A 114,548-nucleotide genomic window follows, 5' to 3' on the forward strand; every position below is an offset into this window, starting at 1 on the left:
CGGACATCCTCCAGGGCAAGTCTCCCGCCCGGATTCCCGTGGAGAACGCGATGCCCCTGAAGCTCTCCCTGAACCGGCAGGTCCTGGCGGGGCTCCGGGGACCCTGGCGGATCCCTCCGGAGGTGGAGGCCCAGGCGGCCCAGGTCTTCGACGCCTCGGGCAGGCTGGCGGTCTCCAAGGAGCGCCCCGAGGCCCTGCCCTCCTCCGGGCCGGGGCGGTGCTGGAACCTCCATCTGCTGAACTACGTGGAATCCGCCCCCACGGAGGAGACCGTGCGGGGCCTCCGGCGGGCCCTGGACGAGGCGAAGCTTCGGGAGGGGAAGGACTACACCCTGAAGGAGGCCAACGCCCAGGGGGACATGCCCACCCTGGCGGCCCTGCTGGACAACGCCCTCTCCCAGAACCCCGACCTGATCCTCCTCACCTCCACCCCCACCCTCCAGGCGGCGGTGCAGAAGGTGAAGGACCGCCCGGTGGTGTTCGGGGTGGTGGCCAACCCCGTGGTGGCCGGGGCGGGGCGCAGCGCGGAGGACCACCTTCCCAACGTGACGGGAATCTCCTGCGCCGGCGCCTACGAAGAGGTGGTGGAGGTCCTGCGGGAGTGCTGTCCCAAGGCCAGAAGGGTGGGGACCCTGGTGAACCCCTCGGAGGTGAACAGCGTCTACAACCACGACCACCTGAAGGAGGCCCTGGCGGCCCGGGGGGTGGAGCTGGTCTCCGTGGCCGTGTCCACCCCCACGGAGATCTCCGACGGGATTCGGGGGCTTCTCTCCCGAAACGTGGACGCGGTGGTGCAGGTGGCGGGGAACCTGTTCTTCACCTCCATCGCCCCCATCTCCAAGGCCTGCCTGGACGCCCGGGTTCCCCTCTTCGGCTTCGACACCGCCATGGCCGCCAAGGGCGGCGCCGCGGCGGCGGTGGCCCGGGACTACGAGGCGGGGGGCGCGGACATGGGACGGGTGGCCCTGCGGGTGCTGCGGGGGGAGAACCCCCGGGACATCCCCTTCGCCCCCATCACCAAGACCCGCATCACCCTGAACGAGGGGAACGCCCGGCGCTACGGCCTGGTCTTCCCCGCCGGCCTGCGGGAGCGGGCCGACCGGATCCTGAAGGGCGCCTCTAGAAATCCGACCATCTGCGACTGAAGGAGCCCCATCAAGGGTAGTACACTGAACCAATCGGGAGTCTCCCGGGAGAAGAAACACCGAAGCCCACCAGGAGAGGTGGTCCTGAGAAGATGCGCCAGGGGAAACTGTTCTTCGAAGAGATGGCCTATCAGCGACTGGACAAGGGTAAGGATCCCTTGGTGACCCTTGCGGAGACGGTGGACTGGCGTATTTTCGAAGAACCCCTTCGGGCCTTCCGGGAGAGCCTGCGGACCACCGACTCCCCTGCGGGTCGCAAACCCTTCGACCCCCTGTTGATGTTCAAGATCCTGGTGCTCCAGTCCTTGTACAACCTGTCGGACGACGCCATGGAATACCAGATTCGAGACCGCCTCTCCTTCCAGCGCTTCTGCGATCTTTCCCTGGAGGACCGGGTCCCCGACGCCAAGACGCTGTGGCTGTTTCGGGAACAGTTGACCCAAGCGGGTCTGGTGGAACTCCTCTTCGCCCGGTTCGATGAAGCCCTTCGCCAGATGGGGTTGGAGGCCCGGAAGGGACAGATCGTGGATGCCTCCCTGGTCAGCGTCCCCATCCAGAGAAACAGCCGGGAGGAGAACCGACAGATTCGGGAAGGCAACCCACCCCAGGAATGGAGCGAAGCCAAGTCTCGCCAGAAGGACACCGAAGCGAGATGGACTGTGAAGAACAGCAAGAGCACCTTCGGGTACAAGAACCACATCGAGGCGGACGTCTCCTGCAAACTCATTCGGCGTTATGCCGTCACCCCCGCCTCGGTGCACGACAGCCAGGTTTTCAAGGAATTGCTGGATCCCGGGAACACCAGCAAAGACGTCTGGGCAGATGCGGCCTACCGTTCCGCTTCCCACCTGGAGTACCTGCGCCAGGAGGGGTACCGGGAGCACATCCAGAGGAAGGGGACCTCGGGGCACCCCCTGACCGGATGGGAGAAACAGGGCAACCGCACCCGATCTCGAACCCGCAGCCGGGTGGAACACATCTTTGCGGCCCAGAAACAGCAGGCGGGGACCCTTCTGCTGCGCAGCATCGGCCTGGCCCGAGCAAAGGCCCGCATCGGCCTTCGCAACCTGATCTACAACCTCCAGCGCTTCACCTACTTGGTGACGCAGGTCTACGTATGGGCCTGAGGGGCAAGAGTGGCCCCTGATCCCTGGGAAAAGCCCTCCAGGGGGAGAGCCGAGCCCCAGCAGAGCCTACATGGGGGTGCACCCCGTCTGTTGCACGCAAAAGCGGTTCGAAAAACGGGTTTTGTAGAGGTTCCCTGAAGTAGCCCCGAGGGCGCGAGGAGGTCTGTCATGCACCTGGAACGGATGGAGGAACAGACGGGGCTGGCCCTGGTGCTCCACGGCCGCCTGGACGCGGGAAGCTGCCGGCACCTGGAGGATGCCCTGGAGGATGCCCTGCGCCAGGGGGCGCATCGGGTGGCCCTGGACATGGAGGACGTGCCCTTCCTGAGCTCCCTGGGCATCCGGAGCCTCATGCTCTACGAGAAGACCCTGCGGGAGCTGGGGGGCGGGCTTTCCATCCGTCGCCCCTCCTCCTTCGTCCGGGAGATCCTGGGGATGGTGGGCCTTTCCGCCCTCTTCGCCGCCCCGGAGTCCCCCCCGGAGGAACCCCTGGGGGAGGGGACGGCCCGGTACGACCTGGAGGGTCCAGGAGGCTTCGAAGCGGAAACGATCGCCCCGGGGGAGGCCCGGGCCTTCGGCCCCGGCGTCTGGGGGCTGGGTCTGGGGTCCTTCGAGGGAGCCCCCGCCGCCCTGGGGGAGATCCTGGGGGCGGAGGGGTTCGCCCTCATGCTGCCCCCCGGGGAAGGGGGCACCCCGGACTTCATGGCCGCCTCGGGGGATTTCGTCCCCACGGTGCACTTCGCCTCCGGGATGGTGTTCCGGGGGGAACCCTCGGTGTGCCTGCGCTTCACCGAGGACCTCCCGGGGATCCCCCTCTCCCGGCTGGCCCGGAGGGCCCTGGAGGCGACGGAAAGCTCCCGGGCGGCGGTGGCCCTGTTGGGGGAGACCGCGGGCCTCGTGGGGGCCAGCCTGAACGCCCTCCCCCCGGGGGAGGAGGGGCTGCCCCCTTCCGAGGGCTGGAGAGACGCGGCGGGGCGGATCGGGGACGGGGGGCTCTTCTCCTTTCCGGAGGTGCGGGATCGCCTGTCCTTTCGGCCGGAGAAGCGCTACGACCGGCACCTGGTCCTGGCGGTGGGGGTGGCGGCGGCGACGGACCCGGGGACCCTGGGCCCCCAGCTTCGCCCCCTGGGGGAGGAGCCGGGGTTTTGGGGTCACTTCCACGGGGCGGTGTTCCCCTTCCGGGCCATCCCCCAGGGAAAGGTGGCCTTCCGGCCGGTGCTGGAGAACCTCCTGAACGCCCTGGCCCCGGTGGGGCTGCTGCACCTCCTGGAGGACCGGCGTCCCATCTCCGGAGCGGGGGAGAGCGCCTTCCTCAACGGCGCCCTCTGGGCGGGTCCCCTGAGGGGGACGGAAGGGAGGTCGCGGTGAGCCTTCTGGTGGGAGCCCTCACCATGGGGCTCATCCTGGCCCTCATGTCCCTGGGGGTGTTCGTGTCCTTCCGCATCTTCGGCTTCGCGGACCTGGCCACGGACAGCATCCTCACCCTGGGAGCAGCGGTGGCGGCGGTGCTGCTGGTGGGGGGCGTCTCCCCCTGGGTTGCCACCGCAGGGGCGGTGGTGGCGGGGGTGCTCTCCGGAGGGATCACGGGGGTCCTCCACACCCGGCTTCGCATCAACCCCCTCCTCTCGGGAATCCTGGTGATGACGGGGCTCTACTCCGTGAACCTCCGGGTCATGGGGGGAAGCAACGTCCCCCTCTCCGACGCCGTCACCCTGGTGGATCGGGTCCGGAAGGCCGCGGAGGGGATCGCGGGGGTCGAGACGGTGCGGATCTCCCTCTGGGAGGTCCCCGTGGGAGACCTGGCGGTCCTGGCGGGTTCCTTCCTCCTGGTCTGCCTCCTGGCCCTGGCCCTGCACCTCTTCCTGCGCACCGACTTCGGCACCGCCCTGCGGGCCTCCGGGGACAACGGCCAGATGGCCCTGGCCCAGGGGGTGAGCGCCTCCGCCATGCTCCTGGTGAGCCTCATGCTCACCGGGGGGCTGGTGGCCCTCACGGGGGCTCTGCTGGCCCAGTATCAGGGTTTCGCGGACGTGCAGATGGGGGTGGGCACCCTGGTGCTGGGCCTGGCCAGCGTCATCATGGGGCAGGCCCTGGTGCGCACCCGCTCCCTGGGGGTCTCCCTGACGGGGGCGGTGATGGGGTCGGTGCTCTTCCGGCTGCTGGTGTCCATCGCCCTGCGCTGGGGCCTCAACCCCAACGACCTGAAGCTCATCACGGCGTTCTTCGTCCTGCTGACCCTGGTGCTGCCGGGCCTTCTGGATCGTCTGCGGAAGGGCAAGGGGGTGCGTCATGCTTGACCTGCAAGGTTTGGTGAAGACCTTCCATCCCGGCACGGAGAACGAGGTCCGGGCCCTCCAGGGGGTGGACCTCCTGGTGGAGGAGGGATCCTTCGTGGTGGTCATCGGCACCAACGGCTCCGGGAAGTCCACCCTCCAGAACGCCGTGTCCGGGAGCTTCCTCGTGGACTCCGGGAGCATCCGCCTGGCGGGGCGGGACATCACCCGCTGGCCGGAGCACCGGAGGGCCTCCCTCATCGGCCGGGTGTTCCAGAACCCCTTCAGCGGCACCGCCCCCTCCATGTCCGTGGGGGAGAACCTGGCCCTGGCGCTGCGCCGGGGGCAGCGGCGCACCCTGGGGCGCAACGCCTTCCTGCGGGGCCGGGAGGCCCTGGCGGATCGGGTGCGGCGTCTGGGCATGGGGCTGGAGGACCGGCTGGAGAACGAGATCGGGTCCCTCTCCGGGGGGCAGCGTCAGGCCCTGACGCTCCTCATGGCCACCCTGCGGCGCCCGGAGCTGCTGCTGCTGGACGAGCACACCGCCGCCCTGGACCCCCGGGCTGCGGACAGCGTCATCCGCCTCACCGACGACCTGGTGCGGGAGGGGAAGCTCACCACCCTCATGGTGACCCACTCCATGCAGCAGGCCGTGGGCCTGGGGGACCGGCTCGTCATGATGCACCGGGGGCGCGTGGTGGCGGACCTTCGGGGGGAGGAGAAGCGTCGCCTGCGCCCCTCGGACCTGCTGGACCGGTTCGACGAGATCAAGAGGCGGGAACAGATCGACGCCTCCGTGGCGGAGATGCTCCGGGAGACCTACGTATAGGGTAGATTACTTCCGTGGAGTCCCTTTTTCCGAAGAAGACGGGCGGGGGCGGCGCCCCGTGCCCGGAGAACGAGGAGGTCGTCTGCATGGAGCGCACCTGGCCCGCGTCGCTGGACTCTCTGGAGGAAATCCGCGCCTTCATCCTGGAACGGGCGGAGGCGCTGCTGCCTCCCCCCAAGGTGATGCACCTGGACCTGGCGGTGGAGGAGATCGTGGTGAACATCTGCTCCTACGCCTACGAGATCCCCCCGGGGGAGGTGACGGTGCGCCTCAAGGAGTCCGACGAGGCCCTGGAGGCGGACTTTCTGGACAACGGGGTGCCCTTCGACCCCCTGGCGGTAGAGGAGCCCGACGTCACCCGCCCCCTGGAGGAACGCCAGAAGGGGGGGCTGGGGATCCTGCTGGTGCGCCGGGTCATGGACGAGGTGCACTACCGGAGGGAGGCGGGCCGCAACGTGCTGCGGGTGGTGGTGAAAAAATGACCCCCCGGAGGCTCCTTCCGGGGCTTCTGGTCTTTCTCCTGCTGTGGGGGGGCATTCCGGCGGAGGCCCAGCCCCGCCGGGTGACCCTGACCCTCCAGTGGTACCCCCAGACCCAGTTTGCGGGGTACTACATGGCCCGGGCCAAGGGCTTCTACCAGCGCCGGGGCCTCGACGTGGTCCTCCGCCGGGGGGGCGCGGACGTGGACGGCCCCCGGGACCTGGCGGAAGGGCGGACCCAGTTCGTCACCCTCTTCCTCACCGGGGCCCTGGCCTTCCGCTCCCCGGAGCTGCCCCTGGTGAACGTGGGACAGATCGTCAACCGGGGCAACGTCCTCATCGTGGCCAAGAGGAAAAGCCGCATCCTGAAGGTGGAGGACCTGGACGGGCGGCGCATGAGCCTCTGGGGGGACCACTTCTCCGGGGCCTACCGGCAGCTCTTCGAGGCCCGCCGGATCTGGCCCGTGGTGGTGCCCCAGTTCTTCTCCGTGGAGCTGTTCCTCCGAGGGGCCGTGGATGCCTGCAGCGCCATGACCTACAACGAGTACCTGCGCATCCTCCAGGCGGGGTGGCGCCCCGAGGATCTCACGGTGATCTCCCTGCGGGATCAGGGGTGTGACTTCCCCGAGGACGGCCTCTACTGCCTGGAGTCCACCTGGAGGAAGGACCCGGGGCTCTGCCGGGACCTCCTGGAGGCCTCCCTGGAGGGGTGGCGCTACGCCGCCGCCCACCCCGACGAGGCGGTGGCCCTCGTCGAGGCGGAGGCGGACCGGGCGGGATACACCGTCAACTCCCTGCTCCTGCGCAAGATGCTCCTCGCCATCCTCCCCTCGGTCTTTCCCTCCGGAAAGGACCGATGGGTCCCCGGGCGGCTCTCCCGGGAGGACTACGAGCGAACCGCCGCCATGATGGGGGAGGTCGCCCTCCTCCCCGGCGGGGTGGTGCCCTACGAGCGCTTCGTCCCCTACGCCTCCGACCCCTCCTGGGGACGGTGGACCGGAAGGGAGGGCATCGGGAATGCGCCTTAGGCCCCTGGGCATCGCGGGCCGCCTGGCCCTCCTGACCATGCTGGGGGCGGGGTGCCTCTTCCTGGTGGTGGCCGGGTACGGCTACGTCTCCTCCCAACGGGCCCTGGAGCGGGAGTTCCGCCTGCGCATGGAAAACCTGGGGGAGGCCACCGCCGCCCGGATCCGCCGCATCCCCCTGGGGGCGGAGGCGGTGACCCGGGACCTGGCGACGATCCTGCGGTTCTTCCGCCCCTCCCCCCAGCAGCTTCCGGAGATGATGCGCCGTCTCCTGGAATCCCACCCGGAGGTCTCGGGGCTCTTCGTGGGCTACTCCCGCTCCCTGCGGGATCCCGCCCTGCGGGACTTCTGCCCCACGGTGTACCGCCGGGGGGAGGAGGTGGTCTACCAGGACCTCCGGGGGACCCTGGACTGGACCGTCTGGGACTGGTACCAGCTTCCCCTGCAGCTCCGCAAGCCCGTCTGGACGGAGCCCTCCTTCTCCGGCAAGGGCGGGGACGGGCGCCGGGTGGTGGACTACTGCATCCCCCTCTACGACGACCAATGGCAGTACCTGGCCTCCATCGGGGCGGAGATCGAACTCCGTTGGCTGACCGACGTCCTCTCGGACATCCCCGTGGGGGATCGGGGTTACCTCTTCCTGGTCACCCCCAACGGCACCCTGGTGTCCCATCCCAACGAATCGTGGATCATGAAGGAGACCCTCTTCACCGTGGCGGAGCGGGAGGGAAACCCCCGGAAAGAGGAACTGGGCCGGAAGATGCGGGACGGGGGCCGGGGGCTGGAGGCGTTTTCGGATCCCCGGACGGGGAAGGACTACCTGCTCTACTACCAGCCCATCGAGGGCATGGGGTGGTCCCTGGGCATCGTGTTCCCGAAGGAGGAGGTGCTGGCGGGCCTGACCCGTCAGAGCCGCACCCAGCTCCTCCTGGGACTGCTGGGCATGGGGGGCATGCTCCTGGTGGCCCTGTCCGTGGCCGGACGCATCACCCGCCCCATCCGGGCCCTGGACGCGGCGGCCCAGGTGGTGGCCTCCGGGGACCTGCACGCGCCCCTGCCCGGCATCGAGGGGCACGACGAGGTGGCCCACCTGGCGGCCTCCTTCGGGGCCATGCGGGACAGCCTCCTGCGGCACATGAGGGAGCTGGCGGCCACCACGGCCAAGCAGGAGCGCATCGCCAGCGAGCTGGACATCGCCCGGTCCATCCAGATGAGCCTGGTCCCCCGGACCTTCCCCGCCTTCCCGGATCGGAGGGACTTCGACCTCCACGCCCGCCTGGAGCCCGCCCGGGAGGTGGGGGGGGACTTCTACGACTTCTTCATGACCGACCCCCATCACCTGCTCCTGGTGGTGGGGGACGTGTCGGGCAAGGGGGTCCCGGCGGCGCTGTTCATGGCGGTGACCAGGAGCTTCATGAAGGCCTTCTCCGCCGAGGCCCCGGGTCCGGGAGCCCTCCTGGGGGCGGTGAACGACGCCATCGCCGAGGGTAACGACGCATGCATGTTCGTCACCCTCTTCTGCGTCCTGGTGGACCTGCGGGACGGCTCCTTCCGCTACGCCCGGGGAGGGCACAACCTACCCTGGCGGCTGGGGCCCGAGGGGGTCCGGTTCCTGGAGCCCGTCTCGGGGATCCTGGTGGGCTTTTCCGCCGGGGCCTCCTTCCAGGAGGGAGGTGGGCGGCTGGCCCCGGGGGAGGCCCTGTTCCTCTACACCGACGGGGTGACGGAGGCCCTGAACCCGAAGGAGGAGCTTCTGGGGGAGGAGCGGGTCCGGGAATGGCTCGAGGAGCTGGTGGACCGGGGCAGCGAGGAACTCCTGGAGGAGCTGCGGCGCCGGATCCAGGACTTCGCCTCCGGGGCGGACCAGTCCGACGACATCACCCTGCTCTGCTTCCGGTACCGGGGGCAGGGGTAGACCGCACGACGAAACGGGCGCTCAGGGCCCCGGGGGATTCCGGGGGGATACGGTCTGGCTGACGCAACAACAACAGAGGACGAACCCCGGGTGGTCCGTGGATTCGCAGAAGGCTCCGCTACCGACGAGGAGGTCATGGCGGATGGGCGGGATGAGACGATGGCTACGGGCTTGGGTGGCGGGGGCGTTCCTGCTCCTGGCGCCCCTGGCCGCCTGGGCGGGGTGGGAGCCCCTGGGGGCGGGGGTGCAGGGGATGGTGACCCATCTGGCCTGTTCGCCTAAAGGGGTGCTGTACGTCGGGGGGATCTTCTTCGACGCGGGGGGGCAGTCCGCCTTCGGCCTGGCCTCCTGGGACCCCGCCTCGGGGTGGACCCCCCTGAAGCCCACTCTGGACAACACCCTCCAGGGGATGGCCCTGCGGGGCGACGGCTCTCTGGTGGTGGCGGGGGCCTTCTGGAAGGCGGGGGACCAGGACCTGCGGCTGGTGGGGCGCTACGACCCCGAGGCCCGGACCTGGACCCCCATGGGGGCCCAGAACACCCCCATGAACGGGACCTACCGGGCGGACGTGCCGGGGGTGGTGTCCGGGCCCCCCTCCGCCCTGGGAGAGGGGGCCTCGGGGCTCTTCGCCGCCTTCGGCACCATGGGGGGAGAGGACGAAAACGAGGTCTTCGAGATCCGTCGCTGGACCGGCTCGGGCTGGTCCGTCCCCCTGGGGAGGGCGGAGAACGTCTGGGTGGCGGCCCTGCTGCCGGAGCCCGAGGGGACCCTCTGGGTCGGCGGGGCTTTCCGTCGGGTGGGGGGCACCGCGGCGGCCCGGGTGGCCCGGTACGACCTGGCGTCGAAGCGCTGGCACCCCCTGGGGAGGGGCCTCGGCGGCGGCGACGTGTACGCCCTGGCCCGGGACCGGCGGGGCCATCTGGTGGCGGGGGGCAGCTTCACCCGGGCGGGGGGGCTTCCCGCCTCCCGGGTGGCCCGGTGGGACGGGAAGGCCTGGCACCCCCTGGGGAAGGGGTTCAACGGCCCGGTGCAGGCCCTGGCCCTGGGGCCCGACGGGGCCCTCTACGCGGGAGGGGACTTCACCAAGGCGGAAGGGCGCATCGCCCCCCATCTGGCCCGGTGGGACGGGGCGAAGTGGGAGCCCTTCGGCCCGGGCACGGACGGGTCGGTGGTGGCCCTGGCCTGGGCTCCCGACGGGACCCTGTACGTGGGGGGCGACTTCTCCCGGGTGGGGAAGGTCCCCGCCGCCAAGGTGGCCCGGTTCGTGCCCTAGCGGAACCGGGGGGCCACCGCGTCCCCCAGGAGGTCGAAGGGCACGAAGAAGGTGGAAAGCCCCTCGCTGTAGGGGGTGAAGTCGTAGTAGCTCCAGTAGAAGACCACGCCCCGCTTCGGTTTGTCCGTGAGGTAGAAGTTCTTCTCGTAGGCCTCCGGGGCGGGGAAGGGGACGTCGGGGAGCAGGGTCTTCCCCGATGCCTGGAACTGGCGGCGCACCTCCCGATCCACCGCGGGGCGCCAGGCGGCCTGGGGCAGGAAGACCTGCTCCGCCCGCACCGTCTCCCCCGTGGCCAGGTCCACGGTGAGGGCTCCGAAGCCCGGGTTGGGGTGGGCCATGCCGGGGACGTACTCCGAGTCCGTCAGGGTGAAGCTCAGGATGCCCCCCCGGTTCCGGGTCACCTTCACGGTTCGCTCCATGGAGCCGGGGCCCCATCCCCGGTCCTTCATGTTCTGCAGGACCTCCGGGGTTTCCGCGAAGGAGGTCTTTTCCTCCTCCTGCTTCTCCAGGGCCTGTTTGCGGAAGAGGGTGTTGAGGCCCTTGCGCACCCCCGTGTCCACCCCCCCGAGGATCCGCAGGTACTGGATCGTGGCGGTGCCCACCCGGGTCTTGAGGTTCAGGTCCAGCACCCGCAGGCGGGCCCGGCCCGCCGCCTCCGCCCCGGGAAGGGTCAGCCCCAGGAGCAGGAGCGCCGTCAGGCACCCCCCCAGGATCCGCCGCGTCGTGCTTTTGTGGTGTGCCATGTTCCCTCGCCTCCTTCGGAATGGTGGAGCGATCATACCCCTTGGGGCAGCCCCGATCCAGGGGGAGAAGGGGTTGTGCACCCTTCGGTGGATGGATGGGTGGATAACTTCCCGGCGGCTCGCCAGCCCTCCGCGGCCTCCCGGGTGAGGCGCAGGAACTCCCGGGCCCCGGGGGAGAGGCGACGGTTTCTCCGCCACACCACCTGGGTGCGGAAGGGTTCCTCCAGGGGCGGGGCCTTCAGGGCCCGGTAGCGCCCCGCCTCGATGCCCCCCCGGGCGTAGACCCGGGGCATGAGGGCGATCCCCAGGCCGCTGGTCACGCACTGGCCGATGGCCTCCATGCTCCACAGTTCCAGGGTGTGTTCCAGCACCACCCCGTGGCGGCGGAACAGGTGCTCCGCCAGGGTCCGGTAGCTGCACCCCTGCTCCGTGAAGATGAACCCCTCCTCCAGCCGTCCCTCCTCCAGGGCCCGAAGGAGCAGGTCCTCCTCCGCCTCCGGAGGGCCCACGAAGAGCAGCTCCTCCTCCACCAGGGAGAGGCTCTCCAGGTCCGGGTGCCGCACCGTGGGGAGGATGATGAAGGCCAGGTCCGCCTCCCCGTGGAGGACCCAGTCCGTCATGGCGGAGCAGGTGGCGTTGCGCAGCCGCACCAGCACCCGGGGGTGCCGATGCCGGAAGGGGCCCAGCACGTCCCCCAGGCGGGCCACGGTGATGCTCTCCGCCGCCGCCACGGACAGGTCCCCCTGGGGCTCCAGGGGGTCCCCCGCCAGGTGGGGGATGCGTCGCTGGAGGGCCAGCATCTCCTCTGCCAGGTCCAGCATCCCCCGTCCCTCCTCCGTCAGGGCCAGCCTGCGGCCGGATCGGTCGAAGAGGGGGGTCCCCGCCTCGACCTCCAGGGCCTGGATCTGGGCGGACACGGTGGACTGGGAGTACCCCAGCCGTCGGGCCGCCAGGGTGAAGCTTCCCAGGTCCGCGGCGGTGCGGAAGGTCTCCAGAAACCGGGTCTCCATGGGTTTCCCTCCTTGAAGGGCGTATCGGAATTGCCGATGGCTTGGATCGGAAGGTTCCGTTTGCCCGATGGCTCGTTCGCCCCTATCCTACCTCCAACGAGGACGGAGGTGGAGGGCATGGAACGGAAGAAACTGGGAGTGCCGGCCCTGGCGGGGCTGCTGGTGGGGCCGGTGCTGGGGTCGGGGGTGATCCTGCTGCCTCCCCTGGCCCTGGAGGGGGCGGGGAGCGCCTCCGTGGCAGCCTGGGTCGTGACCCTGGGCATCATGGGGATCTTCGCGGGGGTGACGGCGGCGCTGTGTCTGCGCTACCCCGGGGACGGGGGGCTCACGGAGGCGGTGGGGGCGGCCTTCGGCCCCGGGGCCCGGGAGGCCTGCGGGTGGCTTCTTCTGGGGGCGGTGTGCTTCGGCCCTGCGGCGGTGCTGCTCACCGCAGGGCAGTACCTGGCCCGGGCCTTTCCCGTGCCCGGAGGAGAGGTGGGGGGCGCCGTTCTGCTCCTGCTCCTCGCCCTGGGGCTGCTGCTGCGCCGGGTGACCTTCGTGGGGACCCTGGCCCTGGGGGCGTCCACCCTCATCGGGGCGGTGCTCTTCGCGGGCAGTCTGGGGGTGCTGCTGCACCCCGCCCCGGCGGTTCCCCTGCCCCCGCCCTCTCCCCTGGCCTTCGGCCGGGTGCTGGTGCTGCTTTTCTGGGCGGTGATCGGCTGGGAGATCCTGGGGAACTACACCGGGGAGATCGAGAACCCCCGGCGAACCGTCCCCCGGGCCGCGGGGCTGGCCTTCGGGGCGGTGACGGGGATCTACCTGGTCCTGGTGAAGGCGCTGCCCCGGGCGGCCGCCTCGGGGGGCGGGCTGCCCTCCCTGGCGGATCTGCTGCGTCCCCTCTTCGGGGGGACGGCGGAGGGGTTGCTGGCGCTTCTGGGGACGCTGCTTTGCCTGTGCACCTACCTCATGGTGGTGGGAGGGGTGGCGCGCCTGGGGGTCTCCATGGCGGAGCGGGGGCGGCTGCCCCGGTTCCTGGGGACCCGCAATGCCCAGGGAGCCCCCGCGGCGGCGGCGGCGACCCTCTGCGGCATCCACGCCCTGGGCCTGGGGGCCACCGCCCTGGGGGCGGTGGACGTGGCCTTCCTGGTGGGGGCGGCCAACGGCCTCTTCCTGCTGAACGCCCTGCTGGTGGTGGCGGCGGGGGCGCGGCTGCTTCCGGGACGTCCCTCCCGATGGGCCTCGGGGTTTCTGGCCCTGTGTTTCGGGGGGCTTTTCTGCCTGGCGGACCGGGGGGCCCTCCTGGCGGTGGCGGCGGCGCTGCTGCTGTCCCTGCTGGATCTGTCCCCCCGGAGAGCGGTGGCCCCACGGCCCTGCGGGGTCCTCCCGGGAGGGGAGACGGCGGAGGCCTCCTCGGGGGCGTAGCCTTCCATGGATCCCGGAAGGGGATGCACCAAGGGGGGAGGGGGAGCCCGAAGGGGTTCCTCCTCCCCCTTTCTCCGTCCGGGGGGCCCGAGGGGGTGCGGCGGGGGCGCATCCGGGGTAGGATGAAGGGTCCACGAGCGCCCGCAAAGGGGCCGGGACGTTTCGAGGGAGGCGGATGACCCCATGAGGGATCGGGAACTGGCGGAGTGGATGCTGGAGGAAGTGAACCGGGACGGGGTGCTGACCCAGGACCGGGTGATCCGGGAGATCCTGGAGACCACCGGCGGGGAGTTCGCCTGCATCAACCGGGGGGGAAACTGGGCGGTGTCTCGGGTGCTCCGGGAGGCCTTCCGGAAGCTGGCGGGGGATTCGGTGACCTGGGACGAGGCCCATCGATGCTGGCGGAAGGCGGTTCCCCCGGCGGAGGAGCCGAGGAGCTAGGTGGAGACCCTGCCCCCGGCTTCGCCGGGTTCCCCGCAGGGGGAAGAGCCCCGGATCGCCCTGCACCTGTCCTTCTGGCGGGGGCGGGCCTGGCTGTGGGGAGAACGGGCCTTCCCCTGGGAGGAGCCGGGGCCCCGACACCCCGGAGACGCGGGGAGGGAGGGGCTTCGGGAGGTCCTGAAGCGCCTGGGGGCGGGGGTTCGGGTCTCCCTCTCCCGGGTGGAAACCCCCTGGGCCTGGCTGCCCACCCGGGGCGCCCTGCCCCTTCCCTCCTCCCCCCTGCTGGGGGAGCCGAAGGGACGGGGGACGGTCCGCCTGCGCCCCCACGGGGTGACCGCCCTGGGGCTGGAGGCGGGGGAGCTGTTTGACCTGCTGGCGGCCCTGGCGGAGGGGACGCCCCCGGGGATCGGGGGGGACGCCTCCCTGGTCTGGTGGGGGCGGCTGGCCCGGGAGGCGGCGAACCTGGGGATCCGGGAGGCCTGCCTTCCCGGCCTGGTGCGGGGGGATCGGGGCTGGGAAGCCCGGTGGATCCCCCTTCCCGACGAGGAGGCCCAGCAGGCCCTGGACCGCCTGGCCGTCTCCCTGCCCGGGGTGGCCCGGTGTCTGGGGGAAGGGACAAAGACCCCTCCGGAGACGGCCCCCCGGTTCCTGGCGGAGACTGCGGCGGGGTGGCTGGCCGATGCCCTGGGGCGCTCGGGTCCCGTGCCTTTTCCCCCCCGCTTTCCCGGCCCTCGGGAGAGCCTGCACGATGCCTGGCTGGAGGCCCTGGGGGCCCCGGACCCGGTGGTCCCCTGGCCGGAGGAGGGGGAGCTGGAGGACTTCGCCGCCCGGCTGGACCGGTGGCGCCGTCCCCTGGAGATCCTGGCCCGTTCCCCCCTGCGGCTGGTCTTCCGCCTCCTGGAGCCGGAGGACGGGGAGGGGCGGGGGCCCTGGCGGGTGGAGTACTTGCTCCAGCCCCGATGGGACCCGAGTCTCCTGGTGCCCCTGGGGGCGCTCTGGAGGAAGGAGGAGGTTTCCCGGACCCTGGGGCTGGGGGAGGGGGAGGAGGCCTTCGTCCGGCTGGCCCTGGAACAGGCCGCTCCCATCTGCCCGGAGGTGGAGGCCAGCCTGGAGGACCCGCACCCCGAGGGTTTCGCCACGGACCTGGAGGGGGCCGCGGGGTTTCTCGCTCGGGGGGCGGAGGCCCTGCGGGGCGCGGGGTTCCCGGTGCTGCTGCCCTCCTGGTGGCTGGGACGGGGGGAGGGGCGTCGCCTGACCCTCCGGGGGGTCGTCCGGACGGGGGTCGCCGCCCCCGCCGGGACGTCCCTGGAGGACCTGGTGGCCCTGGACCTTCAGGCCTCCCTGGGGGAGGAGGTCCTGGAGCCGGAGGAGCTGGAGGCCTTGGCTCGGGCCAAGGCCCCCCTGGTGCGCCGCCGGGGACGGTGGTTCTGGGCGGACCGGGAGCAGATCGAGACGGCCCTGCGGTTCCTGGCCGCCCGAAGGGGAGAACCCCGGACGGTGCGGGACCTGCTGGAGGCGACCCTGGGTTCCCCCCGTCCCTTCGGGGGGGTGGAGCTGGCCTCCCTGGAGGCAGAGGGAGATCTGGGGGAACTGCTCCGGCTGGCGGCGGGAAGCGCCCCCCTCCCCCCGGCCTCCCAGCCCGAGGGGTTCCGGGGGACCCTGCGTCCCTACCAGCTTCGGGGCCTGGCCTGGATGGCCTTCCTCCGGCGCTGGGGCCTGGGGGCCTGCCTGGCGGACGACATGGGGCTGGGCAAGACCGCCCAGGCCCTGGCCCTGATCCAGAGGGACCGGGAGGAGGGGCGCACCGACCCGGTGCTGCTGGTGTGCCCCACCTCGGTGATCCACACCTGGACCGCCGAGGCGGCCCGCTTCGTCCCGGACCTGCCCCTGCGGGTGCACCACGGGCCGGACCGGCCCCGGGGGCGGGCCTTCGTCACCTCCCTGGCGGGGGCGGGCCTGGTGGTGACCAGCTACGCCCTGCTCCAGCGGGACGGGGAAACCCTGCGCCGGGTCGCCTGGGGCGGGGTGATCCTGGACGAGGCCCAGAACGTGAAGAACCCCGACACGGCCCAGTTCCGGGCCGCCCGGAGCCTCCGGGCGGGCTTCCGCCTGGCCCTGACGGGCACGCCGGTGGAGAACCACGTGGGGGATCTGTGGTCCCTCTTCGAGTTCCTCAACCCGGGGCTGCTGGGGGGGCGGGAGGCCTTCCGACGGGAGTTCTTCCGCCCCATCCAGGTGTGGGGGGACGATGGGGCCGCCACCGCCCTGCGCCGCCGCACGGGGCCCTTCATCCTCCGGCGGCTCAAGACGGACCGGTCCGTGCTGCCGGACCTGCCGGAGAAGGTGGTGTCCCGGGAGTTCTGCACCCTCACGGTGGAACAGGCCTCCCTGTACCGGGCGGTGCTGGACCGGGGGGAGGAACGGGTGGCGGAGTCCCAGGGCATGACCCGGCGGGGGGAGGTGCTGGCCCTGCTGACCCGGCTGAAGCAGGTGTGCAACCACCCCGCCCACTTCCTGGGGGACGGCTCCCCCCTGGAGGGGCGCTCCGGAAAGCTGGCCCGGCTGGTGGAGCTGCTGGCTCAGGTCCGGGAGCAGGGGGAATGCGCCCTGGTGTTCAGCCAGTTCGCCGAGATGGGGGGACTCCTGCGGGACTACCTCCAGCGCCGCCTGGGGGAGGAGGTGCTCTTCCTCCACGGGGGGGTGCCCCGGGTCCGACGGGACGAGATGGTGGAGCGGTTCCAGGGGGAGGGAGGCCCGGGGGTCTTCGTGCTCTCCCTCAAGGCGGGGGGGACGGGGCTCACCCTCTCCCGGGCGAACCACGTGGTGCACTACGACCGCTGGTGGAACCCGGCGGTGGAGGATCAGGCCACGGACCGGGCCTACCGCATCGGCCAGAGGAAGAACGTCTTCGTGCACCCCCTCATCGTGGCGGGCACCCTGGAGGAGCGCATCGACGCCCTCCTGGAGAGCAAGGCGGATCTGGCGGACCGGGTGGTGGGGGCGGGGGAGCGGTGGCTCACGGAGCTGGGGGATCGGGACCTCCACGCCCTGCTGGCCCTGGACCGAAACGCGACGGAGGAGTGAGGCCATGGAACGCCATCGGGGAGGCGGCTACGCCATCCCCCAGCCCGTGCGGGTGGTGGGGGGCATCCGGGCGCACAACCGCAAGGGGGACTTCGCCCGGAGCTGGTGGGGGAAGCGCTGGCTCGCGGCGCTGGACGCCTTCGACCTGGGGGTCCGCCTGGGGCGGGGGAAGAACTACGCCCGCCGGGGGCAGGTGGTGTCCCTGGAGGTGGCCCCGGGACGGGTCCGGGCTCGGGTCCAGGGAACCCGGGCGAAGCCCTACGAGGCGGAGATCCGGGTGCGCCCCTTCACCCCGGAGGAACGAGACCTGCTGGGGGCCCGGCTGGGAGAGGAACCTCGCAACGCCGCCCGACTCCTGGGGGGGGAGATGCCCCAGGGGATGGAGGGGCTCTGCCGGTCCCTGGGGCTGTCCCTCTTCCCGGAGGGGCGAAAGGACCTGGAGTTCTCCTGCACCTGCCCGGACCCCGTGACGCCCTGCAAGCACCTGGCGGCGGTGTTCCTGCTCCTGGCGGAAGCCTTCGACGGGGACCCGCTGCTGCTGCTGCGCCTTCGGGGGCTGGACTTGGAGGCCCTGCGGGAATCCCTGCTGCGGGAGGCCCGGGAGGAGCGCCTTCCCGTGCCGCAGCCCCTGCCCCCGGACCCCGGGGCCTTCTGGGGGACCCCGGAACTCCTCCCCCCCCCGTCCCTGCGCCCGGGGGGAGAGGTCCACGCCCCCTGGGCCCGTCGCCTGGGAAACCTCCCCTTCTGGCGCTCCTTCCGCCCCTTCCTCCCCTCCCTGGAGACCCTCTCCGCCGCCCTGGCGGAGGAGGCCCGCCGCCGGGGGGAGGCCCTGTCGGGGGAGGGGAAGGGATGACGAGGGAGGCCGAGCCCCTCGGGGGAGGCAAGGGCGAGATGGTCCTTCGTCCCCTGGAGGAGGGGGACGTGCTGCTGGTGGCCCTGTGGCTGAACCGGGATCCCCTGCGGAAATGGTTCGGGGATCCGGAGGATTGGCTTTCGGAGATCCGGGAGAGGGAGGGGCGGTTCTCCTTCCTCCGCCACTTCGTGGCGCTGCTGGGGGAGGATCCCGTGGGCTTCTGCCAGTACTACCGGTGCGCCGATGCGGACGAGGAGGTCTATCGGTCCTTCCCCCGGGAGGGGACCTACAGCGTGGACTATGGCCTCGGGGATGCGGCCTGCCTGGGAAAGGGGTTGGGGAGGGAGCTGGTCCGCTGCCTTTCGGAGCGGGTGCTGTCCCTCCCCGATGCCCGGAGGATCGTGGTGGCCCCGGATCGGGAGAACGAAGCCTCCCGCCGGACCCTCCTCCGGTGCGGCTTCGTCCTGGACGAAGAACGGGGGGTCTTCGTGAAGGAGCGGGATTAAGGGGGCGCGCCGAGGGGGGCGAGGCGTCCCGCCGAGAGAAGCCCGGCTCCGCCCTCTACCCCCGGGGTCCCAGGCGCAGGGCCCCGGCGGGGCAGACCTCCACGCAGAGCCCGCACCCCCGACAGCGGGAGGAATCGAAGCTCATGGACCTCTTTTCCTCCCGACGAGTTACCTCGAAGACCTGGAAAGGACACCGAGGGACGCAGCGTCCGCATCGGACACATCGGGAGTCGTCCCACTGGACCCGGTACTTCGCCTCGGGCCAGAGGCCCACGCAGTGGAGGCGCTTGCCCACCCGGGCGGGGTAGCAGCAGCAGCCGTCGCAGTTGCAGAGGGCGTCGGGGCCTGCGGAGTGCATGAGTCCTGCCTCGTGGGCCCGGCGCACCACCCGGGCCGCCTCCTCCCGACTCAAGGGGCGTCCCCATCCCCGGTGGACCACTGTGTTCACCTTCTCCGGGTCCAGGTAGAGGATGCAGGTGTCCAGGGGGAGGGAGCAGTTCCGGGCGATGGCCCGGCAGTTGCAGGGCACCAGGGTGGCCTGGCGGGATGCGTTGCGGACGTAGTCCAGGGCTTCCCCCAGGGGGAGGATCACGTCGTTCCCCAGGAAGGGGGCCTCCGAAGGAGGCAGATCCAGCCGGCGGCGCATTTCCCGGAGGCGCTTGGCCTCCACCCCCGCCACCAGCCTCCGGGCGTAGGCGTCCAGGTACCAGTCGTCCAGGCGGCGGCGCAGGCTCTCCGGCAGGGCCAGCCAGGTCCGAGGTTCGAACTGGGCGAACAGGTCCAGACGGCTGTAGAGGGTGCCCCGGCGGAAAAGCTCCGGCTGCTCGGGGACCCGGTTCAGGCACCCGCGCCGGTAGGCGGCGGCGCAGAGGCCCTCCGCTTCCTCCGAGGACCCCCCCAGGAGGGAGGCTGCCTCGCAAGGGGAGAAGCCGTCCCGGTCCGCCATCCCCCGAAGGAGACGCCGCTCCTCCGGGGTGGTCATGGCGGCCAGGGCCTCCTCCACCCCCTCCGGGGCCTCGAACAGGACGGCGAAGGATCGAAGATCCTCCATCTCAGTCCAGCGCTCCCGTCACGGCTTCCGCCGCCTCCAGCACCGCCCCGGAGCGGATCAGGTCCGCCAGGATCTCCACGTAGGGCCCGGGACGGTAGTCCTCCTCCAACGGGGGGACCTGGGCGCGCACCAGCCGGTGGACCGCCGCCGTGGCCACCGCAGGGGGTTCGGGGTGGAACTCCAGGGCCTGGCAGGCGTTGAGCAGCTCCGTGGCCAGCACGTAGTCCAGCAGGGTCCCCAGATGGTACAGCTTCAGGGAGGCGTTGGCCCCCATGCTGGTGTAGTCCTCCTGACAGGCGGAGGTGAACCCGTTGTCCACCGTGGCGGGGTGGGACAGGAGGCGCATCTCCCCCAGGATCCCCGCGGCGGCGTATTGGGGGATCATGAGGCCGCAGTTCTCCCCCGGCCTCGGTGTCAGGAAGGGGGGAAGCTCGCTGACGTGGTGGTTGATGAGCCGGTCCGCCCGGCGCTCGGACATCTTGGCGATCCCCGTGACCGCGATGGCCCCGCAGTCCGCCGCCATCCCCACATAGGAACCGTCGGCGTTGCAGGCCATCAGCGCCTCTCCCTGTTCGTCCTCTCCCGGGAAGATCAGGGGGTTGTCCACCGAGGAGTTCAGCTCCGTCTCCAGGGTGGCCAGGCCGTCCGCCAGGAGCTTCTTCGCCGCTCCGTGGAGCTGGGGGATGCAGCGTAGGGACAGGGCGTCCTGCACCCGGTGCCCCTTCCAGCGGGCCAGGATCCCGCTGTCCCCCAGGAGACGGCGCAGGTTGGCGGCGGTCCGGATCTGGTGCTCGTGGGGCCGGGCGGCGTGCACCCGGGGGTCCATGGCCATGAGGGTGCCCTTGAGGGCCTCCAGGGAGAGGGCGGCCACCACGTCGGCGGTGCAGGCTCCCGTCCAGGCGTCGTGGAAGCCCAGGCAGGCCAGGGCGGTGACGAAGGTGGTGCCGCTGGTGAGGCTCAGGCCCTCCTTGCTCTCCAGGGTCCGGGGGGCCAGACCCGCGCGTTCCAGCCCGACCCGGGCGGGCATTTCCCGGCCCTCGTGGACCACCGTCCCCTCCCCGATGAGGGCCGAGGCGATGTGTCCCTCGTGGCAGAGGTATCCCACGGACCCGTGGGCGGGCACCCGGGGGATCACGTCCCGGTTCAACATCCCCGCCAGAAGCTCCAGGGTCTCCAGGGCGATGCCCGTGTGCCCCGAGCCCAGATGCTGGAGCATCACTGCCATCAGGGCCCGGACGCACTCCTTCGGGAGGGGTTCTCCCAGGGAGCAGGCGTGGGTGCGGGCGAAGTTCCGCTGCACCGTCCGCCGGGCCTCCGGGGGGACCTTGCGGTTCCAGTTCTCCCCCAGACCGGTGGTGATCCCGTAGACCGGTGTCTCCTGCTCCGCGAACCGGTCCGCCAGGGCCCGGCATCGCCGGACCCGTTCCTCGTACTCCCGGGAAAAGCGCACCCTCGCGCCGTAGCGGGCGACGGCCACCACCTGGGAGACCTCCATCCGTCCCCCCAAGGTCACCGCATCGATCCGGGACGGATGGGGGGGCTGGGTTTTCTGGGACATGTCCTCACTCCTCGCTGGGTGGGTCAAAAGGTTCGATGGCTGCTGCATCCGTCGGCGGCGAAGGGAAGGTAGCGCACCCGGCAGCCTTCACGGGGCTCCCCGTAGAGGGCCACGTAGAAGGGGCGGTACACCGGGGCGTCCTCCTCCAGGTTCACCTCGGGGTAGCCCCCCACCCGACGACGGAGCACTCGGAGCACCAGGCGGCTTCCCTTCTCCTCCATCCGCTCCCGGGGGAAGGAGCTGTGCTGGATCTGCTCCTCCCGGGCCTCGTAGGACACCAGGGGCTCGGGAATCTCCTCCGCCCAGAGGGCCCCGCCGGTGCTGCCGTTCACCAGCACCCGACAGAGCTGCCGCTTTTCCCCCCGGTCTTTGAAGAGGTTCCGGGAGATCCAGTTGGGGCGGTGGAGCACCGAGAAGAGCAGGACCCGGTATTCCACGAAGTGCAGCCGCAGCTCCGCCAGGGCCTGGCCCCGCAGGAGGAGGCGTCCCAGAGGCCCGCCCTTGCGGCGGGCCTCCGAAAGCACGTCCTCCTGGGAGCGGAGGATGGGAAAGATGGGGATGCGGGGCATGAAGGTTACTTCCCGCTCTCCTCGTGGTGCCGGCGCAGGAACGTCACGGTACTGCGCAGGTAGTCCAGAAAGATGAGGGTGCAGGCGGTCATGACGGCGTAGGGGATGATCCGCCCGAGGAGCAGGTCGTTCTCGCTGTACATGCCGTAGAGGATGGTCCCCACGATGGCGAAGTACAGGAGGATGAGGAAACCGTCGATGCCGAACCAGCTGATCTGGAGATCCTTGGTGTCCTTTTTCGTGGTCATGTGGATTCCTCCCTTGGTCCTGCGGTCAGTCCTGAAGGAACGCGGCGTTCCGGGGTTTGCCGATGCGGTTTCCCACCAGCCAGACGATCAGGGAGGCGGGCAGGGAGAGGACCAGCGGCTCGATCTCCGTGATCCCCGGGAAGGCCTTCAGCAGCCCGAAGGTGCCGCCTCCCACGATCATGGCCAGCAGCCCCCCCATCTCCGTGATCCGCCCCTTGAAGACCAGGCCTCCCACGATGGGGACGAAGGCCGCGGACATCCAGATGCTGGCGATGAACAGGAAGGCGTCGTAGACCAGCTTGAACCGGAAGGCCAGGGAGAGGCCGATGATCCCCAAAAGCACCACCGCCACCCGGGTGTAGGTGAGGATGGCTTTTTGCGAGAGTTTCCCGGTGCCTTTGAGGCGGGCGAAGATGTCGTTGGCCAGGGTGGCGCCCCCCACCAGGTAGTAGCTGTCCAGGGTGGAGACGATGGCGCCGATGAGCCCCACGATGAAGAAGGCCCGGACCCCCACGGGGAGGTTCTCCAACACCATCTTCACGTAGGCCACCTCGGGCTGCATGTCCGGATACAGGGCCCGGGCGATGACCCCGGAGGTGCAGATGACGATGTCGAAGGCGATCCAGATGCAGAAGCAGGTCAGCAGGGCCCGGCGTCCCACCTTGGGGGAGGTGGAGGCGGAGAAGCGCTGGTAGAAGGTGGGGTCCGCATAGGGACTGAGGCAGAAGATCACCAGCATCACGGCCTTCCAGAAGCCCATGCCCGCCGTGGGGTGGAGGAGCTTGGCGTTCTCCCCCAGGGCGTTCCGAAGCCCCGCCCAGCCGCCGATGTCCGCGTAGAGGCCGGGAAAGACCATGGTTACCCCGAAGACCATGCAGAAGAACATGATCATGTCCGTCACCGCCACCCCCATCAGGCCCCCCCAGATGGTGAGCACGATGACCAGGGCTACCATCAGGGTCCCCGCCAGGATGTTGCTGACCCCCCAGGCGGCCTCCCCGATGTAGCCCACCGCGGTGATCTCCCCGATCTGGGCGCAGACGAAGAACATCAGCACCGCCCCCAGCAGGGCCACCCGGCGGCCGTAGAGGCTTTCCAGCAGGTCCGGGACGGTGATGTCCGTGCGGATCTGAATGCGCGGCCCCACCCAAAGGGCCAGGGGCATGCGGATCAGGTGGGCGCCGATGGACCAGATGGTCCAGGTGGAGATGCCGTACACCGCCGCGTAGCCCACGGTGCCCACCACGCCGATGCCCCCGTACCAGGAGGCCGCCAGGGTCCCCACCACCAGGGACCAGGGAAGGCTCCGGTTCGCCAGGAAGAAGCTCTCCATGTCCTTGTTGCGCTTGGAGAAGTAGTACCCGATGCCCAGAACCAGGATGACGAAGAGTCCGATGAGGACGTTGTCCATCGCCGAGAGCACGCAGAACACCTCCTAGGGATTTCGTGGACTGCCGGATGGAACGGACGGACGGCGCGGTTCGGCCATGGCACCCTCCTTTCGGTCGTGGAGCCCCGAGGCTCCCGAAACCCCGCTCCCCGAAGTGGTATAAAGGGCGCGGACGGTGCGTCGAAGGAGAAAGGGCACTTCGATGTACCGGTGTATCGGTATATTGGACATGCTGGCCTGAAAGGTTCCACAGTGCAAGATGCGGGAGGAGGATTCGGGGATGATCCTGTCGAGCACCGACTCGCTGCGAAAGCAGGTCTACGAGTACCTGAAGGAGAAGATCGCCTGCGGCGAGCTGCGTCCCGGCGAGATGATCGACCAGAAGGAGATGCAGGAGCGTCTGGGGGTGAGCAAGACCCCCCTGCGGGATTCCCTGATCCGCCTGGAGGCGGAAGGGGTGGTGACGATCCTCCCCAGCCGGGGGGTCCGGGTGAACCGCCTGACCCTCCGGGAGGTGCGGCACATCTACCAGATCGGCGGAGCCCTGGAGGCGGCGGCCTTCGAGGCGGTCTTCCCGGCCATGGACCCGGGAACCCTGGGGCGCATGGAGGCGGTGCAGCGGGAGGTGGTGGAGCGGATGGGGTCCGGAGACTACGGGCTCTGCCCGGATCGGAACGTGGAGTTCCACGAACTGGCCCTGGGACTGTGCGACAACGAGGCCCTCGTCGCCCAGATCCACCTCTACCGATCCCGGCTCTACGATTTCCCCCGGAAGGACCTGATCTCCGTCCGGGACTGGGAGGACCGGTACTGGGAGCAGCACTGGGAGATCCTGCGCCTCTTCCGGGAGGGGACGGCCCGGGACCTGGGGGCCTTCATCCGGGAGGTCCACTGGAATTTCGACGCCCACCGGGACGTGCTGGCGACGTACTACGAGGAGGCCTGAGGAAGGTTCCGTACGGGAAACGGCGGTTGAGGAGGATCCAGGCCGCCGTCTCCCGTACCAGAGGGAGTGCCCTTCAGCGCGCCCTCGCTTCCGCCGCCGCGGCGTGGGCGAAGAGCCCCTCCGCCCGGGCGATGCGCGCCGCCAGGGGGCTCAGGGCCGCCGCTCCTGAAGGGGTGAGGCGCTGGAAGGTGCAGACCTTGAGGAAGGTCCCCACCCACAGGCCTCCGGTGTACCGCGCCGCCCCCATGGTGGGCAGGGTGTGGTTGGTGCCGGAGACGTAGTCCCCGAAGACCTCCGCCGCCCCCTCGCCCACGAACAGGGACCCGTAGTTGCGCAGGGCCGGGATCCACGCCTCCGGGTCCCGCACGTTCAGCTCCAGGTGTTCCGGGGCCCGAAGGTTGGCGAACTCCTGGGCCTCCTCGGGGGAATCGGCGAGCCAGATCTCCCCCCCCGCCTCCCAGGAGGCTCGGGCCACCGGGGCGGTGGGCAGGGTTTCCAGCTGACGGCGCACCTCCTCCTCCACCCGCACCGCCAGGTCCTCGTCCAGGGACACCAGGGCGGAACGGGCGTCCGGGTCGTGTTCCGCCTGGGCCAGCAGGTCTGCCGCCACCACCGAGGGGTCGGCCCCGGCGTCCGCCAGCACCAGCACCTCGCTGGGCCCCGCCACGAAGTCGATGCCCACCCGGCCCACGCACTGCCGCTTGGCCTCCGTGACGTACCGGTTCCCCGGCCCCACGACGAGGTCCACCGGGGGCACCGATTCGGTGCCGTAGGCCAGGGCCCCCACCGCCTGGGCTCCCCCCAGGGCGTAGACCTCCGTCACCCCCGCCAGGGAGAGGGCCGCCAACACCGCCGGATGGACCCGGTCGGTGCCCTTCATCACGGGGGTGCAGGCGCACACCCGGGGCACCCCCGCCGCCAGGGCGGGGATCGCCAGCATCAGGGCGGTGGAGATGAGGGGGTAGCCCCCCCCGGGAACGTAGCAGCCGCAGGAGTCCACGGGGAGAACCCGGTGACCCAGGAAGACCCCCGGGGCGTTTTCCTCCTCCTTCAGGTCCTTCAGGGCCTCCCGCTGCCTTCGGGCGAAGCGCCGCAGGTTCGCCGCCGCCTCCTCCAGGGCTTCCCGCAGTTCCGGTTCCGTCTCCCGAAGCCCTTGGGCCAGTTCCTCCGGGGACACGCGCAGGGCGGTGCGGGTGCTGCCGTCGAAGCGGCGGCTCGCCTCGAAGAGGGCCTGGTCCTTTCGGGTCTTCACATCCTCCAGCAGGGCCCCCACGGTGCGGGCCAGTTCGGTGCGGTCCTCCGGCGCCTCGGGCCGGGAGATCTTCAGGGCTTTCATGACGTTGCCTCCTCGCTGACGGTCTGCCGCGATGATGCCGAGAAAGCGGGAATCGGTCAAGGGGAGGGCCCGGGGACGGGGCGAGCGGGGCGGGGGATCGCTCGCCCCGGGCGGGTTCAGGGGCGGGGGAAATCGGAGGGGCGGTTTTTCCAGAAGGCCAGCGCCTCTTCCCCGTTTCGGGCCGCGAAGGGGCAGCTGGGAGAGGCGCCGCAGCTCCGGCACCAGAGGTCGTAGACGGAGTTCAGGGTGCCGCAGTGGGGGCAGCGGAACTCCTCCTGGGTCCGAAGGAACCATCCGGAAAACCCCTGCTTCCTCCGGACGTGCAGGGAGGCTTCCGCCTCCCGGAGCTGGGGGCTTTTCTCCTGGGCGTCCCGCAGGAGGGAGCAGGGGAACTCGGGACAATCGGCGCAGGAGTCCACGCCCCTTTCCTCGGCGCACCGCCGGACGGCGCAGGAGGCGCACCGGGCGGCGGTGCGGGGGCTGCCGCAGCCTTCGTACCGCAGGTCCTCCTCGGGCACCCCCAGCACCACGCTGGCGTGGGGGAGCCTGGCCGGGTCGTCGTGGTTTCCCATATAGAGGAAGCAGGTGGGACAGAAGACACCGCAGGGAGCCCGAAAGCGCGGCTCCGGTTCCAGGGGGCGGGTCACCTTCATGAGGAACACCTCCTTGCGGGTTCGGGAAGGCCGCGGGACGTCCCCAGCGGTCCGACGCCAGTTGGTCTGGTGCCATCTTATCCCATCTTCGCGCTGTCGTGTTGTTTATTTTATTTTTGTTTCAAGGGGCCCGATTCCCTCCCATCCCTTTGCGTTTCTTTGGAGGACTCCTGGTAGAAACCCCGACACGGAGAGAGGGGTTCTGTGTTTACAATGCCTGCAGGAGCGTTCCCTCCGGGGATCGAAGGAGGAGAGGTCCATGGTGTGTCGATGGTTTCTGGCAGGAGCCCTGGCCGCGGCCCTGGCCGGCGCGGCGTGGGGAGCCCCGACGGGGCAGGCCCTGACGCTGCGGGAGTGCCTGCTGTCCGCCCTGGAGAACCACCCCCAGCTTCGGGCGGCCCGGGCGCGGGTGGAGGCCCAGGGGCAGGCGGTGCGGGTGCAGGAGGCTCCCCGGAAACCCTCCCTGGAGGCCTCGGGCAGCGGCAGGGCGGCGGAGGGGGCGCGGGACGCTTCGGCGGAGCTGCGCCTCTCCCAGCTGGTCACCGACGGGGGCAAGACGGATCTGGCGGTCCAGGCGGCGGAGCTGGAGCGGGAGGCGGTCCTCCAGGACCTGGCGGCGGCCCGTTCGGACCTGGTGCTGGAGGTGCAGCAGGCCTTCTACGCCCTGGTGAAGGCGGAGGACGATCTGGAGGTGGCGCGGCGCAACGTGGCGGTGCAGGAGGAACAGCTGGCCCGGGCCCGGGCCTTCTTCCAGGCGGGGAAGGTGCCCAAGTCGGACGTCACCGCCGCGGAGGTGGACCTGGGGCAGGCCCGGCTGGAGCAGACCCAGGCCTCGGGGACGGTGGAGGCGACCCGATCCCTTCTGTACCGGACCATGGGGGTCTCTCCCCGGGGGCAGGCCCTTTCCGTGACCCCGCCGCCCTGGACGGACCGAAAGGCCCCGTCGGTGGAGGCGGCCCAGTCCGGAGTGGCCGCCCGGCCGGACCTGAAGGCCCAGGGCCTTCGGGTGGAGGAGGCCTCCCGAAACGTGGCCCTGGCGGCGAAGGACCTCGCCTGGAACGTGGCGGCCTGGGGGGGGTACGGCTGGTCCGACCCCGGGACGGGGGAGTGGAAGTCCGGTCTCACCCTCTCCCTGCCCCTCCTGGACGGGGGGCGCACCGACGCCAAGGTGGGGCAGGCCCGGGCGAAGCTGGAGGAGGCCCGGGCGACGGAGGAGGACCTGAGGCAGAAGGCGGATCTGGCGGTGGTGGAGGCCCTGACGGAGCTGCGCACCGCCGAGGAGAGCCTGCGCACCGCCCTGCTGGTGGACCGGCAGGCCCGGGAGAACCTGGACCTGGCCCGGGGACGCTACCGCGAGGGGGTGGGCAGCCCCCTGGAGGTGAGCCAGGCGGCACTGAACCGGACGAAGGCCCAGAGGAGCCTGGCGAAGGCCCGGCACGACCTGCGCATTGCCTGGGCGAAGCTGGAGCACGGCATGGGGACGAACCTGGCGGATCTGGAGGGGGAAGGGCGATGAGCGGGACGACGCGTGGCGGCAGGCGGGGCGGAGGCAAGGGAAAGGCCCTGGGGGCCCTGCTGGTCCTGGGGACACTGGCCGCCGGGGGCTGGTGGTTCTTCGGCCGGGAGACGAAGCCCCCGGTGGCCTACCTCTCCGAGGCCGTGGCCCGGGGCGAGGTGGTGCAGAGCGTCTCCGCCACGGGGACCCTCCAGGCGGTGAACACCGTGACGGTGGGCTCCCAGGTCTCCGGGACCATCTCTCGGGTGCTGGTGGACTACAACTCCCGGGTGCGCAAGGGGCAGCTCCTGGCCCTCATCGACCCCACCATGCTGGCGGCGGAGGTCGCCAAGTCCGAGGCGGACCTGGCCTCGGCCCGAGCGGACCTGGCCAGCGCCCGGGCGGACCTGGCCAACGCGGACCGGAACCGCCAGCGGCAGGAGCGCCTCTACGCCTCCCACTTCGTGGCCAAGAGCGATCTGGACGACGCCCGCACCTCCTGGCTCACCGCCGCCGCCAAGGTGGACGCCTCCCGGGCGGGGGTGCGTCAGGCCGAGGCGGTGCTGCGCCGGGGTCGGGCCAACCTGGGGTACACCCGCATCGTCTCCCCCATCGACGGCACCGTGGTGGGCAAGAGCATCAGCGAGGGGCAGACCGTGGCGGCGAGCTACCAGACCCCCACCCTCTTCACCCTGGCGGAGGACCTGACCCGCATGCAGGTGGAGGCGGACGTGGACGAGGCGGACATCGGCCCCATCCGGGAGGGGATGCCCGTCACCTTCACCGTGGACGCCTTTCCCGACGACACCTTCCGGGGGCGGGTGAGCCAGGTGCGCCTCCAGGCCAAGACCCAGGAGAACGTGGTGACCTATACGGTGGTCGTCCGGGTGGACAACCCGGACCTGACCCTGAAGCCCGGCATGACCGCCAACGTGGCCATCCGGGTGGCGGAGGCCTCCGGGGTCCTGCGGGTCCCTGCGGCGGCCCTGCGCTTCCGCCCGGGCAACGGGAACGGGGAGGGGAAGCGCCGGGCCGCCTCTCCCGCCCCGGGGACGGGGGAGGAGAAACGAAGCTCCGGGCCGGTGGTGTGGGTCCTTCAGGAGGGGCAGGAACGCCCCCTGCGCCGGGTGCCCGTGGAGGTGGGGCTCACCGACGGCACCTGGACCGCCGTCTCCGGGGACCTGACGGAAGGGGACCGGGTGGTCACGGGAGCGGACGGAACCGGTTCGGGGAAGAGCAGCGCCGGGGGGCCCGGGAGACCCTTCCCATGACGGTTCTCCTGGAGCTGGAGGGGGTCCGCAAGACCTACGACATGGGGGAGGTGGCGGTGGAGGCCCTCCGGGGGGTCTCCCTCTCCGTGGAGGAGGGGGAGTACGTGGCGATCATGGGGGCCTCGGGCTCCGGCAAGTCCACCCTCATGCACATCCTGGGCTGCCTGGACACCCCCACGGAGGGGCGGTACCGCCTGGCGGGACGGGAGGTGGGGGCCCTGAAGCGGGACGAACTGGCCCAGGTGCGCAACCGGAGCATCGGCTTCGTCTTCCAGGGGTTCAACCTGCTTCCCCGAACCACCGCCCTGGCGAACGTGGAGCTGCCCCTCCTCTACCGGGGGGTGCCCCACCGGGTCCGGGCCGAAAGGGCCCGGGAGGCCCTGCACCGGGTGGGACTGGAGGGGCGGGAGCGCCACATGCCCCACCAGCTCTCCGGGGGGCAGCAGCAGCGGGTGGCCATCGCCCGGGGCATCGTGGGGGAGGCCCCCCTGGTGCTGGCGGACGAGCCCACGGGGAACCTGGACAGCCGGAGCAGCGGGGAGATCATGGGGCTCTTCTCGGAACTCAACGACCGATTGGGCATCACGGTGGTGCTGGTGACCCACGAACCCGACATGGCCTGCTTCGCCAAGCGGGTCGTCACGGTCAGGGACGGCCTGGTGGTGTCCGACGCCCCGGTGGGGGAGAGGAGGCTCCCCTCGTGATCGGTCTGGGGGAGATTCTGGTGGTGGCCCTGCGGGCCCTCAAGGCCAACGCCCTGCGCTCCGCCCTGGCCATGCTGGGCATCGTCATCGGCGTGGGGGCGGTGATCACCATGTTCGCCGTAGGTACCGGGGCCAACCGGCGGGTGACGGAGCAGATCTCCAGCATAGGGAGCCACCTGCTGGTGGTCATGTCCGGCACCGTCACCAGCGGGGGGGCGCGCACCGGTCCCGGAGCGGCCCCCTCCCTCACCCTGGGGGACGCGGAGGCCATCCTGAGGGAGTGCCCCGCCGTGGAGGCGGTGGCCCCCCGGGTGCAGGGCACCGCCCAGCTGGTGGTGCGCAACCAGAACTGGTCCACCGTCGCGGTGGGGTCCACGGGGGATTTCCTGACGGTGCGGGAGTGGCCCCTGGCTTCGGGGCGGAACCTCTCCGAGTCGGACGTGCGCAGCGCCGCCAAGGTGGCCCTGCTGGGACAGACGGTGGCGGAGAACCTCTTCGGCGACCAGGACCCGGTGGGGCAGACGGTGCGGGTGAACAAGATCCCCGTGGTGGTGGTGGGCCTGCTGGCCCGCAAGGGGACCTCCGCGGGGGGCAACGACCAGGACGACACCCTGGTGGTCCCCGTCACCACCGCCCAGAAGCGCCTCTTCCCCAGCCGGTTTCCCGGGAAGGTGCGGGACCTCACCGTCCGGGCGGTGAGCGACCAGGCCCTGGCCGCCGCTCAGGAGCAGATGGAGGAGCTGCTGGATCGGCGGCACCGCATCCGTCCGGGGGAGGACCGGGACTTCACGGTGCGGAACCTCTCGGAGATCCTGGAGGCCGCCAAGGCCTCCACCAAGACCCTCTCGGTGCTGCTGGCGGCGGTGGCCTCCGTCTCCCTTCTGGTGGGGGGCATCGGCATCATGAACATCATGCTGGTGTCGGTGACGGAGCGCACCCGGGAGATCGGCATCCGCATGGCCGTGGGAGCCCGGACCGCCGACGTGCTGGCCCAGTTCCTCGCGGAGTCCCTGGTGCTCTCCCTGGTGGGGGGAGGTGCGGGCATCGTCCTGGGGGTGGGGGTCTCGGCGGCGGTGTCCCGCCTCGCGGGGTGGGAGACGGTCATCTCCCTCTCCTCGGTGCTCCTGGCCTTCGGGTTCTCCGCCCTGGTGGGGGTGGGGTTCGGCTTCTATCCCGCCTGGCGCGCCGCGAGGCTGGAGCCCATCGACGCCCTGCGGTACGAGTGACGGAGGGTCCGGGACGGGGGGCACCCCGTCCCGGACCCGGAGGCGGTTCGGTCAGTTCCGGTCCTTCAGGGCCCGCAGGTTCTCCATGCCCCGTTGGTCCAGGGTGAAGCGGTTCAGCTCCTCCTTCAGGGCCTGGGCTCCCAGGCTGAGCTTCTGGGATTCCCGGGCCACCTGTTCCGACGCCTTGGCGGTCTCCTCGGTGGAGTGGCGGATGGTGTCCAGAGTGGTCACCACCTGGACGGTGGCCTGGGTCACCTGGTCGATCCCCGAGGCCATCTCCTGAGAGGAGGCGGCCTGTTCCTCCGACGTGGCGGCGATGTTCTGCATGGCCTCGTTCACCCGGGCGATCCGGTCCAGCACCTCCCGGAGTCCCTCCTGGGCCGCCTGGGCCAGGTCGCGGGTGGCTCCCAGGACCTGCCCCGTCTCCTCCGTGACCTTCATGGCGCCCCCCGTCTCCTCCTGAAGGGCTCCGATGAGGGATTCCACTTCCTTGGCGGCGCCGTTGGACTCCTCCGCCAGCTTGCGGACCTCCTCCGCCACCACCGCGAAGCCTCGCCCCGCCTCTCCCGCCCGGGCCGCCTCGATGGCGGCGTTCAGGGCCAGCAGGTTGGTCTGGTCGGCGATGCTGCGGATGGTGGAGACGAAGCCGGAGATGATGGAGACGGCCTCCGCCACCTGACGGATCCGCTCCCCCGTGGCGCGGCTCTTCTCCGTCACCTGATCCATCTGGGCCACCATCTCGTCCATCTGCTTCTCCGCCTTTTGGGACAGGGCAGCTGTCTGGGAGGAGGCCTCCGCCCCCTCTCCCGCGGCGGCCGCGGCGTTGGCGGCGCTGCCGCTGACTTCCTCCACCCCCGCGTTGGTCTGCTGGAGGGCGGCGGAGTTGGACTGGGAGAGGGCCACCACCTGGTCCACCGAGGACTTCACCTCCTCCATGGAGGCCACGGACTCTTCGGACAGGGCCGCCAGGGCCTCCGCGGCGGAGGAGGCCCGGTCCGACTCCTCCCGGACCCGCGCCAGGCTGGCGTGGAGTGCCACGATCATGGTCGACAGGGATCGCACCATGAGGCCGATCTCCGTCTTCTCCTCCCCCTTGGCGGCGAGCCACTTCTTGGATTCGTCGAACCGCAGGTCCAGGGAGCCCATCTGTTCCAGCACCTCCGATACCCCCCGGATGGGGCGGACGATGCTTCGCCCCAGGAGGACCATGATCCCCAGGAGGGCCAGGAGGGCCAGGGCTCCCGCCAGGAGCTGTCCCCGGGCCATGGCGTTCACCAGGGCCGTCATGGCGGTGTGGGGGAAGACGAGCCCCACCACGGGGCCGTGGGCGGTGGGGGCGAAGAAGATCCGCCGGGAAACCCCGTCGAAGGTGTAGTCCCCGTATCCCGTCTCCCGGGCCACCATGCGCCTCCCCGTGGCGGCCAGGTCCGGGGGGATGGCGGCGCTGGGCACCGTCACGTTCTCTTTGAGGACGAGGTCCCCCTTCGGGTGGGCCAGCACGACGCCCTTGGGGCCCACCAGGTAACCGAAGCCGGTGCCGAAAATCTTCTGGGACGTGACGAGCCTGGAGAGGTTCTCCAGGTCCACGTCGATGGCCAGCACCCCGAGACGCTTGCCGCTTCGGTCCGTCACCGGGGCGGCCACGGCCACCACCAGCTTCTTGCTGATCCCGTCCAGGTAGGGTTCCGTGAGCGTCACCTTGCTCGCTCGGATCGCCTCCTGGTACCAGCTCCGGCTTCGGGCGTCGTAGTCCTCCGGTTCCTGCCAGTTCGTGCCGTCCGCCAGTCTGCCGTCGCTCTCCAGGCCCATGTACACGTCCAGGACGCCCAGGGACCGGTTGCTCTCGGCGAGGCGCCCCATCAGGGGCTGCAGGGAGCCGTCGGTGAACGAGCCCTGGGCCTCCGCCAGTTCCGCGGCAGCTTCCCGGGCGCCCCGGACCACCGCCTCCAGCTTCTCGAAATACTGATCCAGCTCCCGGGTGCTGCTTTGCGCCAGCTCGGTGCCCGCGGCGATCACCTGGCGGTTCAGGGTGCTTCGGCTCTGAAGGAAGGACAGGAGGATCATGCCCCCCAGAAGCAGGGCCAGGATCCCGGTGAGGAAGAACAGCTTCGCTTTGATCGTCATCGACAAGTCACTCCTTTGGCTGTCCGGTCGGTTTCTACGCGAGAAGGTGGGTCACGGGCTCCTGCACCGGGCGTTTCGGAAGCACCAGGGCCTCGGGGTTCAGCAGCAGAAAGGGGAGTCCCCGGTGTTCCACCACCCCCAGGATGCGCCCTCCCGGCGGGGGCCCCTCCCCGCAGCTCCGGGGAGAGGGGGCCAGGACCACCTCGTCCACCTGGTCCGCCAGGATGGCGGCTCGGTGTCCCGCCGACTCCAGCACCAGGAGGCGGAAGTCCTTCTCTGGGGGGACCCCCGGGCGGCCCGTGAGGAACCGCAGGTCCACCAGCGGGCAGAGGGCGTCGGGGTGGATCAGGGCGGAGAAGTCGGAGCTGGCCCAGTCCAGGACCTCCAGAAGGGCGTCCCGGGGGACGGCGAAGAACCCGATCCCCAGACGGAAGGGGAGGACCCACAGGACGGGAGGGATGCCTTCGGGGGCGAGGCGCCGGCGAGAGCGGGGCATCTGCATGGGAACGGCCTCCTTGGGGAACGCTGCCGGAAGGAAGCGAGACGAGGAGAAGAGGGAGCGCTCACGGATCATGAGAGCATCCTATTCCCCCTATGCAGGTCCTTTGTTGGGCAAAAGTATGGATTGTGTATGTTATGACGGTTTTCGTAGGCGCTAAGGTGGCACAAGGGGAAGCTGGGGTTGCGGGATCCGCGGGACCTCCCAGGCTTCCCGTCCCCGGGCGGGTCCAGGGATGGTCACGGAGCTCCCCCGCTCCGGAGCGGAGGTGTCCGCCGTCCCTGGCCATGGAACCGATCCGGGTTTGGGAGGGGATGTTCCATGAGGGTGGCTTCCGTCGTCCCGACCAGGCCGCGCACGGTCTGGGTGGTGCCCCCGGAGGAGCCGGGGCCCGGCGGGGTCCCCCTCGCTCCTTGGCTGCAGCGGCTCTGCCCGGAGGGCGCCGTGGTGCCCGACGACCACGAGGCCTGGCGTCTTCTGCGGGAACGGCCCTACGACCTGGTGGTGCTGGGGGCGTTTTCCTCCATGAGGGCCTCGTGGCTTCGCGCCCTCTCCCGGGAAGGGCGCACCCTCTCTCCCAAGGTGTTTCTCCGGGTTCGACCGGGGGAACGGGTCCCTCGGAACCTGGTGTCCCTGGTGGACGCTCGGGTTCCCTGGCAGGGGGAGTGGCGGGCCTTTGCGGAGGACGTGTTCGCAGCGTACAGCCTCTGCGAGGAGGGGCCTCCCGGGGAAGGGGAAGAGGGACACCGGGTCCGATCGGGAGGGGTGATCCTGGACTGCCGAACCCAGCGGGTCTGGTCCCGGGGGCGCTGGAACGCCCTGACCCCCCTGGAGTTCCGGCTGCTGCACCTCCTCATGTGCCATCCCGGGGTGCCCTATCCTCCCAAGGAACTGGTCTCCCGGGTCTGGGGCTACGGGGAGGAGGGGCGCAGCGACCCTCCCATCCGCTGGCATATCAAGAACCTGCGGGACAAGATCGAGCCGGATCCTTTCAACCCCCGGCTGCTTCGGACCCTCTCCCGGAGGGGGTACCTGTTCGATCCGGGCCCTTCGGGGGCGGATGTCCTCCCCTTTCCCGGGGAAAAGGCTTCGCCGGTTCGGGAAGAGAGCGGCCGAGGAGGGCTTCCCGCCGGGTGGGCGGAGTTTCTGGGCTCTCTGACGGAGGGCTTTCCCGGGGCCCTGGGGGTGACCCTCCAGGGCAAGGTCCTCTGGTGGAACGCCCAGGCGGAGCGCCTCCTGGGGATTCCCCGGGGGGAGGTCCTGGGAAGGGAGCTGCTGCCCTTTCTCCGGGAGGATCGACGGATCGCCTGGCAGGCGGGACGCTCCTGGCCTCGGGGTGCCGACGGGGAGGAGGACTGGCGCTTCGTGTTGGAGGTTCGTCGTCCCCTGGAGGAGACGGCTCGGGTGGAGGGGGTCTTCGCGGGACGAATCTTCGGGGGGGTCTTCTTCGGGACCTGGTCCTTTGCCCCCCTGGCGGTGGAGGGGGAGGCGGATCGCCTGCGCAAGGCCTGGCGGCAAAGCCGAGGTCTCCTGCGGGCGGCTTTTCTGGCCCGGGAGATGACGGGCTGGGTTTTGAACCCCCGGAGGGAGACCCTGCTCTGGGAGGACGGGCTGCCTCGGTTTCTGGGCGTGGACCTTTCGGGGGCCCTGGAGGTCTCCCTGGCCTGCTTCCTCGACCGCTGGGTCGTCCCGAAGGACCAGGCACTCCTGCGGCGGTTCCTCCTGGACCCTCCGGAGAAGGTCCCGTCCCTGAAAATCCGCATGAAGACCGAATCGGGACGGGACCGCCCTGTCGTTTTCTATGCCCAGCGTCTTCCCGGTGCCGAACCGGAGGAAGAGGACGCCCGGGTATGCGGGGTCTGCGCGGAGGAAAGGGGGGATGGGACCCTGATGGGATCCGACACGGGGGGTGGTTTCGGTGGAGTCTAGAGGAAGGGGGGCCGGTCCGAGGTTTCGGGCCGGCTCCCCCGGCGGATCAGGGCAGGGTCTTGAGAGCCCCTCCCTCCCGGGCATCCAGGACGAAGCGGGCCAGCTCCGCCTTGAGGGCCTGGGCCCCCAGGCTCAAGGCCTGGGACTCCTGGGCCACCTGTTCCGAAGCCTTGGCGGTCTCCTCTGTGGAATGGCGGATGGTGTCCAGGGTGCCCACCACCTGGACGGTGGCCTGGGTCACCTGATCGATCCCCGAGGCCATCTCCTGGGCCGCCGCAGCCTGTTCTTCCGACGTGGCGGCGATGTTCTGCATGGCGTCGTTCACCGTGGCGATCTGTCCCAGGGCCTGCTGGAGCCCCGCCTGGGCCGCATGGGCTTGCTCGATGGTGGTGCCCAGGAGGGTTCCCGCCTCCTCCGTGGCCACCATGGAACCCCGGGTCTCGTTCTGGAGGGAGGAAATGAGGGCCTCCACCTCCTTGGCGGCCTGTCCCGACTCCTCCGCCAGCTTGCGGACCTCCTCCGCCACCACCGCGAAGCCCCGTCCCGCCTCCCCCGCCCGGGCCGCCTCGATGGCGGCGTTCAAGGCCAGCAGGTTCGTCTGGTCGGCGATGCTCTGGATGGTGGACACGAAGCCGCTGATGGACCCCACGGACTCGGTGACCTTCCGGATCCGTTCCCCCGAGAGCCGGGCCTTGTCCCCCGCCGCCTTCATCTGGGTCACCACCGCCTCCACCTGGGACACCGCCTCCTCCGAGAGGCTGGTGGTTCGGCCGGAGGCCTCCGCCCCTTCCGAGGCGGTCCGGGCGGCGGTGGAGGCCCCAGAGCTGACCTCCTCCACCCCCGCGTTGGTCTGCTGGAGGGCGGCGGAGTTGGACTGAGAGAGGGCCACCACCTGGTCCACCGAGGACTTCACCTCCTCCATGGAGGCCACGGATTCCTGGGAGAGGGCCGCCAGAGCCTCCGCGGAGACGCCGGTGCGCTCTGCCTCCTCCCGGATCCGGGCGAGGCTCTCGTTGAGGGTCTCCCGGAGGCGGAGGAAGGAGTGCACCATGAGGCCGATCTCCGTCTTCTCCCCCGCCTTGGCGGCCAGCCAGCCCTTGGAAGCGTCGGGGGTGAGGTTCAGGTCCCCGATCCGCTTCAGGGTCTCCGCCATCCCCTGGATGGGGCGGACGATGCTGCGGCTCAGGAGGACGATGAGGACCAGCAGCAGGATCAGAGTGACCGCCGACGCCAGGACCTGGCTGCGGGCGATGGCGTGGACCTGAGCCATCATGGCGGACCGGGGGAACACCATGGCCACCAGGGGGCCGTGGGCGCTGGGGGCGAAGAAGATGCGCCTCGTCTCGCCCTGGTAGGAGTAGTCCCCGAAGCCCGTCTCCCGGGCCACCATGCGCTTGCCCGTCTCGGCCTGCTGGGCGGAGACTTTGTCGTCCGGGACGGTGACGTTGACCTTCAGGACCAGGTCCTTCTGGGGATGGGCCAGCATGACCCCCTTGGCGTCGGTGAGGTAGCCGAACCCGGAGCCCAGGAGCTTCTGCGCCGTCACCAGAGCCGACAGGGCGTCCAGGTTCACCACCGCCCCCACCACCCCCAGGAGGGAGCCGTCCCGGGCCTTTACCGGCGCCACCAGGTCCACCACCAGGGTCTTGCTCACCGCGTCCAGGTAGGGGGAGGTGAGGACGGGCTTGCCCGCCTGGAGGGCCTCGCCGTACCAGCTCCGCTTGCGGGAATCCCAGTCTCCCGGTTCCGCCCAACCCGTGCCGTCCGCCAGTCGGCCGTCCGACTCCAGCCCCATGTAGAGGTCCGTCACCCCGTAGGGTTTGGCGCTCTCCAGCATCCGGCTCAGGGCGGCTTGGTAGTCGTCGTCCGAAGGGGTCTGCCGGCCCTCCCGGACCAGCAGGGCCGCCTCCCGGGCTCCCAGGACGATGGTCTCGATCTTGTCGAAGAACTGGTCCACCTCTCGGGCGCAACTCGTCGCCGTCTCCAGGCCCACCGAGTTGACCTGGTCGTTCAGGATGTTTCGGCTCTGGAAGAATACCAGCCCCGTCATGGCCGTCAGCGCCACCACCACCCCCGCCGCAAGCCACAGGAGCTTCGCCTTGATGGTCACTCTCCTCGCCTCCCCGACATATCTTGGATGCAATGCGTTTCTCTTGGAGAAGCATAGGGAAAAAGCGGTGCGAAAGCTGTGAGAAAGCCGTGGGGGATCTGTTGGTTTTTGGCGTCGGGCCGAAAATGGGAAAGAGGGTCGCTTTATGGTTTGCTTTGTATTTCTGGACAATAAATCCCGCAAGTGGGTTATTTTTGTGAAATAAATACCCCGTATTCCGCGATAGAATGAAAATTCGGAGAAGGAAGATGGAATCGTCGATGGAAGAACCCAGGGAGCTTCGGGTGGGGGAACTGGTGTTGGACGGGAGGGGGCAGCGGGTCTGGGCGGGGGCGTGGCATGTCCTCACTCCCACGGAGTACCGGATCCTCCGGTGCCTCATGGAATCCCCCGGGACGATCTGTTCCGCCGAGGAGCTGGCGCGTCGGGTGTGGGGCTACGAGGGTCCCGGGTGCCTGCCGCCCCCTCCCCTGCGCTGGCACGTGCGCAACCTGCGCCGGAAGGTGGAGCCGGACCCGGAGTCTCCGCGGGTCCTCCGGAACCTTCCCTGGAGGGGTTACCTCATCGACCCGGAAGGGGCAACGGGATGGGGCAAAGGGCCTCCGGAGGAACGCGAGACGTGGAGAGTCCCGAGGGCGCTTCCTCCTCTTCCCGAGAGAGAGCGGGGGGCTCGCCCGCCTCTGGCGCGGTGGGCATTCCGCCCCCGAAGGGGCACCCTGTGGCTGGACGGGGAATACCGTCGGCTCCTGGAACTGCCCGGGGAGGGAGAGCTGGAGATGGACCTGGGGGGGTTTCTGGAGCGCCACGTGTGCCCGGAGGATCGAGCGGGGGCGTGGGGGTTCCTTTCCCTCCCCCAAGGGGAGGGAAAGGAAGGGCGCAGGGAGGGGGAGTACCGGCTCGTCACGGCGGAGGAAAACCTGGTTCGCCTGTCCCATTGGGCTTGGACGCGGTGGAGCGCAGGGGGACGGTTGGTGCAGGCCTACGGGGCGAGCCAGCTCCTGGTGCGCGGGGAAGCGTCGGAAGGACAGGACGGGGTGTCGGTGCGGGACGCCCTGGCGATCCTGGCGGAGGTGGGGGGGCGTTTCCCCGCTCGGGGAGGCCCGGAGCTGGTGGGGCGGGTCTTCCAGGCCCTGGGGTGCTGTCTGGGAGCCTCTTCGGGCCTGTGGCTCGACTTCCTTCCGGGGAAGAGGATTCGGGTCCGTTCCCACTGGGGGAATTTTTCCCTCTTGCCGGAGGAGGGGCTTCTTTTCGTGTCTCCCCACGTCCCCTGGCTGCGTAGCCTGCGTCGGGGGGAGCCGGTGATCCTGGACTCCTTCGGGGGGCCTCGGCCCTCCTCCTCCCTGGGGCGACGGTTCACCGGGGACGGAAACCGGGCCAGCCTGGCTCTGCCCATCCCCTCCTCCGCAAAGGCGGTTCGGGGGTTCTTCCTCCTGGCCTGGGAGGGGGGGAGCGGATCTGGGACGAAAGCGAAAGGGCGGTGCTCCGCCTCCTGGCGGGCTGGGCGGGGCGTATGGGATCCCTGTCCCCCCGAAGACCCCGTCCCGAGTCGATCCACCCCGAAACGTCCTGGGGGCTCCCCTCGGAGCCCCCAGGACGCTCGTCTTCCGATCCCTCCCGGCTTCCCCCGAAGGGGGCTGGGGGAAAGGTCCTTCGTTCCCAGGGAACCTAGGGGTTCCGGGAGGAGATCCAGCGTCCCAGGGTGGCCTGCATGGCCGGGCTCAGGGGGACCACCAGCTCCGCGTTGGAAACCCCCGTGGGCAGAGCGGGGAGGTCGTTCTGGAAAAGCTGCTGGGCCGCCACGCCGTACCCCCGGGACAGGGCCGCGGGGGTTCCCTCCCGGACCGCGGGGTCCACGTTGGTGGCCAGGATCGAAAGGGTCTGGTCGCTGTTGGCGACGATCTCGAAGGTTCGGAACTGCTGCGGGAAATCCCTCAGGGACGACGTCTCCACCTGCCAGAACCCCCGCTCCGGCTGCGTGGAGTCCGGGGAGGGGAACGGGGTGATCGTGTTGAAATGGCGATGTCCCGCCACCCACAGGATCAGGTTCGGGTATCGGTGAAGCGTGGCGATGAGCTGGGCCTCCGTGACGTAGGCCCGAGACCACCAACCGTCCAAGGCCCCCGGAGGGCACACGCCGATGGGGATATGGGCGGCGATGATCATGAGCTTCCCCTGGCTCTGTCCCTCGTCCAGCTCGCGGACCAGCCACTCGTAGCGCTCCTTGTCGAGGGAACCGTGGCCGTAGCCTTGGTCGAAGACGTCGTCTTCCCGCTGGGTATCGTCCAGCGCGATGACCTTGAGGGGCACGTCCGACCGGGGCTCGAAGCTGTAGCAGGCAAAGCCCGTCTGGACGGAGGACGACGGGAAGCCGTGCCCCTTGGGGCTCCCGGAGGTCTTGAAGAACTCCGCGAGCCACTCCTTTCGCGTGAGGGAGCGACGGTTCGCATCGGCGGCCAGCACCTTCGGCGGGACGGGAAAGTCGCGGGACGCCCCGGCGCCGAAGACCGCGCCGTCCAGCGTCCGGCCGTCGATGGCCCCCATGTAGTAGTCCCGCTTGTCGATGCCGTCGGGGCGGTAGAAAACCTCCTGCCAGGTTCCCAGGGCCAGCAGGGGCTCTCCGGTATAGATCCCCCGAAGGTAGTCGTTCACGGGGGAGGAGCCGATCCAGAAATGGTCGTGGTTTCCGATCACCTGGTACCAGGGGATCGACGGAGCGAGCCCCGGTGCCTGGAAGGAATCCTGGTAATCGTTCAGGGGGCCCGGGTTCGGATCGTCCTTCACCCCGGAATCGGGGGTGATGCGTCCCCCGTCGAGGACATCGATGTACCACCGAAGCTCGTTGTACTGCGTGTTGTTGCAGGCATCTCCCAGGGAGAGGGCGAAGTCGAAGGGCTTCCGGCGGTGCAGCGCGTTGGCGGTCTGTACGGCGGCGTCGAGGACCTGGGTCGTACAGAGCATCACGGGGGAATACCCCGACGAAAGCCCCCCCTTGTAGCCGTAGGTGATGGCCTGACTGGGGGACTCCTTGTCGGAGATATGGATGTCCGTGATGGTGAAGAAATGAAGCAACCGTCCCCTGCGGACGGCGGCATCCGGGTACCCCGTCGGCATGAGGTCCAGGCGTTTTTCCAAGGCCATGCCGGGGCCGTAGTGCCAGGTCCCATAGCCGTTCTCTCGATATTTGGAAACCTCGTAGGGGAAGATGGTGTCCCCGCTTTGGGGTACCCCGTCGGGCACCACGGTTCTGGCGGCGGTGGTCTCCACCTGGGGGTCGATGGGGTACCCCTGGGAGGTGCTCTGCCCCGAAGAGCCGCACCCCGAGGACAACCAGACCGACAGGAGCAGCAGCAACAGCCAGGGAAGCGTTCTTCGTCGCGTAGGCCTTTTCAAGGTCATTCCCCTCTCGTGTTTTCACGAATCCATCCACCGACCTTCGTCGGAGGGGCCCGCTGCCCCATTCTACAGTCCCGTCCTTCGACGAACCGTCGGGAGGGACGCTTGGGTCGCGGTTTTCTCGAAAGCCCGCCCCTAGCGCACCTCCTGGCGCACCACCAGCCCCAGGTACCCGTCCACCCAGAGGGGTTCCCCGGTGCGGAGCCGCTCCGTGGCCCCCTCCACCCCGGTGACGCAGGGGAGGCCGTACTCCCGGGCCACGATGGCCCCGTGGATCAGCATGCCCCCCCGGCGCTCCACCACCGCCGAGGCCAGGGGCACCACGAAGGTCATGGAGGGGTCCACCGCGTCGCACACCAGCACCTCCCCGGGCTGGAAGTCCAGGCAGTCCTCCCGGGAGCGCACCACCCGGGCGGGTCCCTGGGCCACCCCGGGTCCCGCGGGCTGTCCCGTGAGCTGCCTGGGGGTTCCCGCCTCCGGGGAGCCCGGCGCGGGAGAGCCGCTGGCCAGGCCGAAGCGCAGGTCCACCGGTTCCGGCAGCTCCCGGGGGGTCGCCCCCAGCCGGGTCGCCGTCTCCAGAGGGGGCAAGAGAGGATCCCCCAGGCGACGGCGCCCCTCCTGGAGGGCCGCCGCCGCCCCGGAGAGGACCCGTTCCAGGATCAGGTTGTCGTCGTCCCGAAGCCGCCAGCTCGCCCGGGCCAGGTCCAGCAGCTCCGCGGCGAAGTCCCCTTCCGCCTCCCCGAAGCCCCCTCGGTAGGCCGCCTCCAGGGTCTCCCGGTCCCTCCCGGCCTCCCGGGTTCCCAGGGGGGTGCGGGCCAGAAGGGACTCCAGGCCCCGTCTCGCCTCGGGGCCTTCCAGGCCCAGCTCTGCCCCCAGGGAGGCCTCCAGGGTCTCCAGCAGGTCCCCCAGCCGCCGGTCCTCCGGGGTGGGGCCCTTCGGGTCCCGCCCCTGCTGCACCAGGGCGGCGGCCTCCAGGAACAGGCCGTTGCGCCGTCCCGTCTCCGTGGGTTCCCCCTGCAGGAGCCCCAGGAACAGGTACGGGTCCTCCGGGCGGAGCCGGTCGTTGACCATCTGGAGGAAGAGCCGCACCCCGTGGGCGAAGGGGATGCAGGCGTCCCGGTAGGCCCGGGTCCAGAGCCGCCCCGCCTCCTCCCGCCGGAGGATCTCCTCCCCCAGGTCCCGGTCCGCCAGGTCCACGGGGTCCCGCTCCCGGAAGGCCGCCCCGTCCCGGCCCATCCCCGGAAGGATCTCCTCCTCCAGGGTTCGCCTCAGGGCCTTCAGGTTCTCGAAGCTCCGGGTGAGGGAGCGGTACCAGCTCCTCTTGTCCTCCCCCTGCGCCAGGGTGGTGATGGGCCGGGACTGGAGGACCCAGAGGTCCGGGCCCCGAAAGGTCCACTCCACGTCCTGGGGAGGCCCGAACCGCCCCTCCGCCCGCATCGCCAGGCCGTGGATCCGCCCCAGGTCCCCCGCCTCCAGGGGCGGGGCGTCCCGGAGAAGCGGGTCCAGGGGCACCAGCCCCACCCCTCCGGGGGCGGGGCCCACCCGGTGCTCCCGCATAGCGGGCCGGTGTTCCCGCACCGCCCCGGTGCGCCGGTCCAAGAGCCATCGGTCCGGTTCCACCGATCCGTCCACCAGCCCCTGGTTGAGCCCCCACACCGCTTCCACCACGGAGCGGGAGGGATCCGTGGGGTCCTGCCCGAAGGCCACCCCGGACCGGTCTCCCTCCACCATCTCCTGCACCACCGCCCCCATGGCGCTGCGCCGGGGGTCCAGCCCCAGCTCCCGCCGGTACATCAGGGCCCCGTCGGACCACAGGGAGGCCCAGACCTTCCGCAGGGCTTCCAGGGTCTCTTCGGGCCCCCGGACCATGAGGAAGGTCTCGTGGAGCCCCGCGAAGGACGAGGCTCCCCCGTCCTCCCCGGGGGCGGAGGAGCGCACCGCCCGGGGGGCTTCCCCCAGGGGCTCCAGCCCCCGGATCAGGTCCTCCCGCAGCCCCGTCGGCCAGGGCGCCCGAAGGAAGAGGCTTCGGATCCGCAGGGACGCGTCCCACAGCTCCTCCCAACGCAGGGATTCCAGGGGGCGGCGGGTCAGCTCCATGCGGATCCGGGCCCCCAGGCCGGTGCGGCGGAGAAACTCCCGGTAGGCGGACGCCGTCACCGCCGCTCCTCGGGGTACCCGTTCCCCCGTCTCCCCGAGCCGCGCCAGGGCCAGGGCCTTGCCCCCCACCTCCGGGGCCAGGTCCGCCGTCACCGACTCCAGGGGGACGATCCAGGGGGTCCTCATGCCAGGTCCTCCGGCGCGAAGACCGTGACGTGCTGGAACCGGGTGACCAGCAGCAGCCGCCGTACCGCAAGCTCCACCAGGGCGCACCCCGGGGAGGCGGTGAACCCCTCCAGCAGGGGGTGCCGGGCCAGCAGGACCCTCCGGGCCCCCTCCCGGTCCGGGGCCTCCCGGGCCTCTCCCAGGACGGTCAGGGCCGCCCCGTCCCCCAAGTCCTCCGGGGAGGCGGGCCGGTCGTCCACCAGCAGGGCCCCCCGGCCCGTGCGGATCAGGTTGCCGAACTTCCGGGTCCCCCGGGGGGTGGCGAACACCAGCACCCCCAGCCCCTCCCGAGGGGCGAACCCCACCAGACTGGCATAGGGCCCCTCCGGGTCCTCCGTGGCCAGGACGGCGAAGCGCTGGGTCTGGAGAAGCTGCCGGACCCGGGGGATCCCCTCCAGCGGGGGGGGCCTCACGGCAGGAGCCTCGGGAAGGCCTCCCGGAACTCCGGGAAGGTCAGGGTGGTGGACCCCGCCAGGAGGAGCCGGCCTCCCCGCAGGAAGGAGGGTACCACCTCCAGGTGCAGCTCCTCCTCCGCCCGCCGGTCGTTGGCGACCAGGGTCGGCAGATGGGTGCCCCGATCCAGGGCCTCCCCCAGACCCACCCGTTCCATCCCCGCCTCCTCCGCCAGGCGCAGCAGGGTCTTTCGGTCCCCCAGGTCCCGCCCCTCCGCGAAGAAGCCTCGGAAGAGCCGTTCCACCAGGGCGTCGGCCCGCCCCGAGGGCTTGGCGTGTTCCACCGCCTGGAGGGCCTCCCGGGTGTGGGGGGTGAAGGCCAGGTCCGCGAAGGGCCGGTCCACGGGTTCCCCCATCCCCCGCAGCCGATCCAGCCCCCTCCAGGGGCGGCGCGTCCCCCCGGGGGGCGTCTCGGGGGCGATCTCCCAGGGAACCCACTCCACCTCCAGGGGGGTTCCTTCCCTCATCCGGGTCAGATACCCCTGGGCCAGATAGCAGTAGGGGCAGCAGAAGTCGAAGTACACCTGCAGCGGTTCCAGCGCAATCCCCTCCTTCGGCGGTTCGTCTGGAGGCCATTGTAGCGCTGCGTAGCGGGTTCCGGGTGAAGCTTCGTCTGCTATGCTGGAGGGGCTTCCTCCGGGGCGGTTCGGATCGATTCCGGAGAGGAAGCCGCAGGAGGTGCCGCCATGGCCAACGGGACCCTCTTTCTGCTGGTGGGGCTGCTGCTGGGGGTCAGCGTCTTCGGCAGCAAGATGTCCGGCCGGTTCGGTTTCCCCGCCCTTCTGATCTTCCTGGGGGTGGGCATGCTGGCGGGATCCGACGGTCTCGGGGGGATCTCCTTCGACGACCCCCACCTGGCCCAGCGGGTGGGCAGCTTCTCCCTGGTGTTCATCCTCTTCGCCGGGGCTCTGGACACGCGCTGGAAGGAGGTGCGCCCGGTGTTGGGGCCGGGGGTCCTTCTCGCCACCCTGGGGGTGTTCCTCACCGCCCTCCTGGTGGGCGGGTTCGCCTTCCTCTTTCTGGGGTTCGCGCCCCTGGAGGGATTGCTGCTGGGGGCCATCGTCTCCTCCACCGACGCGGCGGCGGTGTTCTCGGTGCTCCGGTCCCGGGGGGTGGGGCTCCGCGGGGGTCTGAAACCCCTGCTGGAGCTGGAGTCGGGGAGCAACGACCCCATGGCGGCCTTTCTCACCGCCGCCCTGGTGTCTCTTCTGGGGGCGGAGACGCTCTCCTGGCCCCGCTTCGCCCTCTGGGCCCTGGGGCAGATGCCCCTGGGAGCCCTGGCGGGGTTCCTCCTGGGGCGGGCGGCCCTGGTGATCCTCAACCGGGTGCGCCTGGACCACGAGGGGCTCTACCCCGTCCTCACCTCCAGCCTGGCCCTGGTCACCTTCGGGGCGGCGGAATCCCTGGGGGGCAACGGGTTCCTGGGGGTCTACGTCATGGGGCTGGTGCTGGGGAACGGACGCTTCCTCCACGAGCGGAGCCTGACCCGGTTCCACGACGGCCTGGGGTGGCTCATGCAGATCGTCATGTTCCTCATCCTGGGGCTTCTGGTCTTCCCCTCCCGCCTCCCCGCCGTGGCCCCCCAGGGGCTCCTCCTGACGGGGTTCCTCCTCTTCGTCGCCCGCCCCGCGGCGGTGTTCGCCTGCCTGGTCCGGGGGGCCTGGGGGTTTCGGGAGAAGGTCCTGCTCAGCTGGGCGGGGCTCCGGGGGGCGGTGCCCATCGTCCTGGCCACCTTCCCCTTCACCGCCGGTCACCCCCGGTCCGACCTGATCTTCCACCTGGTCTTCTTCGTGGTGCTCCTCTCGGTGTTCCTTCAGGGCAGCACCCTCATGCCCCTGGCCCGAAGGCTGGGGCTGGACGAACCCTCGGAGCCCCGTCCCCGGTACCCCCTGGAGCTGGACCGGACGGGACACAGCAGCGACGAGACCCGGGAGATCGAGGTGGTCCCGGGTTCCCGGGCGGAGGGGCGGCGGGTGGCGGAGCTGGGCCTTCCCCGGGAGGTCCTGATCCTCCTGGTGCGCCGGGGGGAGAGCTTCCTGGTCCCCCGGGGGGACACGGCCCTGCGGGCGGGGGACGCCCTCCTGGTGCTGGCGGACCCGGCGGTCCTGGACCGGGTGGAGGAGGGGCTGACGGAAGCGGAGGAGGATCCTCCGACCTAGCCGGTCCCCCGGGGAAGGGGGGACGGGAAGACCACCGGAACTCCGGGAAGGTCCGGGCCGTGGACCCCGCCAGGAGGAGTCGCCCTCCCCGCAGGAGGGGGGCACCCCCTCCAGGTGCAGCTCCTTCTGCCGCCGGTCGTTGGCGCCCAGGGGCGGCAGGTAGGCGCCCCGGTCCAGGGCCTTTCCCAGGCCCACCCGTTCCCCCCCGCTTCCTCCACCAGGCGCAGCAGGGTCTCCCGGTCCCGCCCCTCCGCGAAGAAGCCTCGAAAGAGCCGTTCCACGGGTTGCTCCATCCCCCGCAGCCCATCCGGCCCCCCACAGGGGCGGCGCGTCCCCCCGGATGCTTCCGCCCCTAAGGGGAAGCCTGGGGTAGGTTCGAGGAAGGACGCACCGGGGATGCAGATCGTCCGGGATGCCAGGACGGACACGCCGCAGGGCCCCGGAGAGGATCCGGAACCTCTTCCTCTACTCCAGGGGTTCCAGGCGAAAACGCAATCGCCCCTGTCCCTCCACGAAGCAGAGCCAGTCTCCCTCCGGGGTGGGCTTCGTCTTGTCCATCCACTCCCGCACCTCCCGGTGGAGGTACCCCGTAAGCTCCGGGTGATCCACCAGGGGGAAGGGGGTGTAGTCCCCGGGGTCCTCCTCGCTTCCACCCGGCGTTCCCAGGAGGCCCGACGGGCCTCGATAGGCCATTCATCACCCCACGATGTTTACGGCCATCTTCAGTCGGAAGGCCCGATCGTGCTGGGCCACCTGGTCCAGCCAGTATTGGGCGCTCATGCGGATGCCCTGGCGCGAAGGTCCGCTCATCCTGTCACCTCCGTTCTCTCGGGGATGGGTTGTCCCTAGCCGGCGCCGCAGCCCCCGAATCCCGGGGCCAGGTGCCGCAGGGTAGTGTCGTAGGTCCGAAGGGCCTCCCGCAGGTTCACCGAACAGGGTTCCCCCGTAGCGGTGCCGCAGGCGCAATCCTCGCTCCGATGAAGTTCCTCCAGTCCCAGGAGGGAGGCCGCTGCTTCGGGGGTTCGGGCACCCTGGAGCAGGGCCCGCATCACGTCGCGCTTTCGGATCCCCTTGAGGCCGCACACCACCGCGTCCTTCGGCAGAAGGCTCCAATCCGGCTCACGCCCCGCCAGTCGGTCCAGGGCCATGCGCCAGACTCCTCGAACCGGGAGATCCGCCGAGAAAGCCACCCGATCCATGGCGGGATAGCGCAAGCCCAGACCCTCCGCCACGGTTCGGACGGTGATCCCCGCTACCTGTCCCGGAGGAAGTCCCGGCCAGAAAGCCCCGAAGTCCCGTACCAGGACCCGGGGAAGGTTGCGTTCCATGCACACGTCCAGGGCGGCGGCCACGCTTCTTCGGAGGGTTTCCGCCTCCAGCCGCTCCGTCTCGTCCACCGCCACCGCCAACACCAGGAACTTGGCCCTCAGGTTCCCGGTCCGCACGGGAAGGGCCGTTCCCGGGTCCCCCAGACCGTAGAGCAGGGACTGGATCTCCGGCATGGGGCCTGCCGCGTCCCGAAGGGCCGCGAGTTCTCCCCGGTCCAGGTCGTAGTCCCGGTTCACCGGCACCACCAGGGCGTCGGCGTCGCTGCATCGCAGGATCTCCTCCGACAGCCCCAGGGCGACCGCGCCCACAGAGGCCAGGGAGAGAAAGGACTCCGCCGCAGGGGTCATCCGCAGCAGCTTCCCCCGCCGCAGGAGCAGCCCCGGCGCATCTGGGCCACTGCGGGGACGTATACGTCCAGGATTTCCTGAAGGTCCGGGCGGCAGCAGCGTCCCCGGGGGTTCCTGGCGGCGCATTCGTCCCCTTGGCCTGCCCCGGTGGCCTCCATCAGGGCATCCAGGGTCTCCGCCCCTCCGGCGATGGCCCGCACCAGGGTCCGCTTGTCCACCCCTGCGCAGCCGCACACCACCGTGTCCTGGGGTGCCTGAAGCCAGTTGGTCTTGGTTCGTTCGTCCATGGGAATCTTCCTCCTCGGCCTTTCCGGCCATGAAATAGGGAATGGATGCGGGGCTTGTGTTCAGCCCCCGAGGGTTTTTGCCATCAGGTAGCATCCGGCCCCCAGGAAGATCCCGGCGGTGAGGCGTCGTCCCCAGACCTCCAGGGAGCGCAGGCGGGCAAAGCGGGACGCGACTCCGGCGGTTCCCGCCGCCAGGGCCACTCCGGAGGCGGCCACGGGCAGGGCGGACCCCACCCCGAAAGCAGCGCACACCCCCAGGGGCAGGGCGCTGCCCGCCGACAGGGGCAGTAGGCTGCCGAAGAACAGGGCGGCGGAGATGGGGCAGAAGGTGAGGGCCAGCAGCACCCCAAGGCCGAAGGCCCCGGCGGAACCCCGGCCCAGGAGGCGGTTGCCTGCCTCGGATGCCCCGGGGATGCCCGGGGAGGGCAGGGGCACCAGCCCCAGCATGGCCAACCCCAGCAGCACCAGCAAGGGTCCTGCCACGAAGGGCATGGTCCGTTGGAGGAGCCAGGAGACCCGCCAGACCTTCAGAACCCCCAGGGAGAGGATCCACCCCAGGGCCGCGTAGGCCAGGCTGCGCCCCAGGGTGTACCACAGGGCCCGGGACAGGGCCTCCCGGGGGGCGTCGGCCTTCCGGGCGATGAGCCCCAGGGCCGCCAGGTTCGACGCCAGGGGGCAGGGGCTCAGGGAGCAGAGCACCCCGAACCATCCTCCCAGGAGCAGGGGGCCCGCCTCGGGGCCCATCAGAGATTCAGCATCCTTCCCGTCTCCTGCCCCACGTAGCGGCGGAAGGATTCGGGGTCTCGAAGGTGTTGCCAGACGTCCTGGAGGGTCTTCCAGTCCTTCCTGGTGCCCTTCTCGAACCGGGCCACCACCAGGGAGATGGAGGTGAGGCGGTAGTCCTCGATGTAGTGCTGGTGCTCCGGGGCCTCGGCGTTCACGGACCGGAACACCAGCTTGCCCGAGGCCAGTTCCTTGGGGAAGAGGGCCTTCAGGGTCTCCCGGGTCTGCTCCTCCAGGGTCACGCAGCTGGGGCAGCGGGCGGAGCCGTGGAAGACCGTGGCCACCACCCCGGTGCCCCCCTTGGGGAGGGCAACGTCGGCGGCCTCCGCCGGGGCGGAGACGAGCTCCTGGGGAGGGGCGACGGGGGTGTCGGAGCGGGCGAAGACCCACCCCACCAGGGGAACCAGGGCCAGCAGAAGGGCCAGGGGGAGCCATCGGGGTGTTTGGAGCATCAGGGGTGAACCTCCTCATGATGCGGGTCGTGATGGGCATGAATAGCGTCCATGCCGGAACAGCGGCCCGAGGCGCAGCGGGAGAACTCCAGCTGCAGGGTCACGTGGGCGACCCCGAACTCCTCCCGGAGGATCTCCGAAAGCTCGCCCAGCACCCGGTCGGTGCGGTTCCGGGCTCCTTCCGCCAGGGTCACGTGGGCCTCCAGGAACACCTCCGCCCCGTCGGTGGTCCACAGGTGCAGGTGGTGCAGGTCTCGCACGTCCGGGTGTGCCTGGGCCCGGGCCAGGAGTTCCTCCACCGCCACCCCTTCCGGGGTGCCCTGCATCAGGATGTGCACCGATTCCCGCAGCAGGGGCACGCACTCCCACAGGACGTAGAGGGACACCGCCAGGGTGAGCAGCGGGTCCAGCCAGGTCCACCGGAAGGCCATCACCAGCAGGGCCGCCGCGATGACCCCCAGGGAGGAGAGGCTGTCCATCACCACGTGCAGGTAGGCGGAGCGCACGTTGAGACTCCCCTTGGCGTCCCGGTGGAGCAGCCAGGCGGTGAGGATGTTGCCCCCCAGGCCCACGCAGGCCACCGCCAGCATGATGCCCCCGGCGATGGGTTCGGGATGGAGGAACTTGCGCACCCCCTCCACCATCAGGAAGAGTCCCACTCCCATCAGGGCCACCGTGTTCATCAGGGAGGCCAGCACCTCCGCCCGGCGGAAGCCGAAGGAATGGGCGGGGGTACGCTCCCGCCGGGCGATGCGCGCCGCCATCCAGCTGATCCCCAGGGAGGAGGCGTCGGAGAGGTTGTGCACCGCGTCGGACAGCAGGGCCAGGCTGTTGGACGCCAGCCCCCCCACCACCTCCGCGGCGGTGATGACCAGGTTCAGGACCAAGGAGAAGGCCAGACGCCCCTCCGGGGCTCCGGAGCCGTGGACGTGGTGTCCGTGGCTGTGGTCTTCGGAAGCGGGATGGTGGTGATGGGCCATGGCTCCCTGTCTCCCTTCCGGCCTAAAAGGCCCCGTAGAGCATCCCCGCAGCGGTGGAGAGGGCCACCACGAGGGAGACGAAGGCCCCGGTCTTGCGGGTGCCCAGGATGGAGCGGATCACCAGCATGTTGGGCAGGGAGAGGGCGGGTCCCGCCAGAAGCAGCGCCAGGGCGGGGCCCTTGCCCATCCCCGCCCCCAGGAGGCCCTGGAGGATGGGTACCTCCGTGAGGGTGGCGAAGTACATCAGGGCTCCCAGGAAGGCTGCGAAGAAGTTGGCCGCCAGGGAGTTCCCCCCCACCAGGGCAGCCACCCAGGCGCTGGGGACCAGGGCCTCGTGCCCCGGGCGACCCAGCAGCAGCCCCGCCGCCAGCACCCCGCCGAAGAGCAGGGGCAGCACCTGGAGGGCGTACTCCCAGGTGGAGCCGAACCACTCCTTCCGCTCCTCCCGGGAGAACCAGGTCAGGGCGGAGGCTGCCGTGGCCAGCAGGGCCAGCCCCGCCACGATCCACTTGGCCCGATAGACCGCCGCCCAGAACCCCAGGGGCACCTTGGGGGCCGCCCAGTTGGCGAACACCAGGAAGAGCACCATGAAGGCCATGAAGGAGGCGGTCTTCCACAGGGGGCGGGTTGCCTCAGGCACCGGCAGGTCCGCGAAGGCCTGTTGCCTCTGGGCCTCCTCGTGACGGAACAGAAACGCCATGGCCAGGCCGATGAGGACGCTGAAGGAAATCGCCCCCACCGCTCGGGCCAGGCCCATCTCGAAGCCCAGCACCCGGGCGGTGAGGATGATGGCCAGCACGTTGATGGCCGGTCCGGAGTAGAGGAACGCCGAGGCGGGGCCCAGCCCGGCACCGCGCTTGTAGATCCCCGCGAAGAGGGGCAGCACGGTGCAGGAGCACACCGCCAGGACGGTTCCCGACACCGCCGCCACCGTATAGGCCACCGCCCGGTTGGCCTGGGCCCCCAGGTAGCGCAGTACCGACTGCTGGGACACGAACACCGTGATGGCCCCGGCGATGAAGAACGCCGGCACCAAACAGAGGAGCACGTGATCTCGGGCATATTCGTGGAGCATCGCCAGGGCCTCCGCCGCCGCCCCCTGGACCCGGGGCGCGTCGGCGGGGAGGAAGTAGAAGGCCAGAAAGGCCGCCAGGATGTACAGGAACTTCTTCTTGTCGCTCATGGGGTCGCTTCCTTTCCATCGCAGGACGTTTGGTGGCCTTGGGGCCACGAACCGTCCCCGAAAAAGGCCCCCGAATGGCCGGGGGCCGGCTTTTCTAGCCCTGAATCAGCTTCTGGATGTCCTCGCTGGAGGGCACCTTGCCCGACGCCACCACCTTGCCGTCCACCACCAGCCCGGGGGTGATCATCACGCCGTAGTCCAGGATCCGGTCCATGTCCTTCACGTGCTCGATGGTCGCCTCGATGCCCAGGGCCGCCACCGCCGCCCGGGCGTTCTCCTCCAGCTTGGTGCACTTGGCGCAGCCCATGCCCAACACTTCGATCTTCAAGATTCCTTCCTCCTTTGGGGTTCTTCCTTCGGTAGGGAGCAGGCGCATCCCCCGGGATCCGAAGCGGGGTCCGCGAACCGGTTCACGCAGCGCAGCATGGAGAGGACGCAGCTCAGCTTGAGGGAGTAGAGGATCCGGGTCCCCTCCCGGCGGTCCTCCACGATCCCCGCCTCCCGCAGCACCGCCAGGTGCTTGCTGCTGGTGGTGCGGTCGCAGGGGGACAGATCCGCCAGCTCGCAGGCGCACCGCTCCCCCCCCTCCAGAGCCAGCACCATGCGCAGGCGCACCGGATGGGCCAGGGCCTTCAGGAGGTCCGTGCAGGTGTCCAGATCCAGGTGGGGCTCGTGGGGTTCCGTCATGGCCGATCCTCCTTCATGCTATGTGGCAAAAATACCACACTACGTGGGGTTGTCAATCCCCAGGCGTTTCCAAGCTGTAACGTTTTCATCTTGACGTCCCCCCCGGGACCCGGTAGGTTCGGGGCACTTGGGGCCAGGGAGGGATGGGCATGGAGCGGACTCGGGTTTTGTTCCTGTGCGGGAGGAATACGGCGCGAAGCCAGATGGCGGAGGCCTTTCTGAACCATCTGGGCGGGGACCGGTTCGAGGGGGAGAGCGCGGGGCTGGAGGCGGGAGAGGCACTGCACCCCCTGGCGGTACGGGTCATGGCGGAGGTGGGGATCGATATGGCCGCCCAGAGGCCCAAGCGGGCCTTCGACCTCTTCCAGGAGGGGCGACTCTACGACACGGTAGTGGCGGTGTGCGACGCCGCCGTGGCGGACCGATGTCCCGTGTACCCCGGGGTGACCCGGCGGCTTTCCTGGCCCTTCCCGGACCCCGCCGCGACGGAGGGTACGGAGGAGGAGCGCCTGGAGCAGGTGCGGCGCATCCGGGACCAGATCCGATCCGCCGTGGAGAAACTGGTGGCTTCGGAAAGCGGCGCGGATCCGGAGAACTGAGTCTGTTCGGAGTGGACCGGGGCCTTCGGGCCCCGTTTTTTCGGGGAATATGCTTGCACGTGCAACTAATTTTCCCTATGCTGGTTCCGGGGGGGATGGACATGGACGGATGGACACCCGGGCGGAGGATCTCCACCCTCTACCGGCGCTGCCAGCGTCACCTGGACCGGCGCTTCGAGGCGGAGGGGATCCCGGCGGGGCACGGCCTGTACCTGTATCTGGTGGAGCTGTCCCGGGGGGACGGGGTGACCCAGGTGGAGCTGGCCCAGAGGCTGGCCCTGGACCCCGCCTCGGTGACCCGCTCCCTGAAGCGCCTGGAGGAGCAGGGATGGGTGGAGCGCTGCCCCGGGGAGGACGGGCGGCAGCGTCGGGTTTCCCTGACCCCGGGGGGGCGGGCGATCCTGCCCCGGATCCGGGAAATCTTGAAGGAGTGGGACGATCTGGCGGCCCGGGGGTTGACCCGGGAGGAGAAGACCGCCCTGGAGGCCCTGCTGGGCCGCATGGCGACGAACCTGGAGGAGGGGTACCCATGAGCGGACGGGGCATGGAAGAGGCGCGGCGACGGGACGGGGGGGACCCCCTGGCCCGGTTCCGGGGGCGGTTCCACATCCCCCCGGGGACCCTGTACATGGACGGCAACTCCCTGGGGCTGGCGTCGGAGGACGCCCTGGCCTCCCTGGAGCGGGCGGCGGCCTCCTGGCGGGATCTGGGGATCCGGGGCTGGCTGGAGGCGAAGCCCGACTGGTTCACCTACGGGGAGCGCCTGGGGGCCAAGATGGCCCCGTTGGTGGGGGCCTTCCCCGACGAGGTGGTGCTGGTGGGGTCCACCACCGCCAACCTCCACTCCCTGGCAGCCACCTTCTACCGCCCCCAGGGAACCCGTCGGCGGATCCTGGCGGATGAACTGAACTTCCCCTCGGACCTCTACGCCCTGGCCAGCCAGGTGCGCCTCCACGGGGGGGACCCGGAGCGGGACCTGATCCTGGCCCGAAGTGCCGATGGCCGCACCCTGGACGAGGAGGCTCTCATCGCCCTCATGGACGACACGGTGGCCCTGGCGGTGTTCCCCTCGGTGCTCTACCGCAGCGGCCAGCTCCTGGACCTGCGGCGGCTTGCCGAGGCGGCCCACCGGCGGGGCATCGTCATCGGTTTCGACTGCGCCCACTCCGCAGGGGCGGTGCCCCATCGGCTCCATGACGACGACGCGGACTTCGCCTTCTGGTGCACCTACAAGCACCTCAACGGGGGCCCCGGGTCCCCGGCGGGGCTGTTCCTGCACCGGCGGCACTTCGGCAGGGAGCCCGGGCTGGCGGGGTGGTTCGGCACCGTGAAGGAGCGGCAGTTCGACCTGGCGGTGGACTTCGAACACCAGCCCAGCGCCGGGGGCTGGCAGATGGGCACCCCCTGCATCCTCTCCGCCGCCGCCCTGGACGGGGCCCTGGACCTCTTCGCCGAGGCGGGGATGGAATCGGTGCGGGCCAAGTCCCTGGAGCTTACCGGGTTCCTGCTGGACCAGGCGGAAGCCCGGCTGACCCCCCTGGGGTTCCGGGCGGGCACCCCCCGGGAACCGGAGCGCCGGGGCGGACATGTGGCCCTGGAGCACCCGGAGGGCTGGCGGATCTGCTGCGCCCTCAAGGCCCGGGGCATCGTGCCGGACTTCCGTCCCCCCCAGGTGGTGCGTCTGGCCCCGGTGGCCCTGTACACCACCTTCGAGGAGGTGGAGCGCACCGTGGCGGCGCTGGAGGAAATCGTCCGAAACCGGAAATACGAGGCTTTCTCGGCAGCCCGGGCGGCGGTGTCGTAGGGGTTTCGTGCGTCGATCCCTCAGCCGTCCATCCCGCTCCCTTTCCCCCTGCGGGGAAAATTCCATCTGACGGCCTTCGAACGGCTGGGCCAGCTCGGAGCCATCCTAACGACGATCGTTTTTGGGGGAACCGCCGCAACCCTGGCGCTCCACGGCGCCAAAGGAGTAGCGATCATCCTGGCGGGATCCCCCTGGCGTCGATGATCCTGGCCTTTCTTGAGCAACGGCACATCTCACGCAAGAAGCAGGACTAACCTAGGCCGCCCCCCTCGGGGCGGCCTTTTTCAAGCCGATCCCCTCCTGTTGTTCCCTGCCTTCCGAATCCGCAAAGACGTCTTCCAGTGTTCGCAGGGCTTTCCCTTTCGATCCTCTCGTGGTTCCTTAAGCAAGGAAATGTTGCCTTGTATGGGAATCGTATTAGGGAACCGAGAGCGATTCATGATGAAACTCCATGTATGTGGTATACCTGGTGAGGTTGCCTTGCTCCTGCCCTGATGTCCGGCAGTTTACGTCCTTGCTCGCAGGTGGTCTTTGAGGCTTGAAACGGGTGTGGTGGTTTCCAGGTCAAGAGTGCGGGAGTGGTAGGTTGCATATGAGGGGTCCCGAAAAGCGGACCATGGGCTAAGCTAAGGGCGGAATTGGCGGTCACGAGCCTGGCTCAAAAGGAGGTCGCGCAAGGTGGAACCGCTTGCGGATAGAGTCATACGAGGAATCAGCCAGGCTGCCGGGCGGTACTACCGGCTTGTCGTGCTGGTGGCCCCGGCTGGTGCGGGCAAGACCGCGGCACTCCAGGATGTCCACGAACGCACTGCGGTTCCTCTGATCAACGTCAATCTCGAACTTTCCCGACGTATGCTCGACCTCACGGAGCGGCAGCGGACATTGCTGTTGCCCCGCCTCCTCGCAGAGATTGTGGGCACATTCGCTTCCGATGTGGTTTTTCTGGACAACATCGAGGTTCTCTTCGATGTCTCGCTCAAGCAGGACCCGTTGCGGCTCCTGCAGGGACTCTCCCGGAACAGAACCGTGGTTGCGGCCTGGAGCGGCTCCGTCGACGGAGAGCACATGGTTTATGCGACGCCGGACCACCCCGAGCATAAACGATATCCCTTGCGGGATTTTCTGGTCGTGAACCCGGAGGCCGTTGCATGAGGGCAAGGAGCGAAAGCGCAGGAGGGCAGAAACGATGAAATACGGAGACTTGATCCAGTTCGAGCCTATCGAGTCCGTGGTCCAGCTGCGGGATGCCGACGAGGCCACCGTTGCCCGACAGCTTGTCCAGACCTACGTAATCTCCTCGGAAATGGCCGAGAAGTTGGTCAGCCTGGTCGTCCCTCAGCTTCAGTTCGACCAGCCCATGGATAACAAAGGGTTACTGGTCGTGGGCAACTACGGCACCGGAAAATCGCACCTCATGTCCGTGATCTCCGCCCTGGCTGAAAACGGCGACCTCGTGGCGCACCTGAACGATAAGAGCGTGGCAAGCGCCGTGAGCGGGATCAGCGGGCGCTTCAAGGTGATCCGGGCGGAACTGGAAGCGACCACAATGCCTCTGCGCGATTTTGTGTGCCAACAGCTTGAGGAGCACCTCGCCACATGGGGAATCTCGTTTTCGTTCCCACCACAAGAACAACTTTTGAGCCATAAGCGAGCCTTTGAAGAGATGATGTCTGCGTTTCACCAAGAGTACCCCGATTATGGATTGCTTGTTGTGGTAGACGAATTGCTTGACTATTTGAGAACCCGAGACGACCACCAGATTATTCTGGATCTCAATTTTCTCCGTATTTTGGGTGAAGTATGCAAGGACTTGCGATTTCGTTTTATGGCGGGTGTCCAAGAGGCGGTTTTTGAATCAGGGCGTTTTCAGTTTGTTGCAGACACGCTCCGCCGGGTGAAGGACCGCTTCGAGCAGATCCTCATCGCCCGCAAGGACGTCAAGTTCGTGGTGGCCGAGCGTCTGCTCAAAAAGACCGTCGACCAGCAGGCGAAAATCCAGGGGTACCTGGCTCCTTTTGCCAAGTTTTATGGCCGGATGAACGAGCGCATGGACGAATTCGTGCGCCTCTTTCCCGTTCACCCCGACTACATCGACACCTTCGAACGGATCACCGCAGTGGAAAAACGCGAGGTACTCAAGACCCTGTCCCTGTCCATGAAGCGGCTCCTGGACCAGAACGTGCCAGAAGACCGGCCTGGAGTCATCGCCTATGACAGCTACTGGGCCAGCCTGCGCGAGGACTCGTCCTTCCGCACCGTTCCGGACATCAAGTCGGTCATTGATTGCAGCATGGTGCTGGAGTCGCGCATCCAGCAGGCCTTCACCCGTCCTGTCTACACCCCGCTGGCGACCCGACTCATCCACGCACTCTCGGTCCACCGGCTTACGACGGGCGATATCTACGCTCCTTTGGGTGCGACGGCGGAGGAGCTGCGCGACGGATTGTGTCTCTTCCAACCGGGTATCGAGGAACTAGGCGGAGATCCGGCCGATGACCTGCTTTCTCAGGTGGAGACCGTCCTGCGGGAAATCCACAAGACGGTGAGCGGGCAGTTCATTTCGTCCAATCCGGATAACCGCCAGTATTACCTGGACCTCAAGAAGACCGACGACTTCGACGCGCTGATCGAGAAGCGGGCCGAGAGCCTCGATCCTTCGCAACTCGACCGCTACTACTACGAAGCGCTCCGGCGAGTCATGGAGTGCACGGATCAGACCTACGTCACGGGCTACAAGATCTGGCAGCACGAGCTTGAATGGCTGGAGCGCAAGGCCGCGCGACAGGGATACCTTTTCTTCGGTGCCCCCAACGAGCGCTCCACCGCGGTGCCGCCGCGAGACTTCTACCTCTATTTCCTCCAGCCCTTTGACGCGCCGCATTTCAAGGACGAGAAAAAACCCGAAGAGCTGTTCCTGCGCCTGGTGAACATGGATGAGGGATTTCGCGTCGCCCTTCGAAACTACGCCGCCGCCCTGGACCTTGCATCCACCTCGTCGGGTCATGCCAAGTCCGCCTACGAATCCAAGGCATCGAATTCCCTGCGCGATCTCGTCCAGTGGCTCCAAAAGAACATGACCACGGCTTTTGGGGCCACCTATCAGGGAAGGACCAAAGGGCTGACCGAATGGGTCGCCAAGGGGAAAACGATCCGAGAGCTATCTGGCATCCAATCCCATGAACGAATCAACTTCCGCGATTTGGTGAACACCATCGCGGGTGTTTGCCTTGACGTACAGTTCCGGGATCAGGCTCCCGAATACCCGTTCTTCTCGGTGCTCATCACGGGAGCGAACCGACCCCAGGCTGCGCAGGACGCCCTGCGTGCCATCGCCGGACAGAGTCGCACCAAACAGGCCACGGCGGTGCTGGATGCCCTGGAGCTTCTCGACGGGGAGCGCCTGGATCCCTCCCGGTCCAGATACGCTCAATACATCCTTGAAGTTGCCCAAAAAAAGGGGCCCGGACAGGTCGTCAACCGAGCCGAGCTGATCCAAGACGTTCTTGGCGTGGAATACCTGGCACCGCAACGGTTGCGCCTCGAACCCGAATGGGTCGTGGTGGTGCTGGCAGCACTGGTCTACGCCGGCGAGGTGGTCCTCTCCGTCCCGGGCAGGAAGTTCGATGCCACGGATCTGGCGCAACTGGCCGGGACGGGCATCGACGAACTGACCCAGTTCAAGCACATCGAACGGCCCAAGGATTGGAACCTCCCGGCACTCAAGGCGCTTTTCGAACTGCTCGACCTCATACCGGGCATGGCGCAACTGGTTACCCAGGGCAAGGACGAACCGGTTCAGGCGCTGCAGAAGGCCGTCACCAACGCCGTCGAGCGGCTGGTGCTGGTGCAGCGGAGCATGCAGACCGGATTGTTCTTCTGGGGCCGCAGCCTGCTGGGTGAAGAGGAGGTCAAGAAGCTCCGCGCGAAACTGGACGAGACCAAGGTCTTTCTCGAATCCCTTCAGGTCTACACCACCACCGGTAAGCTCAAGAACTTTCGCTACGATGTCTCGGAAGTGACCGCACAACGGAACGGACTCGAATCCCTTGCCGAAATCAGGTCGCTTGAGGAACTGGTGGGGGATCTCGGCTCGATGGCCTCGTACCTCTTCACCGCCGAGGCCGTCCTGCCCGCCGGACATGAATGGATCGACAAGATGAGGGCTACGCGGGGCGAAATCCTCGACCAGATCGGGGACCCGGCCAAGCGGAGCGCTGCGGCATTCCGCCAGCAGACGAAGGCAAAGCTCGGCGACCTCAAGAGGGCCTACCGGCAGGCCTACCTTTCCCTGCACGCCAAAGCGCGTCTCGGGGTGAACGAGGACAAGCGCAAGGCTCGGCTCGCGGTTGACGAGCGGCTTAAGAACCTGCAGAAACTCTCCACCATCGACCTGATGCCCCGTCAGCACCTCTCGGATTTCCAGAGCCGGCTTGCCGAATTGAAGAGCTGCTTTGTGCTCACGGAACAGGAACTGGAGGCGTCGCCGGTCTGCCCGCATTGCAACTTCAAGCCGGGCGCGGAACCGCCCACGGTCCCTGCTTCGGCGACGCTGGATGCCCTGGACGGGGAGCTCGACAAGCTCGTGGAGGATTGGACCCGGACGCTGCTTGCCAACCTCGATGATCCCGCCACCAGGGAGAACCTGAGCCTGCTCAAGCCTGAGCCGCGCGTGCTGGTGGACGGCTTCATCAAAAAGCGGGCCCTGCCGGACGACCTGGATCCGCATTTTCTCCACGCCCTGCAGGAAGTGCTTTCCGGCCTCACCAAGGTCTCGGTCAAGACCGCGGACCTGCGCAACGCCCTGCTCTTGGGCGGCTCCCCGGCCACCCCGACGGAGATGAGGAAGCGGTTCGAGGAATACCTGGACGGGTTGGTCAAAGGCCAAGAACCCGGCAAGGTAAGAATCGTGCTGGAGTAGGGATTTCCCATGGACAGGAGCGAACACGAAATCAAGACGATCCTGGATCGGGGAGAGACCCTGATAACCGAGTTTAAAAGCGACACCAAGAGGTTGCCGGATCGCGATCTTGTGGCGGCGGTGGTGGCCATGGCCAATACCGAAGGTGGACTGATTCTTTTGGGAGTCGAGGATGACGGAAGCGTTACGGGCGTTCAGCCCAGTCATCGAGATACCACGGGACTCAAGGCGCTGATCGCCAACCGCACCAGCCCATCGGTAGCCATCTCCACGGAAATCATCGAGCGGGACGAGACGAGGATTCTCGCCATCACCGTGCCGAAGTCTCGTTCCATCGTGTCAACCACGGACGGACTCGTGGTGCGTCGCCGCCTCATGGCTTCCGGCAGCCCCGAGGCCGTGCCCTTTTACCCTCACGAGTTTATCCAGCGCCAGGCCAGCTTGGGGTTGGTTGATCCCTCGGCCATGCCTCTGGTGTCCCTCAGCGCCGAAGACCTGAACCCCCTTGAACGACAACGCATACGCGAAGCCATCCGCCGCTACGGCGGTGATACGACGCTCCTGCCTTTGGCCGACGAAGAACTGGACGGGGCATTGGGGCTTGTGACGGTCGTGGAGGGGGTTCGCCGCCCGACCGTTGCGGGGTTGCTCCTTCTGGGGCACGAAGAAACGATCCGTCGGCATATTCCCGCCCACGAAGTCGCCTTTCAGGTCCTGGAGGGGACAGGGGTCCACGTCAACGAGTTCTTCCGCAAACCCCTTCTGCAAACCTTCGAGGAAGTGGAGCTGCGTTTCAAGGCCCGGGTTGTGGAACAGGAAATCCAAGTCGGCCTTTTTCGGGTACCCATCCCCAACTATGACCGCCGGGCCTTTCGGGAAGGGTTCGTCAATGCGCTGGTCCATCGGGACTATGCGCGATTGGGTGCCGTGCACGTGCGGCTGGATGACGACGGTCTCGCCATTGTCAGTCCGGGAGGGTTCATCGAAGGCGTGACCCTGCACAATCTGCTGGTGGCACCGCCGCGCTCCCGGAATCCTATCCTGGTCGATGTGGTCAAAAGAATCGGCCTGGCCGAACGCACCGGACGAGGCATCGACCGGATTTATGAAGGGATGCTGCGTTATGGCCGACCGGAGCCGGACTACTCCATGTCGGACGCTTTTTCCGTGGCGTTGTGCATGTCTCGCGCCGATGGGGATCCCTCTTTTCTTGAGATGGTCCTTGCCTATGAGTCGCGCACCAATGGGTCGATGCCCCTCGATAGCTTGATCATCCTTTCCCGGTTGCATCAGGAACGCCGCCTCACCACAGCCGATTTGGCCGCAAGCACCCAGAAACCGGAATCCTCGACGCGCGCTACCCTTGAAAAGCTGTTGGAGGCCGGGATGATCGAAGCGCAGGGCACGGGGCGCGGACGATCCTATATGCTTGGTGCCAAGGTTTACAAGAAAACCGGTCAGAAGGCAGCCTATGTCCGACAGGCCGGTTTCGATTCCCTCCAGCAGGAGCAGATGGTGCTGGCCTACATCGGGAAACATGGTTCCATCAAACGGGGCGAGGCGATGGAGTTGTGCCGGTTGACGGGTCCCCAGGCCTACTACCTGCTTCATCGTCTCGCCCAACAAGGGAAGATCCGCAAGCAGGGGGAAAGGCGCCATGCGCTCTATACACGAGAACCATAAGCTATGCATATGTGTTATCGTTGCTTTGCACGAGTGTATGGCGAGTGCATCGAAATCCCGGGAATGAAGGGGAAGTCATGAAGAACGATCCCAACAACCAGAGCGATCTCTTTCAAACGTCCCCATCCGCGAGCGATTCGGGATCTGTGGAATGCCTGGGCATGACGTTTCCCAGCGATGAGGCGCGGCGAAAGCACTTCCTTGCCCTTCTGCGGGAGAAACTCCAGGAACCGGAGTTCCGAAAGGGCGAAGGATTCCCCATCGGCTCGGACGAGGACATCCTGGCGCTGTCCGATCCGCCCTACTACACCGCCTGCCCGAACCCCTGGATTGCCGACTTCGTCAGCCACTACGGCAAGCCCTACGACCCGAGCACGCCCTACCGCCGGGAGCCCTTCGCCGTGGATGTGAGCGAGGGAAAGACGGACCCCATCTACAAGGCCCATTCGTACCACACGAAGGTGCCCCATCTGGCGATCATGCCGTCCATTCTGCACTACACCGAACCGGGGGATGTGGTTTTGGACGGGTTTTGCGGTTCGGGCATGACGGGGGTGGCCGCGCAGATGTGCAGCCACCGGGGGGTGGTCGAATCGCTGGGCTACCGGGTGGACGACGACGGAACCATCCTGCGGCGGGAGGCTGCCGAAAACGGCGAGGCGGACTGGAAACCCGTTTCGAAGCTTGGTTCACGCAGAGTCGTGCTGAACGACCTGTCCCCCGCCGCGACGTTCATCGCCGCCAACTACACCCTGCCCTTTGACGTCCGGGAGTTCGCCCGCGCGGGAAGACGGATCCTCGATGAAGTGGAAAGCGAAATCGGATGGATGTACCGGACGCTCCGGACCGATGAAAAAGGGGCGACCGGCGAATCGCCGGAAACCTGGGCCAAAGCGCTCGATGCCTGCCGGACGACGGAAGAAATCCGTTTCCTTCTCGCTTCTCGGCCCTCGGCGTTCGGCACCGTCGAGTACACCGTCTGGAGCGAGGTGTTCACCTGTCCCGACTGCTCGGGGGAAGTGGTTTTCCTGGACGAAGCCCTCGACGACGAGACCAAGCGCGTCCGGGAAACCTTTCCGTGCCCCCACTGCGGGAGCGAATTGACCAAGAAGCGCCTGGAGCGTTGTGTGGAAACGCGCCTCGATCCTCAATCCCATACAACCATTCGCACCCCGAAACGGCGGCCGTCGCTGATCTCGTATGGGATGGGGAAAAAGCGACATGAAAAGGTCCCGGATGCATTCGACCTGAAGGTTCTCAAGAAGATTGAAGAACTGCCTTTCCCGCAGGAATTGCCTACCGACCGGATGATGCACGCCCCGGAAGACGAAGAGAATTGGGGGGATAAATGGCGTGCGGGCACCGCTTCCTTCACCCACGTCCATCATCTGTTCCTGCCCCGGGCCGCCCACGCATTAGCCCTGCTTTGGCGCAAGGCCATTGCGCATCCCGACGCGAGAATGCGGAATATGTTGCTGTTCTTTGTGGAGCAGGCGATATGGACAACATCCGTGCTTAATAGATACCAACCGCAAGGATATAAGCAGGTTAACAAATATTTGCCGGGGGTATATTACTTACCCTCTCAAAATTGTGAATTATCGCCGTGGTATGCGATAGCTGCTCGTGGGGAGCGAATTGCCAAGACGTTCACAAACTTCTCCTCGATGCAGGGAAATACTGGGATTTCTACGAACACAGCAACTTGTCTTAGAGTGCCGGATGAAGGAATCGACTACATCTTCACTGACCCACCTTTCGGAGATAATCTGGCCTACGGAGAATTGAATTTCCTCGTCGAATCCTTCCATCGATGCTTCACCAACATGGAGCAGGAAGCCATCGTCAGCCCCCACCAGAAAAAGGGGCTTTCCGAATACCAGGGACTCATGCGCCGATGCTTTGCGGAGTATTGTCGTGTGCTGAAACCGGGACGATGGATGACCGTGGTGTTTCACAACTCCCGTAACGCGGTCTGGACCGCCATTCAGGAGTCTCTGCAAGTTGCCGGATTCGTCGTCGCCGACGTCCGGGTCCTGGATAAGCAACAAGGCTCGTTCAACCAGGCTGTCGCAACAGGTTCGGTCAAGCAGGATCTCGTCATTTCCGCCTACAAACCCAACGGGGGGCTGGAAGACCGATTCAAGCTGGAGGCGGGGACGGAGAACGGGGTCTGGGACTTCGTCCGCACCCATCTGCGCCAACTGCCGGTGTTTGTATCCCGGGACGGTCTGGCCGAAGTGGTTGCCGAACGCCAGAATTACCTGCTCTTCGACCGCATGGTGGCCTTCCACGTCCAGCGCGGCGTCACCGTGCCCCTGTCCGCGGCGGAGTTCTATGCCGGGCTGCCCCAGCGCTTTTCTGAGCGGGACCGCATGTACTTTCTTCCCGAGCAGACCGCCGAGTACGACAAAAAGCGGCTGACCGTCCGGGAGGTCTTGCAGCTCCAGTTTTTCGTCATCGACGAGTCTTCGGCCATCCAGTGGCTCCGGCAGCAGCTTCTGAACAAGCCCCAGACCTTCCAGGAACTCCATCCGCAGTTCCTCAAAGAGATCGGCGGCTGGCAAAAGCACGAGAAGCCGTTGGAGCTCTCCGAGCTGCTGGAACAAAACTTTCTTCGCTATGACGGCAAGGGAGAGGTGCCAAACTCGATCCATGGCTACCTCTCGTCGAATTTCAAAGAGCTTCGCAACCTCCCCAAGGACGACGAGAACCTCCGCACCAAGGCCAAGGACCGTTGGTATGTGCCCGACCCCAACAAGGCCAGAGATCTGGAGGGCGCCTCTAGAAATCCGACCATCTGCGACTGAAGGAGCCCCATCAAGGGTAGTACACTGAACCAATCGGGAGTCTCCCGGGAGAAGAAACACCGAAGCCCACCAGGAGAGGTGGTCCTGAGAAGATGCGCCAGGGGAAACTGTTCTTCGAAGAGATGGCCTATCAGCGACTGGACAAGGGTAAGGATCCCTTGGTGACCCTTGCGGAGACGGTGGACTGGCGTATTTTCGAAGAACCCCTTCGGGCCTTCCGGGAGAGCCTGCGGACCACCGACTCCCCTGCGGGTCGCAAACCCTTCGACCCCCTGTTGATGTTCAAGATCCTGGTGCTCCAGTCCTTGTACAACCTGTCGGACGACGCCATGGAATACCAGATTCGAGACCGCCTCTCCTTCCAGCGCTTCTGCGATCTTTCCCTGGAGGACCGGGTCCCCGACGCCAAGACGCTGTGGCTGTTTCGGGAACAGTTGACCCAAGCGGGTCTGGTGGAACTCCTCTTCGCCCGGTTCGATGAAGCCCTTCGCCAGATGGGGTTGGAGGCCCGGAAGGGACAGATCGTGGATGCCTCCCTGGTCAGCGTCCCCATCCAGAGAAACAGCCGGGAGGAGAACCGACAGATTCGGGAAGGCAACCCACCCCAGGAATGGAGCGAAGCCAAGTCTCGCCAGAAGGACACCGAAGCGAGATGGACTGTGAAGAACGGCAAGAGCACCTTCGGGTACAAGAACCACATCGAGGCGGACGTCTCCTGCAAACTCATTCGGCGTTATGCCGTCACCCCCGCCTCGGTGCACGACAGCCAGGTTTTCAAGGAATTGCTGGATCCCGGGAACACCAGCAAAGACGTCTGGGCAGATGCGGCCTACCGTTCCGCTTCCCACCTGGAGTACCTGCGCCAGGAGGGGTACCGGGAGCACATCCAGAGGAAGGGGACCTCGGGGCACCCCCTGACCGGATGGGAGAAACAGGGCAACCGCACCCGATCTCGAACCCGCAGCCGGGTGGAACACATCTTTGCGGCCCAGAAACAGCAGGCGGGGACCCTTCTGCTGCGCAGCATCGGCCTGGCCCGAGCAAAGGCCCGCATCGGCCTTCGCAACCTGATCTACAACCTCCAGCGCTTCACCTACTTGGTGACGCAGGTCTACGTATGGGCCTGAGGGGCAAGAGTGGCCCCTGATCCCTGGGAAAAGCCCTCCAGGGGGAGAGCCGAGCCCCAGCAGAGCCTACATGGGGGTGCACCCCGTCTGTTGCACGCAAAAGCGGTTCGAAAAACGGGTTTTGTAGAGGTTCCCTGGAGAAGCTCCGGGAACGGTCGCTGCTCCGGGAGTTCGACGCGTACAAGTCCCCCGGCACGAAGAAGCTCAGGCAGTTCCGCCACGAGGCGGTTCGGGCGGGATTCAAGAAAGCCTGGCAGGAACGCGATTACGCCGTCATCGTCGCCGTGGCCGGCAAGATTCCCGAGAGCGTCCTCCAGGAAGACCCCAAGCTCCTCATGTGGTACGACCAGGCAGTCACCCGCTCGGAGGAGGCGTGAAGCATGCACTTTTATTATTTGGACGAGGCTGGTTGTACCGGATGTGACTTCACAAACCAAGAACAACCTATATTTGTCCTTGGTGGCATAAGCGTGCGCGATGAAGGCTGGAACTCCACGCAAGAGGCGATGGTGGCGATAATTAAGAGTTATTTTGGTGGAGCAATTCCTGGTAATTTTGAATTACACGCAACGCAACTGCTTTCTCCAAATGGAGATGGGCATTTTGAAGGTCATGAGAGAGAGCGTCGAAACAAACTCGCGAAGGATATCCTTGGTTTATTGGCTGGACGTAGCCACGATGTCCACTTGTACGCCATAGATAAGTCTAAGTTGAATTCTATTTCCTGCGGCGTGGAGATGCCCTACAATACCAAAACACCCTATTATTTGGCATACGATTACCTAATGACGTACATCAATTGGTTTTTGAAGACAAAACTTGGTCAATCAGCTCGCGGTATGCTCATCATCGATGCAAAAGACCAGTATCATGCCGAAATTGAGCGAATTACCCGGATAAGACGTTTTGAAGGACCTGTATCCCGTCGTATTAAGTGGATTGTGGAGTTTAGCTACCCTATAGATTCTAAAAAGAACCCAATGGTTCAGTTGTCGGACTTGATTGTGTTTTGTTCCAAAAAATTTCTGGAAATCGACGGTGGTTATCGCGAAACCTACCCGGAAAATGTAAAAAAATTCTACGCAGAGTGTTATATGCTGATACACAATCGTATTCGAAGGAAGGGCCTGGTTGACCGAGAAGGGCGAGACATGGGCCAAATGAATAGTTTTCTGAGGGATATTCAGTCAAAGCCGGTTGATCGATGGAAAAAGAAATACAATATTTGAATATTGTCGGATGGTGTTATGGCCTTGGGCGCGGATAGCTCTGTCGGGTTATCAAGCTCAGATGTTCTGGGATGAGGAGAAACCGCCCAAATTGGAATCCTGGCCAACGATCAGGTGCGCGTGACCTCCCAAAGTCCCCATTTATCCGGACAGGGTATCGTTGCTTGTGTGCCAGGTGAAGGGTGGTGTCCATGAGTAGCTGGCGCGATCAAATCCTGGGGGAATTCACCCCGAAGGTCGTCCGTTTGACCCTGGTGGCCGATCCGGACGGACTCCTCCTCGAAGAAGGGATTCTCGAAGGCATCCGCGAGCGGGGATTCGAGCTGATCCCGTTTGAAGATCCCATCGCGTTCCGTTACGCTTACGAGTCGAAGTTCCGCTCCCGCTGGGACCGGGGCGAGCACACGGACCTGGTCGTCGTGTTGCGCTCCCAGGGCAGCGACCTCGGAGGGGTGCCCTACGACCTCCTTCAGGCAGGGCGCAGGCTTTCCTTCAGCCTGGGCGACCTCTTCCCGAATCTGAGCTATCCGGTTGTGGCTGCTTTGGATCGCGGGGATCTGGACGCTTTGTATGAGGCGCAACAACGGCATGTCCCCGGTCTCCTGGGCGAGAACGCGACGAAGGAGTTCGTCCTCCGGCACGTCTTTGAAATCGCGCCCGAGCTGATCAAACAGCCATCGGACCTCCTGCGGGTGCTGCTGCGTCGTCACTACCGCGGACAGAGAATCCCGGCGGATCTCGATGGGCGCTTCCTCCAGCTTCTGCGCCAGAACAACGTCTTCGACGATTGGCCCCTCGAGACGCTGGTCCCGGATCGGGAGGTTTTTTTCGCCTTTCTCCAGGAGCGCTGGCCGGTTTTCCTGGATCGGGAAGCCGCCATCGGGACATCCAGGGTTTGCCAAAAGAAAGATCCCCAGGAGTTCTCCATCCACGGGCCTGTCGCACTTCCCTTCGACCATCATGATGTCCGGGTCTACATCGACAATCTCTTCGTTGAGGGGCTGCTGCACTCCGTTCCCCACGAGCATGCGGACACCCTGTCGAAAACGTGGGTGGCCATTGGAGTTCGGACCGTTCCCTTCGAAGACAGGTTCCGTCGTCTGGGCAAGCTGATCGACAATCTGGAGGTGTCCATTCCGGCCGAGGACGCGAAGCACACGGATTGGTTCCACTTTGCCCGCGGATGGGCGGAGGCGATCCTGCTGGCGCACGATCCGGCCGAGGCGATTCCCGAAATGACGAGCGAACGCATCCGGGCCTTGCAGGCACAGGTGGATGCCGGTTTTGCAGGTTGGCTCTTTAAGAGGTATGCGGGGCTTGTCAATCTGCCACCGGTGCCTCCGGTCATGTTGCATCACCTCCCGCGGTTTCTTGCCCGCCAAATGGGAGAAGACCGCACCGCCAAGATGGCACTGATCGTGGTGGACGGCCTTGCCTTGGACCAATGGCTGGTGGTCCGGGAAGCACTTGCCTCAAAACAGCCAGGACTGCGATTCCGAGAGCAGGCAGTCTTTGCCTGGGCCCCGTCTCTCACCTCTGTCTCGCGACAGGCGACCTTCTCTGGCAAGGCGCCGCTCTTTTTCCCGGACAGTATCCAGACCACGGACAAGGAGCCATCTCTCTGGGCGCAGTTTTGGGCGGATCAGGGGCTTATGCCCCATGAGGTTGTCTACCTCAAAGGGCTGGGGGACGCTGGGCTGGAGAACCTTTCCGAGGCGCTTTCTCATCCCCGGGCAAGGGTCGCCGGGCTGGTTGTGGACAAGGTCGACAAGATCATGCACGGGATGGAAATGGGTACCGCCGGGATGCACAACCAGGTGTGCCAATGGGCCAAGCAGCCGTACCTGAACGCACTCCTCAATTTGCTCTTGGATCGAGGTTTTCGCGTCTATCTGACTTCCGATCACGGCAACGTAGAGGCTATCGGTTGTGGTCGTCCCTCCGAAGGGGCTGTGGCGGATCTCCGCGGAGAACGAGTCCGCGTCTATCCCGACGCGGTCCTTCGCGGCAAAGTGAAGGAGCGCTTCCCTGCGGCGTTGGAATGGGGAACCGCGGGGCTCCCGGAGGATTTCTTTGCTCTGCTGGCCCCTGCTCGGCAGGCGTTTGTCCAAGAAAGGCAGCACACGGTGAGCCACGGAGGGGTTTCCGTGGAGGAACTCATCGTCCCTCTTGTCCAGATCGAGAGGCGGAGCGAATGACCAGGGGGATCGACCAGATCGGATTCAGTCAGCGGGTACGTCTGGAATGGCTTGAGCAGACGGCCAACCTGGTCCTGGCAGGGAACGACAAGGCTTCTGTCAAGGATGCCTTGCAGGAGCTGCTGAAGGATAAGGTGTCCGTAGGAGGCCAGGCCGAACGAGGCAATCGGGAGAAAATCATCACGATTCTCCTGAAGACGTGGTTTTCGGTTCCGAGGGAGCTTGAGCCGTTGCGCGTCGAAGGTCTGGAACTCCTCAAAGGTGTTCCTCGACGCGATCATCTGGCCGTTCACTGGGGGATGGTCATGGCTGCCTACCCGTTCTGGTCGGAGGTTGCCATCCAAACCGGTCGTCTTCTGCGGCTTCAGGGTTCTGTTGCTGCGATGCATCTTCAGCGCCGGATCCGCGAGCAATACGGCGAACGGGAGACGGTTTTCCGAGCGGCCCGCCGCGTGCTGCGTTCGTACCTGGACTGGGGTGTGCTTCAGGAGACCGGCGCAAAAGGTGTCTATTCCGCCGGGATAACGCTGGCCGTTGAGGATTCTCGACGGATCGCTTGGTTGGCAGAAGCATCTCTCCACGCTCGGGCAAGCGGTTCCGCTCCGCTGAAAGATCTGATCGCCAGCCCGAGCCTCTTTCCGTTCCGGATCAGGCTGGTTCAAGCCGAAAGCCTTGTGGCCGCGTCATCCAGACTCGATCTTCTCCGCCACGGGTTGAACGACGACCTGGTCATGCTGCGGAAGCAGATTGGATAATTCTGGAGTGAAGACAGATGCCTGCCTCTCAATAAGAGGAAGGTGCTGGAAAGGAGCCTCAGGGAGCACTTTGTCCCTTCAATTCACCAGAAAGAACACCCCCGCGCCAGCTAGGTAGCCCAGAAAAGCCAGGGGGGAGAAGCGCTTCAGGTAGTAGGAGAAGGGGATCTTCTCCAGGCCCATCACCGTGACCCCCGAGGCGGAGCCGATGATGAGCAGGCTGCCTCCGGTGACGGCGCAGTAGGCCAGGAAGGTCCAGAAGACCCCGTTGGCGGCGAAGGCTCCCGTGTGGGCCACGGGGTACATGCCCATGGTCCCCGCCACCAGGGCCACGTTGTCCAGGAAGGACGAGCAGATTCCCAGGACGAAGGCGATGGTCTCGGGTCGGGGGAACCAGGCGTTGAGGAGCTTCGACAGGTCTCCCAACTGTCCCGCCGTCTCCAGGGCCCCCACGGCCATGAGGATCCCCAGGAAGAAGAGCACCGTGGTCATGTCCACCCGGGAGAAGGACCCCCCCACCCGAAGGGCCTGCATCTCCTCCTCCGGGCAGTGCCAGTAGAGCCGGTCCGTGTAGACCCACAGGACCACCAGTCCCAGCAGCACCCCCATGAAGGCGGGCAGTTCCAGGACGCTCTGGAGCACCGGCACCAGGGCCAGGGACAGGAGGGCCGTCAGGAGGACCACGTCCCGGGCGCGCCGGGAAATTCGCCCGTCCGCCTCCGGGGTCGTCCGGGCCACCGGGGCGTCCTGGGGCAGCTGGAAGGTGGCCAGGGCCAGGGGCACCAGCAGCATGGCCAGGCTGGAGGGGAGCACGTGGACCACCTGGTGCCCCGCCGTGAGGTTTTCCCCGGTCCACAGCAGCAGGGTGGTCACGTCCCCGATGGGGGACCAGGCCCCTCCTGCGTTGGCGGCGATGACCAGCATGCAGGCGTGCACCAGCCGGGTGTCCCGGTCCGGCACCAGCTTGCGCAGGATGGCCACCATGACGATCACCGTGGCCAGGTTGCCCAGCAGGGCGGAGAGGAAGAAGGCGACCCCGGAGGCCGTCCAGAGGAGTTTTCGCTGGTTCCGGGCGGTGAGGCGCCCCGAGAGGGCCTGGAAGCCCCCGTGGGTGTCCACCAGGTTGATGATGGCCATGGAGCCCAGGACGAAGAACAGGGTCCCCGACACGTCCCCCAGGTGTTGGGTCAGGGCGAACTCGGTGAACTGGTACACCTGGTCGTGGAAGGGCAGGGCCGCGAAGTTGGGGAAGCCCTGGATGAGCCGGGCGATCACCGGATTGGGGTGGTTTCCGAAGATCCCCGTGGCGTCCACCAGGAGCACCCCCCAGAGGAGGATGCACAGCCCCAGGGCCGTGGCGGCCTTGTTCACCCGGAGGCGTTCCTCGAAGGCCACCCCCAGGATCCCCAGGACGAAGAGGAGAGGCATCAGCGCGTACATGGTTCCACCGCCCTTCGCAAGGATGCGACGCGGTCCCATCGTACCATCTCGCCCCCGTGGTAGGCTTACGGATGAAAGGGAGGTGGTTTTTCTGAGCACGACGCTTACGGAAGAACAGATCCGGCGGGCCGAGGAGTTCCACGGCCACTGGTGTCCCGGCCTGGCCTGGGGGCTTCGGGCGGCGGAGTGGGCCCTGCGGGAGGTGGGGTGCGCGGGGGACGAGGACGTGGTGACGGTGGCGGAGACGGACATGTGCGGCGTGGACGCCCTGCAGGTTCTGTTGAGCTGCACTGCGGGCAAGGGAAACCTGCTGATCCGCAACCGGGGCAAGGTGGCTTTCTCGTTCTACCGGAGGGGGGATGGGGTGTCCCTGCGCCTGGTGGCCCGGACTCTGCCGGACCCGGCGGAGGAGGAGACCCGGACCCTGAGGGAGAATCCCTGCCGAACGGCGGAGCAGGAGGCCCGGCTGGGGGAGCTGCGGGCGGCCCGGGCCCGCCGGATCCTGGAGTTGCCCCTGGAGGAACTCTTCGAGCGGAAGGAGACGACGGAACCGGTGCCGCCGGTGGCCCCCATGGAGCCTTCGGTGGTCTGCGCCGCCTGCGGGGAGAAGGTCATGGAGACCCACGCCCGGCTCCGTCGGGGTCGGGTGCTCTGCGAGGCCTGTTTCGAGACGGAGATGCCCCGAAAATAGGGGAGGCGTCAGGTCCGGAAGGGGACGACCACGGGGAAGCCCCCGAACCGGGCCAGCTGGACCGGAAGGTCGTAGACCTCCTCCAGCACGGGGGCGGAGATCTCCTCCCGGGTCAGCAGGTGGCGCACCCGGCCCTTCTTGAGGAAGAGGAACCGGTCTCCGTAGCGGAAGGCGGTGTTCAGGTCGTGGAGGGTGAGGATGACCCCTAGGTCCCGCTCCGCGGCGCAGCGGCGGAGGAGCTGGAGGATTTCCACCTGGTTGCGCAGGTCCAGGTTGCTGGTGGGCTCGTCCAGAAGGAGGATGCGCGGTTCCTGGGCCAGCGCCCGGGCCAGGAGTACCTTCTGGGCCTCCCCGCCGCTCATCTCGTCCAGGGACCTCAGGGCCAGGGACTGAAGTCCCAGGTCCTCCAATGCTCGTTCCACCGCTTCGTGGTCCCGCCGGCTGATCCGTCCCCGGATATGGGGGAGGCGTCCCAGGAGCACCGCGTCGTACACCGCCAGGCGACGGGGTTCGGACCGCTGGGGGACGTACCCCAGGGTCCGGGCGACGTCCTTTGCCCCCAATCGGTCCAGGGGGCGGTCCCCTAGGAGAACGGTCCCCCCGTGGGGGCTCAAGAGGCCGTCCAGGCACCGGAGGAGGGTGGTCTTGCCGGAGCCGTTGGGGCCCAGCAGCACCAGCATCTCTCCGGGGTGGACCCGATGGGAGATCTGCCGGAGCACCTCTCGGGGAGGGTAGCGGAAGTCCAGTCCTTCGGCCTGGAGGATCATAGGGCGTTTTTCCGGAGGACCAGGAAGAGGAACAGGGGCACGCCCAGGAACGACGTGACCACGGAGACCGGGAGGATGCGGGGGGCCAGGAAGGTGCGCGCCCCCAGGTCCGCCAGCAGGAGGATCAGGGACCCCAGGAGGGCGGAGCCGGGAAGAAGGTAGCGGTGGTCGTCCCCCAGCAGGCCCCGGAGCAGGTGGGGACCCAAAAGCCCCACGAAGCCGATGACCCCCACGAAGGCCACCACGGCGGAGGTCACCAGGGCCGAGGCCAGCATCCCCCCCAGACGAACCCTCCGCACCGGGACGCCCAGGGAGGCGGCGGTTTCCTCCCCCGCGGCGAGGGCGTTGTAGTGCCAGCGGTGGAGGAGGAAGAACCCCCCCGTCGCCGAGACCACCAGCCCCATCAGGACGAGGGAAGGCCAGCGGACCCGGGAGAGGTCCCCGAAGGTCCAGAAGACCATGGCCGCCAGCTGGCTGTCGTCGGCGAAGAACTGGAGCACCAGCGTCCCGGCGGTGAAGAGGGTTCCCAGGGCTACCCCCGAGAGGATGATGCTCTCCGACGTGCTGCCCCGCCGTCCCGAAAGGAGCAGGAGGATGCCCGTGCAGAAGAGGCTCCCCAGGAAGGCGCAGGTGACCGTCAGGGACAGATGGGTCACCGCCACGGCGTCCGCCAGGGTGCTGCCCATGCCGCCACCCCCCAGGAACATCACCGAAAGGGCGGCCCCGAAGGCTGCGGCGTGGGAGATCCCCAGGGTGAAGGGCGAAGCCAGGGGGTTCTGGAGGAGGGTCTGAAGGCAGGCTCCCGCCATGGCGAGCCCGGAGCCCACGGCCAGGGCGCAGAGGGCCTGGGGGAGCCGGATGTTCCAGACCACCAGCTTCATTTGGCGGGGTGCGTCCTCCTCCAGGAGGGCCCGGAGGACCTCCGTCCAGGAGAGGGGGATGGCTCCGATGCGCAGGGAGAGCAGGAAGAGGAGGCACAAAGCCCCCCCCAGAGCCCACAGCCCGAGCTGTTTGCGCCGGACGTGGGCCTCGTAGGGGGAGCGGATCGGCCGGGGCAGGGTCACCGAAGGGAAAGGCGGCGCAGAGCCTGTCCCTGGAAGGAACGGTCCATCTCCGCGAAGACCGGCTTGCCCACGAAGAAACGGAAGATTTCGTCCGCCTTCTTGCGCGGGTCCACGTCTCGGAACCGCTCGGGGAAGAGAACCTTCCCGACGAAATAGGCGTTGGCCAGGATGCACTCGAAGTTCTGGGTATACCAGTTGTAGGGCAGCACCCCGTAGACCCGTCCCTCCCGCACCGCCGCCAGATCGCGCCACAGGGGGTCGGAACGGAGGTCGTCCAGGGCGCTGGTCCCGGCGGGCGATCCGAGGGTGGAGAGGTCCACGAACAGGACCCGGGGGTTCCAGCGCAGCAGGTCCTCCCGGTTCACGTCGGTCCGGGTGGCTCCCTTGGCCCCCGACTTCGTCACCACGTTGTCCACCCCCAGGAAGACGAAGGGGGGGTAGTCCGTTTCCGTGGAGAGCGGGCCGTGGGCCCCCCGGAAGGAGACGCCTCCCACGTAGCATCGGGGCTGGCTCTGCGGGGGCAGGTTCCGGGTGCGCCGCGCCAGGTCCTGGATGGTCCGTTCCGTGAAGCGGATGACCTCCTCGGCCCGGGCCTGTCTGCCCGTCGCCCTCCCCAGGGTGCGCAGGGAGGCGTAGAGGTCGTCCCTGTGCCCCGTCAGGTTGCCGTACTTCAGGGGGAGGACGGGGATGCCCGTGGCCTCCTGGAGCTTTCGAGCGGGAGTCCCGTTTTCCGGGTCCGTCTTCAGGATGCCCTGGGGCTGCCGGGGCAGGGCCAGGACCAGCTCGGGGCGGGTGAAGCCCCGAAACTCGCCGATGAGGGGCAGCTTCTGGAGTTCCCGATGGGCCAGGAAGTAGGGTCGCGGGTCCACGGGGAGATGGCGCCGTTCGATGTCCTCCACCCCCACCGCCCGGTCCTGAACCTGCAGGTACGTGGCCAGGCGGAGGCACCCGGACCCGGAGCAGAGGATCCGCTCCCAGGGAAGGGAGGAAAGGGGCTTGCCGAAGGCGTCGAGAACCGGTTCCGCCGCCCCCGCGGGGAAGGCGGAAAGAACCCCCAGAGCCAGGATGCCGCAGAGAAGCGACGCGATGCGTTTCATGTTCCATTTCCTTTCGGGGAAACCCGAGGGGATGGTAACACGTTTTTCTGAGTTCGTAACACCGACGCCCCCTCCCCGACCGGGAAGGCGGGGCAGGGGGGCGTCGGGAGAAACCCGTTCTGTCGCCTAGAACCTCAGGGAGAGGCAGGAGAGCCCCCCGTCCAGCTTGCGGTACTCCGACGTGTCGGTCAGCAGCACCTCGTACCCCGCCTTCCGGACCTCCCGCTCCACCGTGGGGTAGCCCAGGGGCACCAGGACCCGGTCGTTCACCCAGATGCAGTTGGCCCCGTAGGCCTCCTCCGGGGGCACCACGATCTTGCGGAAGCGCCGGAACTCCGGCTTGTCCACGAACTCCCCCGACACCAGCAGGGTGTCGTTCTCGATGTAGTTCACCCCGGTCTTCAGGTGCAGCACCTTCTCCAGGGGCACCTCCGACCCGGTGAGGCCGTACCGGTTCAGGATGGCCAGGAACTGGCGGATCCCCTCCTCGTTGGTCCGGGCGGAGCGACCCACGTAGAAGTGATCCCCCACCATCATCACGTCTCCCCCCTCCAGGGTGCCCGGGGTCTGGATGGATTCGATCCGCTCCGGGGGGAAGAACTCCCGGAGGGTGGGAAGCATCTCCCGGGCCTCCCCGTTGCGGCTGGCCGCCCCGGGGTTGCTCACGATGGCGCAGTGCCGGGTGAGCACCGCCGTGTCCTCCACGAAGCACGAATCGGGGTAGGCCTCCAGGGGCTCCAGCACCCGCACCTTCACCCCGCAGGCCGCCAGGGCTTCGCGATAGGCCTGGTGCTGTTTCACCGCCAGGTCGTAGTCCGGACGGCCCAGCTCCGGGGCGGAGGTGATGCCCTCCACCAGGGAGCGGGCGGGCTTGCGCACGATGACGTTCTGGAACATGAGAATCCCTCCTTGAGATGGGTTACGAAAGATCGGTGCAGCCTTCGCCCTCGGGAGCGCTCCCGGGGCGTTCGTCCCGGACTTCCGGGACCTCCTCCTCGTAGAAGACCCGGAAGGTCGGATCCACCACCCCTTCTCCCAGGTAGCGCGCCTTGTAGTCCTTCAGCAGGGCCAGGAAGCGGGGGGTCAGGAACAGCAGGGCCAGGATGTTGGCGAAGATGGGCAGGGCGGTGGAGGCGTCGGAGAAGACCCAGATCAGCGTCCCCGGGTAGCCGAACCACACGGCGATGTACACCAGGGCCAGGCTGGGGAGGGGGTAGGTCCACTTGTAGAAGCTCAGGATGCCCCGCTTCAGGGGGGATTCCCCCACCAGGTAGCGCACCACCACCTCGATCTGGGCGTAGACGCCGCTGGAGGTGGTGAGACCGAAGATGAACACCGCCAGGGCCAGGATGACCCGCCCGAATCGGCCGATGCCCTGCTCGAAGGCCGCAAGGGTGAGGGTGGCCCCGTCCAGGCCGCTGGACCATTGCCCCGAGGAGACGATCACCAGGCAGGTGATGCTGCACACCACGAAGGTGTCCACGAAGACCTCGAAGATCCCCATGAGCCCCTGGCGGACCGGGTGGTCCACCTGGGCGGTGGCGTGGATCATGGGGGCGGACCCCCAGCCCGCCTCGTTGCTGAACACGGAGCGGGAGAGCCCCACCTTGATGGCCTGGGTCACCGTGGCGCCCAGGAATCCCCCGAAGGCGGCGCTGCCCGTGAAGGCGCTCTGGAAGATCAGGGCCACCGCTGCGGGAAGGGCGGGGGCGTTGCGGACCAGGATGAAGAGCCCCGCGGCGATGTAGAAGAGGCACATGAAGGGAACCAGCTTGGAGGCGATGCGCCCCATGGTGCGGAAGCCCCCGCTGATCATGACGTAGAGAAGCAGGGTGTAGACGATCCCCACGGTGGTCATGGGGATCTGGAAGGTGTTCCCCACGGCCTCGGAGACCGTGTAGGTCTGGATGTTGATGAAGTAGGCGGTGCAGAAGCCGAAGGCGAAGAGGCCGCTCAGAAAATGGAAGAGCCCCTTCCTGCCCTGTTCCACCCCGATGCCCTTGTGCATGTAGTAGTTGGGGCCCCCGTAGGTCTCCCCTCCCGCGTCCCGGGAGCGGTAGTGCACCGCCAGGGTGATCTCCCCCATCTTGATGATCATCCCCACCAGGGCGGCGAGCCACATCCAGAACACCGCCCCGGGGCCCCCCGTGGCGATGGCCGTGGCCACACCCCCGATGTTCCCCACCCCGATGGTGGTCCCCAGGGCCATGCTCATGGCCTCGGCGGAGGAGAGGATGCCCGTGCGGCTCCGCTCTTCTCCCCGTCCCAGGATGCTGTTCCAGGCGTGTCTCATGGCCACCCCGAAACCGCGGAACTGGAAGAACCCCGTGCGCAGGGTCAGATAGAACCCCGTGCCCAGGATGGCCAGCACCAGGGGCATGCCCCACATGTAGTCCCACACGATGACGCTGACGAGATCGATGAAGCTCATCCCTCCGCTCCTTTCTCTCCCCTCCGGTTGCGCCATGCCGGTGTCCCGGCCCCTCCGCCCTGCTCGGGGCGGACCTCCCCGGACCTCCGGGGGCTTTTCCCCAGGAGATCCCTGGGATAAAAAATAACAAAACCCCGGAACGCCTTGGAGGGTTACGTTAAGTTCCATGGGAAATTTTCCGAAAAGAATACGGAGAACGGGGCCGAAACCTGCCGTTCGTCAGGAGGATGGGGATGCACGAAAAACTGCTGGACGAGACGGGGTGGCGGATCCTGGAGGAACTCCAGGAGGACGCCCGACTCTCCTACAAGGAGCTGGGGCGCCGGGTGAACCTCTCCACCCCCGCGGTGATCGAGCGGGTGCGGCGCATGGAGGAGGCGGGCGTCCTGGAGGGGTACCGGGGGGTGGTGAATCCCCAGAAGGTGGGCTATTCCTTCCGGGTGATCCTGGCGGTGGCCACGGTGTACAACAACCCGGACCACGTGATCCTTCGCACCCTGGAGGAGATCCCCGAGGTGATCCGCAGCTGGAGCGTCACCGGGAGCAACGACTTCTTCATGGAGGTCCTGGTCCCCTCCATGGAGTTCCTGGAGGACCTGCTGGTGAAGCTCTCCGCCCACGGGCGCATCACCACGTCCATCGTGCTGCCCCGCATGGGGGGCAGCGGCCGGATCCCCCGGCCCCGAAACCGGCTGGAGGAGGCGGAGGCGGTACAATCCACCTTAGAAACCGGAACGACGAAGGGGTGAGGAATCCATGACCGATCGGGACCTGCTGGGGGAAGCGACGGAGAGGAAGGAGCGCATCGTGGGGTGGCGTCGGGAGCTGCACGCCCACCCGGAGCTGCGGTTCGACCTGCCCTGGACGGAGGGCTTCGTGGCGGGGCGGCTTGAGGAGATGGGCTGGGGGGTGCGCACCGGCGTGGCCCGCCACGGGGTGGTGGCGCTGCTGGAGGTCCCCGGGGCTTCGGGGTGTGTGGCTCTTCGGGCGGACATGGACGCCCTCCCCCTGACGGAGGAGACGGGGCTGCCCTTCGCCGCCCCGGGGGAGACGATGCACGCCTGCGGCCACGACGCCCACATGGCCATGCTCCTGGGGGCGGCGGAGCTGCTCGTTCGCCACCGGGAGGACCTGAAGGCCTCGGTGAAGCTGATCTTCCAGCCCGACGAGGAGGGGGGAGAGGGCGCCCAGGCCATGATCCGGGAAGGGGTCCTCCAGTCCCCGGAGGTGGAGGCCATCTTCGGCTGCCACGTGGGGTGCCTGTGGCCGGACCTGCCGGTGGGTCAGGTGGGGGTGCGCCCGGGGGTGATGCTTTCCGCCAACGACCACTTCCGGATCCGCCTCCTGGGGCGCAGCGCCCACGGGGCCACCCCTCATCGGGGGGTGGACGCGGTGGTGCTGGCCTCCCAGGTGGTGGCGGCCCTCCAGACCCTGGTGAGCCGGGAGACCAACCCCCAGGAGGCGGCGGTGCTCACCATCGGCCGCATCGAGGGGGGGACAGCCTACAACGTGGTGGCCGGGGAGGTGTCCCTGGAGGGAACCCTGCGCAGCTTCTCCGAGCCGGTGCGCCACCGGCTGCACCGGCGGCTGGAGGAGGTCTGCGAGGGGGTGGCCCACGCCATGGGAGGGGAGGCGGAGGTCCGCATCTCCCCGGGGCCGCCCCTTTTGGCCAACGATCCGGAGGTGACGGAACGCTTCGCCCGGACGGCGGCCCGGGTGGCGGGGGAGGACCGGGTGACGGTACTGGACCGTCCCGGCATGGTTTCGGAGGATTTCGCCTTCTACCTGAAGGCCTGTCCGGGGACCTTCTTCTTCCTTGCCGCCTGCGACGCGGCGCAGGGCCACACCTTCCCGCACCACCACCCCCGCTTCGCCCTGGACGAAGGCCCCCTGCCCCTGGGGGCGGCCCTCCTGGCGGCGGCGGCGTTGGACTGGGGGGCGGAGGCCTGAGAAGGGTCCGGGGCTCCCGCAGGAGCCCCGGACCCGGTTTTGTCCTAGAACAGCCCGGTCACCCGGCCCCGGTCGTCCACGTCGATGGACAGGGCGGCGGGGCGTTTGGGCAGCCCAGGCATGGTCATGATGGAGCCCGTCACGGGCACCAGGAATCCCGCCCCGGCGGAGAGGCGCACCTCCCGCACCGTAAGGGTGAAGCCCTGGGGGCGGCCCTTCTTGTTGGGGTCGTCGGAGAGGGACGCCTGGGTCTTGGCCATGCACACCAGCAGGTGGTCCATCCCCAGGGCGTGGATGGTCTTCAGGTCCCCCTCCGCCCGCTCGGTGTACTGCACCCCTTCGGCGCCGTAGATCTCCCGGGCGATGCGGAGGATCTTCTCCTTGGGAGACAGTTCCGCCTCGTAGAGGGGCTTGTAGCCGTTGGGCTTGCCGCAGGCCTCCACCACCACCTTCGCCAGGTCCGCCGCCCCCGCTCCGCCCTTGGCCCAGCCCTCGCAGAGGCTCACGGGGGCACCCAAGCGGGCGCAGGCTTCCTCCACGAAGGCCAGCTCCCGGGGCGTGTCGGTGGGGAAGGCGTTGACGGCCACCACCACGGGCAGGCCGAACTTCTGCAGGTTCTCCACGTGCTTTTCCAGGTTGGGCATCCCTTTTTCCAGGGCCTCCGGGTTCTCCTCCCCCAGCCGTTCCTTGGGGAGCCCTCCGTGCATTTTCAGGGCCCGCACCGTGGCCACCAGCACCGCCGCGTCGGGGTGCAGGCCCCCCAGGCGGCACTTGATGTCCAGGAATTTCTCCGCCCCCAGGTCCGCGGCGAAGCCCGCCTCGGTGACCAGGTAGTCCGCCAGCTTCAGGCCGTATCGGGTGGCCATGAGGCTGTTGCAGCCGTGGGCGATGTTGGCGAAGGGGCCTCCGTGGATGAAGGCGGGGACGTGCTCCAGGGTCTGCACCAGGTTGGGCTTCAGGGCGTCCTTCAGGAGCATGGCCATGGCCCCCTGCGCTCCTAGGTCCCCGGCGGTGACGGGGGACCCGTCGGGCCGATAGGCCACGATGATGGCGGCCAGCCGGGCCTTGAGATCCGAGATGCCCGTGGACAGGCAGAGGATGGCCATGACCTCCGATGCCACGGTGATGTCGAAGCCGTCCTCCCGGGGGACCCCGTCGGCCTTGCCTCCGAGCCCCGCCACGATGTGACGCAGGGTCCGGTCGTTCATGTCCATCACCCGCTTCAGGGCCACCCGCCGGGGGTCGATGCCCAGCTCGTTGCCCTGGTGCAGGGAGTTGTCCAGCAGCGCCGCCAGCAGGTTGTGGGCGGCGCTGACCGCGTGGAGGTCCCCGGTGAAGTGCAGGTTGATGTCCTCCATGGGCACCACCTGGCTCCTGCCGCCCCCGGCGGCCCCTCCCTTGACCCCGAAGACCGGGCCCAGGGAGGGTTCCCGCAGGGCCACGCAGGCCTTCTTGCCCACCGCCGCCAGCCCCTGGGCCAGCCCCACGGAGGTGGTGGTCTTTCCCTCCCCGGCGGGGGTAGGGGTGATGGCGGTCACCAGCACCAGCTTGCCGTCGGGGCGGTCCTTCACCCGCTCCCACAGGTCGAAGGAGACCTTGGCCTTGTGGGGGCCGTACAGTTCCAGCTCCTCCTCCCGGATGCCCAGACGGGCGGCCACCGCCGCGATGGGCTCCAGGGAGGCGCTTTGGGCGATTTCGATGTCCGTCCTCAAGGGGGGTCCTCCTAGCCCAACAGATGGGTCTCGATGATCTGGGAGGCCTCGAAGCGGTGCACCTGGAGGCAGTGGCGCACCACGTCCTCCAGCGCCGCCAGGGGCACGGGGCCCACCAGCTCCGCCTCCGCCACCGTCACGCCGTAGGTGGCCGCCAGAGAGCGGATCAGGTCGTAGGCCACCGGGATGGGGGTCTTCTCGTAGTTGGTGAGGTTCATGGAAACCTGCACCATCCCCTTCTCCTCCAGGGGAAGGCCGATGGCCCGGACGAACCGCAGGCCCCCGGTGCTGAAGCGCATGCGCTTGGCGATGGCCTTGGCGATCTCCACGTCGGTGGTGCGAAGGTTCACGTTGTAGGCCACCAGGGGAAACCGAACCCCCGTCACCGTGGCGCCCCAACGGGGCACGAAGGCGAAGGGCCCTTCGTCGGGCCGCCAGGCCTCGTCCTTCATCTTCTTCTCCAGGGCTTCGTACTGCCCTTTGCGGAGGTCCACCAGGTTCTGTCGGGAGGGCTTCGTGGCGGCCTCCTCGTAGTAGTACACCGGCACCCCCTTGGACCCCAGGAAGGCCCCGTAGCGGCGGGCGATTTCGAGGGCTTCCTCCTTCTCCACCCCCCGCACCGGCACGAAGGGCACCACGTCCACCGCCCCCATGCGGGGGTGGCTGCCGTGGTGTCGGCTCATGTCGATGATCTCCAGGGCCTTCTCCGTGAGGTTCTGCGCCCCGGCGAGCACGTCCTCGGGCTCGCCGATCCAGGTGTACACCGTGCGGTTGTGGTCCTTGTCGGAATCCACGTCCATCACCGTGACGCCCGGGGTGCCCCGCAGGGCGGCGGTGACCTTCTCGATGGCGGCGACGTCGGTGCCCTCGCTCATGTTGAGCTCGCAGAGCAGGATCTTCTTCATCGGTCTTCTCCGTCCTTTCTACTTCGCCCGGTCCTTCAGGGATCGGGCCCGATCCTCCAGGTCCCGGTGGATCCCGGGGGTCTTGATGAGGGGCAGGTTGGCGTCCACGTTGAGGGCGCAGTCCGTCACGGCCATGCGGGCCAGCATGGTGCCCGCGGCGATGTCCGAACCTGCGGCGGGGTTGGAGCGGCCGTCCAGCTCCCCGCAGATCTCCAGCACCCGGGCGGCCCGGTGCCCGTTCTGCAGGGGCACCGTGGCGGCCCCCACCGCGGCGGTCTCCACGGCGGCGCGCCGCTGGGCCTTCTCCTCCTCCGTGCCCTTGGGCAGAGCGAAGGCGGCCTTGATGCCCAGAAAGGCCTTCTCGTCGTCCTGGGCTCCCTGGGTCAGCTCCCGCACCAGCCTGTCCAGCTCCTCCGCCAGGGCCAGGTAGCGCTCGTCCGGAAGGCCGTACTCCTTGCCCAGGGAGAGGCGGGCCACCATGCCCACCAGCCCCGCCGCCATGGCCCCCGCCACCGCCGAGGCGGCGCCCCCGCCCACGGTGGCGTCCCGGCTGTCCAGGATCTTGTCCAACACGCTGTAAAGCGACATGTCCTCTTCCTCCTCAGTCGTTCCGATTCGTTCGGGCCGTCAGACGGCCCCGGTCCACGGAGACGTTCCCCCTGCGGACCACCGTCTCCACGGGATTGGATCCCAGGTGGTAGATCAGGTCCTCGTAGCGGCTCAGGTTCCAGATCTGCAGGTCCCCCTGCTTGCCCGGTTCCAGAGACCCGATGCGATCCCCCCGGCGCAGCGCCCGGGCTCCCCCCAGGGTGGCAGCCCGAAGGGCCTCCGCCGGACGGAGGCGGTGGTTCCGGCAGGCCAGGATCAGCACGAAGATCAGGGAAGTGCACCAGCACCCGGGGCAGCAGTTGGTGGCCAGGGCCAGCTCCAACCCCGCCTCCTCCATGGGGCGGGGGTCGGCGGGCCGGGGGTGGCGCACCGCGAAGTCGATCCCCGGCAGCAGCACCCCCGTCACCCCCGAGCGGGCCAGGGCCTCCAGGGACTCCCGGGGGGTGTAGTTCAGATGGTCCGCCGAGGCGGCCCGAAGGCTCGCCGCCACCTCCGCCCCGCCCACGTGGGAGTAGGCCCCGGTGTGGATCTTCGGCGCCAGCCCCGCCGCCAGCCCCGCCTCCAGGATCCGGCGGGAGTCTGCCGCGTCGTAGTGTCCCTCGTCGCACCACACGTCGCAGAACTCCGCGATGCCCTGTTCCCGAACCGCCGGGAGCATCTCCCGCTCCAGCAGGTCCAGGTAGCGCTCCTTGGAGGTGTCCTCGGGCCAGCCGTGGGCCCCCAGGAAGGTGGAGACCACCTCCACCGGGTAGGCCCGCTCCAGGAGGCGGTTCACCCGAAGCTGTTTCAGTTCCGTCTCCGTGTCCAGACCGTAACCGCTCTTGCCCTCCACGGTGGTGGTGCCCCACAGGAGCATCCCCTCCAGCCTGGCCGCGGCCTGGAGGAACAGCTCCTCCTCCGAGGCGGAGCGGGTGGCCCGGATGGTGACGCCGATGCCCGTGGGTACCCCTCGGCGGCGCAGCTCCTTCGGGTCGTCGGTGGCGAGGCGCGCCGCGTACTCCTCCACCCGGGTGCCCCCGAAGACCAGGTGGGTGTGGCAGTCCACGAAACCCGGGGCCACCACCTTCCCCCGGGCGTCCAGGCGCCTCGCCCGGGACAGGTCCGCCGCCGCCTCCACCTCCTCCCGGGTTCCCGCCGCGACGATGCGTTCCCCCGCCAGGGCCACCCAGCCGTCCTCCACCAGGCCGATCCGGTCCGGGGCGTCGGCGGCGCAGGTGAGGAGCTGAGCCGCCTCCTCCACCACCAGGTCCGCCACGATGCGTTCCATGTCCTCTCACCTCCGGGATTCCAAAAAGGGGGGCGCCCAAGGCGCCCCCCAAGGCACGGGGTACGGGTCGTCCGTCCCCCGAAGGGTTCCCTACAGCCGGTCGCTGCCGTCGGGGCCGAAGGTCACCTTGTCGGCGGGTTCCCACCAGAGGGGCACCTTGATGCCCTCTTTGGTGAGCTTGCCCTTGCCGTTTGCCACATCCTTGGCGCTCTCGTACCCCGCCTGGGCGTGCCGGATCACCCCGATGCCCGAGTCCACCGTCATGGCCACTTCCAGGCGGATCTTGGCGTCGTCGGTGCCGTCGGCGATCTGGGTCACCCCGGTGTGCACCGCCTCGCCCATGGAGTAGTTGGCCTGGATGGCGATGAGATCGCACATGCCGCAGGCGTTGAGCAGGCCGTTGAGCATGGGCCAGTCGGAGATGAGGTCTCCCCCGTCGGGCATGCGCTCCGATTCGAAGGTGGGGTTCACGATGGAGCCCGAATCCAGGTTGTCCCGGGAGAAGGCCACGGGGCCCACGATCTCCCCTTTTCGGATCAGCTCGTTCACCGCCAGGGCGAACTTCTTGCGCTGCCCGAAGCCCATGTAGCAGATCCGGGCGGGCAGGGCCTCGATGGGCAGGTGTTTGCTGGCCAGGGGGATCCACCGGCCCACGATGGGGTCGTCCCCGAAGAGCTCCATGGCCAGCTGGTCCGTGCGCTTCAGGTCCGCGGGGTCGCCGGAGATGCAGGTCCACCGGAAGGGGCCCCGGCCCTCGCAGAACAGGGGCCGGATGTAGTCCGCCACGAAGGCGGGCAGGCGCATGGCCTCCGCCTCCGGGAAGCCCGCGTCCCGGCATTCCTTGCGGATGCTGGTGCCGTACTCGAACACCGGAACCCCCTTGTCCAGGTAGGCCAGCATGGCCTTCAGCTGCCGCTTCATGGTGGTCCGGGCCTTCTCCATGTAGGCGTCCAGGTCCTTCTGCCGCAGCTCCCGGGCTTCCTCGGGGGTGTAGCCCGAGGGGATGTAGGAGATGGGGTCGTGGCAGGGGCACATCTCCGTGATCACGTCGGGCATGAAGCCCTTCTCGTAGGCCTCCTCGAAGCAGTCCGCCGCGTTGCCCACCACCCCGAAGGAGTGGGGCTTGCCCTCCGCGGCGTGCTTCTTCGCCAGCCGGATGGCCTCGTCCATGGAGGGGACGATCTCGTCCAGGTAGTTCTTCTCGATGCGCCGCTGGAGGATCTCCCGGTCCGCGTCCACCACGATGGCCACGCCGCCGTGCATCTTCATGGCCCAGGTCTGGTTGCCCCCCATGCCGCCGGCTCCGGCGGTGAGGAGGATCCGGTTCTCCATGTGTCCCCCGTAGTGCTTGATCCCCACGGCCGCCAGGGTCTCGAAGGTGCCCTCGATGACCCCCTGGGTGCCGATGTACTCCCAGGGAGCGGCGGTGTACTGGGCGAAGATGGTGAGGTTCTTCGCCTCCAGGTCGTAGAAGGTCTCCCAGGAGGGGCGCATGAAGTTGGTGGTGGCCATCACCACCACCGGGGCGTACTTGTGGGTCTTGAAGACCGCCACGGGCATGCCCGACTGGACCACCAGGGTCTCGTCGTCCTCCAGCTCCTTGAGGGACTTCACGATGGCGTGGTAGGACTCCCAGTTCCGGGCGCACTTCCCGTTGCCCCCGTAGATGATGAGCTTCTCCGGGTGCTCCGCGTTCTCCATGTTGTTCTCCAGCATGCGGAGGATGGTCTCCTGCCGCCACCCTTTGCAGCGCAGGGTGCTGCCCCGCTGAGCCTTCACTTCGTAGAGGATCTGCGCGTTGCCCGCCATGTCTTCCTCGACCTCCCGTTGGGTATGGGGTTGGACGGTCCCGAACGGGCCGCCTGTCTTTTCGGGGTCATTCTAGGAGGGGGGCGTCAGGGAACCATCAACTCGCGGCGGAGGGGAGGGACGCCCGGTTTGATGGAGGCATATACTGGCGGGAAGGAGACCCACGGCGACGAAAAACCCGTTCCCCTTCGAGGAGGAGATCCTGCTTCATGACGACGATGTGGAAGCGTCTTGCCCCTGCGTTCCTGCTGCTTTTGGTTCTGGCCTGCGTGTCCTGGGCCGCCCCGGGTTCCATCCGGGTGGTGGTGGACGGGTCGGAGGTGAAGCTGCCCGTTCCCGCGACCCAGTCGGGCAGCCAGGTGGTGGTTCCCCTGAAGCCGGTGCTGGAGGCCCTGGGGGTCACCTGCTGGTGGGAGTCCTCCCTCGGCCCCGGCCGTCTCACCGCCTATAAGGGTTCGACCTTCGTCACCCTTCAGGCGGGCAGCTCCATGGGAACCCTGCAGGGAGGGCTGGTGTCCCTGGACGTGCCCTCGTCCCTCCAGCAGGGCTGGATCATGGGGCCCGCGAGCCTGCTCTCCCGCACCTTCGGGGCTTCGGTGGCCTGGGACGAGGGTTCCCGCACCCTGACCGTGGCCTCCGGTCCCGGCGATCCCCCCCTGACGGGGAAGGCCCGTGCCCTGGTGGAGGCCCTGGAGGCGGCGGGGTACGAGGTGCGCCGAGGGGCCATGGCCCAGCTCAACCTCATCGACCTGTGCACGTGGAAGCTCCTGCCCAGCTGCTACGGGAACAACGCGGGGCAGCCCTACCTGTGTCCCCTGCTCCCCGTGGGGGCGACCCAGGACTTCCCCAACACCTTCCCCTGGACCTACCGCCTGGAGGAGCGGGAGGGGGTGGTGATCCTGGGGAACACCCCCCCCGAGGCGGACTACTTCAGCTATCGGGGCTACCTGACCCTGCGGACCTTCCGGGACGAGGGGACCCGGCGGCGGGTCTTCGCCAGCCTGGGGGACGAGGTGAACGTCCTCTCCTTCCCCGCCGACGGAGGGAGCCCCTTCCGCCACGACTTCGCTCTGGTCTCCACGGCGGACCGGAACCTCGACGGGGCGGTGCGGCAGGCGGCGGCCCAGGCGGGGTATTCGGCCTTCCTCTCGGACACCATCCCCAAGCCCCTGGTCCGCATGGGCCTCGCCGCTGACGCGGACGAATTCGGCCTCATCAACCGGGCGGCGCGGTTCAAGGACAAGGCGGCGGGACAGGCCTACCTGGCAAATCCCGACGTGGAGGTCTTCCGGGTGACCCCCCGCACCTCCGGGGTGGCCAGCCTCTTCGGCATGCCGAACCTGCGGATCCGGGGGACCGGGGTCTTCGAGGAAGCCGCCCCGGCGGATCGGGCCGCCGCGGGGGGACAGGACCTTCTGGAGACCATGACGGAGCTGCGCCGGGCCATCCTGAACCGGTACGGCGTCAGCCGGGACGTGGAGGAGATGGAGACCTGCGTCTGGCTGCCCGAGGGTTTCGAGGGCATCCAGCGGGGCATCGACGTCCTGGGGGAGGGGCGGGACACCATCTACCTGCGCACCTCCGGGGACTTCCTCCTGAAGGACGACCCGGAGGACTTCGTCATCGTCTACGGGGTGCTGCACAACCGGACGGGGAAGGCCACCTACACCAACCTGAGCGTCTACGGGACGCGCTACCTCAACGGGGTCTGCGGCATGGACAACGACCGCCTCGCGGGGACCGCGGAGGAGTACCTGCCCGGCAACCCCCTGGCGAAGTACCTGTACGTGGCGAAGATCTCCCGGCGGCAGCTGGACGCCGGCACCAACGTGGTGCCCTGGGGGGTGGGGTGCAACGGCGTGGACCTGAAAGATTCCATCTTCCTGGCCTTCCGGGCCTACCTGGAGCCCCCCACGAAGGTGGGCCCCGCGGCGGCGGAGCTGATCTTCGACCGGGGCATCCACTTCCGCGCCCCCTCGGGGTCCTCCGGGTCCGGCGGCGGGGGGTGCGACGCGGGGCTGGGCATGGGAGCCCTCCTGCCGGTTCTCCTGCTGTTCTTCCGCCGACGGGGCTAGATGCCGAAAGGGGCCGCCGGGAACCGGCGGCCCCTTTCGCGTGTTGCGAGGCGAGGACGCCCCTGCTGCCTAGGCGGAAGGGGCCTTCCCGGTGTCCTTCAGGTAGTACTTGCCCGGGGTGTGGAAGAACTCCCGCACCAGTTCCCCGTACTCCCCGTGGAGCAGGAACAGGCCGATCATGTTGGGGATGATCATGAACGCGAAGAACACGTCGCAGAAGGGCCAGAGCTGCTCCGCGTCCCAGAAGGTCCCCGCGAAGATGGCGGCGATGAAGCCCACCCGCACCAGCATGGCCAGCTTGCGGCCCCCGAAGTAGTTCCCCTGCTCCTCCCCGTAGTACACGTAGGCCAGCATGGAGGTGAAGGCGAAGAGGGTGAGGCACACCGCCACCAGGCTCTTGCCGAAGACCCCCCACTGCATGCCGAAGGCCAGGGTGGCCAGCCGCTCCGGCACCTTGGCGGAGGCGGGGTCGGTCCATACCCCGGAGAGGAGGACCACCAGGGCGGTGGTGGTGCACACCAGGATGGTGTCCACGAAGACCTCCATGATGCCGTAGAGTCCCTGCCGAACCGGGTGGTCCACTGCGGCGGTGGCGTGGGCGATGGCCGCCGCCCCGTCCCCCGCCTCGTTGGAGAAGGCCCCCCGGGCGCAGCCCCAGCGCATGGCTGCGGCCACGCTGGCTCCCGCGAAGCCCCCCGTGGCGGCGGCGGGGGAGAAGGCGCTCTTGAAGATCAGGGCGAAGAGCCCCGGCACCTGGTTCAGGTGGGTGAACACGATCACCAGCCCCGCGGCGATGTAGAGGATCGCCATGAAGGGCACCACCTTGCCTGCGAAGGTGCCGATGCGCTTGATGCCCCCGAACACGATCACCGCCACCAGGACGGTGAAGGCGATCCCCGAGGCCAGGGTGGGGATGCCGAAGGCCTCGTGCACCGAACCCGCCAGGGAGTTGCACTGGATCATCTCCGTGATGCTCAGGGTGAGCACCAGCATGAGGCCGTAGAAGGGGCCCAGCCAGCTCAGACGGAACCGTTTCAGCCCCCGGCTCAGGTAGTACTGGGGGCCTCCCACCCAGATGCCGTGCTCGTCCTGTACTCGGTACTTCTGTCCCATCACCGCTTCGGTGAACTTGGTGGCCATACCCAGAAGGGCCATGAGCCACATCCAGAACACCGCGCCGGGACCGCCCCAGAACACCGCCAGCCCGACCCCCACGATGTTGCCGGAGCCGATGGTGTTGGCCAGGGCGGTGGAGAGGGCCTCGTAGGAGGAAAGGGTGCCCTGGGCTCCTTCCTGCGCCTGGTTCTGTCGGCGGAAGAACTTGCCGAGGGTCTGGTTCCATGCGTAGCCGAAGTGGCGGAACTGCACGACGCCGACCCGCAGGGTGATGAACAGCGCCCCCAGGCCGAGGAAGTAGAGCATGAAGTCTCCCCAGACGAAGCCGGAGAACGCCAGCATTCCCTTCATGAAGCTGTCCCAAAGTGCCAAGAGATCATCTCCTTTTGCCGTTCCGGGTGGGGTCGCGACGAAGGCGCCCCGAAGGGAAGAGAGGGAAAGGGATGCGGATGGACGGGGCGACCACCTCCTGGTCCAGGGGATTCGATCCGCTCGGGGGGTGCCGGACGGTCTCTGTGGAGCCAGGGTAAGGATAGGGCATCAGGGAATCATCAACGGTGCAACCTGTTTCGTTTGATGTTTTTTGCGCGTGAAAACCCTGTGGAAATCGGGTCTTACGGGAACGCTTGACCGAAGAGATGGGAGCTGCTAAAAACAGATTGCATTTTTGATGTTTTTATCAGGCTTTCGATCCCCCCGGGGGGTGCCGCCGGATCGAAAGGAGCGTGTCGTTTGTGACGAACAGAACGGTGGTGTTGGACGGCAACAGCCTGTCCCTGGAGGACTTCCTGGCGGTGACCCGGGAAAACGCCCCGGTGCGGGTGGCGGAGGAGGCCCTGGAGCGGGTGGTGCGCTCCCGGGCGGTGGTGGACCGCCTTCTGGAGGAAGGTCGTCCCATGTACGGCATCAACACGGGCTTCGGCCGGTTCGCCGACGTGGCCATCCCGGAGGACCAGATCCAGCAGCTTCAGATCAACCTCATCCGGGCGGACGCGGTGGGCGTCGGGGCCCCCTTTCCCCGGGAGGTGGTGCGGGGCATCCTGCTCCTGCGGGCCAACTCCATCCTCAAGGGGTACTCCGGTTCCCGGCCGGTGGTGCACGAGACCCTGGTGGCCATGCTGAACGTGGGGGTCCATCCGGTCATCCCCGAGAAGGGCTCCGTGGGAGCCAGCGGAGACCTCTGCCCCCTGGCCCACTTGGTGCTGCCCATGATCGGCGAGGGGGAGGCGGAGTTCGACGGGGCGGTGCTGCCCGGAGGGGAGGCCATGGCCCGGGCGGGGATCCCCCTGCTGGAGCTGAAGGCCAAGGAGGGGCTGGCCCTCATCAACGGGACCCCCGTGATGACCTCCGTGGCGGCCCACGCCCTCCACGACGCCCTGGTGCTCCAGCGGAGCGCCGACGTGCTGGGTGCCCTCACGGCGGAATCCCTCCGGGGGGTTTCGGACGCCTACGACCCCCGGATCCACGCCGCCCGGCGCCAGAAGGGGCAGATCGTCTCGGCGGCGAACCTCCGCCGCCTCCTGGAGGGAAGCACCTACATGACTCGACAGGGGGAGCTGCGGATGCAGGACGCCTACTCCCTCCGGTGCATCCCCCAGATCCACGGGGCCAGCCGCATGGCCCTGGAGTACGTGCGCTCCGTGGTGGAGGACGAACTCAACGCCGCCACGGACAACCCCCTGGTGCTGGCGGACACGGGGGACGTGTTCTCCGGGGGGAACTTCCACGGCCAGCCCATGGCGGTGGCGGCGGACACCCTGGGCATCGCGGCGGCGGAGCTGGGGGACATCTCGGAGCGCCGCATCGCCAAGCTGGTGGACCCGGCGCTGAACCACGGTCTGCCCGCCTTCCTGGTGCGCCAGGGGGGCATCAACTGCGGTTTTATGGTGCCCCAGTACGCCGCCGCCGCGGTGGTGTCGGAGAACAAGGTGCTGGCCCACCCCGCCTGCGTGGACTCCATCCCCACCTCCGCGGGACAGGAGGACCACGTGAGCATGGGCACCATCGGGGCCCGGAAGGCCCGGACCATCGTGGAACACGTCCAGGCGGTGCTGGGCATCGAGTGGATGTGCGCCGCCCAGGCCCTGGACCTGCAGGAGAAGCGGATCCTGGGGAAGGGCACCCGCCCCGCCTACGATCTCATCCGGGAACACGTTTCCTTCATGGAGGACGACCGGGTCTTCTACCAGGACCAGCGCACCGCCGCCCGCCTGCTGGCGGAAGGGGTTCTGCTGCGCCGGGTGGAGGCCGCGGTGGGTCCCCTGGACTAGGGGGTTTCCGGGGCTGCGGGACCGGTTCCCGCAGCCCCGGAACCGAGGAGAGGAGGCCGCCCGTGCCCGCGAAAGGCAGCAAGACCAGGGGTTCCTGCTTCGAGACGGCCCTGGAGCACCTGCGTCGACGGATCCTGACGGGGTCCGCCCGGGGAGGGGACCCCCTCTCGGAGCTTCAGGTGGCCCGGGATCTGGGGATGAGCCGTACCCCCGTGCGGGCGGCGCTGCGCCGCCTCGCCGAGGAGGGGTTCGTCACCCTGGTCCCTCAGCGGGGGTTCTTCGTCAACGCCTGTTCCGTGCAGGACTACAAGGAGGTCAACGACATCCGAAGCGTCCTGGAGCCCCTGGCCCTGGAGACCGCGTTGCCCTGCCTTCCCGGGGAATTCCTGGAGGCCCAGCGGCGGCTCTGGAAGGGGCACGAGGAAGCCCTGGAGCGGGGAGGCCGGATGGACCGGGATGCCCTGGTGCGGGACGACGAGGCCTTCCACGCCCTGCTGGTGGAGCACTGCCGGAACGAGCGTCTCAAGGGCTTCCTGCGCATCCTTCGGGCGCAGATCGCCCAGATCCGCCTCTCCTCCTGGATGGCCGCCCCGGTGTACGTGGCGGCGGCGGTGCGGCAGCACCTGGAGCTGCTCGACCGGATGGAGGAGGGAAACCTGGGGGAGGCCCAGGAACTGCTGCGGCGGCACATCCTGCTGAAGCAGGCCTACCTGTCCAGCTACCTGGGGTGACGGGAGGGGGTCTCCCGAGGAAGGGGTGGGGGCGATGGAGGTCCGGATCCGCCTGCTGGGGTCCCCGGGGGTGGAGGTGGACGGGGCGAGGGTGGTCCCGTCGCTGCGGAAGGCGGAGGGGCTGCTGTACTACGTGGTGGCGGAGGGACGGGCCAGCCGGGAGCGGCTGGCCACCCTGCTGTGGGGGGATCGGGACGAGGAGTCGGCCCACAACAACCTCCGCAACGCCCTCTACCTGATCCGCCGTGCCCTGCCCGAGGGGGTGCTCCTCTGCGACCGCCGGGACGTGACCCTGTGCCGGGAGCGGGTCTTGCGGGACCTGGACGACCTGCCCCGGCTGGAGGACCCGGCCTTCGGGGAGTGGCGAGGTCTCTGCGGGGAGTTTCTGGATGGCTTCGAGGTGCCCGAGAGCGAGGCCTACGGGGAATGGCTCCGGGGAGCCCGGGACCGGATCCGGGGACGGCTCCGGGAAGGGCTGCGCCGCCGCTCCGGGGCCTGCTACGACTCCGGGGACGGCCAGGGGGTGGAGGGAGCGTTGGAAGCCCTCCTGCAGCTGGATCCCTTCGACGAGGACGCCACCCTGGAACTCCTGGAGTGCCACGTCGCCCGAGGCAATCCCGGGCGGGCCTTCGACCTGTTCCGCTCCTTCCGCGCGAGGCTTCGGGAGGAACTGGACCTGGCCCCCAGCCCCCGGGCGGAGGAGGTGTTCCGGCGGCTTCTCCTCCGGGGGGAAGGAAGGGAGACGCCCTCCCCGGACCGCCCCCTCTTCTTCGGCCGGGACGAGGAGATCCGCACGATCCTGGAGACCCTGGGAAGGGAACGTCCACGCCCCCTGGCGGTGCACGTGTGGGGGGAGGCGGGGGTGGGCAAGAGCGCCCTGGTGCGTCGGATCCTCTCCCGAACCGCTTCGGAGGAGCAGCTGCCCCTCTGCGGGCGGGCCTTCGAGGTGAGCCGGGATCGTCCCTTCTCCCCCTGGAACGACCTGTTGGGCCACCTGGGCCGCTCCGTGGATCTGGACCGGCTGGACCTGGATCCCCTTCGGGTCTCCCTGCTGGCGGGGGCCTTTCCCGCCCTGGATCGGGGGCGTCGCCGCACCGCCACCTTCGAGCACGCCGCCCTCTTCCCGGAGGCCAACCCGGTGATGCTGGGGGAGATCCTGGCGGAGGTGCTGGATCGGGTGGCGGAGGTGCGGACCCCGGTGCTCTTCCTGGAGGACCTCCAGTGGTTCGACGACCTCTCCCTGACCCTTCTGGGGGCCCTTCTGGCCCACGCCTCCCGCCCCTGGACCCTCTTCCTCACCCGGCGCTCCGAGGCGGTCTCCCCTTCCCGAAGACAGCTCCAGCGCCTGGCCCGGGAGGGGGTGGTGGAGCTGCGGGAGATTCCCCTGGCCCCCTTCGACCCGCCCCAGACCCTGGCGTTCTGTCGGGCCCTCCTGGACGAGGAGACCATCGCCCTCCGGGGGGAGGACTTCTTCTACCGGCAGACCCAGGGGATCCCCCTGCTGGTGGTGGAGCTGGCCCGGGCCCTCCGGGAGAACGCCGGGGGGGAGGACCCCCGGGGGCTGGCGGGGATCCTGGCGGGGCGCTACGGGGAGCTTTCGGAGCCCCAGAAGGAGCTGCTGGACGCCCTGTCGGTGTTCGAGGAGGGGGCGACCCAGGAGGATCTGGGGGCCTTGCTGGGGGGCGACGCCCTGGAGCGGGCCCGGGTCGCCGAGTCCCTGCTGCGCAAGGGGCTCACGGAGGAGGGACTGGAGGAGGGGGAGGGGTGCCCGGTGCTCCGGTTCCACCACCAGCGGATCCGGGAGTACGTCTACGAGGCCATGCCCGCCTTCAAGCGCCAGGAACTGCACCGGAGGGCGGCGGAGCGTCTGGAGGGGATCTGCGGCCCCCAGAACTGGAATCCCTCCCTGAGCGCCCGTCTCTTCCGCCACTTCGCCCGATCCGGTCAGGGGGAGAAGGAACTGGCCCTGCACCTCCGGGAGATGCGGCTGCACATCATCCTGAACCACGAACTCTTCCCCCTGCTGCCCGACGGGGTCCTCCTCTCCTGTTCCACCCCCTTCAGCGACCGGCCGGACACGGAACAGAAGCTGGACCAGGTGAGGGAGCTCCTGCACCGCCTCAATCGGGCCCAGCCCGGCAGCTCCCGGATCACGGCCCTGGAGGCGTCGTACCTGGAGCTTCGGGGGGGGTATCTCATCGCCTGGGGGGCCTACAAGGAGGGACGACACTTCCTGGACCGGTCCCTTCGGCTGGCCCGGCGGGAGGGGCTGGGGCCGGTGCAGCTTCGCTGTCTCCAGCACCTGTGCTACCACGGTCTGCAGACGGACCAGCCGGGTCTTTTGATCCCCCACGGGAGGGAGATGCTGCGCCTGGCCCGGGAGCTGGGGCGGGACGCCTCCGTGGGGGCCGCCCTTCGTTTCCTCGGGGTGGCCCGGCAGCTGGGGGGGGATTTCGATGGGGCGGTCCGGATCTTCCAGCGGTCCATCGAGGTCTTCCGGGGGCTGGAGGAGGTGGGGAACCCCCACACCCTGGGGGAGCTGGCGGCGGAGAACTACATCGGGGAGGTGCTCCACTGGAGCGGAAGGCTCCCGGAGGCCCTGGAGCGGTTCGAGACCTGCGTGGACCGGTGCGAGGAGAAGGGGCTCTTCTGGGGGTGCTCCCTCTTCCACTCCAATGCCGCCAGCGTGGCCCTGGATCTGGGGGATCCGGAAGGGGCGGCGCGGCACGTGGAGCGGGCCACGGAGCTTTTCGAACGGTGCCAGGGAGGGCGGAGCGGCTCCATGCTCTACAGCCTCAAGGCCCTGATGGAGGGCAAGGCGGGACGCTACGCCGAGGCGCTGACGGCCCTGGAGCGGGGAGAGCTGCTCTGCGCCCCCATCCGCAAGAAGTCCTGGTCCTCGGTGCACCTCCTGGCCAAGGCCCTCCTGGGGGAGCGCATGGAGCGGGACCCCCGGGCCCGGGAGGCCTGGGGAGGGGTGCTGACCCGGCCCGCCCGGGACTATGCCCGGGAGGCTGCCTCCCTGTTTGACGCCCTGGGGGCCCGGCTTCGCGCTGCGTCTCTGCGGGAACGCTTCGGTCTGGATCGGGACTAGCAGCCCGCCTGCCCTCCGTCTCTCCCTCCCCTTGCAGCATCCCCCCCGTCCCCTCCCTGGAGCCGAGGACCATCTCCCGGCCCCGCATCCTCGTCATGCCGCGTGCCCTCTCCCGTGACGTCGACGGAGGAACCCTTGACACGGGAAAGGGGGGATGGTATCTCTTGTTTGGATAATCAAACAATGGGGTGCGGTGTTCCTCCCTGCCGGTTTCGGGCAGGAGGGCCCGCCGATCTCGTGAAACGAAAGGGGTAGGACCGATGAACCGGGTGGCCGTGGTGTACTGGAGCGGGACGGGAAACACGGAGTCGATGGCGAAGGCCGTGGCGGAGGGGGCGCAGAAGGCCGGGGTTCCCGAAGTGGCCCTTCTGACGGTAGGGGAGGCCGTGCCGGGGATCGTGGGGACGGTGGACGCCGTGGCCTTGGGGTGCCCCGCCATGGGGGCGGAGGTCCTGGAGGAGTCGGAGATGGAGCCCTTCGTGGCGGCCCTGACCGCCGATTCCCTCCAGGGGAAGCCGGTCCTCCTCTTCGGTTCCTACGATTGGGGCGACGGGACCTGGATGCGGGAGTGGGGAGAGCGCATGAAGGGGCTGGGAGCGAAGGTCCTGGCGGAGCTTCCGGTGAAGCTGGACCCGAAGGAAGAGGACCTGGCCCGTTGCCGCGAGGCGGGAGCCCTTCTGGCGGGGAACTGAGCTTGGGAGTTTCGGCGGTGGCGGGGGATCGAGAAATCTGTCCCTCCTTGCGGATCCCTCCGGGGACGAACGGCCTTCTCTGGTCCTGCCCCACGCGGGAATCGCGTAGCCGGGCAGGATTCGGGAAAACGGAGACATCCGAGGAAGGGGCACATGCAGGGAGGGGGAGGAGAGGGGTTTCTGCGAAGACAAGGACGCTGCGTCGGGAGGGGAGCTTGAGGGCTCCCCTCCCTTTTTTCTGACGATTTTCCCGGATGTGCTTGACGGGGTCTCTGGATTGGTGTAGTAAAAATCACAAGTGGATTACGATACAACCACTTGGGCGTCCCGATCCCGTGGCGGGAGGGGCATCCTCGTTTCCCCGGCTCGGCGCGGTAGGATGGGGGGGATACCATGCCGTCATCGGGAGGGACCACCGTGCCGCAGACACAGGACGTGAAGATCGCCGACCACATCGAAGAGGCCCTTCGGGGTCGGGAACCGGGTTCCCGGCTTCCCTCGGAGCGGGACCTGGCAGCCCGGTTCGGGGTGCAGCGCCTGACGGTGCGGGCCGCCCTGAAACGCCTGGAGCGGGAGGGGCGCATCGTCAGCATCGGAGGAAGCGGCCACTACGTGGCGGAACGGAAGATCGAGCGGAACCTGGCCTCCTTCCAGTCCCTCACCGAGGCCATCGGGGAGAGCGGCCGGGAGCTTTCCAGCCGCCTGGTGGCCTGGGATCGGGTGGAGGCGGACAAACGGTTGGGCCAGAGGCTGGGAGTCCCCCTGGGGGAAGCGCTTCACCGGATCCGGCGACTTCGGTTCGCGGACCGGATCCCCCTGACCCTCGAGACCTCCTGGATTCCCCTGCGCCTGGCCCCGGAGCTGGAGGGGGCGGACCTGGAGACGGGCTCCCTCTACGCGGCCCTGGAGGCCCGGGGCGTCCTGCTCGTCTCCGCCCGCCAGGAGATCCTCATGGCCTTCGCCTCGGAGGACGAGGCGGACCTGCTGGAGGTGGAGGAGGGGGAGGCGCTCCTGCTGCTGCGCGGGGTGGCCTTCGACGGGGAGGGGCAGTCGGTGGAGTTTTCCACCTCCCTGACCCGGGGGGATCGGTGCGTGTTCCGCAGCGTGCTGACCAAGGACCGGAGGGACTGACCGTGGAGCCCGTGACGCCGCTGCACGTGCAGCTTCGGGAACTCCTGCGGGAGAAGATCGAGGAGGGATGCTACGGCCAGGGAACCATGATCCCCTCGGAGCGGGACCTGGCCGCGGCCTACCGCATCAACCGCATGACCGCCAAGAAGGCGGTGGAGGGCCTGGTCCGGGAGGGGCTGCTGCGCCGGATCCAGGGCAAGGGGACCTTCGTGGTGCGCACGGTGCCCCACGGGAACCTCCAGACCCTCCAGGGCCTCTCGGAGGCCCTGAAGGTCTCCGGCAAGACCCCCTTCACCCGGTTGGTGCTGGCGGAGGTGATGGAAGGGGGCGGCAAGGCGGGGCGTCTCCTGGAGCTGGGCCCGGAGGAGCGCATCTACCGGATCCTGCGGCTGCGCTACGCGGATCAGGAGCCCGTGGCCCTGGAGGACACCTACGTGCCCCTGGGGCTGACGGAGGGGCTGGAGGACCTGGACTTCGAGGTCCTCTCCCTCTACGGGGTCCTGGAGGAGCGGGGCATCCGGCTGGCCACCAGCGACCAGAGCCTCACCCTGGCGCGGATCCACCCCCGGGAGGCGAAGCTGCTGGGGGTGCCGCCGGAGACGGCGGTGTTCCTCTTCGAGTTCCTGAGCCGGGACGACCGGGGCCGGGCCATCGAATACACCAAGTCCTACACCCGGGGGGACCTGCGGGTCTACGACGTCCTCCTGAAGTAGTTCCTCGGGAAAGCGCGCATTTCCGAAAAGCCGGGCACCCCTCGGGGCGTCGCCGGAGAGGATCCCCCCGCGTCGCGGGCGGGACTGGTCTTCCTGTGGCCTTCCCTCGGGGAGGCGCGGGTCGGGGGAGGAGGAAGGTCCTTTGCGGATCGCCACGGTGGGGGACAACTGCATGGACGTCTACGTGAACCTGGGCAACCGGGCCTTTCCCGGGGGCAATCCGGTGAACGTGGCGGTCTATCTGGCCCGTCTGGGGGAGCATCCCTCCTACCTGGGGGTGGTGGGGGACGACGAACACGGAGCCCGGCTTCGGGAGGCCGTGGCCGCCAAGGGAGTGGACGTGTCCCGGGTGCGTACCCTCCCCGGCAAGACCGCCGTGTCCACCATCAAGCTGGTGGAGGGGCAGCGGGTCTTCGGGGACTACGAGGAAGGGGTCATGGCGGACTTTCGCCTCGACGAGGAGGACCGGGCGTTCCTCCGGGGCTTCGACCTGGTACACACGGGGATCTGGGGGATGGTGGAGCGGGACCTGCCGGAACTCCACCGTCGGGGCCCCCTGATCTCCTTCGACTTCGCGGACAAGTACGACCACGAGATCCTGGGGATCGCCCTGCCCCACGTGGACTACGCCTTCTTCGCCGCCGAGGAGGACACCCCCTTCGTGCGGGATCTGATCTGCCGGGCCCAGGCCCGGGGGCCTCGGGTGGCGGTGGCCACCCTGGGGGCCAACGGGAGCCTGGCCTGGGACGGGAAGGAGTTCACCCCCTTCGGCATCGTTCCCGTGGAGGTGGTGGACAACATGGGAGCCGGGGACAGCTACATCGCCGGGTTCATGCGCGGGGTCCTGCTGGGGGAGCCCCTGGCCCGCTGCATGGCCCTGGGGGCGGAGAACGCCTCCGTCACCCTGACCACCCTGGGGGCCTGGTAGCCCCCGCCCCGGGGGGCCGCCCCCGGGGACGATCCGCCAAGGCATCGACGGAACCGGAAGCGGCAGGCCCGGGAGGCCCGAGGGCGTCCCCCTGATGGGGTCTTGCCTTTTCCCGATCCGACGCGGCGCATCCCCAGGAAAGGAGGTTTGCGGAAAAGAGGGGCACCCTGGGAAGACCGAAGCGAAGGAGGCAGACGAAGTGAGCGGACAGACCAAGGAACTGGGACGCAAGCTGGGTTTCTGGGCCGCCCTGGCCATCGCCGTGGGGACCACGGTGGGGTCCGGGATCTTCGCCTCCGTGGGCGAGGTGGCGGGGGCGGCGGGTTCGCCCCTCATGACCATCCTGGCCTTCGTGGTGGGCGGACTGATCATCATCCCTCAGATGTGCGTGTACGCGGAGCTCTCCACCGCCTATCCCGTGGACGGGGCGGACTACATCTACCTGAAGATGGCGGGAAGCCGGCCCCTGGCCTTCCTCAGCGGCTGGGCCACCTTCTGGGCCAACGACCCTCCCTCCATCTCCATCATGGCCCTGGCGATCCTCAACTACCTCACGGTGTTCGTCCCCTTCGGGGCGGACACGATCCAGGGCAAGCTCATCGCCACCGTCCTGGTGCTGGCCTTCATGACCCTCCACCTGCGCTCCGTGGAGGGTGGCGGGGGGTTCCAGACCCTCATCACCGCCGCCAAGGTGCTGCCCTTCGTGGTGGTCATCGGGGTGGGGCTGTTCTACCTGAAGGGGACCTTCCTGGGGGCCCCCGCGGCGGAGGGAGCGCCCACGGGCATGTCCGCTCTCTGGGCGGGGATCTCCGCCACCAGCTGGTCCTACACGGGCATGTCCGCCATCACCTACATGACCGGGGAGATCAAGGACCCCGGGCGGACCATGCCCCGGGCCCTCATCGGCTCCTGCCTCCTGGTGCTGGCGCTGTACAGCGCCCTGGCGGTGGTGATGTGCGGCCTGCTGCCCTTCGACAGACTCTGCGCCTCCCAGGCACCCATCGCCGACGCCATCGCCCAGGTTCCGGGCATCGGGGGGCTGGCCAGCAAGTTCGTGGCGATCACGGGGATCATCGTCATCATCGGTTCCCTCTCCAGCTGCATCATGTACCAGCCCCGGCTGGAGTACGCCATGGCCAAGGACGGGCTCTTCTTCCGGCAGTTCGCCCACGTCCACGAGAAGTACGCCACCCCGGACTTTTCCATCGTCGTTCAATGCATGCTGGGGATTCTGCTGATCTACATCTCCAACCTCCGGGACCTGCTGGGATACTTCACTCTGGTCCTCTGCTTCAAGAACACCATGACCTTCTGCTCCATCCTCTGGTGCCGTCGCAGGGAGGACTACAATCCCCTGTGGCGCACCCCCCTCTTCTGGCCCATGACGATCCTGGCCATCGGCACCAGCCTCATGCTGGTGGTGTCCACGTTCCTGTGGGCCCCCATGCCGGGGTTGGTCTGCGCGGTGGTGGTGATCCTCACGGGGCTGCCCTGCTACTGGTTCTGGAACCGGAAGAACCGGGGCGTCACGGAGTCCTGATCCGGACGACCCGGGGGCGGACCGGTCGCCTGGAACTCGACGGTCGCCGCAGCTGGATTCGGACACATCCCCCGGGAAGGCGTTCCCTTCCCGGGGCTTTCGGGAGGAATGGACATGCTTCAGATCGACAAGAACACCGTGGAGTTTCTGGTGACGGAGAACATGGTCCACGAGGTGGAGACGATTCTCCGAAGGGATTTCCCCCGCATCGGGGAGATGGCCGGGGAGATGGCGGACCGGGGGGTGGACCGGGTCTACTTCGTGGCCTGCGGTTCCCCCCTGTGCGCCGCCCAGACGGCGGCCCGGCTGATGGAGCGGTTTTCCTCCGTTCCCGCGACGGCCTACAGCGGCTGGGACTTCTGCGACAACCCGCCGCATCGCCTGGACCGGAAGTGCGCCCTCATCGCCATCTCCCACTACGGGAAGACCGAGGAGGTCTGCCTGGCCCTGGAGAAGGCCAAGGCGGCGGGGGCCTACACGGTGGCGGTGACGGGAAGGGAGGAGAACCCCATCGCCGCCCTGGGGGACCGGGTGGTGGCCTACGGGGCGGAGTGCATCTGGGAGGCCCACCTGCTGGTGGCCTACGCCTTCGTCCTGGAGTTCCTGCGTCGCGTGGCCCCGCATCCGGAGCTGGAGCGCATTGCCGCGGATCTGACCAAGCTGCCGGGGGTGCTGGCCCGGCTGGTGGCGGGGTGGGAGGAGAAGGGACGGGCCCTGGGGGAGCGGGCCTCCCGCTGGCCCTTCCTCTACACCGTGGCGGCGGGGCCCCTGAAGCCCCTGGCCTACAAGGAGGGCATCGTGACCCTCCTGGAGTTCACCTGGACCCACGGGAGCTGCCTGGACGCGGCGGAGTTCCGCCACGGCCCCCTGGAGGTGGCGGAGCCGGGGGTGCCCTTCCTGTTCCTCCTGGGGACCGACGAGAGCCGCCACACCGCCCAGCGGGCCCTGGACTTCGTGCGGCGTCACACCGACGACGTGATCGTCTTCGACCACCGGGAGATCGGGGAGGGGCTGCACCCCTGGCTGGCCCCCATGACCCTCTTCGTCCCCCTGGAGTGGTTCTGCTACTACCTGTCCCTGCACAAGGACCACAACCCGGACCATCGGCGCTACTACGGAGGGCTGGCGGAGTACTAGGCCCCGGCCCGCTGCGGGGGGACCCCGGTCCCCCCGGTGCGAAGGGAGGCAGGAAACGGTGAAGTTCTGCATGTTCACCTCCGGCTACATGCGCGATCCCCTGGAGAAGGCCTTCCGCGACGCCGCGGAGCTGGGCTACGACGGCATCGAGATCTGGGGGGGCCGTCCCCACGCCTATGCCCCGGACCTGGCGGCGGGGGACCTGAAGGACCTGGTGCGCCTCTCCCGGGACTACGGGGTGCCCATCGTGGGCTACACCCCCGAGACCAACGCCTACCCGTACAACATGATGATCGGCAGCGAGCGGATGCGCCGGGACAGCCTGGACTACATCAAGCTCTCCATGGACATGGCCGCCGCCATGGGGGCGGGGTTCACCCTCATCTCCGCGGCCCACGCGGGGTACGACACCCCGAAGGAGGTCTACTGGCCCCGTCTCCTGGACTGTCTGCGGGAGCTGGTGGCCCACGGGGATAGCATCGGCATGACCCTCTGCCTGGAGGCCCTCACCCGCTACGAGTCCAACGTGGTCTGCACCGCCGACGACCTGGCCCAGGTGTTCCGGGAGATCTCCTCCCCCCGGCTGGTCACCATGTGCGACGTCTGCGCCCCCTACGTGAACCGGGAGCCCGTGTCCAGCTACTTCGCCAAGCTGGGGGACCGGGTGCGGCACCTCCACCTGGTGGACAGCGACGGGATCAGCGACACCCACTACCTCCCCGGGGACGGGAACATGCCCCTGGGGCCCCTGCTGCGGGACCTGAAGCGTCGGGGGTACGACGGGACCGTCACCCTGGAGCTGGTGACGGCGTACATCCACGAACCCACCTGCTACGCCGACCTGGCCCTGCGCCGGGCCAAGGCGCTGCTGGCGGACTAGGCCGAGGGGACGATTCCGCCCGCGGGCGAACAATCCGTGGGACCGATCCCTCCGTGTCCGGACCTCCGCCGGAGGAGGGCGTACCCTGCGGGGCGTGGTCTGTCCTGCCCCAGGGGTCTAGGGCCTGCCTCCCTTCAGCAGGCACAGGGGGACCAGAAGCGCCCAGACGAGGGAGCCGTACCGGAGGGATGAGCACCCTCCGCTTCCGCCCCGGAGGCTTCCCGTGGGGGAGGTCGTGGGGAGGGAGGCGGGGGAAGAGGGGACGACCGGCGTGGGGGTGAGGAGGCTCGTCGGGAGGGGGGTGACCGTCCCGGGGTCCGGGGTCACCTCCGGCACGGGGGAGGGGGTGATCTCCCCGGGGGTGGGCGTCCCGGGGGAGGGGCTGGGGGTGGGGCTGGGGGAGGGCACGAAGGGTTTCTCGAAGGCCCCGTAGTCTCCCTTGGGTCCTTGGGGGCGGCTCACGCCCCGTTGGTCCGTGGCGGGAAACGGGTGGGGAGAGTCGACGTCGGCGGCGGAGCTGCCCGGCAGGATCGCGCAGGTCTGGGTGAAGCCCCCGTTGTCGGCCAGGGGGGCCAGGAGCGGGTCACCGGAGAGGAGGTGTAGGGCGGCCTCGTTGCCGTCGTAGGTCCCCCGCAGCACCCCGTACTCGAAGGTGGGGGCGGCACCCGCGGCGTACTCCACTTCCTTCAGGGCGCTGGGGACGGAGTTCCAGAGGATGCAGTGGAGGATGGACGTGCCGTCCGTGGGGCTGCAGGCGGTGACGTAGACGCTCTGGCCCCGGGAGGGGTCCCGGGTGGTCCGGTTGTTCAGGAAGGTGCAGTTCCGGACCCGGGTGTGGTTCGAGGCGAGGAGCAGCGCCCCGCCCCCGTCGTCCCAGGCGACGTTCTCCACGAAGGTGCAGTTGGCGATTTCCCCGGCGCTGCCGGTCTCCCCGTAGACGGCGCCGCCGTTGCCCGCTACGTTTTCCACGAAGGTGCAGCAGGAGATCTTCGGAGCGTTCGATCCGGAACTGGCGATCCCGCCGCCGCTTCTCGCGCCGTTGTCCCGGAAGGTGCAGTCCGTGATGACGGGGCTGGCTTCCGATCCGGCGTTGCCTACCCCCCCGCCCTTGAAGGCGTCGTTGCGGAGGAAGGTGCACCGGCTCACCCGGGGGCTGGCCGAGCTGTTGTAGAGTCCTCCGCCCGAGCCCGAGGAAGCGAAGAACCCCCCACGGGCGTTGCCGTCCCGGATGGTGAAGCCGTCGAGGACGGTGGAACCCGTCACGCCGAAGGGGGCGGTCACCACGTGGCAGACGTTGTCCGCCGACGTGGCGGGGTCGCCGATGTTCCCCGAGAGGACCGTCACGTGGGTCTTGGGGACCCTTTGGTCGCGCCTCGTCTCGGTCCCCCCGAAGCCCCCGTAGACCGACACCCCCGGTTTCAGCACGAAGGAGTCCCCCGAGGTTACGCCGGGCAGATAGGTCCCCTGGGCCACCCAGACCTCGTCCCCCGGGGCTGCCCCCTGGATGGCCGCGCCCAGGTCCGACGAGGCGAAGGCGTGGGCCCAGCTCGTCCCGTCTTTTGCTCCTGCACCGGTTCCGGTGACGTACCAGACGGTGCCCGCCGCCCCCGCCCCGGCGCACCAGAGCGACAGGGCCAGCAGGATTCCCCATCCGGCGGCGATCCATCGAGGTCGTGTTCTCATTCCCGATCCACCCTTCCTCAAGAAGAGGCGCCCGGGGCAGGCGGGAAAGCCCGCCACGGGCGCCGAAGATCCGCTGTGGAGCGTGAGGTTCGTCCCGGGGGAAGGGAGCGAGAAGGTGCGCCGCCCCGGGGGGCGCGGGACTCCCCCTGGAGCCCCCTTCCCCGGGTTTCCCTAGAAGTATCGGCCCTTGGTGCGGTAGTTCTCCTTGCGCACCCGGGCCATCCCCAGCAGGATCTGCTCCTGCTCCTCCGGGGCGGTCTGGAACCGCTCCCACCGCTTGCGGTCCGCCTCGGGGAAGACGATGAGGTTCTCGTTGCGCCCCACCCCCGCCAGGATGGTCTCCACCGCCTCCTCCACGCTCACCGCGTCGTCGGGGACGGGCAGCCCCGAGAAGATGGAGGTGGCCACGTTGCTGGGGCACACGGTGGAGAAGCGGATGTTCTCGTCCCAAAGCTCGTAGCGCAGGCACTGCCCCACGGCGCTCACGGCGTACTTGGTGGCGCAGTAGGCCTCCTGGTAGGGGAGGGGGACGATCCCCGCGATGGAAGAGGTGTTGACGATGTGTCCGCCTCCCTGCATCCGCATGATGGGCAGCACCGCGTAGATGCCCTGGAGGACGCTCCAGAAGTTGAGTTCGAAGAGGGAGCGCCAGTCCTCCAGCTCCAGCTGGTCCACCGGCAGGGTGCCCCCCATGCCCGCGTTGTTGAAGAGGAAGTGCACGAACCCCTTCCACTCCACGGTCTTGCGGATCAGGCTCCGGATCTGGTCCTTCTTCGTCACGTCGGTGACCCGGGCCAGGGCGTGTCCCGGGTGTTCCTGGTTGATGCGCGCCACCTCGGCGTTCAGTTTTTCCCCGTTGATATCCCCCATGACCACGTAGGCCCCCAGCTCCGCCAGCCGTCGGCAGAGACCCAGACCCATGCCGTCGGCGGCGCCGGTGACCACCGCCACCTTTCCCTCGTAGGTCTCGCGCATGTCCTTCCCCTCCCTCTCTGTGGCCGCCCTAAGGCAGCGTCCGGGCGTCCGGCGGGTTCATGGTGATCTCCCCGTGGAGGAGCCGGGCGTCGATCATGCGTCCCAGGGGAAGCTCTCCCAGGGCGCGGAGGATGTGGTGCTGTCCCGGGTGGTGTTCCGGGAAGGCCGGAACGTGCCACCGCAGGGCTCCCTCTCCCAGGACGACCCGGTCGCAGCGCATGGCCTGGGGGTACAGGGTGGCCTGGCTCAGGGCCGCCCCGGGGCCTCCCACGTTGGGGATGTATCGGTAGCCCAGCAGGTGGATGTGTTCCATGTCCCGGTTGGTTTGGGCCAGCTCCTCGGGGGTGGCGTCGCGCTTTCCGAAGAAGTCCAGCTCCAGGAAGGTGCGGCTCCAGAAGGAGGCGCAGGTGAAGACGTGGTCCCCCCGGGAGTGGAGGTCTGCGATGTCCGCGAAGATCTTGGGGACCCCCGTCTCCTCCCGTCCCCCGATGATGGGCCAGGTCTGGTTCTCCCACACCACGAGGGGGTACACCCCCGTGAGCCCCGCCTCGCGCCGGTAGGCCACGGGGACGGAAACCTGCACCAGGTTGTAGCCCCCGTTGGCCATGAAGTCCACCATGCGCATCTGGGACATCTGGACGGAGATCTCCGGGCGCAGCAGTTCGAAATCCTCGTGCACGTAGGCCTCCAGCCGGTCCCGGTCCGTCTCGTAGACCAGGGAAAGGGCGTGCACGTCGGAGCATCGGCAGACCCAGCTCAACCCCCCGGGTTGCCCCCCGAAGTGAGCCGGCATGTGGTAGGTATGGTCCTCCCGCAATCGGTACATCCTTGCACCTCCTTCTTTCGATCCGCAGCGCCTTGCCCCCGGGCCGTTTCCTGAGGGCTTCTGAGGCAGTCTTTCATGGAGTGTATTCCCTGGGGGTGCCACCGGGCTTCCTGCGTGCCCATGGAGTTTTTCCGAAGACGGCGGGACGAGGCACGAGGGAAGGGGCTCGAAAGCTCCGTACCCGAAGAAACATGCTAGGTCCAGGGGGTGGAGGAGCGCATCCCTCGAAAGGAGGGATTCTTGGGGTGAGAGGCGAGGGGGGCTAGCGGGTCAGCCGTTCCCGAAGCTCGTAGCGCCGGGCGACTTCCAGCTTGGAGAAGACCGCCTTCAGGTGGCTCTTCACGGTGTGCTCCGTGATGCTCAGGCGGCAGGCGATGTCCGCGTTGCGCAGCCCCTCCGCCGCCAGCCGGGCCACCGCCAGTTCCCGGTCGCTCAGGGCCTCGGCGATGTTTCCCCGGCGGATGGCCTCCCGCAGGTCCCCCAGATGGCTCGCCAATCCCTCCCGGATGCGCCTCACCGTCTTCAGGGCGGAGGGGTCGTGGCGACGCAGCCATTCCTCCACCAGGTCCCCAAGCAGGGGAGAGGTCTCCGCCGCCACCAGGTACAGCCCGTCGGGGACCACGGTGCGGCACCCCCGGTCCACCCGCTCCCGGGCCTCGTCCCGTCTGCCCAGGGCCAGGAGGGAGGCTCCCTGGAAAAAGAGGGTGTAGGCCTCCGAGAGGGGGATCTGCTCCTTCCCGCAGAGGTCCAGGAAGGCCTCCGAAGCCCCCAGAAACTGTTCGTGCCGGGAGGAGTAGAACAGGTACAGCAGGTGGTTCCAGAAGGTCGTGAAGCGGTGGAAGGGGTGGAGGGACAGAGGGGGGATGGTCCGGGTCCGTTCTCCCGGGGAGAGGTCCCCCAGGGAGAGGAGAAGCTCGTCCAGGAGCCCCGCGCGCTTCTCTTGGCACAGGGCCTCGTTGGGGCGCTTTGTCCCCTCTTCGTGGTTCAGCAGGTCCACGGCGACCTGCCAGCCCCGGAAGTCCCCCCGGTGCTTGACCAGGTGGGCCAGGAGCTTGGCCGCGTCCAGGAGCAGCACGTCCTGCCCCTCGTGGTGGGCCGCGTAGATGGCCCGGTAGGCCAGCACCTCCCCGGTCTGGAGATCCCCGGAGTAGTAGGCCAGGTCCGCCTCGCAGAGGAGATCCACCCCCGCGCCGCCTCCCGTGAGGCGATGATGGATCTCCACGGCTCTCTTCAGGTGGTCCGCCGCCCGGCGGGCTGTCCCGGGGGTTCGGTGGACCAGCCCCAGGACCCCCGAGGCCCCCTGATGGAAGGGGTCGTGGGGGCCCAGCACCTGGGAACGGCCGTCCATAAGGGGCTCCGCTTGGGCATAGAGGGCAGAGAGGCGCTCCGGGTCCCGCAGGTGCCCCAGGGCCGTGACCAGGAGCAGTTCCCCCCGCAGGGACCGGGTCGCCGCCGCCCCCTCCCGGGTCGTCCGGGTCTCGATGGCCTCCTCCGCCTCCCGCAGCCCTCCGGCGAAACCCTCCCCGTCCCCGGCGCGGTATCGGGAGGCGGTCTCCCTCAGGAGGGCCAGGATGTCCCCCCGGTCCCGGGTTTCGACGGGCGTTTCCACGGCTAGGTCCGGCCGCCCCGGTGGCGGGGCAGCAGGCGGCGCAGGGCTTCGGGGAGGCGGTCCGAAAGGATCGCCTCCAGACGGGGTCGGAAGCGGCGGTAGAGGAGCCCCGAGGCGATGAGGGAGAGCCCCAGGGCGGTGAGGACGAAGGGGAAGAGCAGGGAGTCCCGGAACACCCGGAAGGCCAGGTGCCCCAGGTAGCCGAAGAAGCCCAGCAGGCCGAAGACCGCCAGCACCCCCCTCTGGAGGGGGACCGAGAGAAACACCATTCCCAGGTTGATCGTCCCGTAGGCCAGGCGCCCCCATTCCGAGCCGCTGTCCAGGAGAGACAGCCCCCCCCAGAAGGACAGGGTGCCGAAGAGGTAGAGCCAGAAGGCGTGATCCCGCTCCGTGCGCCGGTCCACCAGGGTGGCCGCGAGCAGGTAGAGGAGGCCGCAGACCAGGGAGACCCGGGCGCGGTCCCTCCAGTCGAAGGGTTCCCCGAAAAGCAGGGGGGTGAGATCCATGGACAGGTACCAGAGGGAGAAGCACAGGGTGAACAGCAGGGTGGGGAAGCGGTAGCGGGCGAACAGCAGCGCCGATGCGGCGATGCACCCCAGCTCCAGGGGCAGCCAGCCCGAGCGGATCCACTGGTAGTAGCTGCGGTAGCGGGTCAGGGGATCCTCGTGCCACAGCCCCAGGGCGTGTTCGATCCCCCAGATGGCCAGGGGCACCGTCCAGGCCGCCAGGGTGAGGAGCAGCCCGCCGGGGACCCGCAGCCCCCGGCGGTGCAGCCGGTCCCCCAGGAACCAGAAGCCCAGACCGTAGGCCGCCGCGATGGCCGCCACCCCCCAGCTTCCCAGGGAGAGCCACGATTCGTTGAGGAGCCACCCCAGGGCAGCCATGACCACCAGGGCCCCCAAGAAGTAGGCCACCAGGTCGAACCTCAGGGCCGAGAGGCCCGGGTCCTTGCGCTGGAGTTCCTCGTAGACCTGCTCCGCATCTTGCTCCGCCTCGGTGGATCGTTGGGAGAGGTCCTCCCAGAGGCGGTGGGCGTCCTCCGGGTTCAGCAGGTCGCGGCACGCCTCCAGAAGGTCTTCCCGTCGGATCCGCAGAGAGGATCGGGAAGGGGCGGGGGGCCTCAGGGCACCGGTCTCCCTAGGCCTCTTCCCGAAGCCACCGGGCGATCTCCGCAGCCAGGTAGGTGACCACCACGTCGCACCCCGCTCGGCGGACCGCCAGATGGTACTCCAGCACCGCCCGGCGTTCGTCCAGGGCTCCCGCACCGGCGGCGCAGCGCAGCATCATGTACTCCCCGCTCACCACGTATCCCCCCAGGGGCAGCTCCGTGCGGCCCCGAAGCCGAGCGGCGATGTCCAGGGAGGTTCCCGCGGGCTTCACGAGGAGCAGGTCCGCCCCCTCGTCCTCGTCCATCAGGGCGTCCCGAAGGGCCTCCCGGGGATTGGACACGGGAAGCTGGTAGCCCCGCCGGTCCCCGAACTCCGGGGCGCTCCCCGCCGCGTCCCGGAAGGGGCCGTAGAAGGCGGAGGCGAACTTGGCGGCGTAGCTCCAGATCCCCACGGAGGAGAAGCCTGCCCCGTCCAGGGCGTAGCGGATCGCCCCCACCCGGCCGTCCATCATGTCCGAGGGGGCCACCACGTGGGCTCCCGCCCGGGCGTGGCTGAGAGCCACGGAGGCCAGGCGCTCCAGGGTGGCGTCGTTGTCCACCTCCTGCCCCGCCAGACAGCCGCAGTGGCCGTGGCTGGTGTACTCGCAGAGGCACACGTCCGAGGCCAGCAGGGCCTGGGGGTAGCGTCCCCGCAGGAACCCCAGGGCCCGTTGCACCGGCTGGTCCGGGTCGTCGGCGCTGCTCCCCCTCTCGTCCTTGCGGGAGGGCAGGCCGAAGAGCAGGAAGGCCCGCACCCCCGCCTCCAGGGCGGGTTCCACCAGCTCCGGCAGCCGGTCGACGCTCCAGTGGAAGAGGCCGGGGAGGGAGGGGATCTCCCGTTTCACCCCCGATCCGGGGACGGTGAAGAAGGGCAGCACCAGGTGCCGAGGCTCCAGGGCGGTCTCCGCCAGCAGGGAGCGGACGGCCGGGGAGAGGCGGTTCCGCCGGGGGCGGGAGACGGGGAAGCGCCCCCTCACGGCCTTGCCTTCGGGGCGAAGAGGGCCCCCATGTCCAGGCCCGACTGGGCCTCGAACTCCCGGCGGCTGGCGCAGTCCCCGAAGTCGCCGCAGTCCCCGCAGGTGGGCTCCCCCCGGCGGATGGCGCAGCCCCGAAGGGGACAGGCGTCGGTGTAGCCCCCCTTGACCCCGGAGGTGCGGCAACCGGAGCAGTTGATGTCCTCCGGCGCGAAGGGCGTGCCGAACTGGACGCTCCACTCTTGTGCGGTCTGTTCCCGAAGGGACTGGTCGTCGTCCCGCCAGGCCCGGTAGGCCCCGCAGGCGGCGCAGTCCAGGCCGCAGACTCCCTGCATCGGATCTCGTGTCGTCATGAACGTCCCTCCTTCCCCGGGCCCTGGGGTGCCAGGGTCCGGAAGACCTCCGCCGCCCCACGGACGGTGGAGGCGATCTGCTCCTCCGTGTGGGCGGAGGAGACGAAGAGCGCCTCGAAGGCGCTGGGGGCGAAGGCGTGCCCCCGGTCCATCATACCGTGGAAGAAGGCCGGGTACAGATCCCCCCGGGTGGCCTTCACCTCTTCCAGGGAGGCGGGGACGCGGGGGGAGAAGAAGAGCCCCAGCACGGACCCCAGCCGGGTCACCGAGAGGGGAAGCCCCGCGCTTCGGGCGGCGTCCGAAAGCCCCTCCTCCAGCTGTCGCCCCCGGGCCTCCAGGGTCTCGTAGGTCCCCGGGCGTTCCAGCACCTCCAGGGTGGCCAGGCCGCAGGCCATGGAGACGGGGTTCCCCGAGAGGGTCCCCGCCTGGTACACCGGCCCCAGGGGGGCCAGGCGGTCCATCAGCTCCGCTCCTCCTCCCAGGGCGCCCACGGGCATGCCGCCCCCCACCACCTTGCCCAGGCAGGTGAGGTCCGGCGTCAGGCCGATGCGCTGCTGCACCCCTCCCTCGGGCACCCGGAAGCCCGTGATGACCTCGTCGAAGGCCAGCAGCGCCCCGTGCCGGGCGGTGAGGTCCCGCAGGGTCTCCAGGAACCCCGGCGCCGGGGGCACCAGGCCCATGTTCCCCGCCCAAGGCTCCACCACCACCCCGGCGATGTCCTTTCCCAGGCGGGCGAAGAGGTCCTCCGCCGCCTCCGGGTCGTTGTAGGGCAGCACCAGGGTCTTCTCCGCCACCGAGGCGGGGATGCCCGGGGAGGTGGGGACCCCGAAGGTGAGGGCCCCGGAGCCCGCGGCCACCAGCAGGGAGTCGCTGTGGCCGTGGTAGTTCCCGGCGAACTTGACGATCCACTCCCGCCCGGTGACGCCCCGCATCAGCCGCAGGGCCGTCATGGTGGCCTCGGTGCCGGAGCTGACGAAGCGGATCTTCTCGATGGAGGGGAAGCGCCGTTTCACCGCCTCCGCCAGCTCCACCTCCCCCGGGCAGGGGGCGCCGAAGGAGGTGGAGCGTCCCGCCGCCTCCCCCACCGCCCGGACCACTTCGGGACAGGCGTGCCCCAGGATCAGGGGGCCCCAACTGCACACGTAGTCCAGGACCTCCCGTCCCTCCGCGTCCTCCAGCACCGCTCCCCGGCCCCGGAGGAAGAACCGGGGGGTCCCCCCCACGGCGCCCCAGGCCCGCACGGGGCTGTTCACCCCGCCCACCAGGCTGCGGCAGGCCCTTTCGTACCATTCCCGATTGGTCATGCCCGTCCTCCCTCTTCCCCCGAATCGGGGGATGCGTCGTGGTGTCGCTCCATGGCCAGTTCCTCCAGGGTCGCCGCCAACCCCTCCAGGTCCGGGGAGGGGAGGGTGCGGACGGGGCGGCGGAACAGGTCCTCGCAGGCGGCGGCGCAGACCCGCCCCCAGGCCACGGGGACGGTCCCCGGGGGCAGGTCCCCCAGGGCGGCCTTCCAGGCCTCGGCGGTGGCGGCGCTGCCGAAGGCCGCGGCGTGGGGCGGGGCGGCGTCCCAGTGCTCCCGGATCAGGTCCATCCAGGGGATCTCCCGGGGGACCATGCGGTAGGCGGACAGGCAGGTCACCGAGGCCCCCGCCTTCCGGGCCGCCTCCACGGGGAGAGAGGAGGCCCGTTCGTTGCGCAGGAAGACCACCCGGTCCCCGGGCCGCAGCGTTCGGCCCAGGGCGGAGGCCAGGCCCTCGCTGTCCGGCGGGTCCGCCACCAGGTCCGGCACCAGCCCCAGGGCCTCGCAGGCCCCGGCGGTGCCCGGCCCCAGGGCGGCCAGGCGTCCCCGCAGGCGGCGCAGGTCCCGCAGCAGGCGGCGCAGGGCCCCGGGGCCCCGAGGGCTGGTGAGGACCGTCCAGTCTGCCTCCTCCAGCGCCCGGACCGCCTCCTCCCGCTCCCGGAACTCCAGGGGCTCCAGGTCCAGCAGGGGCAGGGAAAAGGCGTCCGCCCCCCGGCCCTCCAGGAACCGGGCGGTGCGGGCCGCCTCCGGCATGGGGCGGCACACCGCCACCTGAAGGCCCCGGAGGGGACCCCGGAAGGGGTGCAGCGTCTCCCGGGCCGCCTCCCCCAGGAGGATCACCGAGGGGCTGGGGACGTCTCCCCGTCGCGCCCGTTCCCCCAGGGAGGCCAGGGTGCCCCGGAGGACGCGGCTTCGCCCCCATCCCCCCCAGGTGACTGCGGCGGCGGGGGTGTGGGGGGACCGACCCAGGCGCACCAGCCGGTCCGCGATGTCCCCGAAGGCGGAGGCCCCCATGTAGAGGACCAGGGATCCGGAGGTGCAGGCCAGCTCCTCCCAGTAGGTTTCCTCGTCCCCCTGGCCCCGGTGCCCCGTGGCCAGGGTGACCGAGGCGGCCAGCCCCCGATGGGTGAGGGAGATGCCCTCCCCCAGGAAGCCCCCGAAGGCGGCGGTGATCCCCGGCACCCCCCGCCAGGGCACCCCGGCGGCCTCGCAGGCCCGGGCCTCCTCTCCCCCCCGCCCGAAGACGAAGGGATCCCCTCCCTTGAGGCGCACCACCGTGCCTCCCTCCCGCCCCAGGCGTACCAGCAGGGCGTTGGTGGCCTCCTGGGGGCTCAGGTGGTCCCCCTCCCGCTTGCCCACGGGGTGGAAGCGGCAGCCTCGGGGGGCCAGGAGCAGGGCGTCCGGGTGGGTCAGCCGGTCGTACACCAGGTGGTTCGCCCTCTCCAGGAGTTCCCGGGCCTCCTGGGTGAGCCACCGGGGGGAGCCGCATCCCGCCCCCACCAGGAAGACCGTCATGCCGTCACCTCCTCCAGGAGGCGGCGCACCAGGGGGGCCTCCGCCAGGGAGTCCCAGAGGGTCTGCCCCAGGGCTCGGGCCTCCTCCTCGGTGCCCGCGGGTCCCCCCAGGGAGGCCCCCACGGACTGGGAGCCGTCCAGGGCCAGGACCTCCGCCTCCAGGGTGAGGACGCCCCCCTCGTAGCGTCCCTGCACCGCCACGGGGGCGGAGCAGCCCTTCCCGAAGGCCCCCAGCACCTGCCTTTCCCCGCACACCTCCAGCCAGGTGGGGAGGTGGTTCGTCTGTCGGGCCAGGCTCTCCAGGACCGATCCCGCCCGGGCCTCCAGGGCCACCGCCCCCTGGCCGGGGGTGGACAGGAAGGGCAGCCGCACCGCCCCGGGCAGGTCCAGCCCCAGGCGGCGCACCCCCGCCTCCGCCAGGATGAGGGCGTCCAGTTCCCCCGCCTCCAGCTTGCGAAGTCGGGTCTGCACGTTCCCCCGGCAGCAGAGGAAGCGCAGGTCCTTCCGGACCCGCAGGCCCTGGGCGGTGCGCCGTAGGCTGGAGGACCCCACCCGGGCGCCCGGGGGCAGCGTCTCCAGGGACAGTCCCTCCCGGGTCACCAGCAAGTCCCCCACGGGGCCCCGGGGGAGGACCCCCGCCAGGACCAGCCCTTCGGGTTGGGCCACCGGCACGTCCTTGAGGCTGTGCACCGCCCCGTCCCCCTCTCCCGCCAGGAGCTTCTCCTCCAGGGCCTTCACGAAGGCCCCGAAGCCCCCGAAGCAGGGCAGGGGGGTGGTGCGATCCCGGTCTCCGTGGGTGGAGACCGCCTGGAGGGTCGTCTCGGCCCCCAGGGATTCCAGGGCGTCCATCCAACCCCGGGTCTGGATGCGTGCCAGGGGGCTTCCTCGGGTGAGCAGGATCATGGGGTCCTCTCCTTCGTGTCGTCCCGTCCCGGGGCGGCGTGGGCCTCCCCGGCGGGTCCGTGTTGTCCTTCCAGAAGCCGCTTCAGGCGGCGTTTCATCGCTCCGGCCCCCGCAGGGTCCTCCCCGCCGCTGGTCACCCCCAGGGCGAAGCCGTGGTGTTCCCATTGGGCCGCCAGGGCGAAGTCTCCCGCCCGGGGGAGGGCGCAGCAGCACAGCAGGCACCCCGAACCCTCCGCCAGGGGCAGCACCTCCCGGGTGGTCGCCTCGTCCAGGGCCAGCACGGCGAAGCGGTGGGCCCGAAAGTCCTCCGCCGCCACCCTTCGGCGCTCCCAGCGGATCTCCCCCCGCTCCGCCCGGTCCGCCAGCTCCTCCGTGGCCTCGGGGCTCACCAGGTGCACCTTCGCCCCCGCGTCCCCCAGGGTCCGGGCCTTGCGGGTCCCCACGGTCCCGCCCCCCGCCAGGAGGACCGGGACGTCCGTCCGCAGCGCCGCCAGGAGGCGGAAGGGGCCCCTCACGGCGCTTCCTCCTCCGACCCCGAGAGGATTCGCCAGGCCCGGGAGGTGTGGGCGGAGGGGGCGGTCAGCAGGGGGTGGAGGAACCCCGCCAGAAGGCTTTCGGCGAAGACCTCGAAGTCCCTCGGGTCCCCCCCGCAGCGGGAGGCCGCCAGGGCGGCCCGTTCCCGGGCCAGGGCTTTGCCCCGAGCCAGGGCCAGGCGCTTCCAGGTGTCCCCGGACCGGTGGACCAGCTCCCCCGCCAGGGCCTCCGCCGCCCGGTCCGCCTCCTCCTCCAGGGTGGAGAGGGAGGCCCGGTAGTCCCGCAGCAGCGTCTCTGCGGTCTTCGCCAGGTCCGCCAGGAGGACCCGACGGGTTCCGGGAAGGGGGGCGCTCTGGGGAGGGCTTCCCAGGTCCAGCACCCAGGGGGGCGGGGCCAGTCCCTCCAGGGGTTCCGGCCCCAGCAGGGGGGCCGGGGAGGCGGTGCAGCAGAACACCCCTTCCACTTGTCCCAGGGCGTCGGGCCAGCCCTCCCAAGGAAGAGGGAGGATGCGGGGGTCCTCCGGCAGGGGCCGGGGGGAACGGTTCGCCAGAAGACAGGGGACGTCGCAGGCCGCCAGGACCCGGGCGGTCTCCAGTCCCATCTCCCCCGCCCCCAGCACCAGGGCACGCACCTCCGGCCACCGGGGGTGTTCCCGGAAGGCCTGCACCGCCAGCCAGGGGATGGAGGGTTCCCGCCCGGGGTGGAAGGAGGTGCGCAGCGCCCCCGCCACCCCCAGGGCCCGCTGGAAGAGGCGGTGCAGGGTGGGACCGCAGGTGGCGCAGCCTTCGTAGGCGTCCCGCACCTGGCGCACCACGTGGGACTCCCCCACGGCGAAGCTCTCCAGCCCCAGGAGCACCCGCAGCAGGTGGCGCACCACCCCTCCGCCCCGCAGGTCCGGCTCCGGCAGGCCCGGGGCGGGGGTCTCGGGGAGCAGGGCGTACAGCTCCCGGCGCCAGCAGGTGCGCAGCAGCAGGGCCTCCTCCAGGAGTCCACCCTTCAGGAGGGTCGCCGGGTCCTCCCCCCAGGGGAGGGAGGAGGAAAGGGAGAAGAGGGCCAGGCGGTTCACGGCCTTGCTCCTAGAGCCCCGCCCGGACGGCGGCGGCCGCGGCCAGGAGGGTGACGCCCTCCAGGGGCAGCAGGGTGCCCAGGTGCCAGACCAGGAGGGGGCGCAGCAGCTCCCGGGGGAAGAGCCCCAGCCAGTAGCCCATGTTCTGCCGGAGCACCCGGGTGACGGTGCCGATGGCGTTGCCCAGGAGGAGGGCCAGCAGGGCCTGCCCCGGGGAGAGTTCCCCCGCCGCCAGGGCTCCGCCCGCGGCGGCCAGGGAGGCGGTGGCGTGGGCCAGGGCCGCGGCGGCCACGGTCCAGCCCGCCGGGGGCAGCAGGGCCGTGTGTCCCAGGTGCTCCAGCAGCAGGGCCTCGAAGGAGGGCATGAGGGCGTAGGTGAGGGCGAAGAAGGTCCAGGCCCAGGGGAGGGACACCAGGAGGGCCCGCAGCAGGCGCCGCCGCCGCTCCGTCCCCGAGGGGGGGAGGACGGCCGCGGGGGCCTCGTCCCGGGGGGTGCCGTGACGGCGCAGCAGTCCCAGAAGCCACAGGAACCGCACGGCGCTGCGCCCCAGGAGCACCAGGGCGTAGAGCAGCCCCGTCCCCCCCGCCAGGCCCGCCGCCAGGGAGGCGGTGGTGATCCACCGACGGAGGTAGCCCGGGAAGGCCAGACAGAGGGCGCCGAAGACCGTCTCCTCCCGGGAAAGGTCTCCCTGGGCGTACCCCGACGCCAGCAGCCCCGCCCCCGCCCGGGGGGATCCCAGGGCCAGGGCCAGGGCCTGGGCGGCCCGGGGCGGGACGCGCCAGGTTCGAAGCCGGGGCAGCAGGGGGCGGAAGATCCGGTCCGCGGCTCCCGACGCCAGCACCAGTTCCCCCAGGGCGAGCCCCGCCACCACGCTGGCGGTGAGGGTCGCCTCGGCCCTCAGAAGG

The 114,548-nt window shown here is 68.8% G+C and carries 97 protein-coding genes and 1 pseudogene (3 of these 98 running past the window's edge); 47 read left to right on the forward strand and 51 right to left on the reverse strand.

From position 1 onward, the window contains the following. The 9 genes from APAU_RS00265 to APAU_RS14425 all read left to right on the forward strand — a co-directional run. Positions 1-1,145, forward strand: the 3' portion of a protein-coding gene (locus tag APAU_RS00265; protein WP_006299632.1) for an ABC transporter substrate-binding protein. The gene continues 913 nt to the left of window position 1, outside the view; 1,145 of the gene's 2,058 nt are visible here — the last part of the coding sequence; its start codon lies off the left edge, out of view; it ends in the stop codon at positions 1,143-1,145. Between the two features lie 92 nt (positions 1,146-1,237). Beyond that, positions 1,238-2,272: an IS5 family transposase gene (locus tag APAU_RS00270; RefSeq protein WP_006299633.1), complete on the forward strand. Its 1,035-nt coding sequence runs from the start codon at positions 1,238-1,240 to the stop codon at positions 2,270-2,272. A 168-nt stretch (positions 2,273-2,440) separates the two neighbouring features. Further along, a complete protein-coding gene (locus APAU_RS00275) occupies positions 2,441-3,640 on the forward strand; it encodes an STAS domain-containing protein (RefSeq protein ID WP_006299634.1) in 1,200 nt (399 codons plus the stop codon). Continuing rightward, complete coding sequence (locus APAU_RS00280) at positions 3,637-4,569, forward strand: ABC transporter permease (RefSeq protein WP_006299635.1); 933 nt, start codon at positions 3,637-3,639, stop codon at positions 4,567-4,569. The genes APAU_RS00275 and APAU_RS00280 overlap by 4 nt, the downstream gene beginning before the upstream one ends. Beyond that, entirely contained in the window at positions 4,562-5,374 is an 813-nt protein-coding gene (locus APAU_RS00285) for an ABC transporter ATP-binding protein (protein WP_006299636.1), read from the forward strand. The genes APAU_RS00280 and APAU_RS00285 overlap by 8 nt, the downstream gene beginning before the upstream one ends. An 86-nt stretch (positions 5,375-5,460) precedes the next feature. Then, positions 5,461-5,856, forward strand: coding sequence for an ATP-binding protein (locus APAU_RS00290; protein ID WP_006299637.1), 396 nt, complete (start codon positions 5,461-5,463; stop codon positions 5,854-5,856). After that, positions 5,853-6,881, forward strand: coding sequence for an ABC transporter substrate-binding protein (locus APAU_RS00295; RefSeq protein ID WP_006299638.1), 1,029 nt, complete (start codon positions 5,853-5,855; stop codon positions 6,879-6,881). The genes APAU_RS00290 and APAU_RS00295 overlap by 4 nt, the downstream gene beginning before the upstream one ends. Continuing rightward, a complete protein-coding gene (locus tag APAU_RS00300) occupies positions 6,871-8,793 on the forward strand; it encodes a SpoIIE family protein phosphatase (RefSeq protein ID WP_006299639.1) in 1,923 nt (640 codons plus the stop codon). Before APAU_RS00295 ends, APAU_RS00300 begins: the two co-directional genes overlap by 11 nt. 151 nt (positions 8,794-8,944) lie before the next feature. Beyond that, positions 8,945-10,066, forward strand: coding sequence for a hypothetical protein (locus tag APAU_RS14425; RefSeq protein ID WP_198004015.1), 1,122 nt, complete (start codon positions 8,945-8,947; stop codon positions 10,064-10,066). Here APAU_RS14425 and APAU_RS00310 read toward each other — a convergent pair. Together APAU_RS00310 and APAU_RS00315 are read right to left on the reverse strand one after the other, a co-directional pair. Next, positions 10,063-10,809, reverse strand: a complete 747-nt coding sequence (locus APAU_RS00310) for an RsiV family protein (RefSeq protein WP_006299641.1) — start codon at positions 10,807-10,809, stop codon at positions 10,063-10,065. The two genes, APAU_RS14425 and APAU_RS00310, sit on opposite strands and share 4 nt — an antisense overlap. Before the next feature lie 32 nt (positions 10,810-10,841). Beyond that, entirely contained in the window at positions 10,842-11,819 is a 978-nt protein-coding gene (locus tag APAU_RS00315) for a LysR family transcriptional regulator (RefSeq protein ID WP_006299642.1), read from the reverse strand. Between the two features lie 117 nt (positions 11,820-11,936). Here APAU_RS00315 and APAU_RS00320 point away from each other — a divergent pair, with 117 nt between their 5' ends. From APAU_RS00320 to APAU_RS00340, 5 genes are all read left to right on the forward strand, one after another. Beyond that, complete coding sequence (locus APAU_RS00320) at positions 11,937-13,220, forward strand: APC family permease (protein ID WP_006299643.1); 1,284 nt, start codon at positions 11,937-11,939, stop codon at positions 13,218-13,220. Between the two features lie 183 nt (positions 13,221-13,403). Then, on the forward strand, positions 13,404-13,661 hold the full coding sequence (locus tag APAU_RS00325) for a DUF6953 family protein (RefSeq protein ID WP_006299644.1): 258 nt from the start codon (positions 13,404-13,406) through the stop codon (positions 13,659-13,661). Next, positions 13,662-16,745 (forward strand): DEAD/DEAH box helicase, encoded by a 3,084-nt coding sequence (locus APAU_RS00330; RefSeq protein WP_006299645.1) that lies wholly within the window; start codon positions 13,662-13,664, stop codon positions 16,743-16,745. A 4-nt stretch (positions 16,746-16,749) separates the two neighbouring features. Continuing rightward, positions 16,750-17,598 carry an SWIM zinc finger family protein gene (locus APAU_RS00335; protein WP_006299646.1) on the forward strand — a complete coding sequence of 283 codons (849 nt, stop codon included), beginning with the start codon at positions 16,750-16,752 and terminating at the stop codon, positions 17,596-17,598. Then, complete coding sequence (locus tag APAU_RS00340; protein WP_006299648.1) at positions 17,595-18,104, forward strand: GNAT family N-acetyltransferase; 510 nt, start codon at positions 17,595-17,597, stop codon at positions 18,102-18,104. The genes APAU_RS00335 and APAU_RS00340 overlap by 4 nt, the downstream gene beginning before the upstream one ends. Before the next feature lie 55 nt (positions 18,105-18,159). Here the strand turns inward: APAU_RS00340 and APAU_RS12320 are convergent, their stop codons facing one another. From APAU_RS12320 to APAU_RS00365, 5 genes are read right to left on the reverse strand one after another with little or no spacing between them, the layout of a single operon-like run. Further along, entirely contained in the window at positions 18,160-19,155 is a 996-nt protein-coding gene (locus APAU_RS12320) for a 4Fe-4S binding protein (protein WP_006299649.1), read from the reverse strand. A gap of 1 nt (position 19,156) precedes the next feature. Beyond that, positions 19,157-20,713 carry an HAL/PAL/TAL family ammonia-lyase gene (locus APAU_RS00350; RefSeq protein WP_006299650.1) on the reverse strand — a complete coding sequence of 519 codons (1,557 nt, stop codon included), beginning with the start codon at positions 20,711-20,713 and terminating at the stop codon, positions 19,157-19,159. Positions 20,714-20,736: 23 nt separating this feature from the next. After that, positions 20,737-21,282 carry a hypothetical protein gene (locus APAU_RS00355; RefSeq protein ID WP_006299651.1) on the reverse strand — a complete coding sequence of 182 codons (546 nt, stop codon included), beginning with the start codon at positions 21,280-21,282 and terminating at the stop codon, positions 20,737-20,739. 5 nt (positions 21,283-21,287) lie between these two features. Next, positions 21,288-21,530 carry a hypothetical protein gene (locus tag APAU_RS00360; protein ID WP_006299652.1) on the reverse strand — a complete coding sequence of 81 codons (243 nt, stop codon included), beginning with the start codon at positions 21,528-21,530 and terminating at the stop codon, positions 21,288-21,290. A 25-nt stretch (positions 21,531-21,555) separates the two neighbouring features. Next, complete coding sequence (locus APAU_RS00365) at positions 21,556-22,953, reverse strand: sodium:solute symporter family protein (protein ID WP_006299653.1); 1,398 nt, start codon at positions 22,951-22,953, stop codon at positions 21,556-21,558. Between the two features lie 247 nt (positions 22,954-23,200). Here APAU_RS00365 and APAU_RS00370 point away from each other — a divergent pair, with 247 nt between their 5' ends. Next, positions 23,201-23,866: a GntR family transcriptional regulator gene (locus APAU_RS00370; protein WP_006299654.1), complete on the forward strand. Its 666-nt coding sequence runs from the start codon at positions 23,201-23,203 to the stop codon at positions 23,864-23,866. 73 nt (positions 23,867-23,939) lie between these two features. Here APAU_RS00370 and hisD read toward each other — a convergent pair whose 3' ends face one another. Then, on the reverse strand, positions 23,940-25,202 hold the full coding sequence (hisD, locus tag APAU_RS00375; protein ID WP_006299655.1) for a histidinol dehydrogenase: 1,263 nt from the start codon (positions 25,200-25,202) through the stop codon (positions 23,940-23,942). A 116-nt stretch (positions 25,203-25,318) separates the two neighbouring features. Then, positions 25,319-25,855: a DUF3795 domain-containing protein gene (locus APAU_RS00380; RefSeq protein ID WP_006299656.1), complete on the reverse strand. Its 537-nt coding sequence runs from the start codon at positions 25,853-25,855 to the stop codon at positions 25,319-25,321. Positions 25,856-26,114: 259 nt separating this feature from the next. On the opposite strand from APAU_RS00380, the gene APAU_RS00385 reads away from it, so the two are divergent. The 4 genes from APAU_RS00385 to APAU_RS00400 are packed head-to-tail and all read left to right on the forward strand — an operon-like array spanning position 26,115 to position 30,551. Next, positions 26,115-27,371, forward strand: coding sequence for a TolC family protein (locus APAU_RS00385; protein WP_006299657.1), 1,257 nt, complete (start codon positions 26,115-26,117; stop codon positions 27,369-27,371). Then, on the forward strand, positions 27,368-28,621 hold the full coding sequence (locus APAU_RS00390; RefSeq protein ID WP_006299659.1) for an efflux RND transporter periplasmic adaptor subunit: 1,254 nt from the start codon (positions 27,368-27,370) through the stop codon (positions 28,619-28,621). Before APAU_RS00385 ends, APAU_RS00390 begins: the two co-directional genes overlap by 4 nt. Beyond that, positions 28,618-29,325 carry an ABC transporter ATP-binding protein gene (locus APAU_RS00395; protein WP_006299660.1) on the forward strand — a complete coding sequence of 236 codons (708 nt, stop codon included), beginning with the start codon at positions 28,618-28,620 and terminating at the stop codon, positions 29,323-29,325. The genes APAU_RS00390 and APAU_RS00395 overlap by 4 nt, the downstream gene beginning before the upstream one ends. Continuing rightward, on the forward strand, positions 29,322-30,551 hold the full coding sequence (locus APAU_RS00400; protein WP_006299661.1) for an ABC transporter permease: 1,230 nt from the start codon (positions 29,322-29,324) through the stop codon (positions 30,549-30,551). Before APAU_RS00395 ends, APAU_RS00400 begins: the two co-directional genes overlap by 4 nt. 51 nt (positions 30,552-30,602) lie before the next feature. Here the strand turns inward: APAU_RS00400 and APAU_RS14430 are convergent, their stop codons facing one another. After that, entirely contained in the window at positions 30,603-32,675 is a 2,073-nt protein-coding gene (locus APAU_RS14430) for a methyl-accepting chemotaxis protein (RefSeq protein ID WP_006299662.1), read from the reverse strand. A 34-nt stretch (positions 32,676-32,709) separates the two neighbouring features. After that, complete coding sequence (locus APAU_RS00410; protein WP_006299663.1) at positions 32,710-33,177, reverse strand: chemotaxis protein CheW; 468 nt, start codon at positions 33,175-33,177, stop codon at positions 32,710-32,712. Between the two features lie 318 nt (positions 33,178-33,495). Between APAU_RS00410 and APAU_RS12325 the strand changes: the two genes are divergently transcribed. After that, positions 33,496-35,103, forward strand: a complete 1,608-nt coding sequence (locus APAU_RS12325; protein WP_006299664.1) for a winged helix-turn-helix domain-containing protein — start codon at positions 33,496-33,498, stop codon at positions 35,101-35,103. A gap of 46 nt (positions 35,104-35,149) precedes the next feature. Here APAU_RS12325 and APAU_RS00420 read toward each other — a convergent pair whose 3' ends face one another. After that, positions 35,150-37,213 carry a methyl-accepting chemotaxis protein gene (locus APAU_RS00420; RefSeq protein WP_006299665.1) on the reverse strand — a complete coding sequence of 688 codons (2,064 nt, stop codon included), beginning with the start codon at positions 37,211-37,213 and terminating at the stop codon, positions 35,150-35,152. 260 nt (positions 37,214-37,473) lie between these two features. Between APAU_RS00420 and APAU_RS14840 the strand changes: the two are divergent. Further along, positions 37,474-37,764 (forward strand): annotated as a pseudogene (locus APAU_RS14840) (winged helix-turn-helix domain-containing protein); the annotation flags it as partial. Between the two features lie 1,114 nt (positions 37,765-38,878). Here APAU_RS14840 and APAU_RS13660 read toward each other — a convergent pair. From APAU_RS13660 to APAU_RS13430, 4 genes are all read right to left on the reverse strand, one after another. Beyond that, a complete protein-coding gene (locus APAU_RS13660; RefSeq protein WP_232207742.1) occupies positions 38,879-40,564 on the reverse strand; it encodes a TIGR03768 family metallophosphoesterase in 1,686 nt (561 codons plus the stop codon). Between the two features lie 177 nt (positions 40,565-40,741). After that, entirely contained in the window at positions 40,742-42,889 is a 2,148-nt protein-coding gene (locus APAU_RS00440; protein WP_006299667.1) for a PEP/pyruvate-binding domain-containing protein, read from the reverse strand. Then, the gene (locus tag APAU_RS00445; RefSeq protein ID WP_006299668.1) at positions 42,886-43,341 is read right to left on the reverse strand and encodes a pyridoxamine 5'-phosphate oxidase family protein; all 456 of its coding nucleotides are present in this window, start codon (positions 43,339-43,341) and stop codon (positions 42,886-42,888) included. The genes APAU_RS00440 and APAU_RS00445 overlap by 4 nt, the downstream gene beginning before the upstream one ends. Then, positions 43,338-43,904: a DsbA family oxidoreductase gene (locus APAU_RS13430; protein ID WP_006299669.1), complete on the reverse strand. Its 567-nt coding sequence runs from the start codon at positions 43,902-43,904 to the stop codon at positions 43,338-43,340. The genes APAU_RS00445 and APAU_RS13430 overlap by 4 nt, the downstream gene beginning before the upstream one ends. Before the next feature lie 162 nt (positions 43,905-44,066). Between APAU_RS13430 and APAU_RS00455 the strand changes: the two genes are divergently transcribed. Further along, on the forward strand, positions 44,067-45,539 hold the full coding sequence (locus APAU_RS00455; protein WP_006299670.1) for a potassium/proton antiporter: 1,473 nt from the start codon (positions 44,067-44,069) through the stop codon (positions 45,537-45,539). A 465-nt stretch (positions 45,540-46,004) separates the two neighbouring features. On the opposite strand, the gene APAU_RS00465 is transcribed toward APAU_RS00455, so the two are convergent. From APAU_RS00465 to APAU_RS00505, 9 genes are all read right to left on the reverse strand, one after another. Further along, positions 46,005-46,232: a hypothetical protein gene (locus tag APAU_RS00465; protein WP_006299671.1), complete on the reverse strand. Its 228-nt coding sequence runs from the start codon at positions 46,230-46,232 to the stop codon at positions 46,005-46,007. Between the two features lie 152 nt (positions 46,233-46,384). Continuing rightward, positions 46,385-47,215 carry a macro domain-containing protein gene (locus tag APAU_RS00470; protein ID WP_006299673.1) on the reverse strand — a complete coding sequence of 277 codons (831 nt, stop codon included), beginning with the start codon at positions 47,213-47,215 and terminating at the stop codon, positions 46,385-46,387. After that, positions 47,212-47,502, reverse strand: coding sequence for a (2Fe-2S)-binding protein (locus tag APAU_RS12330; RefSeq protein ID WP_006299674.1), 291 nt, complete (start codon positions 47,500-47,502; stop codon positions 47,212-47,214). The genes APAU_RS00470 and APAU_RS12330 overlap by 4 nt, the downstream gene beginning before the upstream one ends. A 60-nt stretch (positions 47,503-47,562) precedes the next feature. Then, positions 47,563-48,246, reverse strand: a complete 684-nt coding sequence (locus APAU_RS00480) for an aromatic aminobenezylarsenical efflux permease ArsG family transporter (RefSeq protein ID WP_006299675.1) — start codon at positions 48,244-48,246, stop codon at positions 47,563-47,565. After that, positions 48,246-48,737 (reverse strand): nitrophenyl compound nitroreductase subunit ArsF family protein, encoded by a 492-nt coding sequence (locus APAU_RS00485; RefSeq protein ID WP_006299676.1) that lies wholly within the window; start codon positions 48,735-48,737, stop codon positions 48,246-48,248. The genes APAU_RS00480 and APAU_RS00485 overlap by 1 nt, the downstream gene beginning before the upstream one ends. After that, complete coding sequence (locus tag APAU_RS00490) at positions 48,737-49,717, reverse strand: cation diffusion facilitator family transporter (RefSeq protein ID WP_006299677.1); 981 nt, start codon at positions 49,715-49,717, stop codon at positions 48,737-48,739. The genes APAU_RS00485 and APAU_RS00490 overlap by 1 nt, the downstream gene beginning before the upstream one ends. A 22-nt stretch (positions 49,718-49,739) precedes the next feature. Continuing rightward, a complete protein-coding gene (locus tag APAU_RS00495; protein ID WP_006299678.1) occupies positions 49,740-50,900 on the reverse strand; it encodes a permease in 1,161 nt (386 codons plus the stop codon). Between the two features lie 94 nt (positions 50,901-50,994). Next, positions 50,995-51,228 carry a thioredoxin family protein gene (locus APAU_RS00500; RefSeq protein ID WP_006299679.1) on the reverse strand — a complete coding sequence of 78 codons (234 nt, stop codon included), beginning with the start codon at positions 51,226-51,228 and terminating at the stop codon, positions 50,995-50,997. Then, positions 51,225-51,587: an ArsR/SmtB family transcription factor gene (locus tag APAU_RS00505; protein WP_006299680.1), complete on the reverse strand. Its 363-nt coding sequence runs from the start codon at positions 51,585-51,587 to the stop codon at positions 51,225-51,227. The genes APAU_RS00500 and APAU_RS00505 overlap by 4 nt, the downstream gene beginning before the upstream one ends. 149 nt (positions 51,588-51,736) lie before the next feature. Between APAU_RS00505 and APAU_RS00510 the strand changes: the two genes are divergently transcribed. The 11 genes from APAU_RS00510 (at position 51,737) to APAU_RS00555 (ending at position 68,710) form a co-directional block, all read left to right on the forward strand. Then, positions 51,737-52,186: an arsenate reductase ArsC gene (locus APAU_RS00510; protein ID WP_006299681.1), complete on the forward strand. Its 450-nt coding sequence runs from the start codon at positions 51,737-51,739 to the stop codon at positions 52,184-52,186. A 101-nt stretch (positions 52,187-52,287) separates the two neighbouring features. Continuing rightward, complete coding sequence (locus tag APAU_RS00515; RefSeq protein ID WP_006299682.1) at positions 52,288-52,719, forward strand: MarR family winged helix-turn-helix transcriptional regulator; 432 nt, start codon at positions 52,288-52,290, stop codon at positions 52,717-52,719. Continuing rightward, positions 52,716-53,990, forward strand: coding sequence for a kynureninase (gene kynU, locus APAU_RS00520; protein ID WP_006299683.1), 1,275 nt, complete (start codon positions 52,716-52,718; stop codon positions 53,988-53,990). Before APAU_RS00515 ends, kynU begins: the two co-directional genes overlap by 4 nt. A 678-nt stretch (positions 53,991-54,668) precedes the next feature. After that, positions 54,669-55,142 (forward strand): BREX-3 system P-loop-containing protein BrxF, encoded by a 474-nt coding sequence (gene brxF / locus APAU_RS00525; RefSeq protein WP_006299684.1) that lies wholly within the window; start codon positions 54,669-54,671, stop codon positions 55,140-55,142. A gap of 34 nt (positions 55,143-55,176) precedes the next feature. Continuing rightward, positions 55,177-58,908 carry a DUF6079 family protein gene (locus APAU_RS00530; protein ID WP_006299685.1) on the forward strand — a complete coding sequence of 1,244 codons (3,732 nt, stop codon included), beginning with the start codon at positions 55,177-55,179 and terminating at the stop codon, positions 58,906-58,908. A 9-nt stretch (positions 58,909-58,917) separates the two neighbouring features. Next, positions 58,918-60,591 carry an ATP-binding protein gene (locus tag APAU_RS00535; RefSeq protein WP_006299686.1) on the forward strand — a complete coding sequence of 558 codons (1,674 nt, stop codon included), beginning with the start codon at positions 58,918-58,920 and terminating at the stop codon, positions 60,589-60,591. A 77-nt stretch (positions 60,592-60,668) separates the two neighbouring features. Continuing rightward, positions 60,669-63,401, forward strand: coding sequence for a DNA methyltransferase (locus APAU_RS00540; RefSeq protein WP_050792441.1), 2,733 nt, complete (start codon positions 60,669-60,671; stop codon positions 63,399-63,401). Between the two features lie 92 nt (positions 63,402-63,493). Further along, a complete protein-coding gene (locus APAU_RS00545; protein ID WP_006299687.1) occupies positions 63,494-64,528 on the forward strand; it encodes an IS5 family transposase in 1,035 nt (344 codons plus the stop codon). Positions 64,529-64,908: 380 nt separating this feature from the next. After that, entirely contained in the window at positions 64,909-65,757 is an 849-nt protein-coding gene (locus APAU_RS12825; protein ID WP_006299688.1) for a DUF3800 domain-containing protein, read from the forward strand. A 191-nt stretch (positions 65,758-65,948) separates the two neighbouring features. Beyond that, positions 65,949-67,955: a BREX-3 system phosphatase PglZ gene (pglZ, locus tag APAU_RS00550; protein ID WP_006299689.1), complete on the forward strand. Its 2,007-nt coding sequence runs from the start codon at positions 65,949-65,951 to the stop codon at positions 67,953-67,955. Further along, a complete protein-coding gene (locus APAU_RS00555; protein ID WP_006299690.1) occupies positions 67,952-68,710 on the forward strand; it encodes a hypothetical protein in 759 nt (252 codons plus the stop codon). Before pglZ ends, APAU_RS00555 begins: the two co-directional genes overlap by 4 nt. Before the next feature lie 78 nt (positions 68,711-68,788). Here the strand turns inward: APAU_RS00555 and nhaD are convergent, their stop codons facing one another. Next, positions 68,789-70,150 (reverse strand): sodium:proton antiporter NhaD, encoded by a 1,362-nt coding sequence (nhaD, locus tag APAU_RS00560; protein WP_006299691.1) that lies wholly within the window; start codon positions 70,148-70,150, stop codon positions 68,789-68,791. An 82-nt stretch (positions 70,151-70,232) separates the two neighbouring features. On the opposite strand from nhaD, the gene APAU_RS14435 reads away from it, so the two are divergent. Then, positions 70,233-70,841, forward strand: a complete 609-nt coding sequence (locus APAU_RS14435; protein WP_006299693.1) for an FmdE family protein — start codon at positions 70,233-70,235, stop codon at positions 70,839-70,841. Between the two features lie 8 nt (positions 70,842-70,849). Here APAU_RS14435 and APAU_RS00570 read toward each other — a convergent pair whose 3' ends face one another. The 5 genes from APAU_RS00570 to APAU_RS00590 form a co-directional block, all read right to left on the reverse strand. Beyond that, on the reverse strand, positions 70,850-71,608 hold the full coding sequence (locus tag APAU_RS00570; protein ID WP_006299694.1) for an ABC transporter ATP-binding protein: 759 nt from the start codon (positions 71,606-71,608) through the stop codon (positions 70,850-70,852). Further along, entirely contained in the window at positions 71,605-72,672 is a 1,068-nt protein-coding gene (locus APAU_RS00575; RefSeq protein WP_006299695.1) for a FecCD family ABC transporter permease, read from the reverse strand. Before APAU_RS00575 ends, APAU_RS00570 begins: the two co-directional genes overlap by 4 nt. Beyond that, entirely contained in the window at positions 72,669-73,769 is a 1,101-nt protein-coding gene (locus tag APAU_RS00580; RefSeq protein WP_006299696.1) for an ABC transporter substrate-binding protein, read from the reverse strand. The genes APAU_RS00575 and APAU_RS00580 overlap by 4 nt, the downstream gene beginning before the upstream one ends. A 126-nt stretch (positions 73,770-73,895) precedes the next feature. Further along, the gene (locus tag APAU_RS00585; RefSeq protein WP_006299697.1) at positions 73,896-74,666 is read right to left on the reverse strand and encodes a dimethylarginine dimethylaminohydrolase family protein; all 771 of its coding nucleotides are present in this window, start codon (positions 74,664-74,666) and stop codon (positions 73,896-73,898) included. A 22-nt stretch (positions 74,667-74,688) separates the two neighbouring features. Next, on the reverse strand, positions 74,689-76,200 hold the full coding sequence (locus APAU_RS00590; protein ID WP_006299698.1) for an alanine/glycine:cation symporter family protein: 1,512 nt from the start codon (positions 76,198-76,200) through the stop codon (positions 74,689-74,691). Positions 76,201-76,433: 233 nt separating this feature from the next. Between APAU_RS00590 and APAU_RS00595 the strand changes: the two genes are divergently transcribed. Together APAU_RS00595 and APAU_RS00600 are read left to right on the forward strand one after the other, a co-directional pair. Further along, complete coding sequence (locus APAU_RS00595) at positions 76,434-76,949, forward strand: Lrp/AsnC family transcriptional regulator (RefSeq protein ID WP_006299699.1); 516 nt, start codon at positions 76,434-76,436, stop codon at positions 76,947-76,949. Between the two features lie 7 nt (positions 76,950-76,956). Continuing rightward, positions 76,957-78,150: a M20 metallopeptidase family protein gene (locus tag APAU_RS00600; protein ID WP_006299700.1), complete on the forward strand. Its 1,194-nt coding sequence runs from the start codon at positions 76,957-76,959 to the stop codon at positions 78,148-78,150. 44 nt (positions 78,151-78,194) lie between these two features. Here APAU_RS00600 and APAU_RS00605 read toward each other — a convergent pair whose 3' ends face one another. The 5 genes from APAU_RS00605 to APAU_RS00625 all read right to left on the reverse strand — a co-directional run bounded on the left by APAU_RS00605 (position 78,195) and on the right by APAU_RS00625 (position 84,452). Beyond that, complete coding sequence (locus APAU_RS00605) at positions 78,195-79,862, reverse strand: formate--tetrahydrofolate ligase (RefSeq protein WP_006299701.1); 1,668 nt, start codon at positions 79,860-79,862, stop codon at positions 78,195-78,197. An 11-nt stretch (positions 79,863-79,873) separates the two neighbouring features. Next, positions 79,874-80,767, reverse strand: a complete 894-nt coding sequence (ftcD, locus tag APAU_RS00610; RefSeq protein WP_006299702.1) for a glutamate formimidoyltransferase — start codon at positions 80,765-80,767, stop codon at positions 79,874-79,876. Between the two features lie 18 nt (positions 80,768-80,785). Next, positions 80,786-81,355 carry a cyclodeaminase/cyclohydrolase family protein gene (locus tag APAU_RS00615; protein ID WP_006299703.1) on the reverse strand — a complete coding sequence of 190 codons (570 nt, stop codon included), beginning with the start codon at positions 81,353-81,355 and terminating at the stop codon, positions 80,786-80,788. Positions 81,356-81,368: 13 nt separating this feature from the next. Beyond that, entirely contained in the window at positions 81,369-82,643 is a 1,275-nt protein-coding gene (hutI, locus tag APAU_RS00620) for an imidazolonepropionase (RefSeq protein ID WP_006299704.1), read from the reverse strand. Positions 82,644-82,733: 90 nt separating this feature from the next. Beyond that, positions 82,734-84,452, reverse strand: a complete 1,719-nt coding sequence (locus tag APAU_RS00625; protein WP_006299705.1) for a urocanate hydratase — start codon at positions 84,450-84,452, stop codon at positions 82,734-82,736. 209 nt (positions 84,453-84,661) lie between these two features. Between APAU_RS00625 and APAU_RS00630 the strand changes: the two genes are divergently transcribed. Then, a complete protein-coding gene (locus APAU_RS00630; RefSeq protein WP_006299706.1) occupies positions 84,662-86,527 on the forward strand; it encodes a copper amine oxidase domain protein in 1,866 nt (621 codons plus the stop codon). Positions 86,528-86,596: 69 nt separating this feature from the next. Here APAU_RS00630 and APAU_RS00635 read toward each other — a convergent pair whose 3' ends face one another. Further along, a complete protein-coding gene (locus tag APAU_RS00635; RefSeq protein WP_040345208.1) occupies positions 86,597-87,994 on the reverse strand; it encodes an alanine/glycine:cation symporter family protein in 1,398 nt (465 codons plus the stop codon). 383 nt (positions 87,995-88,377) lie between these two features. Between APAU_RS00635 and hutH the strand changes: the two genes are divergently transcribed. The 10 genes from hutH (at position 88,378) to frlC (ending at position 100,759) form a co-directional block, all read left to right on the forward strand. Further along, positions 88,378-89,913, forward strand: a complete 1,536-nt coding sequence (hutH, locus tag APAU_RS00640) for a histidine ammonia-lyase (protein WP_006299708.1) — start codon at positions 88,378-88,380, stop codon at positions 89,911-89,913. Positions 89,914-89,975: 62 nt separating this feature from the next. Further along, positions 89,976-90,644: a GntR family transcriptional regulator gene (locus APAU_RS00645; RefSeq protein ID WP_006299709.1), complete on the forward strand. Its 669-nt coding sequence runs from the start codon at positions 89,976-89,978 to the stop codon at positions 90,642-90,644. A gap of 34 nt (positions 90,645-90,678) precedes the next feature. Continuing rightward, positions 90,679-93,738: an ATP-binding protein gene (locus APAU_RS14440; protein ID WP_006299710.1), complete on the forward strand. Its 3,060-nt coding sequence runs from the start codon at positions 90,679-90,681 to the stop codon at positions 93,736-93,738. A 260-nt stretch (positions 93,739-93,998) separates the two neighbouring features. Beyond that, a complete protein-coding gene (locus APAU_RS00655) occupies positions 93,999-94,430 on the forward strand; it encodes a flavodoxin (protein ID WP_006299711.1) in 432 nt (143 codons plus the stop codon). A gap of 417 nt (positions 94,431-94,847) precedes the next feature. Then, a complete protein-coding gene (locus tag APAU_RS00660; protein ID WP_006299712.1) occupies positions 94,848-95,561 on the forward strand; it encodes a GntR family transcriptional regulator in 714 nt (237 codons plus the stop codon). Positions 95,562-95,563: 2 nt separating this feature from the next. Beyond that, entirely contained in the window at positions 95,564-96,274 is a 711-nt protein-coding gene (locus tag APAU_RS00665; RefSeq protein ID WP_006299714.1) for a GntR family transcriptional regulator, read from the forward strand. Between the two features lie 142 nt (positions 96,275-96,416). Next, complete coding sequence (gene frlD / locus APAU_RS00670; RefSeq protein ID WP_006299715.1) at positions 96,417-97,202, forward strand: fructoselysine 6-kinase; 786 nt, start codon at positions 96,417-96,419, stop codon at positions 97,200-97,202. Between the two features lie 199 nt (positions 97,203-97,401). Beyond that, complete coding sequence (locus APAU_RS00675) at positions 97,402-98,742, forward strand: amino acid permease (RefSeq protein ID WP_006299716.1); 1,341 nt, start codon at positions 97,402-97,404, stop codon at positions 98,740-98,742. Positions 98,743-98,856: 114 nt separating this feature from the next. Beyond that, positions 98,857-99,879 carry a fructoselysine 6-phosphate deglycase gene (frlB, locus tag APAU_RS00680; RefSeq protein ID WP_006299717.1) on the forward strand — a complete coding sequence of 341 codons (1,023 nt, stop codon included), beginning with the start codon at positions 98,857-98,859 and terminating at the stop codon, positions 99,877-99,879. A gap of 58 nt (positions 99,880-99,937) precedes the next feature. Continuing rightward, positions 99,938-100,759 carry a fructoselysine 3-epimerase gene (gene frlC, locus APAU_RS00685; RefSeq protein ID WP_006299718.1) on the forward strand — a complete coding sequence of 274 codons (822 nt, stop codon included), beginning with the start codon at positions 99,938-99,940 and terminating at the stop codon, positions 100,757-100,759. 117 nt (positions 100,760-100,876) lie between these two features. Here the strand turns inward: frlC and APAU_RS00690 are convergent, their stop codons facing one another. Continuing rightward, complete coding sequence (locus APAU_RS00690) at positions 100,877-102,442, reverse strand: right-handed parallel beta-helix repeat-containing protein (protein WP_006299719.1); 1,566 nt, start codon at positions 102,440-102,442, stop codon at positions 100,877-100,879. Positions 102,443-102,613: 171 nt separating this feature from the next. Beyond that, on the reverse strand, positions 102,614-103,417 hold the full coding sequence (locus APAU_RS00695; protein WP_006299720.1) for an SDR family NAD(P)-dependent oxidoreductase: 804 nt from the start codon (positions 103,415-103,417) through the stop codon (positions 102,614-102,616). 28 nt (positions 103,418-103,445) lie between these two features. After that, positions 103,446-104,243: an acetoacetate decarboxylase family protein gene (locus APAU_RS00700; protein WP_006299721.1), complete on the reverse strand. Its 798-nt coding sequence runs from the start codon at positions 104,241-104,243 to the stop codon at positions 103,446-103,448. A 262-nt stretch (positions 104,244-104,505) separates the two neighbouring features. Beyond that, complete coding sequence (locus APAU_RS14445; protein ID WP_006299723.1) at positions 104,506-105,852, reverse strand: helix-turn-helix transcriptional regulator; 1,347 nt, start codon at positions 105,850-105,852, stop codon at positions 104,506-104,508. A gap of 2 nt (positions 105,853-105,854) precedes the next feature. Further along, the gene (locus APAU_RS13160; protein ID WP_156789384.1) at positions 105,855-106,766 is read right to left on the reverse strand and encodes a DUF2157 domain-containing protein; all 912 of its coding nucleotides are present in this window, start codon (positions 106,764-106,766) and stop codon (positions 105,855-105,857) included. Positions 106,767-106,989: 223 nt separating this feature from the next. Then, complete coding sequence (gene hemB, locus APAU_RS00715; RefSeq protein WP_006299726.1) at positions 106,990-107,976, reverse strand: porphobilinogen synthase; 987 nt, start codon at positions 107,974-107,976, stop codon at positions 106,990-106,992. After that, positions 107,973-108,326: a DUF3795 domain-containing protein gene (locus tag APAU_RS00720; RefSeq protein WP_006299727.1), complete on the reverse strand. Its 354-nt coding sequence runs from the start codon at positions 108,324-108,326 to the stop codon at positions 107,973-107,975. Before APAU_RS00720 ends, hemB begins: the two co-directional genes overlap by 4 nt. Beyond that, positions 108,323-109,630, reverse strand: coding sequence for a glutamate-1-semialdehyde 2,1-aminomutase (hemL, locus tag APAU_RS00725; RefSeq protein WP_006299728.1), 1,308 nt, complete (start codon positions 109,628-109,630; stop codon positions 108,323-108,325). Before hemL ends, APAU_RS00720 begins: the two co-directional genes overlap by 4 nt. Further along, the gene (gene cobA / locus APAU_RS00730) at positions 109,627-111,141 is read right to left on the reverse strand and encodes a uroporphyrinogen-III C-methyltransferase (protein ID WP_006299729.1); all 1,515 of its coding nucleotides are present in this window, start codon (positions 111,139-111,141) and stop codon (positions 109,627-109,629) included. Before cobA ends, hemL begins: the two co-directional genes overlap by 4 nt. Next, a complete protein-coding gene (gene hemC / locus APAU_RS00735) occupies positions 111,138-112,043 on the reverse strand; it encodes a hydroxymethylbilane synthase (protein WP_006299730.1) in 906 nt (301 codons plus the stop codon). Before hemC ends, cobA begins: the two co-directional genes overlap by 4 nt. Beyond that, the gene (locus tag APAU_RS00740; RefSeq protein ID WP_006299731.1) at positions 112,040-112,558 is read right to left on the reverse strand and encodes a precorrin-2 dehydrogenase/sirohydrochlorin ferrochelatase family protein; all 519 of its coding nucleotides are present in this window, start codon (positions 112,556-112,558) and stop codon (positions 112,040-112,042) included. The genes hemC and APAU_RS00740 overlap by 4 nt, the downstream gene beginning before the upstream one ends. Next, positions 112,555-113,643, reverse strand: coding sequence for a glutamyl-tRNA reductase (locus tag APAU_RS14450; protein ID WP_006299732.1), 1,089 nt, complete (start codon positions 113,641-113,643; stop codon positions 112,555-112,557). Before APAU_RS14450 ends, APAU_RS00740 begins: the two co-directional genes overlap by 4 nt. Before the next feature lie 10 nt (positions 113,644-113,653). Further along, a protein-coding gene (locus APAU_RS00750) for a hypothetical protein (protein ID WP_006299733.1) crosses the window boundary here: on the reverse strand, positions 113,654-114,548 show its 3' portion. Its footprint extends 20 nt past the window's final position; 895 of the gene's 915 nt are visible here — the last part of the coding sequence; its start codon lies beyond the right edge, outside the window; its stop codon occupies positions 113,654-113,656. After that, a protein-coding gene (locus APAU_RS00755) for a precorrin-2 C(20)-methyltransferase (RefSeq protein WP_040345228.1) crosses the window boundary here: on the reverse strand, positions 114,541-114,548 show its final stretch. Its footprint extends 697 nt past the window's final position; 8 of the gene's 705 nt are visible here — the last part of the coding sequence; the start codon falls outside the window, past its right edge; its stop codon occupies positions 114,541-114,543. The genes APAU_RS00750 and APAU_RS00755 overlap by 28 nt, the downstream gene beginning before the upstream one ends.

It is taken from the genome of Aminomonas paucivorans DSM 12260 (genome assembly GCF_000165795.1).
Classification (GTDB): domain Bacteria; phylum Synergistota; class Synergistia; order Synergistales; family Synergistaceae; genus Aminomonas; species Aminomonas paucivorans.

What these genes read in the sequence shown, in the direction of transcription:
- APAU_RS00625 (WP_006299705.1), bottom strand. Translation starts at nt 84,452, where the DNA reads ATGGCGGGCAACGCGCAGATCCTCTACGAAGTGAAGGCTCAGCGGGGC.
- APAU_RS00485 (WP_006299676.1), bottom strand. Translation starts at nt 48,737, where the DNA reads ATGCTCCAAACACCCCGATGGCTCCCCCTGGCCCTTCTGCTGGCCCTG.
- APAU_RS00555 (WP_006299690.1), top strand. Translation starts at nt 67,952, where the DNA reads ATGACCAGGGGGATCGACCAGATCGGATTCAGTCAGCGGGTACGTCTG.
- APAU_RS00355 (WP_006299651.1), bottom strand. Translation starts at nt 21,282, where the DNA reads ATGCCCCGCATCCCCATCTTTCCCATCCTCCGCTCCCAGGAGGACGTG.
- APAU_RS00695 (WP_006299720.1), bottom strand. Translation starts at nt 103,417, where the DNA reads ATGCGCGAGACCTACGAGGGAAAGGTGGCGGTGGTCACCGGCGCCGCC.
- APAU_RS00630 (WP_006299706.1), top strand. Translation starts at nt 84,662, where the DNA reads ATGACGACGATGTGGAAGCGTCTTGCCCCTGCGTTCCTGCTGCTTTTG.
- APAU_RS00590 (WP_006299698.1), bottom strand. Translation starts at nt 76,200, where the DNA reads ATGAGCTTCATCGATCTCGTCAGCGTCATCGTGTGGGACTACATGTGG.
- cobA (WP_006299729.1), bottom strand. Translation starts at nt 111,141, where the DNA reads ATGACGGTCTTCCTGGTGGGGGCGGGATGCGGCTCCCCCCGGTGGCTC.
- APAU_RS12325 (WP_006299664.1), top strand. Translation starts at nt 33,496, where the DNA reads ATGAGGGTGGCTTCCGTCGTCCCGACCAGGCCGCGCACGGTCTGGGTG.
- APAU_RS00480 (WP_006299675.1), bottom strand. Translation starts at nt 48,246, where the DNA reads ATGGGCCCCGAGGCGGGCCCCCTGCTCCTGGGAGGATGGTTCGGGGTG.
- APAU_RS00270 (WP_006299633.1), top strand. Translation starts at nt 1,238, where the DNA reads ATGCGCCAGGGGAAACTGTTCTTCGAAGAGATGGCCTATCAGCGACTG.
- APAU_RS00700 (WP_006299721.1), bottom strand. Translation starts at nt 104,243, where the DNA reads ATGTACCGATTGCGGGAGGACCATACCTACCACATGCCGGCTCACTTC.
- APAU_RS12825 (WP_006299688.1), top strand. Translation starts at nt 64,909, where the DNA reads ATGCACTTTTATTATTTGGACGAGGCTGGTTGTACCGGATGTGACTTC.
- hutI (WP_006299704.1), bottom strand. Translation starts at nt 82,643, where the DNA reads ATGGAACGCATCGTGGCGGACCTGGTGGTGGAGGAGGCGGCTCAGCTC.
- APAU_RS00505 (WP_006299680.1), bottom strand. Translation starts at nt 51,587, where the DNA reads ATGACGGAACCCCACGAGCCCCACCTGGATCTGGACACCTGCACGGAC.
- APAU_RS00545 (WP_006299687.1), top strand. Translation starts at nt 63,494, where the DNA reads ATGCGCCAGGGGAAACTGTTCTTCGAAGAGATGGCCTATCAGCGACTG.
- APAU_RS00335 (WP_006299646.1), top strand. Translation starts at nt 16,750, where the DNA reads ATGGAACGCCATCGGGGAGGCGGCTACGCCATCCCCCAGCCCGTGCGG.
- APAU_RS00490 (WP_006299677.1), bottom strand. Translation starts at nt 49,717, where the DNA reads ATGGCCCATCACCACCATCCCGCTTCCGAAGACCACAGCCACGGACAC.
- APAU_RS00540 (WP_050792441.1), top strand. Translation starts at nt 60,669, where the DNA reads ATGAAGAACGATCCCAACAACCAGAGCGATCTCTTTCAAACGTCCCCA.
- APAU_RS00655 (WP_006299711.1), top strand. Translation starts at nt 93,999, where the DNA reads ATGAACCGGGTGGCCGTGGTGTACTGGAGCGGGACGGGAAACACGGAG.
- APAU_RS12320 (WP_006299649.1), bottom strand. Translation starts at nt 19,155, where the DNA reads ATGGAGGATCTTCGATCCTTCGCCGTCCTGTTCGAGGCCCCGGAGGGG.
- APAU_RS00340 (WP_006299648.1), top strand. Translation starts at nt 17,595, where the DNA reads ATGACGAGGGAGGCCGAGCCCCTCGGGGGAGGCAAGGGCGAGATGGTC.
- APAU_RS00325 (WP_006299644.1), top strand. Translation starts at nt 13,404, where the DNA reads ATGAGGGATCGGGAACTGGCGGAGTGGATGCTGGAGGAAGTGAACCGG.
- APAU_RS00315 (WP_006299642.1), bottom strand. Translation starts at nt 11,819, where the DNA reads ATGGAGACCCGGTTTCTGGAGACCTTCCGCACCGCCGCGGACCTGGGA.
- APAU_RS00300 (WP_006299639.1), top strand. Translation starts at nt 6,871, where the DNA reads ATGCGCCTTAGGCCCCTGGGCATCGCGGGCCGCCTGGCCCTCCTGACC.
- APAU_RS00465 (WP_006299671.1), bottom strand. Translation starts at nt 46,232, where the DNA reads ATGGCCTATCGAGGCCCGTCGGGCCTCCTGGGAACGCCGGGTGGAAGC.
- pglZ (WP_006299689.1), top strand. Translation starts at nt 65,949, where the DNA reads ATGAGTAGCTGGCGCGATCAAATCCTGGGGGAATTCACCCCGAAGGTC.
- APAU_RS00350 (WP_006299650.1), bottom strand. Translation starts at nt 20,713, where the DNA reads ATGTCCCAGAAAACCCAGCCCCCCCATCCGTCCCGGATCGATGCGGTG.
- hemL (WP_006299728.1), bottom strand. Translation starts at nt 109,630, where the DNA reads ATGACCAATCGGGAATGGTACGAAAGGGCCTGCCGCAGCCTGGTGGGC.
- APAU_RS00385 (WP_006299657.1), top strand. Translation starts at nt 26,115, where the DNA reads ATGGTGTGTCGATGGTTTCTGGCAGGAGCCCTGGCCGCGGCCCTGGCC.
- APAU_RS14440 (WP_006299710.1), top strand. Translation starts at nt 90,679, where the DNA reads ATGGAGGTCCGGATCCGCCTGCTGGGGTCCCCGGGGGTGGAGGTGGAC.
- APAU_RS00295 (WP_006299638.1), top strand. Translation starts at nt 5,853, where the DNA reads ATGACCCCCCGGAGGCTCCTTCCGGGGCTTCTGGTCTTTCTCCTGCTG.
- APAU_RS00380 (WP_006299656.1), bottom strand. Translation starts at nt 25,855, where the DNA reads ATGAAGGTGACCCGCCCCCTGGAACCGGAGCCGCGCTTTCGGGCTCCC.
- APAU_RS14430 (WP_006299662.1), bottom strand. Translation starts at nt 32,675, where the DNA reads ATGACGATCAAAGCGAAGCTGTTCTTCCTCACCGGGATCCTGGCCCTG.
- kynU (WP_006299683.1), top strand. Translation starts at nt 52,716, where the DNA reads ATGAGCGGACGGGGCATGGAAGAGGCGCGGCGACGGGACGGGGGGGAC.
- hisD (WP_006299655.1), bottom strand. Translation starts at nt 25,202, where the DNA reads ATGAAAGCCCTGAAGATCTCCCGGCCCGAGGCGCCGGAGGACCGCACC.
- APAU_RS00285 (WP_006299636.1), top strand. Translation starts at nt 4,562, where the DNA reads ATGCTTGACCTGCAAGGTTTGGTGAAGACCTTCCATCCCGGCACGGAG.
- APAU_RS00535 (WP_006299686.1), top strand. Translation starts at nt 58,918, where the DNA reads ATGGACAGGAGCGAACACGAAATCAAGACGATCCTGGATCGGGGAGAG.
- APAU_RS00320 (WP_006299643.1), top strand. Translation starts at nt 11,937, where the DNA reads ATGGAACGGAAGAAACTGGGAGTGCCGGCCCTGGCGGGGCTGCTGGTG.
- APAU_RS00410 (WP_006299663.1), bottom strand. Translation starts at nt 33,177, where the DNA reads ATGCAGATGCCCCGCTCTCGCCGGCGCCTCGCCCCCGAAGGCATCCCT.
- hemC (WP_006299730.1), bottom strand. Translation starts at nt 112,043, where the DNA reads ATGATCCTGCTCACCCGAGGAAGCCCCCTGGCACGCATCCAGACCCGG.
- APAU_RS12330 (WP_006299674.1), bottom strand. Translation starts at nt 47,502, where the DNA reads ATGGACGAACGAACCAAGACCAACTGGCTTCAGGCACCCCAGGACACG.
- APAU_RS00595 (WP_006299699.1), top strand. Translation starts at nt 76,434, where the DNA reads ATGCACGAAAAACTGCTGGACGAGACGGGGTGGCGGATCCTGGAGGAA.
- APAU_RS00570 (WP_006299694.1), bottom strand. Translation starts at nt 71,608, where the DNA reads ATGATCCTCCAGGCCGAAGGACTGGACTTCCGCTACCCTCCCCGAGAG.
- APAU_RS00635 (WP_040345208.1), bottom strand. Translation starts at nt 87,994, where the DNA reads ATGAAGGGAATGCTGGCGTTCTCCGGCTTCGTCTGGGGAGACTTCATG.
- APAU_RS00395 (WP_006299660.1), top strand. Translation starts at nt 28,618, where the DNA reads ATGACGGTTCTCCTGGAGCTGGAGGGGGTCCGCAAGACCTACGACATG.
- APAU_RS00515 (WP_006299682.1), top strand. Translation starts at nt 52,288, where the DNA reads ATGGACGGATGGACACCCGGGCGGAGGATCTCCACCCTCTACCGGCGC.
- APAU_RS00690 (WP_006299719.1), bottom strand. Translation starts at nt 102,442, where the DNA reads ATGAGAACACGACCTCGATGGATCGCCGCCGGATGGGGAATCCTGCTG.
- APAU_RS00360 (WP_006299652.1), bottom strand. Translation starts at nt 21,530, where the DNA reads ATGACCACGAAAAAGGACACCAAGGATCTCCAGATCAGCTGGTTCGGC.
- APAU_RS00370 (WP_006299654.1), top strand. Translation starts at nt 23,201, where the DNA reads ATGATCCTGTCGAGCACCGACTCGCTGCGAAAGCAGGTCTACGAGTAC.
- APAU_RS00615 (WP_006299703.1), bottom strand. Translation starts at nt 81,355, where the DNA reads ATGTCGCTTTACAGCGTGTTGGACAAGATCCTGGACAGCCGGGACGCC.
- APAU_RS00720 (WP_006299727.1), bottom strand. Translation starts at nt 108,326, where the DNA reads ATGACGACACGAGATCCGATGCAGGGAGTCTGCGGCCTGGACTGCGCC.
- APAU_RS00495 (WP_006299678.1), bottom strand. Translation starts at nt 50,900, where the DNA reads ATGAGCGACAAGAAGAAGTTCCTGTACATCCTGGCGGCCTTTCTGGCC.
- APAU_RS00310 (WP_006299641.1), bottom strand. Translation starts at nt 10,809, where the DNA reads ATGGCACACCACAAAAGCACGACGCGGCGGATCCTGGGGGGGTGCCTG.
- APAU_RS00390 (WP_006299659.1), top strand. Translation starts at nt 27,368, where the DNA reads ATGAGCGGGACGACGCGTGGCGGCAGGCGGGGCGGAGGCAAGGGAAAG.
- APAU_RS00440 (WP_006299667.1), bottom strand. Translation starts at nt 42,889, where the DNA reads ATGAGGACCCCCTGGATCGTCCCCCTGGAGTCGGTGACGGCGGACCTG.
- APAU_RS00600 (WP_006299700.1), top strand. Translation starts at nt 76,957, where the DNA reads ATGACCGATCGGGACCTGCTGGGGGAAGCGACGGAGAGGAAGGAGCGC.
- frlB (WP_006299717.1), top strand. Translation starts at nt 98,857, where the DNA reads ATGCTTCAGATCGACAAGAACACCGTGGAGTTTCTGGTGACGGAGAAC.
- APAU_RS00510 (WP_006299681.1), top strand. Translation starts at nt 51,737, where the DNA reads ATGGAGCGGACTCGGGTTTTGTTCCTGTGCGGGAGGAATACGGCGCGA.
- APAU_RS14425 (WP_198004015.1), top strand. Translation starts at nt 8,945, where the DNA reads ATGAGACGATGGCTACGGGCTTGGGTGGCGGGGGCGTTCCTGCTCCTG.
- APAU_RS00455 (WP_006299670.1), top strand. Translation starts at nt 44,067, where the DNA reads ATGGCCAACGGGACCCTCTTTCTGCTGGTGGGGCTGCTGCTGGGGGTC.
- APAU_RS00530 (WP_006299685.1), top strand. Translation starts at nt 55,177, where the DNA reads ATGAAATACGGAGACTTGATCCAGTTCGAGCCTATCGAGTCCGTGGTC.
- APAU_RS00470 (WP_006299673.1), bottom strand. Translation starts at nt 47,215, where the DNA reads ATGACCCCTGCGGCGGAGTCCTTTCTCTCCCTGGCCTCTGTGGGCGCG.
- ftcD (WP_006299702.1), bottom strand. Translation starts at nt 80,767, where the DNA reads ATGAAGAAGATCCTGCTCTGCGAGCTCAACATGAGCGAGGGCACCGAC.
- APAU_RS00275 (WP_006299634.1), top strand. Translation starts at nt 2,441, where the DNA reads ATGCACCTGGAACGGATGGAGGAACAGACGGGGCTGGCCCTGGTGCTC.
- nhaD (WP_006299691.1), bottom strand. Translation starts at nt 70,150, where the DNA reads ATGTACGCGCTGATGCCTCTCCTCTTCGTCCTGGGGATCCTGGGGGTG.
- APAU_RS00580 (WP_006299696.1), bottom strand. Translation starts at nt 73,769, where the DNA reads ATGAAACGCATCGCGTCGCTTCTCTGCGGCATCCTGGCTCTGGGGGTT.
- APAU_RS00585 (WP_006299697.1), bottom strand. Translation starts at nt 74,666, where the DNA reads ATGTTCCAGAACGTCATCGTGCGCAAGCCCGCCCGCTCCCTGGTGGAG.
- APAU_RS00290 (WP_006299637.1), top strand. Translation starts at nt 5,461, where the DNA reads ATGGAGCGCACCTGGCCCGCGTCGCTGGACTCTCTGGAGGAAATCCGC.